The organism is Algoriphagus aestuariicola, assembly GCF_017254835.1.
GTDB lineage: Bacteria > Bacteroidota > Bacteroidia > Cytophagales > Cyclobacteriaceae > Algoriphagus > Algoriphagus aestuariicola.
Genome location: NZ_JAFKCW010000002.1, coordinates 57672 through 173014, shown reverse-complemented (window position 1 = coordinate 173014; position 115343 = coordinate 57672). Strand labels below are relative to the sequence as shown.

At 47.4% G+C, this 115343-nt stretch carries 103 protein-coding genes, 2 tRNA genes and 1 riboswitch (2 of these 106 cut by a window edge); of the genes, 58 read left to right on the top strand and 47 right to left on the bottom strand.

From position 1 onward, the window contains the following. Together J0A67_RS08020 and J0A67_RS08015 are read right to left on the bottom strand one after the other, a co-directional pair. A protein-coding gene (locus tag J0A67_RS08020; RefSeq protein WP_206568791.1) for an SLC13 family permease crosses the window boundary here: on the bottom strand, positions 1-205 show its beginning. It extends 1577 nt beyond the left edge of the window; only the first 205 of its 1782 coding nucleotides appear in the window; its start codon is at positions 203-205; its stop codon lies beyond the left edge, outside the window. 3 nt (positions 206-208) lie between these two features. Next, complete coding sequence (locus tag J0A67_RS08015; RefSeq protein WP_206568790.1) at positions 209-484, bottom strand: YidH family protein; 276 nt, start codon at positions 482-484, stop codon at positions 209-211. A gap of 45 nt (positions 485-529) precedes the next feature. On the opposite strand from J0A67_RS08015, the gene J0A67_RS08010 reads away from it, so the two are divergent. After that, on the top strand, positions 530-1432 hold the full coding sequence (locus tag J0A67_RS08010) for a DUF3078 domain-containing protein (protein ID WP_206568789.1): 903 nt from the start codon (positions 530-532) through the stop codon (positions 1430-1432). Between the two features lie 456 nt (positions 1433-1888). Here the strand turns inward: J0A67_RS08010 and J0A67_RS08005 are convergent, their stop codons facing one another. Together J0A67_RS08005 and J0A67_RS08000 are read right to left on the bottom strand one after the other, a co-directional pair. After that, positions 1889-2299 (bottom strand): response regulator, encoded by a 411-nt coding sequence (locus J0A67_RS08005; protein ID WP_206568788.1) that lies wholly within the window; start codon positions 2297-2299, stop codon positions 1889-1891. After that, positions 2296-4980 carry a ligand-binding sensor domain-containing protein gene (locus tag J0A67_RS08000; protein ID WP_206568787.1) on the bottom strand — a complete coding sequence of 895 codons (2685 nt, stop codon included), beginning with the start codon at positions 4978-4980 and terminating at the stop codon, positions 2296-2298. The genes J0A67_RS08005 and J0A67_RS08000 overlap by 4 nt, the downstream gene beginning before the upstream one ends. 484 nt (positions 4981-5464) lie before the next feature. On the opposite strand from J0A67_RS08000, the gene J0A67_RS07995 reads away from it, so the two are divergent. The 4 genes from J0A67_RS07995 (at position 5465) to J0A67_RS07980 (ending at position 11976) form a co-directional block, all read left to right on the top strand. Next, complete coding sequence (locus tag J0A67_RS07995) at positions 5465-5809, top strand: PadR family transcriptional regulator (RefSeq protein ID WP_206568786.1); 345 nt, start codon at positions 5465-5467, stop codon at positions 5807-5809. Positions 5810-5812: 3 nt separating this feature from the next. Beyond that, complete coding sequence (locus tag J0A67_RS07990; RefSeq protein WP_241265118.1) at positions 5813-8437, top strand: ABC transporter permease; 2625 nt, start codon at positions 5813-5815, stop codon at positions 8435-8437. A gap of 5 nt (positions 8438-8442) precedes the next feature. Then, positions 8443-11064, top strand: a complete 2622-nt coding sequence (locus J0A67_RS07985) for an ABC transporter permease (RefSeq protein WP_206568785.1) — start codon at positions 8443-8445, stop codon at positions 11062-11064. A 108-nt stretch (positions 11065-11172) separates the two neighbouring features. Further along, on the top strand, positions 11173-11976 hold the full coding sequence (locus J0A67_RS07980) for a Type 1 glutamine amidotransferase-like domain-containing protein (RefSeq protein ID WP_206568784.1): 804 nt from the start codon (positions 11173-11175) through the stop codon (positions 11974-11976). 107 nt (positions 11977-12083) lie between these two features. On the opposite strand, the gene mnmE is transcribed toward J0A67_RS07980, so the two are convergent. The 8 genes from mnmE to J0A67_RS07940 all read right to left on the bottom strand — a co-directional run bounded on the left by mnmE (position 12084) and on the right by J0A67_RS07940 (position 19922). After that, positions 12084-13466, bottom strand: coding sequence for a tRNA uridine-5-carboxymethylaminomethyl(34) synthesis GTPase MnmE (gene mnmE / locus J0A67_RS07975; RefSeq protein WP_206568783.1), 1383 nt, complete (start codon positions 13464-13466; stop codon positions 12084-12086). Beyond that, positions 13463-13930, bottom strand: coding sequence for a thioredoxin family protein (locus J0A67_RS07970; RefSeq protein ID WP_438839589.1), 468 nt, complete (start codon positions 13928-13930; stop codon positions 13463-13465). Before J0A67_RS07970 ends, mnmE begins: the two co-directional genes overlap by 4 nt. Further along, positions 13927-14826 (bottom strand): metal ABC transporter permease, encoded by a 900-nt coding sequence (locus J0A67_RS07965; RefSeq protein ID WP_206568782.1) that lies wholly within the window; start codon positions 14824-14826, stop codon positions 13927-13929. Before J0A67_RS07965 ends, J0A67_RS07970 begins: the two co-directional genes overlap by 4 nt. Next, positions 14813-16108 (bottom strand): metal ABC transporter permease, encoded by a 1296-nt coding sequence (locus J0A67_RS07960; RefSeq protein WP_206568781.1) that lies wholly within the window; start codon positions 16106-16108, stop codon positions 14813-14815. Before J0A67_RS07960 ends, J0A67_RS07965 begins: the two co-directional genes overlap by 14 nt. Position 16109: 1 nt before the next feature. Then, positions 16110-16898, bottom strand: coding sequence for a metal ABC transporter ATP-binding protein (locus J0A67_RS07955; protein ID WP_206568780.1), 789 nt, complete (start codon positions 16896-16898; stop codon positions 16110-16112). Then, positions 16895-17809, bottom strand: a complete 915-nt coding sequence (locus tag J0A67_RS07950; RefSeq protein WP_206568779.1) for a metal ABC transporter solute-binding protein, Zn/Mn family — start codon at positions 17807-17809, stop codon at positions 16895-16897. Before J0A67_RS07950 ends, J0A67_RS07955 begins: the two co-directional genes overlap by 4 nt. After that, positions 17806-18468: a metal-dependent transcriptional regulator gene (locus tag J0A67_RS07945; protein ID WP_206568778.1), complete on the bottom strand. Its 663-nt coding sequence runs from the start codon at positions 18466-18468 to the stop codon at positions 17806-17808. Before J0A67_RS07945 ends, J0A67_RS07950 begins: the two co-directional genes overlap by 4 nt. A 326-nt stretch (positions 18469-18794) precedes the next feature. Next, positions 18795-19922, bottom strand: coding sequence for a glycosyltransferase family protein (locus J0A67_RS07940; protein ID WP_206568777.1), 1128 nt, complete (start codon positions 19920-19922; stop codon positions 18795-18797). A 20-nt stretch (positions 19923-19942) separates the two neighbouring features. On the opposite strand from J0A67_RS07940, the gene J0A67_RS07935 reads away from it, so the two are divergent. Next, positions 19943-20758, top strand: a complete 816-nt coding sequence (locus J0A67_RS07935; RefSeq protein WP_206568776.1) for a 2,3,4,5-tetrahydropyridine-2,6-dicarboxylate N-succinyltransferase — start codon at positions 19943-19945, stop codon at positions 20756-20758. Positions 20759-20769: 11 nt separating this feature from the next. Then, a complete protein-coding gene (locus tag J0A67_RS07930; protein WP_206568775.1) occupies positions 20770-21372 on the top strand; it encodes a tetratricopeptide repeat protein in 603 nt (200 codons plus the stop codon). Positions 21373-21466: 94 nt separating this feature from the next. Here J0A67_RS07930 and J0A67_RS07925 read toward each other — a convergent pair whose 3' ends face one another. Then, the gene (locus J0A67_RS07925) at positions 21467-22150 is read right to left on the bottom strand and encodes a molecular chaperone DnaJ (RefSeq protein WP_241265117.1); all 684 of its coding nucleotides are present in this window, start codon (positions 22148-22150) and stop codon (positions 21467-21469) included. Between the two features lie 191 nt (positions 22151-22341). Here J0A67_RS07925 and J0A67_RS07920 point away from each other — a divergent pair, with 191 nt between their 5' ends. The 6 genes from J0A67_RS07920 (at position 22342) to J0A67_RS07895 (ending at position 28636) form a co-directional block, all read left to right on the top strand. Next, positions 22342-22749 carry a DUF4332 domain-containing protein gene (locus J0A67_RS07920; RefSeq protein WP_206568774.1) on the top strand — a complete coding sequence of 136 codons (408 nt, stop codon included), beginning with the start codon at positions 22342-22344 and terminating at the stop codon, positions 22747-22749. A gap of 82 nt (positions 22750-22831) precedes the next feature. Next, a complete protein-coding gene (locus J0A67_RS07915; protein ID WP_206568773.1) occupies positions 22832-24376 on the top strand; it encodes a helicase HerA-like domain-containing protein in 1545 nt (514 codons plus the stop codon). Positions 24377-24407: 31 nt separating this feature from the next. After that, entirely contained in the window at positions 24408-25622 is a 1215-nt protein-coding gene (locus J0A67_RS07910) for a BaiN/RdsA family NAD(P)/FAD-dependent oxidoreductase (protein ID WP_206568772.1), read from the top strand. After that, on the top strand, positions 25619-25966 hold the full coding sequence (locus J0A67_RS07905; protein WP_206568771.1) for a hypothetical protein: 348 nt from the start codon (positions 25619-25621) through the stop codon (positions 25964-25966). Before J0A67_RS07910 ends, J0A67_RS07905 begins: the two co-directional genes overlap by 4 nt. Positions 25967-26107: 141 nt before the next feature. Then, entirely contained in the window at positions 26108-27070 is a 963-nt protein-coding gene (locus tag J0A67_RS07900) for a YheT family hydrolase (RefSeq protein ID WP_206569668.1), read from the top strand. 45 nt (positions 27071-27115) lie between these two features. Continuing rightward, the gene (locus J0A67_RS07895) at positions 27116-28636 is read left to right on the top strand and encodes an FMN-binding glutamate synthase family protein (protein ID WP_241265116.1); all 1521 of its coding nucleotides are present in this window, start codon (positions 27116-27118) and stop codon (positions 28634-28636) included. A gap of 7 nt (positions 28637-28643) precedes the next feature. On the opposite strand, the gene lhgD is transcribed toward J0A67_RS07895, so the two are convergent. Continuing rightward, positions 28644-29843, bottom strand: coding sequence for an L-2-hydroxyglutarate dehydrogenase (gene lhgD, locus J0A67_RS07890; protein WP_206568770.1), 1200 nt, complete (start codon positions 29841-29843; stop codon positions 28644-28646). A 170-nt stretch (positions 29844-30013) separates the two neighbouring features. Between lhgD and J0A67_RS07885 the strand changes: the two genes are divergently transcribed. From J0A67_RS07885 to rplT, 6 genes are all read left to right on the top strand, one after another. Then, positions 30014-32491, top strand: coding sequence for a DUF5686 and carboxypeptidase-like regulatory domain-containing protein (locus J0A67_RS07885; RefSeq protein ID WP_206568769.1), 2478 nt, complete (start codon positions 30014-30016; stop codon positions 32489-32491). A gap of 141 nt (positions 32492-32632) precedes the next feature. Continuing rightward, on the top strand, positions 32633-33196 hold the full coding sequence (locus J0A67_RS07880; RefSeq protein ID WP_206568768.1) for a hypothetical protein: 564 nt from the start codon (positions 32633-32635) through the stop codon (positions 33194-33196). A gap of 189 nt (positions 33197-33385) precedes the next feature. After that, positions 33386-35335, top strand: coding sequence for a threonine--tRNA ligase (gene thrS / locus J0A67_RS07875; RefSeq protein WP_206568767.1), 1950 nt, complete (start codon positions 33386-33388; stop codon positions 35333-35335). Between the two features lie 85 nt (positions 35336-35420). After that, positions 35421-35978: a translation initiation factor IF-3 gene (gene infC / locus J0A67_RS07870; protein ID WP_241265115.1), complete on the top strand. Its 558-nt coding sequence runs from the start codon at positions 35421-35423 to the stop codon at positions 35976-35978. A gap of 24 nt (positions 35979-36002) precedes the next feature. Then, positions 36003-36197, top strand: a complete 195-nt coding sequence (gene rpmI, locus J0A67_RS07865; RefSeq protein WP_206568766.1) for a 50S ribosomal protein L35 — start codon at positions 36003-36005, stop codon at positions 36195-36197. Between the two features lie 107 nt (positions 36198-36304). Beyond that, positions 36305-36649, top strand: coding sequence for a 50S ribosomal protein L20 (gene rplT, locus J0A67_RS07860; protein WP_026951716.1), 345 nt, complete (start codon positions 36305-36307; stop codon positions 36647-36649). A gap of 108 nt (positions 36650-36757) precedes the next feature. Here rplT and J0A67_RS07855 read toward each other — a convergent pair whose 3' ends face one another. From J0A67_RS07855 to J0A67_RS07845, 3 genes are all read right to left on the bottom strand, one after another. Next, complete coding sequence (locus tag J0A67_RS07855) at positions 36758-38086, bottom strand: Nramp family divalent metal transporter (RefSeq protein ID WP_206568765.1); 1329 nt, start codon at positions 38084-38086, stop codon at positions 36758-36760. Positions 38087-38372: 286 nt separating this feature from the next. Further along, on the bottom strand, positions 38373-38627 hold the full coding sequence (locus J0A67_RS07850; protein WP_206568764.1) for a GIY-YIG nuclease family protein: 255 nt from the start codon (positions 38625-38627) through the stop codon (positions 38373-38375). Between the two features lie 41 nt (positions 38628-38668). Further along, a tRNA-Met gene (locus J0A67_RS07845) sits at positions 38669-38742 on the bottom strand. 308 nt (positions 38743-39050) lie between these two features. Here J0A67_RS07845 and J0A67_RS07840 point away from each other — a divergent pair. The 8 genes from J0A67_RS07840 to bshB1 all read left to right on the top strand — a co-directional run bounded on the left by J0A67_RS07840 (position 39051) and on the right by bshB1 (position 47664). Next, on the top strand, positions 39051-39446 hold the full coding sequence (locus J0A67_RS07840) for an START-like domain-containing protein (protein WP_206568763.1): 396 nt from the start codon (positions 39051-39053) through the stop codon (positions 39444-39446). A 71-nt stretch (positions 39447-39517) separates the two neighbouring features. After that, on the top strand, positions 39518-41281 hold the full coding sequence (locus J0A67_RS07835; protein WP_206568762.1) for an LptF/LptG family permease: 1764 nt from the start codon (positions 39518-39520) through the stop codon (positions 41279-41281). Positions 41282-41342: 61 nt separating this feature from the next. After that, positions 41343-41618, top strand: coding sequence for a 30S ribosomal protein S15 (gene rpsO, locus J0A67_RS07830; protein WP_206568761.1), 276 nt, complete (start codon positions 41343-41345; stop codon positions 41616-41618). A 102-nt stretch (positions 41619-41720) separates the two neighbouring features. After that, positions 41721-43868, top strand: coding sequence for a polyribonucleotide nucleotidyltransferase (gene pnp, locus J0A67_RS07825; protein WP_206568760.1), 2148 nt, complete (start codon positions 41721-41723; stop codon positions 43866-43868). Positions 43869-43926: 58 nt separating this feature from the next. Further along, positions 43927-44790, top strand: a complete 864-nt coding sequence (locus J0A67_RS07820) for a sigma-70 family RNA polymerase sigma factor (protein ID WP_026951708.1) — start codon at positions 43927-43929, stop codon at positions 44788-44790. A gap of 155 nt (positions 44791-44945) precedes the next feature. Beyond that, positions 44946-45890: a thioredoxin-disulfide reductase gene (gene trxB / locus J0A67_RS07815; RefSeq protein ID WP_206568759.1), complete on the top strand. Its 945-nt coding sequence runs from the start codon at positions 44946-44948 to the stop codon at positions 45888-45890. 9 nt (positions 45891-45899) lie between these two features. Further along, on the top strand, positions 45900-46940 hold the full coding sequence (locus tag J0A67_RS07810; RefSeq protein WP_206568758.1) for a peptidoglycan DD-metalloendopeptidase family protein: 1041 nt from the start codon (positions 45900-45902) through the stop codon (positions 46938-46940). Between the two features lie 7 nt (positions 46941-46947). Next, positions 46948-47664 (top strand): bacillithiol biosynthesis deacetylase BshB1, encoded by a 717-nt coding sequence (gene bshB1 / locus J0A67_RS07805; RefSeq protein WP_206568757.1) that lies wholly within the window; start codon positions 46948-46950, stop codon positions 47662-47664. On the opposite strand, the gene pdxH is transcribed toward bshB1, so the two are convergent. Next, complete coding sequence (gene pdxH, locus J0A67_RS07800) at positions 47665-48303, bottom strand: pyridoxamine 5'-phosphate oxidase (protein ID WP_206568756.1); 639 nt, start codon at positions 48301-48303, stop codon at positions 47665-47667. It abuts the gene before it with no gap. Positions 48304-48403: 100 nt separating this feature from the next. Here pdxH and J0A67_RS07795 point away from each other — a divergent pair, with 100 nt between their 5' ends. From J0A67_RS07795 to J0A67_RS07780, 4 genes are all read left to right on the top strand, one after another. Beyond that, positions 48404-48973 (top strand): YqgE/AlgH family protein, encoded by a 570-nt coding sequence (locus tag J0A67_RS07795; RefSeq protein ID WP_206568755.1) that lies wholly within the window; start codon positions 48404-48406, stop codon positions 48971-48973. A 48-nt stretch (positions 48974-49021) separates the two neighbouring features. Continuing rightward, the gene (locus J0A67_RS07790) at positions 49022-51085 is read left to right on the top strand and encodes a DUF349 domain-containing protein (protein WP_206568754.1); all 2064 of its coding nucleotides are present in this window, start codon (positions 49022-49024) and stop codon (positions 51083-51085) included. A 108-nt stretch (positions 51086-51193) separates the two neighbouring features. After that, positions 51194-51266 (top strand) — tRNA-Thr (locus J0A67_RS07785). A gap of 363 nt (positions 51267-51629) precedes the next feature. Further along, positions 51630-52004, top strand: a complete 375-nt coding sequence (locus J0A67_RS07780) for a hypothetical protein (RefSeq protein WP_206568753.1) — start codon at positions 51630-51632, stop codon at positions 52002-52004. 115 nt (positions 52005-52119) lie between these two features. On the opposite strand, the gene J0A67_RS07775 is transcribed toward J0A67_RS07780, so the two are convergent. The 3 genes from J0A67_RS07775 to J0A67_RS07765 all read right to left on the bottom strand — a co-directional run bounded on the left by J0A67_RS07775 (position 52120) and on the right by J0A67_RS07765 (position 57674). Next, on the bottom strand, positions 52120-53232 hold the full coding sequence (locus J0A67_RS07775; protein WP_206568752.1) for a Gfo/Idh/MocA family protein: 1113 nt from the start codon (positions 53230-53232) through the stop codon (positions 52120-52122). 77 nt (positions 53233-53309) lie between these two features. Beyond that, on the bottom strand, positions 53310-54170 hold the full coding sequence (locus J0A67_RS07770; RefSeq protein WP_206568751.1) for a sugar phosphate isomerase/epimerase family protein: 861 nt from the start codon (positions 54168-54170) through the stop codon (positions 53310-53312). Between the two features lie 3 nt (positions 54171-54173). Next, positions 54174-57674: a PVC-type heme-binding CxxCH protein gene (locus J0A67_RS07765; protein WP_206568750.1), complete on the bottom strand. Its 3501-nt coding sequence runs from the start codon at positions 57672-57674 to the stop codon at positions 54174-54176. Between the two features lie 132 nt (positions 57675-57806). Here J0A67_RS07765 and J0A67_RS07760 point away from each other — a divergent pair, with 132 nt between their 5' ends. Further along, positions 57807-58685, top strand: a complete 879-nt coding sequence (locus J0A67_RS07760; protein ID WP_206568749.1) for an AraC family transcriptional regulator — start codon at positions 57807-57809, stop codon at positions 58683-58685. Between the two features lie 33 nt (positions 58686-58718). Here J0A67_RS07760 and J0A67_RS07755 read toward each other — a convergent pair whose 3' ends face one another. The 9 genes from J0A67_RS07755 to J0A67_RS07715 all read right to left on the bottom strand — a co-directional run bounded on the left by J0A67_RS07755 (position 58719) and on the right by J0A67_RS07715 (position 68022). After that, the gene (locus J0A67_RS07755) at positions 58719-59396 is read right to left on the bottom strand and encodes a LytR/AlgR family response regulator transcription factor (protein WP_206568748.1); all 678 of its coding nucleotides are present in this window, start codon (positions 59394-59396) and stop codon (positions 58719-58721) included. Then, entirely contained in the window at positions 59396-60847 is a 1452-nt protein-coding gene (locus J0A67_RS07750; protein WP_241265113.1) for a sensor histidine kinase, read from the bottom strand. The genes J0A67_RS07755 and J0A67_RS07750 overlap by 1 nt, the downstream gene beginning before the upstream one ends. Next, complete coding sequence (locus J0A67_RS07745) at positions 60840-61004, bottom strand: hypothetical protein (RefSeq protein WP_206568747.1); 165 nt, start codon at positions 61002-61004, stop codon at positions 60840-60842. The genes J0A67_RS07750 and J0A67_RS07745 overlap by 8 nt, the downstream gene beginning before the upstream one ends. Before the next feature lie 284 nt (positions 61005-61288). After that, a complete protein-coding gene (locus J0A67_RS07740; RefSeq protein WP_206568746.1) occupies positions 61289-62755 on the bottom strand; it encodes an SLC13 family permease in 1467 nt (488 codons plus the stop codon). Between the two features lie 308 nt (positions 62756-63063). Next, entirely contained in the window at positions 63064-64509 is a 1446-nt protein-coding gene (locus tag J0A67_RS07735) for an SDR family oxidoreductase (protein WP_206568745.1), read from the bottom strand. Between the two features lie 11 nt (positions 64510-64520). After that, entirely contained in the window at positions 64521-65216 is a 696-nt protein-coding gene (locus J0A67_RS07730; protein ID WP_206568744.1) for an SDR family NAD(P)-dependent oxidoreductase, read from the bottom strand. Between the two features lie 30 nt (positions 65217-65246). Continuing rightward, positions 65247-65444: a DUF6435 family protein gene (locus J0A67_RS07725; protein ID WP_206568743.1), complete on the bottom strand. Its 198-nt coding sequence runs from the start codon at positions 65442-65444 to the stop codon at positions 65247-65249. Between the two features lie 132 nt (positions 65445-65576). Beyond that, a complete protein-coding gene (locus tag J0A67_RS07720) occupies positions 65577-67601 on the bottom strand; it encodes a M13 family metallopeptidase (RefSeq protein ID WP_206568742.1) in 2025 nt (674 codons plus the stop codon). Between the two features lie 166 nt (positions 67602-67767). Beyond that, a complete protein-coding gene (locus tag J0A67_RS07715; RefSeq protein WP_206568741.1) occupies positions 67768-68022 on the bottom strand; it encodes a hypothetical protein in 255 nt (84 codons plus the stop codon). Between the two features lie 237 nt (positions 68023-68259). On the opposite strand from J0A67_RS07715, the gene katG reads away from it, so the two are divergent. Both katG and J0A67_RS07705 read left to right on the top strand, forming a co-directional pair. Beyond that, positions 68260-70542 (top strand): catalase/peroxidase HPI, encoded by a 2283-nt coding sequence (gene katG, locus J0A67_RS07710; protein ID WP_206568740.1) that lies wholly within the window; start codon positions 68260-68262, stop codon positions 70540-70542. Positions 70543-70741: 199 nt separating this feature from the next. Then, the gene (locus J0A67_RS07705; protein WP_206568739.1) at positions 70742-71659 is read left to right on the top strand and encodes a TolB family protein; all 918 of its coding nucleotides are present in this window, start codon (positions 70742-70744) and stop codon (positions 71657-71659) included. Between the two features lie 13 nt (positions 71660-71672). Here J0A67_RS07705 and J0A67_RS07700 read toward each other — a convergent pair whose 3' ends face one another. The 8 genes from J0A67_RS07700 to J0A67_RS07665 all read right to left on the bottom strand — a co-directional run bounded on the left by J0A67_RS07700 (position 71673) and on the right by J0A67_RS07665 (position 80110). Continuing rightward, the gene (locus J0A67_RS07700; protein ID WP_206568738.1) at positions 71673-73307 is read right to left on the bottom strand and encodes a M1 family metallopeptidase; all 1635 of its coding nucleotides are present in this window, start codon (positions 73305-73307) and stop codon (positions 71673-71675) included. Between the two features lie 166 nt (positions 73308-73473). Next, positions 73474-74478 (bottom strand): Gfo/Idh/MocA family protein, encoded by a 1005-nt coding sequence (locus tag J0A67_RS07695; RefSeq protein WP_206568737.1) that lies wholly within the window; start codon positions 74476-74478, stop codon positions 73474-73476. A 16-nt stretch (positions 74479-74494) separates the two neighbouring features. Further along, complete coding sequence (locus tag J0A67_RS07690; RefSeq protein WP_206568736.1) at positions 74495-74914, bottom strand: hypothetical protein; 420 nt, start codon at positions 74912-74914, stop codon at positions 74495-74497. A gap of 59 nt (positions 74915-74973) precedes the next feature. Then, positions 74974-76311: a Gfo/Idh/MocA family protein gene (locus tag J0A67_RS07685; protein WP_206568735.1), complete on the bottom strand. Its 1338-nt coding sequence runs from the start codon at positions 76309-76311 to the stop codon at positions 74974-74976. After that, positions 76308-77471 carry an N-acetylglucosamine-6-phosphate deacetylase gene (locus J0A67_RS07680; RefSeq protein ID WP_206568734.1) on the bottom strand — a complete coding sequence of 388 codons (1164 nt, stop codon included), beginning with the start codon at positions 77469-77471 and terminating at the stop codon, positions 76308-76310. The genes J0A67_RS07685 and J0A67_RS07680 overlap by 4 nt, the downstream gene beginning before the upstream one ends. Beyond that, complete coding sequence (locus J0A67_RS07675) at positions 77459-78781, bottom strand: sugar MFS transporter (protein WP_206568733.1); 1323 nt, start codon at positions 78779-78781, stop codon at positions 77459-77461. The genes J0A67_RS07680 and J0A67_RS07675 overlap by 13 nt, the downstream gene beginning before the upstream one ends. Positions 78782-78883: 102 nt before the next feature. Next, a complete protein-coding gene (locus tag J0A67_RS07670; protein ID WP_206568732.1) occupies positions 78884-79621 on the bottom strand; it encodes a glucosamine-6-phosphate deaminase in 738 nt (245 codons plus the stop codon). 9 nt (positions 79622-79630) lie between these two features. Continuing rightward, complete coding sequence (locus J0A67_RS07665; protein WP_206568731.1) at positions 79631-80110, bottom strand: hypothetical protein; 480 nt, start codon at positions 80108-80110, stop codon at positions 79631-79633. Positions 80111-80501: 391 nt separating this feature from the next. On the opposite strand from J0A67_RS07665, the gene J0A67_RS07660 reads away from it, so the two are divergent. Genes J0A67_RS07660 through J0A67_RS07650 form a run of 3 tightly spaced genes read left to right on the top strand, consistent with a single transcriptional unit; the run spans position 80502 to position 83491 of the window. Next, entirely contained in the window at positions 80502-81761 is a 1260-nt protein-coding gene (locus J0A67_RS07660) for a sterol desaturase family protein (protein WP_206568730.1), read from the top strand. 15 nt (positions 81762-81776) lie between these two features. Continuing rightward, the gene (locus tag J0A67_RS07655) at positions 81777-82901 is read left to right on the top strand and encodes an XdhC family protein (protein WP_206568729.1); all 1125 of its coding nucleotides are present in this window, start codon (positions 81777-81779) and stop codon (positions 82899-82901) included. Continuing rightward, the gene (locus tag J0A67_RS07650) at positions 82898-83491 is read left to right on the top strand and encodes a nucleotidyltransferase family protein (protein ID WP_206568728.1); all 594 of its coding nucleotides are present in this window, start codon (positions 82898-82900) and stop codon (positions 83489-83491) included. The genes J0A67_RS07655 and J0A67_RS07650 overlap by 4 nt, the downstream gene beginning before the upstream one ends. Before the next feature lie 12 nt (positions 83492-83503). Here the strand turns inward: J0A67_RS07650 and J0A67_RS07645 are convergent, their stop codons facing one another. Then, entirely contained in the window at positions 83504-84652 is a 1149-nt protein-coding gene (locus J0A67_RS07645) for a cysteine desulfurase family protein (RefSeq protein ID WP_206568727.1), read from the bottom strand. 148 nt (positions 84653-84800) lie between these two features. Between J0A67_RS07645 and J0A67_RS07640 the strand changes: the two genes are divergently transcribed. Together J0A67_RS07640 and J0A67_RS07635 are read left to right on the top strand one after the other, a co-directional pair. Continuing rightward, positions 84801-85148, top strand: coding sequence for a hypothetical protein (locus J0A67_RS07640; protein WP_206568726.1), 348 nt, complete (start codon positions 84801-84803; stop codon positions 85146-85148). Between the two features lie 89 nt (positions 85149-85237). After that, positions 85238-87271: a glutamine--tRNA ligase/YqeY domain fusion protein gene (locus J0A67_RS07635; RefSeq protein WP_206568725.1), complete on the top strand. Its 2034-nt coding sequence runs from the start codon at positions 85238-85240 to the stop codon at positions 87269-87271. Between the two features lie 98 nt (positions 87272-87369). Here J0A67_RS07635 and J0A67_RS07630 read toward each other — a convergent pair whose 3' ends face one another. From J0A67_RS07630 to J0A67_RS07620, 3 genes are all read right to left on the bottom strand, one after another. Further along, positions 87370-89532, bottom strand: a complete 2163-nt coding sequence (locus tag J0A67_RS07630) for a xanthine dehydrogenase family protein molybdopterin-binding subunit (protein WP_206568724.1) — start codon at positions 89530-89532, stop codon at positions 87370-87372. 2 nt (positions 89533-89534) lie between these two features. Continuing rightward, the gene (locus J0A67_RS07625; RefSeq protein WP_206568723.1) at positions 89535-89993 is read right to left on the bottom strand and encodes a (2Fe-2S)-binding protein; all 459 of its coding nucleotides are present in this window, start codon (positions 89991-89993) and stop codon (positions 89535-89537) included. Positions 89994-90108: 115 nt separating this feature from the next. Then, positions 90109-90546, bottom strand: a complete 438-nt coding sequence (locus tag J0A67_RS07620; RefSeq protein ID WP_206568722.1) for a DoxX family protein — start codon at positions 90544-90546, stop codon at positions 90109-90111. Positions 90547-90675: 129 nt separating this feature from the next. Here J0A67_RS07620 and J0A67_RS07615 point away from each other — a divergent pair, with 129 nt between their 5' ends. The 3 genes from J0A67_RS07615 to hrpB all read left to right on the top strand — a co-directional run bounded on the left by J0A67_RS07615 (position 90676) and on the right by hrpB (position 95133). Then, complete coding sequence (locus J0A67_RS07615; RefSeq protein ID WP_206568721.1) at positions 90676-91824, top strand: Gfo/Idh/MocA family protein; 1149 nt, start codon at positions 90676-90678, stop codon at positions 91822-91824. Positions 91825-91962: 138 nt separating this feature from the next. After that, positions 91963-92469 carry a DUF2911 domain-containing protein gene (locus J0A67_RS07610; protein WP_206568720.1) on the top strand — a complete coding sequence of 169 codons (507 nt, stop codon included), beginning with the start codon at positions 91963-91965 and terminating at the stop codon, positions 92467-92469. Positions 92470-92646: 177 nt separating this feature from the next. Next, entirely contained in the window at positions 92647-95133 is a 2487-nt protein-coding gene (hrpB, locus tag J0A67_RS07605) for an ATP-dependent helicase HrpB (RefSeq protein WP_206568719.1), read from the top strand. Positions 95134-95151: 18 nt separating this feature from the next. Here hrpB and J0A67_RS07600 read toward each other — a convergent pair whose 3' ends face one another. After that, positions 95152-95775 carry a hypothetical protein gene (locus J0A67_RS07600; protein WP_206568718.1) on the bottom strand — a complete coding sequence of 208 codons (624 nt, stop codon included), beginning with the start codon at positions 95773-95775 and terminating at the stop codon, positions 95152-95154. A 157-nt stretch (positions 95776-95932) separates the two neighbouring features. After that, on the bottom strand, positions 95933-96454 hold the full coding sequence (locus J0A67_RS07595; RefSeq protein WP_206568717.1) for a HEAT repeat domain-containing protein: 522 nt from the start codon (positions 96452-96454) through the stop codon (positions 95933-95935). 49 nt (positions 96455-96503) lie between these two features. Here J0A67_RS07595 and J0A67_RS07590 point away from each other — a divergent pair, with 49 nt between their 5' ends. Beyond that, entirely contained in the window at positions 96504-97211 is a 708-nt protein-coding gene (locus tag J0A67_RS07590) for a VLRF1 family release factor (RefSeq protein ID WP_206568716.1), read from the top strand. Between the two features lie 93 nt (positions 97212-97304). Here J0A67_RS07590 and J0A67_RS07585 read toward each other — a convergent pair whose 3' ends face one another. Continuing rightward, the gene (locus J0A67_RS07585) at positions 97305-97685 is read right to left on the bottom strand and encodes a TM2 domain-containing protein (RefSeq protein ID WP_206568715.1); all 381 of its coding nucleotides are present in this window, start codon (positions 97683-97685) and stop codon (positions 97305-97307) included. Continuing rightward, entirely contained in the window at positions 97678-97812 is a 135-nt protein-coding gene (locus J0A67_RS23055; protein ID WP_241265159.1) for a DUF2752 domain-containing protein, read from the bottom strand. The genes J0A67_RS07585 and J0A67_RS23055 overlap by 8 nt, the downstream gene beginning before the upstream one ends. 444 nt (positions 97813-98256) lie before the next feature. Here J0A67_RS23055 and J0A67_RS07575 point away from each other — a divergent pair, with 444 nt between their 5' ends. Then, entirely contained in the window at positions 98257-99150 is an 894-nt protein-coding gene (locus J0A67_RS07575; protein ID WP_206568713.1) for a TolB-like translocation protein, read from the top strand. Between the two features lie 10 nt (positions 99151-99160). Beyond that, the gene (locus tag J0A67_RS07570; RefSeq protein ID WP_206568712.1) at positions 99161-100084 is read left to right on the top strand and encodes an SMP-30/gluconolactonase/LRE family protein; all 924 of its coding nucleotides are present in this window, start codon (positions 99161-99163) and stop codon (positions 100082-100084) included. A gap of 153 nt (positions 100085-100237) precedes the next feature. Here the strand turns inward: J0A67_RS07570 and J0A67_RS07565 are convergent, their stop codons facing one another. Then, complete coding sequence (locus J0A67_RS07565; protein ID WP_206568711.1) at positions 100238-100948, bottom strand: DsbA family oxidoreductase; 711 nt, start codon at positions 100946-100948, stop codon at positions 100238-100240. A gap of 230 nt (positions 100949-101178) precedes the next feature. On the opposite strand from J0A67_RS07565, the gene J0A67_RS07560 reads away from it, so the two are divergent. From J0A67_RS07560 to J0A67_RS07500, 13 genes are all read left to right on the top strand, one after another. Further along, complete coding sequence (locus J0A67_RS07560) at positions 101179-102423, top strand: aminotransferase class V-fold PLP-dependent enzyme (protein ID WP_206568710.1); 1245 nt, start codon at positions 101179-101181, stop codon at positions 102421-102423. Positions 102424-102810: 387 nt separating this feature from the next. Continuing rightward, positions 102811-103494, top strand: a complete 684-nt coding sequence (locus J0A67_RS07555) for a GNAT family N-acetyltransferase (RefSeq protein ID WP_206568709.1) — start codon at positions 102811-102813, stop codon at positions 103492-103494. A gap of 36 nt (positions 103495-103530) precedes the next feature. Beyond that, on the top strand, positions 103531-104721 hold the full coding sequence (locus J0A67_RS07550) for an argininosuccinate synthase (protein ID WP_206568708.1): 1191 nt from the start codon (positions 103531-103533) through the stop codon (positions 104719-104721). Next, a complete protein-coding gene (gene argC, locus J0A67_RS07545) occupies positions 104714-105682 on the top strand; it encodes an N-acetyl-gamma-glutamyl-phosphate reductase (protein WP_206568707.1) in 969 nt (322 codons plus the stop codon). The genes J0A67_RS07550 and argC overlap by 8 nt, the downstream gene beginning before the upstream one ends. Before the next feature lie 108 nt (positions 105683-105790). Further along, entirely contained in the window at positions 105791-106924 is a 1134-nt protein-coding gene (locus J0A67_RS07540) for an aspartate aminotransferase family protein (RefSeq protein ID WP_206568706.1), read from the top strand. Positions 106925-106927: 3 nt separating this feature from the next. Further along, a complete protein-coding gene (locus J0A67_RS07535; protein WP_206568705.1) occupies positions 106928-107872 on the top strand; it encodes a Rossmann-fold NAD(P)-binding domain-containing protein in 945 nt (314 codons plus the stop codon). Positions 107873-107894: 22 nt separating this feature from the next. Beyond that, on the top strand, positions 107895-108695 hold the full coding sequence (gene argB / locus J0A67_RS07530; protein WP_206568704.1) for an acetylglutamate kinase: 801 nt from the start codon (positions 107895-107897) through the stop codon (positions 108693-108695). Further along, positions 108695-109765, top strand: coding sequence for a M20 family metallo-hydrolase (locus J0A67_RS07525; protein ID WP_206568703.1), 1071 nt, complete (start codon positions 108695-108697; stop codon positions 109763-109765). Before argB ends, J0A67_RS07525 begins: the two co-directional genes overlap by 1 nt. Before the next feature lie 11 nt (positions 109766-109776). After that, complete coding sequence (gene argH / locus J0A67_RS07520; RefSeq protein WP_206568702.1) at positions 109777-111111, top strand: argininosuccinate lyase; 1335 nt, start codon at positions 109777-109779, stop codon at positions 111109-111111. A gap of 105 nt (positions 111112-111216) precedes the next feature. Next, positions 111217-112758: a SulP family inorganic anion transporter gene (locus J0A67_RS07515; RefSeq protein ID WP_206568701.1), complete on the top strand. Its 1542-nt coding sequence runs from the start codon at positions 111217-111219 to the stop codon at positions 112756-112758. Continuing rightward, the gene (can, locus tag J0A67_RS07510; protein WP_206568700.1) at positions 112755-113396 is read left to right on the top strand and encodes a carbonate dehydratase; all 642 of its coding nucleotides are present in this window, start codon (positions 112755-112757) and stop codon (positions 113394-113396) included. The genes J0A67_RS07515 and can overlap by 4 nt, the downstream gene beginning before the upstream one ends. Positions 113397-113484: 88 nt before the next feature. Then, positions 113485-113593, top strand: a riboswitch (SAM riboswitch). Positions 113594-113769: 176 nt separating this feature from the next. After that, a complete protein-coding gene (locus J0A67_RS07505) occupies positions 113770-115074 on the top strand; it encodes an O-acetylhomoserine aminocarboxypropyltransferase/cysteine synthase family protein (protein WP_206568699.1) in 1305 nt (434 codons plus the stop codon). An 11-nt stretch (positions 115075-115085) separates the two neighbouring features. Beyond that, positions 115086-115343, top strand: partial view of a homoserine O-acetyltransferase family protein gene (locus J0A67_RS07500; RefSeq protein WP_206568698.1) — the start only. Its footprint extends 795 nt past the window's final position; the window shows 258 of its 1053 coding nt (coding positions 1-258); it begins with the start codon at positions 115086-115088; the stop codon falls past the right edge of the window.

Below are 115343 nucleotides of genomic sequence, written 5' to 3'. Positions count from 1 at the left end.
CATGGGAAATCACAAACATCGCTGCAACTGTGATAGTTGCGGAATTTGAGAAACCTGCCAGGCCTTCTTTGAGGTCCAGGATTCCCAAAAGCATGAAAAGAACCATGATTCCGATCGCAACGGTGTCTACGGTGAATTTTTCCGTGAAAAATAAAACGACCGCAAGAAAAATAATGCCAAGTACTAACTCGGTTTCATAACCCATAACTTACATCGTGAGGTAGTTTCCTTTCTTCAATCTCATTTTCACCTTGAAATAATTGAAGATTCCTATTCCCAAAAAGGCAAAACTCAAACCAAAAGCCAGATAGCCGAGTTGGCTGACATGGGCAAGTTTGTTAACTTCAAAAAGGGCCGTGCCAGAAACCAAAAAGTAGAGGGAAGTCCGGATATAGGAAAGAAGCGTCCGTTCATTGGCAAGGGAGGTGCGCTGGCGGGCCAAGTAATCTCTGACTATTAGTTCTTGTTCAAAGTCTTTTTCCATAGTTCTATTTCTTATTTTAGGCGCATTATTCTAAATCCAAAGCTAATGAAGAAGTTATTTACAATTTTTCTAATTTTTGTCACATGTGGAGTTACTGCCGCTCAGGATCTGGATTCCGCCATGAAAATTCCTGTCGACACTACCTACTGGCTGAAAGAAATCGGTGGTGGACTTAATATCAACCAAGCCTCTTTTAGCAGCAACTGGACTGGTGGGGGCGTCAATTCGATTGCCTTCAGTGCGACGCTTCTTGGGAGGGCCAACTATGCCAAGGAGAAATGGTCCTGGGACAATACCCTGGATCTAATCTACGGTATCGTGAAAAACGAAGATGAAGACGGCCGAAAGTCGAATGACCGCATCTTTATCGATTCCAAGGTAGGCTATGCCATCGGCAAAAACTGGAATGTCTATTTTGGGGTAAATTTCCTGAGTCAATTCGCGCCGGGTTATGATTTTGACGAGGATCCTCGGCTGTTGATTTCGAAGTTTCTCAATCCTGGATATTTGACGACCTCATTGGGTTTTGAATACAAGCCCAATCCAGAGTTTAGCCTCAGACTGTCACCGTTTGCTCCGAGATTTACCTTTGTCACTGATACTGATCTGTATCTGAACGTAGAAGAAAACTATGGGGTAGACATTGGAGAGACCGTGCGACAAGAGTGGCTTGCGTTCAATATACAGGCGGACTGGAATAAGAAAATTTCGGAGAACCTTGCTTTGACGATGAGGTACATGATGTATGCCAATCTGGAAACTTTGGCATTTGACACGATCGATCACAGACTGGACTTCGGACTCACCGCAAAAATCACCAATGCGGTAAATGTCAGTCTGACCTCGCTTACGATCTATGATATCGACCAAGATGAAAAAATACAATTTAGCCAGGGTCTGTCGATCGGTTTGGCGTTCAAAAGGGGAAATTTTCCTGAGAAGAAATAAAAAAAATACAAATTATTCTTTGGGATTTTGATTTATATAGAATTGTATTATTTTTGAATTCATTGTGGTAGTTAAATAATAGTTGGTTTAGTTTTCAAATAAAGGGCAGGAGATTTTCTCCTGCTTTTTTATTTTCCCACCATGGAATAATTCAATTTTTATTAGAACGCTCAGCCAGGATGCAATGGTATGCGGTCTCAGGTAAATTTCAATTTTTCGATTTTTCAACGTAGGTTTTTATTCTCGTTTAAGCGCATTTGTCATCGAGAAGTTTTGTCGAATCAATAGCTCGATTTGGAGATTTTCCAATTCAAGAATTCCGATTTGGATTCTTGGGTATCAATAATATTGGGGATTTTTCTGTCCTGGTGTCGGGGGTGAGATGGCTAAAAAGCCACCAGAGGCAGATGAAAACCAACGAGTCAATGGCAAGATTAGTCGACGAGGATTGCGGTTTTATGAACTTAGAAGCCAGTCCCCCAACTTGGATTTCAAAACCGCAACTTGCTCCTCATCGATGGGTTTTTCCCAGAAATCGATAACTCTGGCAAATTCCTTGGATTTTTCCCGATCCGCTTTGCTCAAGGAAGAAGTGACCATGATGACCTTGATATCGGCATGGTTGACGTTATTTTCCAAAAGATCCAGAAAATCCCACCCGTCGATATGCGGCATGTTGATATCGAGAAAAACCAATATCCTGCTGGAGTGCTTATCGAGAAGAAGGATGGACTCAAATGCCTTCCCGGCATCGGAGTGGGTAATGGGGTCGTCACTAAGCTTCCCTTCCTTGACCATGATTTTGTGAAGAAACAACACTCCCGGATCATCATCGATAATATAGATTCTCGCTTGGCTTTCCTTCATTTGTTTTTTAGGTTTTCGGACTTGGCGTGGGTTTCTTTTACGATTTGATCCAGTTTTTTCAGAGTTTCCAGCAATTCAATCTCAAGCTCCTCTTTGCTTTTGCCAACTTCAGTGTAGTGGGGATACTTGATCAAGAGCTGGTTGATTCCCATAGCCTTGGTAAGAGGAGCACGAACCAGATGGGATTGGTTCCATGCAATATCCATTAAAACGCTATTTTGGTTTTCGATTTCCCCAAGAGCATCCCTGAGTTGTTCATTGGTACTTCTCAACTCCGAGGTTCTCTGGCTTACCATCGCTTCCAACTTCTTTTTCAACTTGATGTTGAAGTAATATTTCACAAAGAAGATCGTCAAAAGAATCAATACGACGATAAAGGAGACTTTGAAGGCGGTGGTTTCTGTCACGGATGCGGAGACTACTATTGGTAGGGACGCGTGCTGCTCCAGTTTACCGTTGCGGAGTATCTTCACCTCCAGATTATAGCTGCCGGGTTTGAGGCCATTGAAAATAAGCTGCCTTTGGCCTTTGATGGGTTGCCAGAGATCCTTTTTGTTGTCGATCTTATAGAATAGGGAATACTGGGCCTGGTTTTCAAAATCGATAAGGCTGAACGAAACCTGAAACATTCTAACCCCTTCGGGAATTACGACCCGTTCTCCGATAGGTATCTTTTGATCACCCAGTTGGAGCTCATCCCATACAAATCCCGATTGTGCAAGATTGTTCTCCGAAATAGTAAAGGGTTGGATGACGCCGACACCCTCCACAGTTGGAATCCATACTTTTCCGGAGAAATCCCTTATCGCGGCGGGGAAAATCAAACCATTGGCCTCCGAATTTGGCATTCCTTGTCCTTTGTCGTACAGCGTGCCGGCAATGAAAAAATCTTTGACAGCAGATGATTTGAACCTTTCCAATTCGTCTTTCGAAAAATACTGGACTCCAAAATTGTTGCTAGTCCAGACTCCGCCGCTTCTGTCGGGCGTGATGCTGTAGACGCTTCGGGACTTCAAACCGTTTCGCTTTTTCAGTGTTTTGAACTCCCCATCTTTCAACAGCACGATCCCGCCGTGTGTGGCAAACCACAAATCCTCGCCTTCGTCTTCGTAGATGCTATAGATCACGTCTTCACCCGGTGTCAGGGGTAGTACCTGATTCTGGAGAAACTCTCCCTTGGAAGAAATCCTGAACAAACCACCATTCATGGATCCAACGGCAATTTGGCCGTCTTTTAGTTCCAGGATGCTGACAAAGTTGGTATTGGAAAAGGTTTCGGGCAGACTGACCTTTCGCAAGATCCCATTTTCGTCCAGGTAGTGGATCCCTCCATATCTAGTCAATATCCACAGCCAATCGCGGGAGTCTTCGTACACGGCATAGACGTAGTTGCTGGTGAGACCGTCCTCTTGGGTAATTTTTCCGATGACTTTACCCGAATCCATGTCGATCACGGTGATTCCGGCGACACTCCCGGAATAGATTTTCCCCTTCGACGATCCGATCGTGGTGACTGTATTCTGAAGGAGGCCTTCAGCCGTAGTCAATGAGCTGGTTGTTTCGCTCTTGACTCTGTATAGCCCAGTCGACTTGGTGCCAATCCAAACACTGCTATCACTAGCCTGAAAGATGGCTTTGATGTTTTTTTGCTTCAAAACTGCAGAATTCAACTGCTTGACCCTGGCGGGTTTTAGCAAGGCTAAACCTTTTCCCATGGTTCCCAGATACAAATTTTCATCTTCTTTGATGATTTTTCTGACGGAATAAGTCTTGAGCTCGGGGTAGTCAAGATGACGCGGGATTCCATTTTCCACTAATATCAGGCCTTTTTCGAGTGAGCCTGCCCATATTTTGCCTTCCGAGTCCAAAACGAGACTACTGGGATTGATACCCTTGGACTGCTCATAGGTCAGTAGCTGCTCCAAACTGTAGTCTTCCTTGAGTCGAAAAATCCCCGAATCTGGTGAATACACATGGATGGAACCGACGGTCCCAAATATTTTTTGAGCCGAAAAATCTATCGAAGACACTAGGTTTGCCTGTTTGGATTTCAGGTCGAGTTCATATAGCCCCCGGTTTGTACCCACCAACAGCTTCGAATTTTCCAAGGAGAAAAAGCCAAGGATCTCAAGCTTTACACTTGGTTTCCAAAAATCCAGAAGGCTAAACACTCCGTCAGTCCAGGAATGGATTTGTCCCTTTTGGTTTCCGATCAGAAGGCCGCCTTCACCATTTTCGACGATAGATCTGATCCAGGTTTTTTCCGTGATCTCCGAGCAATCGATAACTTTCTTGATATTTTTTTCCAAAAGGGCGATGCTGCGGTCTGAGCTCGCCCAAATTCCGGCTGGCGTTTTAAAAAATGCATAATAAGTCTGTTCCAGCATCTCAGGATAGTTCTCCTGGTCAAAAACCTTTGGGAACCCTCCATCAAATCTGACCAAGCCCTCTTCAGTGGCGATCCACAGATAGCCAGAGTTATCCTTTTCAAGCGCAAAAACGGCATTTTGTGGAAGTCCCATGGTATTGTCCCAAAACTCCATGACATAGTCCTTCGCAATACCGGAAGAATCCGGGACGAAAGTGTCCTTTTGCGCCAATGCCACTTGAACCCCCAAAATCAGGATGAGCAGCTGAAGCAAGGCGAAAAATGAGAATCCGTAAACTAACTTGAAGCTCAAGGTGGGTGTGGGTCGGTTGTTTGAGTGGTTATGGCGCCACCGGGAAAAATTTTGACATGGGCTTTTTTGGGTGTTTGGGATAGCTTGAATTAAAGTTCGTGGTTTTTCTTGGTAAGAAGCGTTAAACTAGCAAGGGATTGGGGATTTAAAAATATTTTTTGCCATGCTTTTCTCCAATCAGTAAAATAGAGGAGCTTTCTGATTGCCGAAGCTGAAGAACGACTAGCCATGTAGGGTATAGCCCAGGTCTTATAGGCGATTTCCAAGACTTTTTGTCTGGGTGCATTTGGACACGCATGTTCAACCTGCTCAGGAATGCGCTTTAGGAGACCTATCCCATCGTCTGTTTTTTCCAACGTCCTTCAGCGGACAAATTTGTTCACATTCGTGCGGCGCTGAAGTTCAAAGCACCCTTCTAAGCTCATGAGTGGCCATTTCCTCTTGGCACTGATATTTCTCCTACATTTAGATATAATTATTTGCCATGAAAGATTATCAACTAGGGGAGTTTGAAGAAATCGTCATGCTGACTGTAGGCATTCTGAACAACAAAGCATACAGTGTGGCCATCAAAGATGAGATTGAAGCCAGGCTTAAACGGACGGTGAGTATGGGTGCATTGCATACTGCTCTCAATAGGATGGAAGATAAAGGATATCTCAAGTCCTTTTCCGGAGAATCCACTGAGGAACGAGCAGGGCGTCCAAGGCGCTATTTTGAAATCACCGCTTTGGGCAAGAAAGCCATTCAACACGCCAAGGATACCCGGGATGAGCTCTGGTCTGCCATCCCCAAAACGATTTGGCAAGCGAACTTGGGAGGCATATGAAAGATGAATAGCAAACAACCCTTTCCTCCCAAGCTCTTTCTCAGGTTTTTCCGCTGGTACTGCCACCCCAGAATGCTGGACTACATCGAAGGCGACCTGATGGAAGTCTACGAGCGGAATTTCAAAACTCTGGGAAAGCGGCAAGCAGACTGGAAATTCATCTTGGATGTGCTGCTACTCTTTCGGCCAGGCATTATTCACCCAAGAAAACCTTACCAACATTTAACCCCCTATGGCATGTACAAGAGTTATTTCAAAATCGGCTGGAGAAATCTTATAAAGAATAAAATTTACTCCGCCATCAACATAAGCGGTCTTGCTGTTGGGCTTACTGCTGCAATTCTTATTGCCTTATGGGTGCGTGATGAATTGACCTTCAACAAGAATTTCGAAAACTATGACAAGATCGCACAGGTCTTACAAAATCAGACTTTCAACGGCGAGGTAGAGACTTGGTGGAGTCAGGCTAGGCAGATTGCTCCAGAACTCCGAAATCGCTATGAAAGTGATTTTAAGTATGTGATCATGAGCTCTTGGAACGGATCGCACAAATTCACATTCGAAGATAAAGATGTGAGGAAAGAGGGAAGTTTTATGGAGCCCGAGGTGACAGAAATGTTGACGCTCAACATGTTGTCGGGAACCCGCGCTGGCCTCAACGATCCCAATTCCATTTTACTTTCAGAATCCGCAGCAAAGGCCATTTTTGGCGACTCACCACCCCTTGGACAAGCCATTCTGATGGACGACAAATTGGAAGTAATGGTGACTGGGGTATATGAAGACTTGCCGAGAAACTCAAGTTTTCATGACCTTACTTTCATAGCCCCTTGGGACCTGTATGTATCAAGTGAAAATCTGGAAGAACGGACACATTGGGGAAATAGTTGGTTTCACTCCATCGCCCAGATTGAAGACAATGCCGACATGAATACCGTGTCTCTCAAAATCAAAGATGTGAAATTGAATGCTGTAGTGGCCGCGGGTGATGACGATGACCGGTTTAAACCCGAAATTTTCCTCCATCCCATGAGCCGCTGGCATTTGTATTCTGATTTTAAGAATGGCGTATCTGTTGGAGGCGGGATCCAATATGTTTGGTTGTTTGGGTTGGTTGGCGTATTTGTGTTGATGCTTGCCTGCATCAACTTTATCAACCTCAACACTGCCCGTTCTGAAAAAAGAGCGAAAGAGGTTGGCATTCGCAAGACACTCGGGTCGATCAGGATTCAATTGATCAATCAGTTTTTTACTGAATCAATGATGGTGGTGGTCCTGTCATTTTTCCTTTCACTTGTTCTTGCTCAACTGACACTGCCTTGGTTCAACGAGGTTTCAGGCAAGCAAATTGACCTGCTATGGTCGAATCCATATTTCTGGATGATTGGTCTTTGCTTTACGATCATTACAGGAATGATCGCCGGAAGTTTTCCGGCATTTTACATCTCATCATTTCATCCTGCCAGAGTTTTGAAAGGTGCATTTAAGGCCGGTCGTTTTTCGGCAATTCCCCGGAAGATTCTGGTGGTGGCTCAGTTTACGGTTTCGATCACTCTCATCATTGGAACCTTGATTGTGTTCAAACAAATTCAATTTACCAAAAACCGCCCCATCGGATACGACAATATTGGCGTGGTTTCAGCCCCTATCAGAGCGGCAGGGATTAGGGAGCATTTTGATGCCTTCAGAAATGATCTGCAAAACTCAGGTGCAGTAAAAGAAGTGGCGCTGACAGATTCCCCCTTGACAGCAACGAATGTTACAAATGGCGGCTTTACTTGGGAGGGCAAAGATCCTGGTATGGCAGAAGAATTTGCTACGCTTCGTGTCACCCATGAATTCGGGGAAATGATTGATTGGCAGATTTTGGAGGGCAGGGATTTTTCAAGGGATTTTGCGTCTGACTCGATGGCTTTTGTCATCAATGAATCAGCAGCGAGATACCTTGGAATGGAGGATCCCGTTGGCAAATCACTCAAGTGGGGAAATAATGGAGAATATAAAATTATCGGGATAGTCACTGACATGGTCACACAGTCTCCTTATTCTCCTGTCAAGCAAATGCTTTTCTTTCTCAACTATAAGCGGGTGAATATGGTGCACATTAAGATTAATCCGGATGTAAGCCCAACCGAAGCTTTAGGTAAGATTGAAACTGTATTCAAAAAATACGATCCTTCCAATGATTTTGAATATTCATTTGTTGATCAGGATTATGGCAAAAATTTCGATAACGAAAGGCGGATTGCCAAACTGACCTCGGCCTTTGCTGGACTTGCCATGCTTATCAGCTGTCTCGGGCTTTTTGGATTGGCTTCATTCATCGCAGAACAACGGACTAAAGAAATTGGAATCAGAAAAGTCATGGGGGCTTCTGTAGTCAATTTATGGAGCATGTTGTCCAAAGATTTTGCATTGCTTGTTATCATCTCAAGTTTGATTTCTATTCCGATCGCTTATCATTATCTGAGTAGCTGGTTGGAAAATTATGAGTATAGAACACCAATTTCATGGTGGATTTTCGCTGCTTCTGGTTTTGGCGCGGTATTGATCACATTAATGACTGTTAGCTATCAATCCTTAAAAGCTGCACTGATGAACCCTGTGAGGAGCCTCAAAACGGAATAATTCCCATGAATTCCAACCCAAATCCTCCTAAATGTTTTCATCGATTCTTCCGCTGGTACTGCCATCCCAGGATGCGGGGCTATATCGAGGGTGACCTGATCGAAGTCTATGAGCGGAATTTCAAAACTCTGGGAAAGCGGCAAGCAGACTGGAAATTCATCTTGGATGTGCTGCTACTCTTTCGGCCAGGCATTATTCGCCCAAGAAAACCTTACCAACATTTAACCCCCTATGGCATGTACAAGAGTTATTTCAAAATCGGTTGGAGATCGCTCCTGAGAAACAAAGAATATACGCTGATCAACATCGCCGGATTGGCGCTCAGCATCACTTGTTGTATTTTGATTTTCGTGCTGGTGAAACATCATCTAGGCTTTGATGATTTCCATCCGGACAAGGATCGAATTTATCGAGTGGTCACCGAGCAGCATCGGGAAACTGTCTCTTACACAAATAGCGTTCCCTCGCCATTGGGAATGGTCTTGCGGGAAAATCACACCTATGGGGAGAAAGTCGCCCGTATGTTTCAGGAAGCCAATGCTGTCATATCCTTTGAACGGGACGGAGAAAAACAGCTGATCAAGGAACCCAATGGCTTTGCATTTACCGAGGCTGAGTTTTTTGATATTTTCAATTTCCCCCTGTCCAAAGGAAATTGGGAATCAGCCCTGACAGAACCTAATACAGCCATCATTACCGAACGATTGGCCCAGAAATATTTTGGGGACCAAAACCCAATCGGCGAGGTCATTACTTACGATAATTTTCTGCCCTTCACCATTACTGGGGTGTTGGAGGATTTTCCTCCAAACACAGATATCAGCCCTGAGATATTTGTATCGTACAGCACGATGAAAGATTTTAATCCCTGGCTGGCAAGTGACAATGCCTGGGGAGGAATTAACTCTGGGATGTACTGCTTTACAAAACTCCGCCCCGGTGTGAGCCCTGTCGAAGTAGAGGAGGCCTTGGCACCTTACGTCAAGCAACATCGGCCGACCAGCAAAAATGTGCATCATTACAAACTCCAGGCACTTTCGGATGTCCATTTCGATGGAAGATACGGAGGAGCTATGGAGAAGTCCGACATCGGAATTCTGATTGCAATCGGGATCTTTTTATTGCTTACTGCCTGTGTGAACTTTATCAACCTCGCGACCGCCCAAGCGCTGAAACGATCCAAGGAAGTGGGAGTGAGGAAAGTGTTGGGGAGCTTCAGGAGTCAGCTTTTCTGGCAGTTTATTTTCGAAACAGCGATTATTGCGACGTTCAGTATTTTGATCGCCTTGATTGCTGCATACGCATTGGTACCTTATGTAAATAACTTCTTCAATACTCAAATCCCCGTCAATTTCCTTGTAGACGGCACTTTGGTGCTCTTTATCTTAGGCTTGGATATCCTGATTACGCTATTGGCGGGTTGCTATCCGGCACTTATCCTGACGGGCTTCAAGCCGGTGGCGGCGCTGAAGGGGAAGCTTTCCTTCCAGCAGCTGGGCGGCTTTAATACCAGACGTGCTCTGATCGTTGTCCAGTTTGCCATCTCCCAAGTATTGATCATAGGCGTGATTGTGATCATGAATCAGATGCGCTTTGCCAAGCAGGCAGATCTTGGTTTTGACAAGTCATCCATTGTGATGGTGAAGTTGGGAAGTGATTCTCTAAACACGATGAATGTCTTGAAAAACGAGTTTTTGCGACTGCCCGGAATCGAGAAAGTTTCGCTCTGCTATCAGGCTCCTGCGTCTGATGATTCTTGGAACAATTCCATCCGGTTTGGAACAGATGCCGAAGAAGTGAGCTTTTTGACCAACATGAAACTTGCAGATGCGGATTACATCTCCACGTTTGATTTGGAGCTGTTGGCCGGCAGGAATCTCATGCCCTCTGATACTGTCCGGGAAGTCCTCGTCAACGAAGCCATGCTCCAAAGTCTCGGAATCACCTCTTATGAAGATGCCTTGGGCGAAATGGTCTATGCCAATGGGGGGACGATGAAAGGTCAAGTGGTCGGCGTGGTCCGCAATTTCCATGATAGATCCCTACACGAGCGGATCTCTGCGGCTTTGATCACCACGGCGAGTGGCATGTATTCCAATTTTGCAATCAAAATCAACGGCAATTCGGTGAAGGATACCCTAGAGGAAATTCAGTCGCTTTGGGAAGAGCAATATCCTGACAAGATGTTTGAATATTCCTTTTTGGATGAAGACATCGCCAAGTTTTACGAAGCTGAGGACACCTTACTCAAAGGCATACAGTTCTTTTCCTTTATTGCCATTTTCATTGGTTGTTTGGGTCTGTATGGACTGATTTCTTTTATGATTTCTCAAAAGGCCAAGGAAGTGGGCATCCGCAAAGTATTGGGAGGAGGAATAAGCCATATTGTCTGGCTGTTTGGACAGGAGTTTGTTCGTCTGATTTTGATTGCGTTTCTGATTGCGGCGCCGATCGGCTGGTGGTTTATGAGCGGCTGGCTACAGGATTTTGAATTCAAGATTACCCTGGATGCCTGGACTTTTGTCGTGGCCATCGGAAGTTCCTTGGTGATTGCCGCTTTGACAGTGGGTTATCAGGTGGTTAAGGTTGCATGGCTAAATCCTGTGATAAGTTTAAAAACAGAATAATAGAAAATCTGTGAAACTAGAATCTTGAAGGTCATTCTTTCAAAAGATATTTGCCACTTCGGGATTTTCATCATCCAATGAGTTTAAGCATAAAAGTCATCCCCTGACATGCCAGCAAAAATGAAACGTAGAAATTTTCTAAAATCCGCCATGGTGGCATCAGCACTTCCTCTTCAGTCGCTTCAATCGCAGCCTGAAATTTCGAAACCAATTGTTAGGAAGCTATTTGCTTATGGGGGAGATTTTGATCGGGGATTTACTAAGTACGTAGCTTCTCTTACGGGGAAGACGAGTCCCAGAATCTGCTTTCTGCCCACGGCGACAGGTGATGCAGCTGGCTATGTGATGCGCTGGTTTGAGACTTGTTCTGGACTGCCATTAAATGCCTTTGTACAGCGATCCTTTATTTCCTCTTACAATCAGAAAGAATCATTTGAAGATATTTTTCTTAGCATGGATGCCATTTTGGTAGGAGGTGGTAACACCCTGAATATGATGGCGATATGGAAAGCGCAAGGGATTGACCATGCGTTACGGAAAGCCTACGAAAGTGGGGTGATTTTAGGTGGTGGCAGTGCCGGATCGCTTTGTTGGTTTGAGCAGGGGACTACTGATTCCCGGCCAGGAAGCTTGACCACCGTGGAGGGTTTAGGTCTCATTAGCGGAAGTCACAGTCCGCACTATGATGGTGAAGGTGAGCGGAAACCACTTTATTGGTCTAAGATCAAGAGTGGTGAATACAAAGCAGGTTTTGCTTGTGATGATAAAGCTGGTATCTATTTCGAGAATGAGCAAGTGAAACAGGTAGTTTCCTTAAATGAAAAAAGCAATGCCTATCATGTGTCCTTGGCAGGAGGGGAAATTGTAGAGAAAGCTTTTCCAAAAGAAGTGTTGCCTCCGGCTTGGCCATAGGCATCCAGTCTTTTTCCGAGGATGCAAATAGTGAAAAGAGGCTCCGGTACCTAACTGTCTAGCTGAAAACTCGTGAGCTTTCGAAAAAACAACTGTTCACGCGGAGTCTACTTCCCGATGCAGAAATTCCTAAAAATGTTCTCCAAAAGGTCATCTGTTGTGATTTCACCCGTGATCTCACCAAGAAAATGAAGAGAGCGGCGGATGTCCATAGCTACAAAGTCATTCGTTACCTGATTATTCAGACCGGTGAGAATGTCGAGTAGGGACTCGCGTGTCTTCACGAGAGAATCGTAGTGGCGGATGTTGGTGACCACCGTGTTTCCAGTTCGGAATTTGTCCAGATTGACGAGTTCCAAAATGCGCGCTTTCAGGCCTTCGAGGTTGTCTTTTTTTCCGGCTGAGATAAAAATGGTGTCAGGATGCTTTTGCTTTAACTCGCTAATCAACTGGCTATTGGCTTTGTCTATCTTATTTGCAACTTTCAGAAAGGGTACACCCTGATTTTCCAACCTATTAACTTCCCGGTTGATCTCTACCAGGTCTGTATCGCCCAGGTCAAAAAGGTAGAGGATCAGCGATGCGGACTTCATTTTTTCCTGGGTTCGACTAACTCCGATAGCTTCAATTGTATCGGTTGTTTCTCGCAAACCGGCCGTGTCGATGAATCGGAAGATCACACCACCGATATTGATTTCGTCCTCAATGAAATCCCGTGTCGTACCAGCAATGTCTGAGACAATGGCTTTTTCTTCGTTGAGCAAGGCATTTAGCAGGGTCGATTTTCCGGCGTTGGGTTTTCCGGCGATGACGGTCGGTACGCCGTTTTTGATCACATTGCCCAGATCGAAACTCAGGATTAATCCTTCTACAACCCGAAGCAGTCGTTCTACCAGCTCCCGCAATTCTTTTCGACTGGCAAATTCCACGTCTTCCTCACCGAAGTCCAGTTCCAATTCAATCATGGAAGCAAAATGGATTAGCTTGTGGCGAAGCTGTTGTATTTCGCCACTGAATCCGCCACGCATCTGATTGAGTGCTGCTTGATGTGAGGTCTCTGAGTCGGCATGAATCAAGTCAGCTACTGCTTCAGCCTGGGCCAAGTCAAACTGTCCATTGAGAAATGCCCGTTGGGTAAACTCTCCGGGCTTTGCAGGGCGGGCTCCCTTACGAACAAAAAGTTTGATGACTTGATTGACGATATAGGAGGAGCCGTGCGTGGAAATCTCCACCACGTTTTCTTTGGTAAATGACCTTGGGGCTACAAATAGAGAAACTAGGACCTCATCGATGATCTTTTCGCCGTCCCTTATTGTGCCAAAATGGATCGTATGTGAAGCTTGATTTTCTAGGTTTTTGCCAAAAAAAACTTCATTACAGAGCCGAATGGCGTCTTTTCCGGAAAGTCGGACGACCGCAATGGCACCTACGCCCTGTGGGGTGGCCAAAGCGATAATCGTATCATCGCGCTCGGCTAGAGAAAAACTCATGGCTTGTTTTTGAAGGCTTTGTCTATCAGATCATCCAATCCAGTCAAGAACTGATCTGCGGTCCGATAGCCCGGAAGTTGGGCAATATTCTGGAGTTTGGGCTCAATCACGACAAAATTCGGATAGGAGCGAACCCTCATGGCAGCCGCCATTTGGGCTTCATTGTACTTTTTCCCCATAAATTCAAAAGTCCGCTTCGTATCCTCGGCATTCAGCTTCACGGCATAGAAGTTCTTGTTGATATGCTCGATTACTTTGGGATCTGTGAAGGTCTCCTTGTCCATTTTTTTGCACCAGCCGCACCAGTCGGTATACACATCCACGATGAGCATTTTCGGAGACTGCTCGTTTGCGGCAATCGCCTCTTCAAATTTCATCCAGGTGATTTCTTCTTGGGCTTGCAGCGAAAAACTCACCAAAGCCAAGAGGCAAAAGGAAAGCAGGTATTTAAATTTCATCGTCATTCTAGCTCCAACGGTTGGGTACTGGCAGAAGTTCCGCTAAGCCAAGAGGGCTTTTTGCTGTGGATGAATGCGCTGACCAAGAAGAAAAAACCCGCCACGGTCACCATCATCCCCGCAATAGAACTGTCAATCCAGTAGGCAAGATAATAACCAAAAAGTGCAATTAAAACTCCCATGATAGCAGTCAGCCTGAGCAAAGGGATCAGGCGCTTTGTCCAAAGAAATGCAGTTGCGGGAGGGACCACCAGGAGCGCCACCACCAGTATCGCTCCAACGGATTCGAAACTGCTAACCGTCGTATAGGACACGATGCTCATGAGCGCCAAATTGATGCCCTTCGAAGGAAGGCCCATGACCGCGCTGAAGTTTTCATCGAAGCTGGTCAGGACCAATTCCTTAAACAACAGATAGATAAAGCCCGACACGAAAACAAAGTTTAGGCCGGCCAACCAAGTGATTCTTGGACCGAGATTCAGGCCGCTTTGCGTAATCCAGCTGTCGATGGGCAGGTAAGCGATCTCCCCGTACAGGACACATTCTTGATCCAAGTCCACCTTGTAAGCCAGGATGTTGACAAGGATAATGCCTATGGCAAAGAGAAGCGTGAAAGTGATACCTATGGATGCGTCTAGCTGTACCCTGGCCTTTTTGCGAAGCCAGTCTATCATCAGTGTAGCCAGAATGCCCAGCAGTCCCGCGCCGATGATGACTTCAAGACTTCTTTGGCTGCCGGAAACAAAATAACCGATGACAATACCGGGAAGGACCGCATGTGAAATCGCGTCTCCTGTCATGGACATTTTGCGGAGCATCATAAAGACACCCAGAAATCCACAGGAAATCGCGATCAGCGCCCCGGTGAAGATGATCAGGAAGGCGTTACTATCGAAGCTCATTGTTTTCTCGGGGAATAGTTTCTTGATGGGGATCCACAGAAGGATAATTGAGACGCTGCTCCAGCAATGCCTCCAGCTCTGGGGTGATCAAGTGCTCCAGCTGTTCAGCCGAATCGTGCACGTGATCTGGAGCAATATTCATGGACTCATTCAGGTACAATTCCCATAGTCTATGAAGACGAACGACTCGCATTGCCTCTGAAATCCCTTTTGAAGTAAGTTTTATAATTGGCTGATCTTTAGTCGTAAAACCAAGCTTTTGTAAACTGGAAATTGACTGCAATGTTTCTCTTTTGTGAAAGGGGTAGAGCCCATAGATTTCCTCTATAGTCAGGCCTGGTTTTTTGCTCTCTTTGGCTTTATAAAGCGCTTTTAACAGGTGCTCACGGTGGGTTTTTTCCAGATATCTCTTTCTGGCAAAAAAACGGAAAACAATGCCGCTTTTTGGGGAAACCAGAAACGAAATCAAGGCAAATGCGGAAAGAAAAACCACCACCCAGGGTCCGGTCGGCATCTGTGGGATGACAAAGGAGACATAGGTTCCCAATATTCCGGAGACTACAGAAAACATGGCCGCCAGGATCAGGAGGGGATTGAGACGGTCGGTCCAGAATCTGGCCGCAGCCCCGGGAGTGATCAGCAGCGCCGCCATCAATACGACGCCAATGGCTTGGATGCCTATCACCACAGCCAAAATCATCAAGACATTAAAAAGAAAAGTGATGGCCTTCATGGGAAAGCCTATGGCTTGGCCAAACTCAGGGTCGAAAACCATCAGACGAAATTCCTTCAGGGCAAGGGTCAGGACTAAGATGATCACCATAGCCAATCCTCCATACAGCAGGAGATCTGATTCGGAGATTCCTATGGCGTTGCCGAAGATGAAGGAGTTAAGGCCAGCAACTTCCGGGTTTCCGGATTTTTGGAGCGCTGTCAGAAGCACGATTCCGAATCCAAAAAATACAGAGAGAATAGTAGCGATAATGGTGTCCTCGCTAAGCTTGGTATTTCTCTTTAACCATGAGCTCATAAAGGTGGCCAGTGCGCCAGAGAGAAAAGCCCCCGTGACAATATAGACGGGGTTTTTCTCCCCAGCCAAAACAAAGCCCATGCAAATCCCAGGGAGAACGGCATGGGAAATGGCATCACCGAGGAGGGCTTTTTTGTCCAAAAAGGAAAATGTCCCCACATAGGCCGAGCCCACCCCGAGCAGGGTGATTCCCAATACTACCCATGCAATGGACGGATCCTGGAAAGTGAAGAAATAGACGAAGTCTTCCATATCAGCCTTTTAAGGGGTTGAAGTCTTTTTGTCGAATCAAGTCGGTAACGCGGGTGAGGAGGTTGAGCTTGCCTCCATACGTCTTACGAAGCATTTCCTCGTTCATCACGGACTCCTTGGGTCCGGATGCTACGAGGTGTAGGTTCAGCATGATCAGCCAGTCAAAGAAGTTCATGGCAGAGTGGATGTCGTGGTGGACGACAATGACCGTCTTGCCTGAAGTAGTCATATCACGCAGCAGCTGAAAAATAGCTGTCTCTGTAGCCATGTCCACTCCTGCAAATGGCTCATCCATGAGATAGAGATCTGCCTCTTGCGCCAATGCCCGAGCGATGAAAACCCGCTGTTGTTGACCGCCCGAAAGCTCAGAAATCTGCCTTTTTGAGAATCCTGCCATGCCCACCTGCTCGAGGCTTTGCATCGCGAGCTCCTTTTCTTTTTTGCCGGGACGGCGGAAAAGGCCAAGTTTTCCATAAGTTCCCATCATGACGACGTCCAAAACCGAGGCAGGGAAGTTCCAATCGACGGACTCACGCTGCGGCACGTAGCTGATTCGGGCGCGCACGTCATTCAGCGGTTTGTCAAAGATCTTGACAAAACCGGAAGTGGGGGGAATAAGTCCCATGATAGCTTTGATCAGTGTGGACTTTCCAGCGCCATTCGGACCGAGGATGCCGACTAGATTGCCTGCCGGAAGACTTAAATCCACATTCCATAGCACGGGATTTTGGTCGTAGCTTACAGTAAGGTCGTGGATTTCAAGAATGGGATTTTCTGCTTGGGTTATCATGGCAATAGGTTTTCGTAGATGATTTCGAGGTTGGTTTTCACCATCCCGATATAGGTGCCCGCGGGAGTTCCCTCTGCGTCGAGACTGTCTGTGAACAGTGGGCCCGCTAGGGTGACTTGCCGATTTTTCTCAGCGGCACCTGCGGCAACAGCGCGGATAGCTTTTGGGGATATGGTCTGCTCCGCAAAAATTGCCTTGACGTTATTTTCATCAATAGTTTGGATCAGGTCAGTTAAATCCCGTAGGCCTGGCTCGCTAAGGGTCGACAAGCCTTGTAGAGATTTGACTGGAAGTCGATATGCCTTTCCAAAATACGCGAAGGCATCATGGGCCGTGACCAAAACCTGATTCGCTGACCGAAGTTCATTGACCTTGGTCCGAACCTCTGAATCCAGTTGGAAAAGCTCTCCTAGGTAAATTTCTGAATTTTGTTCAAGCGTAGGTTTCCAGCTTGGCTTCCAGTGCACGATTTGCTCCGATGCGTATTGCATTGCGATTGACCACAGGTTAACATCAAACCAAATGTGCGGATCAACGCTATGACTCTCGGGTCCAGAGCGGATCAAGCGCTCCTCCGGCAGGCCCTTTGACACATCGATCAAGTTTTGACTGTGGGCCAGCTTCTCGAAGATTTCTGTCATTTTTCCCTCCAAGTACAAGCCGTGAAAGATCACCAAGTCCGCGTCGGTGAGGAGGTCAAGATCCCTGACGGAAGCTTTATAGAGGTGAGGATCGACACCTGCCGGCATCAAAGCCACCACTTCTGCTTGGTCACCGACCAGATTTCGAATACCGTCCGCAAGGATGCTGGTCGTAGCTACGATTCGTGGCTTGGCTCGGTGCTCTTTGGAGTCTGTCTTGCAAGAAAAAAAAAGCAATAAGGGAAGCGCTATGTAGAGGAAATGCTTCATGACTGCAAGACCAAGATGTTGCCTGCCACATCCTTGGACATGAAGAGGGTCTTTTTCTGGTCTACCAGGATTTCCAGAGAACCGTCAAACTCCACTTTGTCCAATACTTTGATCCTTGCTCCGATGTATGCGCCAACTTTGTCGAGGTAGCGAAGGAATGCCGCCGAGCTGTCTTTGACTGCCACGATCTGTCCAGTTTGATCTATCTCCATTTCATTCAGTTGGACTCGAGGTCTCGCCCGCACATCACCAAATTCATCTGGAATTGGATCCCCATGCGGGTCAAATTTAGGATAGTTGAGGTAGGAGTCGAGGCGCTGTATCAATAGAGTGGACTGGATATGCTCCAGCTGCTCGGCAACTTCATGCACTTCATCCCAAGCGAAATTCAACTTCTCCACCAAAAACACCTCCCAGAGTCTATGCTTGCGGATAGTCTGCAGAGCAAAGCGTTTTCCTGTTTCGGTGATCTGTAGCCCATAGTACTTTCGGTATTCGATCACCTCTTTATCGCCCAACTTCCGCAGCATGTCGCTCACCGAAGCAGGCTTTGTATTCATTTCAGCGGCAATGTCGTTTGTGGCGACACTTTTTTTACCTCCATCGGAGAGGTGGTAGATCGCTTTCAAGTAGTTCTCCTCTGCCGTAGTCAATTCCATGGCTATCCCAATTTTGATAATAAGCCAAATATAAAAATTAATTTAGATATAGCTAAAAATAATTTTTATAAAAGCTAAATCTCTTGTGGAAAAGCCTATTTGCGATGTGATTTTAAATTTAGGTGTATCTAAATATATATTTAGAAATAATTAAATAAATGATTATCTATCTGTAAAACAGAGTATTGAAGTCGTTCTATAGTCCCCGAGGTCTAAAAGAATATATTGAAATCCGAGTTTCCATTTCTTGAAATCGAGTGTAATTCGGCAAGGGAGGGTGGATAACCTGCTCCAGTTATCCACGAATCAAAAGGGGGTGGGAGGTCTTAGGCTAGCAGTTTCGTGAAAGCCTTCTGTAAGTGAGCGGATTGGCTTTTCCACAAGAGTGATTCCGGTGGTGGGGATGAAAAATAGGTGCGGGTCAACGCAGACTGAAATTGGCCAAGCGCCAACGTGGGATCTGAAAAATCAATGGAATATCCACCTGCAAAGGAACTCAGGAAGTCATCCCAAAGCGAGTTGGGACTGACCAGTACTGGGATGCCCATTGCCGCACATTCATAGAGCTTGGTAGGCATCTTGCCAGAAATAGCTGGATGCAAATGATACGGCAGGAGAGCAAAATCGGCCTTGGCCAGCGCCTCCATGAGCTCTTCGTGCGCGATTGGATTTGGGCTTAGCCGAAGCTTGACTTGAGGAAGCGCTTTGGCAAGTTGGGCAAGTTTCGCCCCATAGCCTGGGAGCGGGCAATGTCCGATGATTTCCAAGGAGGATAGAGGATATGCTTTCAGGATTTCCCTTAACCAAGCCATAGCTTCCCAAGTCCCAAAAGACGGCGTGATCGTCCCCGTAATGCAAAATTGAAATCCGGTCTTCCGATGATAATTTAGTGGGCCAACCTTGTTGATCTCTCCCCGAAACTTGTTTTCTAATACCAAAAATGGACGCTTTCCCGGCATCTCCTTGATGTAGCATTTTTCCGCCATGAGGAAAAGATCAACATTGGGCACGGCTTCCGCTCTGCGGATAACTTGGGAAGACCTGGACTTTGCCGTGGGGGAAAGGCTTGGATTGAGGTCAAGATTCGTCAGGTAGTTTTCCTGGACATCGTAAACCAAACTGAATCCCAAAATAGGCTTTAAAAGGGAGGCTAAGGGAAGCAGTTCGTAGGTGCAACAAACCAAAATTTTTGGCCGGACTTGTAGCAGGCATTTCAAGAATCTTGCCTGAGAAAGTATGCGATCCACTCGGGAGTAAAAATTGCCCATAGAGGAAAAAAATCGGATTCCGGGCTGTGGTTGGGGCTTTTTAGGAGAAAAGCCTATGATGTTAAGCTCGTATGTATTTGTTTCGCCGAGTGAAAAGGCCAGTTTGCCAAAAGCCCGTATATCTCGGATCGGCTTCAGCGTAGAAGCGATTAGAATTGGGATTTTTCGGGCAGGTGGCTGCGTCATAGCCGAAACTAAAAAAAATAATGGAACTGAAAACTATCATCGAAGCCGCGTGGGAAAACCGCGAAATGCTAAAGGAAGCGGAAACGCAAACCGCCATCAAATCCATCATCTCACAATTGGACGCTGGTCAGCTCCGCTGTGCCGAACCTACCGAAGATGGCAAGTGGAAAGTAAATGATTGGGTGAAAAAGGCAGTAATCCTTTATTTCCCAATCCAGAAAATGGAGACTATTGAGGTCGGGCCGTTTGAGTTTCATGATAAGATGGCGCTCAAGACGAACTACGCCGCTCAGGGTGTTCGTGTGGTGCCTCATGCGGTGGCGCGCTATGGTGCATATTTAGCTTCAGGGGTGGTGATGATGCCAAGTTATGTTAATATCGGTGCATATGTCGATAGTGGCACGATGGTTGACACTTGGGCTACTGTCGGATCTTGTGCACAGATCGGCAAAAATGTTCATTTGAGTGGCGGTGTTGGTATCGGGGGAGTGTTGGAGCCAGTACAGGCTGCGCCTGTGATCGTAGAGGATGGAGCATTTATCGGTTCTCGTGCGATCATCGTAGAAGGCGTCCACATCGGAAAAGAAGCCGTGATCGGCGCGGGAGTTACCTTGACGGCAAGCTCAAAAATCATCGATGTGACCGGCGCTGAGCCAGTAGAGTACAAAGGTTATGTGCCTCCGCGCTCTGTGGTGATTCCGGGCTCTTTGTCCAAACAATTCCCGGCAGGAACGTACCAAGTACCATGCGCCTTGATAATAGGTCAGCGCAAAGCTTCTACCGATCTCAAGACTTCGCTCAATGATGCCCTCCGGGAAAACAATGTAGCAGTCTAACAAAAAGAATCATGAAATCAATTTCCAAGGCCCTTTTGATCCCCGTGCTGGCCGGATCACTTTGGGCTTGTTCCGAAACGAAGAAAAATTCCGCGGATCGATATTTCGAAAAGGGACAATATGAATTGGCCGTCCAGACTTATACTGAAGATTTGAAGTTTAAGCCTACTGATGTCAAAATGCTCTACAATAGGGGCAGGGCACATCAGGAGATGGGGAATGTAGCCGAGGCAAAGTCCGATTTTGAGTCCGCGTTGAATCAAGACCCCAAAAATTTCCAGGTGTTGTTGAGCCTTTCCGCCCTCCAGCTGGAAGAAGGCAACTATGCGAGTGCGCTTCTCTATGCCACCAAGGCGGAGGAGATCTCTGGAGCTCCGGCGATGGCGTCTTTTCTCAAAGGAAGAGCGCTTCATAAGCTTGGAATGGCTGAAGACGCTTTGAAAGCTTATGGAAATGCCATTCAGATCGACAAGGAATTCGGGCAGGCATACTTCAACAGGGGCATGCTGAAAGTCGCCCTGGAAAGAAACAGGCAAGCTTGCGATGATTTCAAACTCGCGGTGATGCTCGATTATCCGGGCGCCAAGGAAATGCTTGATAAATATTGCAACTAACTGAAATCCCGCTTCCTGCGGGATTTTTTTTATCTGCCATTAAGAGTTAATTCTATTCATGGCAGCGCGCCTATTTTTTGAAAGGAAAAAAGAATTAATGTTCGTGGGGCTGGTGGTCGCATATTGCGTCCGAGGTGATTTTTCCGGCGCCCGAACAGGTCTTGCAGTCGCTTACCTGCTTCCCCGAGCCACTGCATTCCGGACAGGTGAGCCGACCTTTACCCGCACAGCGCTCACATTCAAAAAACTCGACGATGTTGAAAACATTTACCTTTTTTATCATTCCAGACGCGGCACATCGGCTGCATCCTACGATCCCTTTGGACTTGCAGTAGTCGCACATCTGCTCTATCTGTTTGGATCCCTCGCAGGTAAAGCAGGTCTCATAACGGTATCCTCTTCGGTCGCAAAGCTTGCAGGACTGAATAGCTGCAATCGGTTCTTTGAGTTTGCTCTGCAACTGTTTCGCCCCCTCGTAGTTTTCACCCTTAAATCCCGTCAGTTCGAGGTATTTATTCAGGAAGTTGGAACTGTTGTCATACTGCCCGAGCTCAAAGAGCGTCTCCGAAAAGTAGTAGGGCATCTCATCTGGCAGGGGAAGGCCCGAATCGATCAAATTTCTAAAAATAGAATTCGCAGTTTGGTAATCGCTTCTTTCCATGGCGGCTAGTGCCCCCTTCATCCAGCGGTCGGTCTGACCAAGATTGACCTGGCCGAAACTAGCCAAAGGAAGCAATGAAAAGAGGAGAAGAACAAGGATACGGTATTTGGGAGACAAGGTCAGTTCAATTTAATTCCTCGAAAACTACTTAACTCCCATTTTAACTCAAAGTTAAAATTTGCAGGCATCGTCTATCGTTTCTGCATTTTCGCTTTGGTACCGGGAAATTGTTGCTATTTTAAAGGCCCGTCGGAAATTTGAGTATCTAATTTTCTTTTTTAAAACATCCAAATAAAACCAAAACAACGATGAGCAAAACAATCACGATGATCGAAGGAATCGGAGAGGTCTACAAGGGAAAGCTGGCGGAGGCCGGGGTTACCACGGTAGAAGGACTTTTGGAAAAAGGTGCAACCAAAGCAGGTAGAAAGGCAATTGCAGGAGATTCGGGCATTGATGAGGGCAAAATCCTCGACTGGGTGAATATGGCAGACCTATTCAGGATCAACGGGATAGGTAGCCAGTTTGCAGAATTGCTAAAGGCAGCCGGAGTAGATACCGTGAAGGAACTGAGAACGCGGAACCCCGAAAATCTGCATGCTGCCCTGACCAAAACCCAGGAGGAAAAAGGATTGACAAAAGTAGTTCCTCCGCTCAGCAAAATCGAGGACTTCGTATCCCAAGCCAAGGCGCTTGCCCCGGTCGTGAGCTACTAGCCGAGTGCAAGCATTCCGCTAAACTGAAAACCTTGAGGAGACTCAGGGTTTTTTTGTAGTTTGGAACCCAAAACTTTTCCCCATGAGCACTATTGAGCAGTTCAAAAAATGCCTGGAAGACGGCCAAGTATTCAAGAAAGACTACATCGTTTTAGGCGCAGGAATTCTGGATGGACAGCCGGTGGACCAGGCCCAGGTAAAAGTACCGCTGAAGACCATGAACCGTCATGGCCTGATCGCTGGAGCCACCGGAACGGGCAAGACCAAAACCCTTCAGGTAATTGCCGAGCAGCTGTCGCTGAAGGGCGTGCCTTCCGTGTTGATGGATCTCAAGGGGGATCTTTCTGGGCTTGCGAAACCTGGAGAATCTTCTGATTTTATACTGAAAAGGTCAGCAACGATAGGGGTTGACTATACACCACAAGGGCTTCCAGTGGAATTGATGTCCATCTCCAATGAGAAAGGAGTTAGGTTGAAAGCCACGGTGTCGGAGTTTGGCCCTGTATTGCTTTCCCAAATCCTGGAACTGAATGATACCCAGCAGGGCGTTGTAGCCTTGGTTTTCCGCTATTGTGACACGCACCATTTGCCATTGCTGGACCTGAAGGACTTCAAGCGCGTTTTGCAGTTTATAACCAACGAGGGGAAAACGGCAATCGAAAAGGAATTCGGGCAGGTGTCGTCTGCTTCAGTCAATACGATCATGCGCAAGATCATCGAGCTGGAGCAGCAGGGTGCGGAACGTTTTTTTGGTGAACTTTCCTTTGATGTGGATGATTTTGTTCGGACCAAAGACGGTAAAGGCGTCATCTCGGTAATTCGACTGACGGACATTCAGAGTCGGCCCAAGTTGTTTTCCACGTTTATGCTGAGTCTTCTCTCCGAGATTTATGAGACTTTTCCTGAGCAGGGAGATGCTGACCAGCCCAAGCTTTGCCTTTTCATCGATGAGGCGCATTTGGTCTTTGGCAATGCTTCCAAGGACCTGTTGGAAAAGATAGAAGCCATTGTAAAGCTCATCCGATCCAAAGGAGTGGGCGTGTTCTTTTGCACACAAACTCCAACTGACGTTCCGGAAAGCGTGCTGGGACAGCTTGGGTTGAAAGTACAGCACGCGTTGAGAGCCTTCACGGCCAAAGATCGTAAAGCGATCACCAAGACTGCCGAGAATTATCCGGATTCGCCGTTTTATAATACAGCAGAGGTGTTGACTGCTATGGGAATTGGAGAAGCAGTGGTGACGGCTCTTAACGAAAAGGGGATACCCACTCCGCTTGCCCACACCTTGGTCAGAGCGCCGATCACCCGAATGGACATTTTGGAAGATAGCGAGATCGACCAATTGGTAAAAAGCTCTGATTTGGTGTATAAATACAACCAGGATTTGGATCACGACAGCGCCTTCGAGATTTTGGAGCGTAAGATGCAGGCGGTCCAAGAAGCTCAGGAGAAAGCCGTGCTTCCCGGCCCCTCGTCTTCCCGAACCACAGGTAGTCGCACGAAAGAAGATGAATCTCTTATCGAAGAGCTAAGTAAAAACACCATGGTCAGACAGCTTGGCCGAACCCTTTTTCGCGAGCTTGCAAGGGGAATTCTAGGCTCATTCTCTGGTAAAAGAAGAAGATAATAATTTCCTGTAAGCTAATAGATTATAGACATTGAAAGTAGCGGTAATCGGTGGGGGAGCAGCGGGCTATTTTGCCGCAATCCACGCGAGTGGTCCCGGTGTGGATGTAACTATTTTTGAGAAAAGCCCCAAGCTGCTCTCCAAAGTGAAAGTCTCGGGAGGTGGGAGGTGCAACGTAACCCACAGGCCAATGGAGGTATCCAAGTTGGTCAAAAACTATCCCCGTGGTGAGAAGTTTCTGAAGCGGACATTCCGGCATTTTTCTATCGCGGATACTTTTGCTTGGTTTCAGTCCCGTGGGGTAGAGCTCAAGGTGGAACCTGACGGGCGTGTATTTCCGCTTAGCGATTCCTCCCAATCCATCATTGAATGCCTGCAACTGGAAGCAGAAAAAGCCAAAGTGTCGATCCAGATTTCCACGGGAATAAAAGAATTGAATCCCTTGGAAAAGGGCTTTGAATTAATCACAGAAAAAGGGGTTTTTCGATGCGACTACGTTGTCGTAGCGACGGGGGGGCAGCCTAAATCAGATGGATATTATTTTCTTAAATCACTTAGGCACAAGATACAAGATCCTATTCCCTCACTTTTTACTTTCAATACTCCGGGAGAATCAATCCGGGAACTGATGGGAATAGCGGTGCCCGAGGGCTGGGTGAAGATCGAGGGGACGAAATTGAATTACCGAGGTCCGGTGCTGGTGACCCACTGGGGAATAAGCGGGCCAGCGGTACTAAAGCTTTCCGCTTTTGGAGCGGAATGGCTTCATGACCACCAGTACCGCGCGCGCGCCATTATAAACTGGAATGCAAACTATGGCGAAAACGACTATTTGGAGCATTTGCTAAGCTATGCCAAAGCTCATCCCAACAGAAAGCTACGCTCTCATCCATTGTTTGAAATACCCGGTAGGCTTTGGGAGCACTTTTGCGAAAAGGCGGAAATCGAAGAAAATACCCTCGTGGGAAATCTGACAAAAAAGTCCATCAACAAGCTAGTTCAAAATCTTTTTTGCTATATCTTGGTGGTCAGCGGAAAGACCACATTCAAGGAAGAATTCGTCACAGCAGGCGGAATCTCTTTGGAAGGGGTGGACCCCGAAACCATGCAAAGTATTTATCACCCAAACCTATACTTTGCCGGCGAAGTCCTGAACATTGATGGAATTACAGGTGGCTTTAATTTTCAAGCCGCTTGGTCGACTGGATATCTTGCCGGGAAGTCCATAAAGGAGCGTACTATATGAACAACATCTACCCGGAATTGAACCAAAGGATTCTGGAAATGGCCGACGGCGATGATGCCTTTAGGATCGAGTTGACTGCAGCTATATATACCGGACTACTGGAACTGAAATCCCAGTATTCGGAAGGCAGGGCTGAAAAGGACCATGTGAAAATTCAGCTGATCAGACACAAGATCAAGCCGACCATAGCCATGTTTGATTTTGAGCTTTTAGCGGATTCGCTGCAGCAAGGAAAGGAAATCCTAGACTCTGAAGGTTTTGGAGCATCTTTTGATACCCACTTTGATGCTTTTTTGCAGCTCGTGGAAATGGCTTTGCTGGAAGTCGAACTCCTGAAAAGCTAAAAAAAAAGGAGCTTGCACCCGCAGCTCCCATTTTTACTTGTATACCCTATGAAGAAAAATTCTTCCCAAAAGTAAATGCCCTTGATTGGGCAGTGATTAAGGCTGTGTTATTTTCGAATGAAGAATCAGATAAGGGATCTCATGCCGATCATCACAAGTGCCTATTCCAAACCTCCCCGATACCTTTTTAACGCCCACCTGGAGACTATAGTCCCGAGTCTCTTGAGGAAAATCGATGGAGTTTCCTATTATAGAGAGAAGATCGACACGCCGGATGGGGATTTTTTGAACGTGGATTGGGCCAGAATTGGGGGAACGAAGCTCCTGATAGTATCCCATGGCTTGGAAGGAGACTCCAAGAGGCACTACGCGATGGGATTAGCCAAAATTTTCAACCAAAACGGGATCGACGTACTCGTCTGGAACAACCGGACTTGCTGCGGTGAGATAAACCTAAGGCCGATTCTTTATCATCATGGTGCAAGTTATGATCTGGAGACAGTGGTGCAACACGCGCTCAATCAAGCTACTTATGAAGAGATCTTCCTTGCAGGAATCAGCATGGGAGGCGCGCAGACGCTGAAATATTTGGGGGAAAAGGGTTCGGATTTGCCAGCGCAGATCTCCAGAGCTGCCGTCTACTCTACACCCTGCAATCTCGCTTCAAGCGCCGCTACGCTGAAACTCCGCTCCAATCTCTTTTACAAAAATCGGTTTCTAGGCAAGCTGAAAAAGAAAATGGAGGCGAAAGCACTTCAGTTTCCTGATTTGGTGGATCTAGATTTGCTTCGACGTGTCCAGGATTTCGACGCTTTCGATACGCATTTTACCGCAAAGCTGCATGGCTTCAAGGATGCGGCGGATTTTTATGAAAGTGTGAGCGCTGACAATTGGCTGGAGCACATCGCAATCCCCACACTCATCATCAACGCGGTCAATGATCCGCTCTTGGGAGCGGCCTGCTTTCCCACGCGCCTTGCCGAATCCAAGTCAAACCTGTTTCTTGAAATGCCAAAAAGGGGAGGTCACACCGGCTTTTTGCTCAAAGATCAGGAGTTTACATTCGGCGAATATCGATTCTTGGAGTTTTTGAATAGGGTTTGATTGATTTAGAATAGCTATTTTCCCAATTATTATCCAGTCAGGTTTATGAGAAAGCTTTCACTCGTGGTCTTGATAGGCCTTTTTTTAGCCACGCTTTTTTTCATGTGGCTTAATGATTTTGATTCGTTCAGAATCGGTTATCTGATTTTGTTTATACTCTTTTTGATCGCTTGTGTAGGCGTTTGGGACGCGAGCCAGAAGAAACACGCAATCCTGAGGAACTTCCCAGTGGTGGGTCATTTTAGGTATTTTCTGGAGTCCATCAGTCCCGAGATTCAGCAATACTTCATCGAATCAAATACCAGTGGGAGGCCCTTCAGCAGAAATCTTCGTGCGCTCGTGTATCGTAGGGCAAAAAACGTAAATGATACGCATCCCTTTGGCACGCAGCGTGATATCAATGAGGAAGATTACGTAGCGCTAAGGCATTCGATTTATGCCAAGAGCCCCCGTGAGGAAGATCTCCGTGTGATAGTAGGCGGAGCAGATTGTAGGCAGCCCTATTCCGCCTCTATTTTTAATATTTCGGCGATGAGTTTTGGATCCCTAAGCGGGAATGCGGTGATGGCCTTAAACAAGGGAGCAAAAAAGGGAAAATTTTTTCACAATACAGGCGAGGGCGGAATATCTCCCCACCACCGTCAGGGGGGTGACTTGTGCTGGCAGATCGGCACAGGGTATTTTGGTTGTCGAGATGGACACGGGTTCTTTGACGGCGAAAAGTTTAGGGAAAAGGCATCTTGGCCCGAGGTCAAAATGATTGAAATCAAGATTTCCCAAGGTGCAAAACCAGGCCATGGGGGAGTGCTACCAGGCGTGAAGAACACTGCCGAAATTGCCGAAATCAGGGGCGTAGTTCCAGGCACAACCATACTGTCGCCACCTGCGCATTCCGCTTTTTCCAATACCCACCAACTGGTGCTGTTTGTGAAAAGGCTCCGAGAGCTGTCAGACGGCAAACCCATCGGTTTTAAACTTTGCATCGGCAAAACGGAGGAATTTGAAGCAATCTGCAAAGCTATGGTCTCGGAGGGTATTTACCCCGATTTCATCACCATCGATGGAGCGGAAGGGGGGACCGGAGCGGCACCGCTGGAATTTTCGGACAGCGTCGGACTTCCATTGGAGCCCGCTTTGATTTTTGCAAGGCTTACCCTAGAGAAGTATGATATCAAAAACCGAATTAAGCTCATAGCGTCCGGGAAGGCGATCAGTGCCTTTGCGATTGTCAAAAATCTGGCCCTCGGAGCCGATATGTGCAATTCGGCAAGGGGCTTTATGTTTAGCCTAGGCTGTATCCAGGCCCTTCGCTGCAATACCAACGCCTGCCCGACGGGAGTTGCTACGCAGGACAAGCATCTGGAAAAAGGACTCGTCGTCACTGACAAGTCGGAGCGGGTCTACAATTTCCACAAAAACACGGTTCACGCAGTCAAGGAATTGTTGGGCGCCACAGGCCATGAGCATACCTCCCAGTTGACTGTCCGTGATCTGGTACGGGGAGATGAAATGGTGGATTTCGCGAATCGCTTTTTCCCCGATTCAGTTGCGCATCATTTGGACTGACCTTCGATCAAAACCTTTTCAGGGCCATCGCCGCTACCGTGCCACCAATCGCAAGTGAACTTGTGGCGGCTGGAGAAGGAGCATTGAGCACGTTGATCGCGAATTGGGATTCCCTGATGGCAAAGTCGTCCAGCAAGCCCCCCGTTCTGTCGCAGGCTTGGGCCCGAACCCCGGCTCCGCCTTCGACCAGATCAGACTCCTGGATTTCCGGGATTAATTCCTGAAGCGCTTTGGTAAAGGCCGCCTTTGAAAAAGATCGGTACAACTCGCCGAAACCGGTTTTCCAGTATTTTGCAGCCACTTTTTGGAAGCCAGGCCAAGCCAGCGACTCTGCGAGCTCACTGAGATTGATTTGGGATTTTTTATATCCTTCTCTGCGAAAAGCCAGCACTGCATTTGGGCCCGCTTCGACCCCGCCTTTTTTCATCCGGGTAAAATGTACCCCCAAGAATGGGAAATTTGGATCAGGCACGGGATAGATCAGATTTTTGACCAGGTATTCTTTTTCCTTTTTCAGCTTGAAGTATTCTCCCCTGAAAGGAATGATCTTCACGTCGTCTACAGCTGGATCATTCATCTTAGCCACCTTGTCCGAATAGAGTCCAGCACAATTGATGACCAATTTGGCTTCAACGGTTTTGTTTGGAGTTTCGATGTGGTTGATACCTTCCTTTTGGCTTATATTCAGAACCTTATGGTTCAATAAGATTTCTCCGCCATTCTGAATGATTTTTCGTCCATAAGCCAAAGCAACTTGATAGTAATCCACAATTCCAGTCTGGGGTACATGGATGGCGGCTACTCCGGCGCAGTGTGGTTCATAGCCCTTGAGTTCTTCCAAAGTAATGTATCGGGTCCCTTCGAGCCCATTCGCCAAGCCGCGATCCAACAGAGTCTGTAGCAATGGTTTTTGCTCTTCTCTCGTGGCCACGACCACTTTGCCGGTGATTTCAAAGGGAATTTTTTCCTCTTCGCAAAATTGCACCAGCTCGTGGTATCCACTAATACAATTTGTGGCTTTGAGTGAACCTGGCTTGTAGTAGAGTCCTGAGTGGATCACACCCGAATTATTCCCGGTTTGGTGTTTGGCCAATTGATCCTCTTTTTCCAAAATCACAATCTTGAGATCAGGTCGTGCTTTTTGGATTTTCAGTCCCGTGGCCAGGCCGACAATTCCGCCTCCAACAATGGCTATATCGTATGTCATTTTCAAAGTCAATTTGATCTCAAATATACAAGTGGAAAGTTCATTCCAAGAGCATACTTCGCTACAGAAATCGCATGTTGTTTGGAAATATTCACATCTTGGTCTAACCAAGTAGGGCTGCTTTGAATTTATCTTGCGGCCGAATTCACCAGCTGTGTTTTTGCAAATCGATGCGTAGTCTCTTTTTTAGCATTCTCTTTTTTTTCGTTTCCTCCTCCCTGTGGGCGCAATACACCATTAGGGGAAAAGTCGCCGACGCGGAAACCGGTGACCCGATCGCTTTTGCGAATGTGATCCTGAAAGGTACGACGACCGGAATCACCACGGATTTCGAAGGCAACTATGTGATTTCGACCCGAGCACTCAGTGACAGTCTGGTGGTGAGCTACTTGGGATACATTACCCAATCCAAAGCCTTGTCCGATCAATTGGAACAGATCATCAATTTTCAACTCAGACCCAGCGATTTCGAGCTTGAAGCATTTGTCTTTGAAGCGGGTGAAAACCCGGCCTTTGAGATCATCAGACGGGCGTCGGAGCGAAGAAAGGACTTTGATAAAAGATCTCTCAGCGCCTATGAAACGAAGAATTATACCAAGATTGAGATTGACATAGACAATCTTTCGGAGGATTTTAGGAAAAGAAAGTCCGTCCAGAAAGTCACTCATGTGCTAGATAGTATCCAGGAGCTGACCAATGACGAGGGCGAAAAAATCCTTCCCGTCTTTTTCTCCGAGACCGTTTCTAAGTTTTACTATCGGAATAACCCGGAACTCCGAAAAGAAGTCATCGAAAAATCCAAAGTGACCGGAGTGGGCATCACGGATGGCTCGACTACCTCCCAAATCACCGGTTCGGTCTTTCAGGAATACAATTTTTATAAAAATTGGCTCTCGATACTCAACAAGGATTTCATTTCCCCAATCTCCGATGGATGGAAGTCATTCTACGACTATGATCTGCTGGACTCGGTTCTAGTCGGACAGGATACCTGCTACAAACTGCAGGTTTATCCACGCAGGGAGCAAGATTTGGCATTTACGGGCACGATCTGGATTAAGAAAGAAGACTATTCCCTCAAGCAGGTGGACTTGACGATTCCCAAGGCCGCTAATCTGAATTTTGTGGACCGGATCAAAATCCAACAGGAATTGGGGCCAAGCTCTGCCGGGCCCTTGATTCCTTCAAAAACGCGGGTTTTGATAAAAATCGCACAAGTGACAGATGACACTGCGGGATTGTTGGCGAAGTTTTACACATCGACAGACAGTGTGATCGTGAACCAGCCGAAGGAAACCAAGTTCTTCAACCAAGCGGTGGAATTGAAGCCGGATTTTGGGATGGCTGAGGAAAGTTTTTGGGAAGCCAATCGGCCTGATCCGCTGAGTTCGGAGGAGTTGGCGGTGTTGCAGATGGTCGATACGCTGAAGAAGATTCCGATTATCCGTTTCTATTCCGAGGGCTTGAAATTTTTTGCAACCGGATATAAGCCTATCGGTAAGATAGATATCGGGCCATGGCCGGGATTCTTCAACTACAACGACATCGAAAACGTCCGTCTCGGTATGGGCCTGAGGACCAATTACAAGTTCAGCAAGAAGTGGGAGCTGAAGGGATATTTGGCTTACGGATTTGGAGACATGAAGTGGAAGTACGCCGCGTCTGCAACGCGGATTTTGGACAGAAGCCGCTGGACTACCGCCCAAGTCTATTCCAATAAAGAAATCGATCAGGTGGGTTTGGAGATCGCAAACCTGCAGAGTAATAGCGTCTTCCTAGCTGCGTCTCGGTTTGGGACTTTGCGGAGTCCCTACTTCAGCACAAATCATGGATTGAATGTGCAACGGGAGTTTTTCAAAGGATTTTTGGTCAAAGCCGGTGTGAACGTCGGTCAATTTGACCCGCTCTATGATTTTTATTATCTGGAAAAGGATACGAGAGAATACCGATCAAACTTCGAAACCACGGAGATCCGAGCTGGAATTCGCTATGGGCGGGACGAGATCATCATCATCAATGACAACGAGCGCTCTTCCCTTGGCTCTCTCAAATGGCCGATTTTCGAAGTCAACTATGCCAGAGGGATGAGATGGCTTGGTGGAGACCTAGAGTACCAGAAACTCAGCCTTTATGTCTATCAGCGCATCAACATGGGCCTTTTGGGTGTAGGAAGGTACGAGTTGGATGCCGGAAAGATTTTCGGAGAAGTGCCTTATCCGATTCTGAAAAACCATTTGGGTAATGAGACGCTTTTTTACACCACGGCAGCTTTCAACACGATGAACTTTACCGAATTCACCTCAGACCAGTACTTCAGCATCCGTTATAGACAGTCTTTTGAAGGCTTTATGCTGAATTCCATTCCGCTGATCAAGCGCTTGAAGTGGCGCTTCGTGGGCAATGCCAATGTCCTCTGGGGCTCTGTGAAAGATTATAATATCGAAAACGTGCCTGATGTTGATCCGGAGGGCAATCCGCTCAAGACCTTTGGACGTCTAGATTTTGGAAATCCCTATCTGGAACTCGGCTATGGCGTTGAGAACATTTTCAAGTTTTTCCGTGTGGATTTCTTCCATCGAATGACTTATTTGGACAATCCGGGAGCCAAGCCATTCCATGTAAAAATCAGCGCCCAGTTTATTCTTTGATTTTTAGCATTTGAAAAGAAAATAGTTGGACGTAGTTTTCTAAATCGCTATTTTCCACAACAATCATCGTACTCCACCTGCGGCTGATCTTGATTTAGTTAAAAGAGACGTATGATGGTTTGATTTTTAATCCAAAATGCCATGTCATTTCATCCGAAATCAATAATTGTCTCGGCTGTGCTAATTTTGTTGGTACTTCCATTTCTTGCTTTTTCTCAAGGCGAGGCCGAAACCTTTACCTCAAAAAATGCGCTTTACCTTGAAGTTGGCGGAAGTTCCGGAAGATACGCGATTAACTACAGCAAGATTTTCCATCAAAGAGGCAAGTTAAAACTTAATGCGAGCGCTGGTTTTTCAATGTGGCGGAATAAAATAAATGATTTCAAAACCATTTGGCTTCCGGTTATTCCTTTAGAGGTCTCCGCACTATATGGCAAGTCAAAGCATCATCTGGAAATGGGTTTTGGAGTCACTTCTTACTTAGGTAGAACTTTAGAAATTGATTCGGAAACATTTGAATTTAGTGACAAAGTAGTTTTTGGTGCTATAGTTCCTGTAAGAATTGGTTACAGATACCAAAAACCCGAGGGTGGATTCTTTTTTCGGGTTGGTTATACTCCATTTTTTGATGTTCCGGTTAGAGAAGGGAAAAGCTGGTCCTTCTATCCTTATCATGCAGGATTAAGTTTTGGAAAGAGTTTTTGAGTTGGATTAATTTTTTTGAATCAATCAGCAAAGAAATCTACATTTTGATTCTCGTTCTCCTTCTCAAGGAAAGGAAATCAAATATCATTTCCACATTCCCTTCCCCTAAATTTTTCCTTTGCTGGTCGGTTTTGCATATTTGCAGCTTAGACCAATTGCCTGTTTGTATGGGCAGAAAAACAACAACACATGTCACAACAAATTAAGATTACCCTTCCGGATGGCTCCGTGAGGGAGTACGAAAAAGGAACAACCGGGCTACAGATTGCTGCAAGTATCAGCGAGGGTTTGGCACGGAATGTCCTTGCTGCCAAAGTAAATGGACAGGTTTGGGATGCTACCCGACCTATTGACTCCGATTCCAGTCTTCAACTGCTGACTTGGAATGATCTGGAGGGAAAAAACACCTTTTGGCACTCATCCGCGCACTTGATGGCGGAGGCATTGGAGGCTTTGTATCCGGGAACCAAATTCGGAATCGGTCCTCCAATTGAGACAGGTTTCTATTACGATGTAGACTTCGGTGACCACAAGCTGGAGGGCGATGAGTTGGAGAAGATCGAGCAGAAGATGATTGAGCTTGCCAAAGCAAAGAATGAGTATATCCGCAAGGATGTGGGAAAGGCGGAAGCAATCGCCTATTTCCAGGAAAAGGGCGATGAATACAAGCTGGATCTCTTGGAAGGCCTCGAAGATGGTTCGATCACTTTTTATCAGCAGGGCAATTTCACAGACCTTTGTCGTGGTCCGCACATTCCGAATACAGGATTTATCAAAGCTGTAAAGCTTACCAATATCGCCGGAGCCTATTGGAGAGGCGACGAAAAGCGCAAGATGTTAACCCGTATCTACGGGGTGACCTTTCCAAAAGCCCAGGAGTTGAAGGATTACTTGACCTTGTTGGAAGAAGCCAAAAAGCGTGACCACCGTAAGATTGGCCGTGAATTGGAGCTTTTCACCTTCTCCGAGAAAGTAGGGATGGGATTGCCGCTGTGGCTTCCAAAGGGCACTTTGCTTCGCGAGCGCCTGATCAGCTTCATGAAGAAGGCTCAGGACAAATCCGGCTACCAGCAGGTGACCACTCCGCATATCGGAAGCAAGGTGTTGTACGAAACCTCAGGACACTACGAAAAATACGGGAAGGATTCATTTCAGCCGATCACCACTCCGCATGAAGGAGAGGCGTTTTTGCTGAAACCGATGAACTGCCCGCATCACTGCGAAATCTACAAACACAAGCCAAGATCCTACAAAGATCTGCCTATCCGTTACGCTGAGTTTGGTACAGTGTACCGCTATGAGCAAAGTGGTGAGTTGCATGGTTTGACTCGAGTGAGAGGATTTACTCAGGACGATGCACACATATTCTGTCGCCCAGACCAGGTGAAAGAAGAGTTTATCAAGGTGATCGATCTGGTACTCTACGTTTTCAAAGCCTTGGGATTCCAGGACTATACTGCCCAGATTTCATTGAGAGATCCTGAAAACAAGCAGAAATACATCGGAACTGATGAGGCTTGGGAAAAAGCGGAATCTGCGATCATCGAGGCTGCGGCAGAAAAGGGTTTGCAGACTGTCACAGAGCTTGGTGAAGCTGCTTTCTACGGACCTAAGCTCGACTTTATGGTCAAAGATGCCTTGGGAAGAAAGTGGCAATTGGGAACCATCCAGGTAGATTACCAGTTACCCGATCGTTTCCAGCTCGAATACATCGGCTCAGACAATCAAAAGCACCGTCCGGTGATGATTCACAGGGCTCCTTTTGGTTCGTTGGAACGCTTCGTGGCCGTTTTGATCGAACACTGCGCGGGCGATTTTCCACTTTGGCTTTCTCCCGAACAGATAAATATTCTGCCTATCTCCGAGAAATACATCGCCTATGCGGAAGAGCTGAAGGCAATCTTGGACGAAGCGGGAATAGCGGGAAACATCGATAATAGGGATGAAAAGATTGGTCGAAAGATCCGGGATTCCGAGGTCAAAAAGGTGCCTTTTATGCTGATTGTGGGCGAAAAGGAACAGGAAGAACAAAAAGTATCTGTGCGGAAGCATGGGCAGGGGGACTTGGGAAGCTTCTCGATAGGAGAGTTTATCCAGTATTTTCAGGGGATTATTTCAGAATCCCTGAGTAAGCAGTAAAAACGTAATATTTTATTCTGCTTTTTAGAATTAGAAATAATTCCGATATTTGCAGGCAATTTCACAAGAAACAACCAAAGCTAACTTGAGCCAAAGACCATACCAGCAACAAAGAGGAAGACAAGAAGAACCTTATCGAATCAATCACAAAATAAGAGTTCGTGAAGTAAGACTAGTAGGCGATTTCGTCGAAGGCGGAAACGCAGTTTTGCCTATCGAAAAGGCCATCAAACTGGCCCAGGACAACGAACTTGACCTTGTCGAAATTTCTCCAAATGCCGACCCTCCAGTATGTAAGATCATCGACTATGCGAAGTTTAAATACGAGCAAAAGAAGAAGCAAAAGGAGATCAAAGCCAACGCAGCCAAGGTTGTTTTAAAGGAAATCAGATTCGGACCTAATACCGATGACCACGACTTCAACTTCAAACTGAAGCATGCGATCAATTTTCTGAAAGAAGGAGCAAAAGTAAAGGCCTACGTACACTTCGTCGGTCGTTCGATTGTCTTCAAGGAAAGGGGAGAGATGCTGTTGTTGAAATTCGCGCAGGAGCTCGAAGACCATGGAGTGGTGGAGCAAATGCCGAAGTTGGAGGGAAAACGGATGAACATCTTTATCGCTCCGAAGGCCCATAAGAAATAATTTCAACCAACTAAATACAGCAAAATGCCAAAAGTAAAAACCAAATCCAGTGCAAAAAAGCGGTTTGCCCTCACGGGAACCGGCAAAATCAAAAGGAAACACGCTTTCAAAAGCCACATCCTGACGAAAAAATCTACCAAGCGTAAGCACAACTTGACCAAAACTGGTCTGGTACACACTTCTGACGAAGGTAGAGTAAGAGACATGTTGAAGATCTGATCTTTAGCCTCATCTCTTTAAAATTTAAGGTTCATTAATTCACCAGATGCTTTGGTAAAAAAGATTCCGAATCGCTCGGAACACCAAGTGTCAAAAATCAAAAAACTATGCCTAGATCAGTAAACGCGGTAGCGTCCAGAGCAAGAAGGAAAAAAGTGCTAAAGGCCACAAGAGGTTATTTCGGAAGAGGTAGCAACGTATGGACTGTAGCAAAAAACAAGTACGAGAAGGGTCTTCAGTACGCTTACAGAGACCGTAAAGCGAAGAAAAGAGAATTCAGAGCTTTGTGGATTCAGCGTATCAACGCCGGTGCTAGAGAGCACGGTGTGTCTTATTCTCAATTGATGGGTTTGCTTAAGAAAGCTGAAATCGAACTTAACAGAAAGGTTTTGGCTGATTTGGCAATGAATCACCCAGAGGCATTCAAAGCTGTAGTTGAAAGAGTGAAATAAGGTCGGCACATCCTTGTTTTGCGGAAAGCCTTCCCCTCGGGAAGGCTTTTTTAATTTTGGGGCGGGCGGCGTTGGCTTTCCGATTTTAGGGAGGCATTGACTTTTGGGTTAAAAAAGCTGGAAAATCCCATAAGCCGAGACCGATAGGATCGAAACCGCACTGATCCAGAACATCAAGTCTGACCAAAAGCCTGGAGTCAGTTTCAGGTCCCGATTTTTAGCCCGGAATTTTATGGCCGCCGCAACAACGATTAACAACAAAACAGATGCGACAAGCCCTCCGGAAAGCACCATGATCCCAGGAAGCTTGATGAAAAGATAGGTAATCGTCCAAATGACAGGAAAGGCCCAAGCTAAAATTCGGACTGATTTTTTCAGTTGGGATTCATCGCCTCTGCGCATCCATCCAAACTCACAAAAAACATCGGGATAGAGCCTCGACCAGTAGGCGAGAGATGCGAAAATGCTGGAATACAGCGCAAAAAAGGCTCCTGCCAAATATATCAGTCGAGCATCGGATCCGAGAGACTGGGTATAGATGGAAGCGAGATAGTTGATCAGGTCGTTTCCATCGGGAAATTCGCCTTGTCCGTAAAGTATAGCAGCCCCCAACAGATAAAAGGCCGCTGTGACCAAAGTATAGATCACCATGGCCAAAAAAGCATCCAAATACATGATCTTGATCCATCCCCGAGCACGTTTTTTCCAAGTTTCAGAGCCATCATTTTGACCTACAAATGCCGCGTAGCCTTTTTCTTGACACCAATAGGTGTACGCGATGATTTCATCACTTGCGACCCCTGTGATCCCAAATGCCGCGATGGCGACGAAAATAGCCTCTTGGGGTAGGTCAAAAGTCAAACCGGACATGACTTCTTTGAATGAAAATCCAAATGGCGTATAAAAAATGGCAACCAAGGAAGCAATGGTAAAGAGTGTAAATCCAAATACCATCAGGGTAGATGCCTTTTCGATCAAGCGATAGTAGTTTTTGTATATCAAAAGTGCGAGGCTAACCGCCAAGAGGATCAACCAAGCGGTCACAGGAAGTGTTGGAACGATCAAATTCAGCACAATCGCTGACCCTCCCAGCATTCCACCTATTTGCAATATTTTGAGGGAGGTCAGAATAAAAGTAGACCATACCGCCCAATTACTCCTTCCTAGTTTAGGCCCAGACAGTTGGTTGAACTCATGCATAAGGGAATTGCCGGAGACAATCGAATTCTTGCCAAACTCCAGTTGAATGGCCACCTTGACCAAGCAGCTGACCAAAATCACCCAAAAGGTGACGAAGCCAGCCTTGGCCCCGAGTAGGGTAGTGGCGATCAGCTCGCCGGAGCCCACAATGGATGCAGATAGGATAAATCCCGGGCCGAGAAATCGGAGTTTTCCAAAAAACGAACTCGGTGGGTCTTGGATTGTTTTTGGGTTCATTGACAAGGAATATAGCCAAATTAATCCATCCTTGAGTTAAGATTGAAACTAACGAGCGATCAAAGTGAGATGCAAATTGTCGATTTGAGAGAAATATAACACATCACTTGTGCGCGTTTGATTTCCGCTTAAAAAACTCGACGTTGACCACTGTCCATGGCCAAAAAAGAAAAAGGCTTCCGTATTCGAAAGCCTTTGTAGTCCCGAAAGGGTTCGGGAGGAGTTGAACCCGTGTCCGCCTGGGCGGATATGACTCCTACACGCGAACCAACTGAGCTTCCTCGCCTCAAAAGCGGAGGACATTAGATTTGACCCATTCCCTCCCTTTTCCTGTTTTGAGATAGCTTTCCCTTTGAAAGGCTTCAGATTTTGACTCAAAAAATTCGACATGGAGAACCATCCAAGGTCTATAGCGGGTGGTAAATCCCTTGGTTGATTTGGAATTGTGGAAGTGGAACCGGGTGATCAGATCAGAGGTCATTCCAGTGTAGGTCTTTCCGGAACCTGGAGAAAAAAGGATGTAGACGACATACGAATCCATAGGCCAAAAAAGAAAAAGGCTTCCGTATTCGAAAGCCTTTGTAGCGAGGACGGGAGTTGAACCCGTGACCTCAGGGTTATGAATCCTGCGCTCTAACCAACTGAGCTACCTCGCCAAATGTTTTTTCAATATTTCAAAATCCGAGTACAATAAACCCATGTCCGCCGCGGTGGATATGAATCCAGTGCTCTAACCTACGGAGTTACCTCACCGTATTTTTATTAATTTATCCAGATATTGATTTTTGAAATTAATGGTTAACTTAAAGCACCATCGAATTTCCAAAAAGCAGGCTTTTTCCGTGTGAAATCAGCCATTTTGAGCCCCCTTCAAAAGGGAATGCAAATATGAGGTCTTGTGCTCTGAAATGCAAGTTCAGTTTTGAGAAAAAGTGTGAAAAAGTCGCCTTTAAATTACTCCATCATGGTCAAAAATAAGTTTGTCGCTGATTATCAAATAAATGCTTCCAAGAAAATTGTTTTCCATTATTTAAGTACTGCCAGCGGATTGGAAGAGTGGTTTGCGGATGAAGTTCGGATTGACGAGGACAAGAATTATATTTTCAATTTTGACAATGAGGATCACCACGCCCGATTGAGTTCACTGAGGTCCAACCTGCACGTGAAATTCGATTTTTTCGATCCCAAAAACCCAAATGAAGCGGACCATTCCTTCATCGAGTTCAAGTTGGAGGAGAACGAACTGACCCAATCCCTCTTTCTAAAAGTGATCGACTACTCCAACGATTACGAAGAGGAGGAGCTTGAGGCGATTTGGGATGGACTGATTTCGAAGCTAAAGGAAATAATAGGTGGGTAAATTGCCTTCAAATTGCCAACTTTGAACCCAGCCTCCGGAAAATCGTTTTCCAAGCGGGGAAGTTTGCACGGATGAAAAAACTCGATAAGCTTATTTTGGGGTCTTTTTTGGGGCCTTTTTTATTAACATTTCTAGTCGTTGACTTCATTCTGCTGATAGTCAACATGCTCAAGTACTTCGACGAGATCTTCGGAAAGGGGCTAGGTTTTTGGATATATGCAGAACTGATCGGCTATTTTGTAATCAGCATTTCCCCCATGGCTTTGCCGCTCGCAGTGCTGCTGTCCAGCCTGATGACTTTTGGTAATCTGGGGGAGCACTTTGAACTTACAGCCATTAAAAGCAGCGGGATCTCCCTGATCAGGGCAATGAGACCCATAGGTATTTTCGCCGTCTTGCTCACAATAGCCGCCTATCTTTCCAACAATTATTTGGTGCCAAAGGTCAACCTGAAGACGTTCAGCCTCCTCTATGACATCCGTATGAAATCGCCTGCATTGGATATCAAGGAGGGCGTTTTTTACGCAGGCATACCCAACTACAGCATCAAGGTCAACAAAAAAATGGATGACGTCCGACTTCGGGATATCATTATCTACAACCATGCTGGGCAGGAGGGAAACTTAAACATGACTTTGGCGGACTCCGGCAGAATGGAGACTTTTTTTAACGATAGCTACCTCAAGCTAACCCTTTACAATGGCCAGAACTATAAGGAGGAGCGCCAAACTCGGGGAATCAGTGAGCCTCCCGTGGAGTTCTCAAGAACACAGTTTGACGAAAACGTCATCATATTTGATCTGGATGCTTTTCAACTTAGCAGGACTCCGGAAGATCTCTGGTCCACCAACCGGGCGATAAAGAATATCTCACAGATCCAGCTTGGGCTAGACTCGATCACTACACTGGTCAATGACTTGAAATTTCAAAACTACACCACCGCACAAAGCATCTATAATTTTTTTGGAAAAGAGCGCAAGCTTACTCCCTCGGAGGAAATAAGGAACCGAAAAACGAGGGATGATGAACTAAGGAAGGCAAAGATCGAGCGAGAGAAAGCGGAAAAGGACTCCCTTAAAGCCCTGGAAAAAGAAGGAGATTCTGTGGCCGTAACTCAAAATGATTCGACAAAGCCTGTCGATCCTAAGGTATATCTAGCGAGTAGTTCAGAATCGCCGAAGTCAGACTCTATTTTCAGCCGAAATCCTAAGGTGAATATTTCATTGCGGGATTCACTTTCGTCCGACTCGACCATGGTCAGTCCTTCTATTCCTACTCAGAACACCGTTGCTGTGAAGGCCAAAAGAACTGCACCCCTCACGGATGAGGAACGGGCGAAGATCGATTCGGTCGTGGTAAAGAGAGGCTACATATCCAATGCCTATACTATGGCGCTAAATAACTCACGAAACCTCAAAAACTCCTTTGATGTCAAGAAAAGCCAGATTGAAAGCCATCAGCGGGAATACAGGAGATATGAGATAGCCTGGTATCAGAAATATACGCAGGCTATTGCCTGCTTTGTGATGTTTCTGATCGGTGCACCCCTTGGTTCTATCATCAAAAAGGGAGGGCTCGGAATGCCGGTTTTGATCTCGATAATTTTCTTTATCCTTTTTTATATGTTGACTATCACCGGCGAAAAGTGGGCAAAGGAAGGAATAACAGATCCGCTATTTGGGACGGTTTTCTCAAACCTATGCCTACTTCCTTTTGGATTGTTCTTCCTGAGGCAGGCAAGAAGGGACGCAAGGCTCTTTGAGGCGGATTTTTATTCGGGTCTTTGGAAAAAAGTGTCCGCTTTTTTGCCCAAACGTCCAGCAAAGTCCAAGTGATTGTTTACTTTCCAAAATATTAATCTTACCTTTGTAGCTGTTTTATAAAATTTAGCTAAACATGTATTTAACATCAGAGAAAAAACAAGAGTTGTTTCAGAATCATGGACGGTTAAAATCTGCTACTGATACAGGATCTCCTGAGTCACAGATTGCCCTCTTCACCCACAGAATCCAGCATTTGACTGAGCACCTAAAGTCAAACAAGAAGGATCACTCCTCTAGATTGGGTCTGCTGAAGTTGGTAGGTAAAAGAAGAAGCCTACTGGACTACCTCCATAAGAAAGACATCGAGCGCTACAGAGCGATTATCGCAGAGCTCGGAATCAGAAAATAATCCTTTCGGTAAGGTTCTCAATTTTAGAGAACCTTACTTTTTTCTTTTTAAGCTAGATGCCTTTATTTTTCAAACCGAAGAAAATTATACTAACAACAATTTATGTTACCAAATTTGATCACGAAGACCATCCAACTACAGGATGGCAGAGAAATCACTATCGAAACTGGAGCACTTGCCAAACAGGCTGACGGTTCTGTAGTTGTGCGGATGGGAAAAGCGATGCTGTTGGCCACTGTGGTCGCCAAGAAAGACGCTTTGGAAGGAGTTGACTTTTTGCCATTATCAGTAGACTATCAGGAGAAATTTGCTTCTTCCGGTAAAATCCCCGGAGGATTTTTGAAAAGAGAGGGCAGATTGTCCGACTACGAAATTTTGATCAGTCGGATCGTGGACCGAGCAATCCGTCCGATATTTCCGGATGACTACCATGCTGACACGCAGGTAGCCATCACGTTGATGTCCGCTGACAGTGAAGTGCTGCCGGACAGCCTAGCGGGGCTTGCGGCCTCTGCGGCTTTGGCCGTGTCGGACATTCCATTCAATGGGCCGATCTCCGAGGTTCGAGTTGCCAAGGTCGACGGTACCTTGGTCATCAACCCAACTCCATCCCAGCTTGAAAAGGCTTCTTTGGAGTTTATTGTGGCAGGCTCTCTTGAGTACATCTTGATGGTGGAAGGCGAAGCGTCTGAGATCCAGGAAGATGAAATGGTAGAGGCATTACAATATGCCCATGAGGAGATTAAGCGTCATTGCCAGGCACAGATAGAATTGACCCAAATGGTTGGCAAGGAAAAGAAGAGGGAGTATTCTCACGAAAAGTCCGATCCCGGGTTGTATGACAAGATGAAAGCTGAGCTTTACGACAAGCTTTTTGCTTCCGTCAGCAAACAAACTCCAAACAAAACGGAGCGTTCCGCAGCGATCAAGGAAATCAAAGATGCATTTGTTGAGAGCCTGGGCGAGGAGCATGAATTTGAAGCAAGCCTGATTGGGCCATACTTTCATAAAATCCACAAGGAGGCCGCCCGTAACTTGACTCTTGAAACCAAGAAAAGACTGGATGGGAGAGCGCTAAACGAAATCAGACCGATCTGGTCTGTGGTGGATTACCTTCCTTCGGCACATGGTTCGGCGGTTTTTACTAGGGGAGAGACCCAGTCTGTGACCACTTGTACCCTTGGTACCAAGATGGACGAGCAGATGGTCGACGGAGCTGTTATTTCCGGATATAATAAATTTTTCCTGCATTACAACTTCCCGGGATTTTCCACTGGCGAGGTAAAGCCAAACAGAGGACCGGGTAGAAGGGAAGTAGGGCACGGCAATTTGGCCATGAGGGCTCTGAAAAAAGTTCTTCCAGCAGAAAACGAAAACCCCTACACTATCCGAATCGTATCGGATATTCTGGAATCCAACGGTTCATCCTCGATGGCAACTGTTTGCGCCGGTTCTTTGGCGTTGATGGATGCTGGTATTCCGATCAAGGCACCTGTTACTGGTATTGCGATGGGAATGATCTCTGATTCCAAGACTGGTAAATATGCGATTCTCTCCGACATCCTTGGAGATGAAGATCACTTGGGTGACATGGACTTCAAGGTTACAGGCACAGAAAAGGGGATCACCGCTTGCCAGATGGACTTGAAGGTCGAAGGACTGGATTATTCAGTTCTGAAGGAAGCGTTGTACCAAGCGAAAGAGGGACGTCTACACATTCTCAATGAGATTTCCAAGACTTTGGCTGCGCCTAAACCGGATCTGAAGCCTCATACTCCACGTTCATTCATGATGTGGATTCCTAAGGAATTGATCGGAGCCGTGATCGGACCAGGTGGAAAAGTAATTCAGGAGATCCAGAAGGACACCGCGACTACCATCGTGATCGAAGAGATCGACAACCAAGGTAAAATCAACGTTTTCTCTGCTAACCAAGCGAACATGGACGCTGCGATCAAGCGCATCAAGGCGATCGTTGCTCAGCCTGAAATCGGCGAGACATACACCGGAAAAGTAAAAAACATCCAGCCTTTTGGCGCCTTTGTGGAATTTATGCCCGGCAAAGATGGTTTACTCCATATCTCCGAAATCAAGTGGGAGCGACTGGAAAGCATGGAAGGAGTGCTTGAGCCTGGCGAAGAAATCGTGGTCAAATTGATCGAAATCGATAAAAAAACTGGCAAATTCAAGCTTTCGAGAAAGGCTCTATTGCCAAAGCCGGAAAAACCTGCTCCTAAAGAACAGGCATAATCAAACAATTGATTATCTTATTTGCATTAAAAAATTAATTTCTCAAATTCTAATTTGAATGAGGCAGCTAAAAATTAGCAAACAGATTACCAACAGGGAATCCCAATCACTGGACAAATACCTTCAGGAAATTGGCAAAGTAGACCTGTTGACAGCTGATGAAGAAGTAGTTTTGGCAAAGAGAATCCGCGAGGGTGACCAACTGGCGCTGGAAAAACTGACCAAGGCAAACCTTCGATTTGTGGTATCTGTCGCCAAACAATACCAGAACCAAGGCCTTTCTTTGGGAGATTTGATCAATGAAGGGAATCTTGGCTTGATCAAGGCTGCCCAGCGATTTGATGAGACCCGTGGTTTTAAATTCATCTCCTATGCCGTGTGGTGGATCAGACAATCCATCCTGCAGGCTTTGGCCGAGCAGTCCAGGATTGTTCGCTTGCCGCTGAATAGGGTAGGATCCCTTAACAAGATCTCAAAGACCTTCAGTGAGCTGGAGCAGAAGTTCGAGCGGGAGCCATCTCCGGAGGAACTGGCAGAGGTACTCGAGGTGACCGCGTCTGAGGTGGTCGACACCATGAAGATTTCCGGCCGCCACGTCTCAATGGATGCTCCGTTTGTGCAGGGAGAAGAAAACAGCCTTTTGGATGTGTTGGAAAACGACGGGGACGAGAAGCCGGATGATGGGCTGATGACCGATTCCTTGAGAAAAGAAGTTCAGCGTGCGCTTTCTACCCTCACCCAAAGAGAAGCTGATGTCATCACGCTGTATTTTGGACTCAACGGCGAGCATGCGATGACCCTCGAAGAAATCGGAGAGAAGTTCAACTTGACCCGCGAGCGGGTCAGACAAATCAAGGAAAAAGCAATCAGGAGGCTACGTCATACTTCCAGAAGTAAGACGCTAAAACCCTACCTGGGATAATTGAAAAAGGGGCTCAGGCCCCTTTTTTATTTTCATGCCATAATTTATTTATCTGGTATTAAGTGACAATTATCTGCTTAGGGAATTTTAACTATGCCGAGTTTTGTTGCCTACCCAAAAATGACAAAATTTAACCGATTTAATACAAGCTATTAATGAACCAAGAAATTGAAAGGGTCAAAGTATTGATCATCGGATCGGGCCCTGCCGGCTATACAGCGGCGATATACGCATCGAGAGCTGGATTGTCACCCGTATTGTACACTGGAGGTCAGCCCGGTGGCCAGCTTACCATCACTAACGATGTCGAAAACTACCCCGGATACCCAGACGGGATCATGGGTCCAGAAATGATGGAAGATTTTAAGAAGCAAGCAGAAAGATTCGGAACGGATGTGCGCTACGGGATGGTGACCAAGGTGGATTTTTCCTCACGTCCCCATGTAGTCACAGTGGACGATCAAGTGACCATCCATTCGGAGACAACGATCATTTCCACCGGAGCCTCAGCGAAGTGGTTGGGAATCGAAAGCGAGACTCGATTGAATGGGAAAGGTGTTTCTGCCTGTGCTGTTTGTGACGGTTTCTTTTTTCGCGGGCAGGAAGTCGCCATCGTTGGTGCTGGCGATACCGCCTGCGAGGAGGCAAGCTACCTTGCAAACATTTGCTCCAAAGTGTACATGATCGTGAGAAGGGAGGAAATGAGAGCATCCCAGATCATGCAAAATCGCGTAATGAACAATCCTAAGATCGAAATTCTGTGGAATTCGGAGACCGATGAGATTTTGGGAGAAGAAGAGGTAAGAGGCGTGCGGATTTTCAACAATAAAACCGGAGAAAAAAAGGAAATAGCAATTTCTGGCTTCTTTGTTGCTATTGGTCACCAACCCAACACGGAGATCTTTAGGGATTTTGTCCACATGGATCCTTCCGGTTATATCAAGACCATTCCGGGAAGTTCAAAAACCAACGTCGATGGCGTATTTGCATGTGGAGATGCTCAGGATAATGTCTATAGACAAGCAGTCACCGCAGCAGGTACAGGCTGTATGGCAGCGTTGGATGCGGAGCGCTTCCTGGCAGCACACGAGAATCATTAAATCCAATTGATGAGGAATTACATTCTGAGAACAATTTTGGGAATCCTGCTGAGCATTGGTTTCATTGAAGCCAATGCTCAGGTTTTTCCTAAGATTGTCAAGAAAAACAGTGCAAATAATCCCGCCAGTGCCCAGGAGAGAAGAAATATCGAACTGAGACAGTTTGACCAAGAATCCTACCTTAGGACACTCACCTTTCAGACCGATTCATTGATTTTTCAATACGATGTTAACCTGGCTAGGATCAGGTCGATCATCAGTGAGGACCAGAACGTAATGGCTTGGGCTCCCACCAACCAGCTGGTCAAAGTGTCGGAGCAAATCCAGATAGATAGCATTTGGGTGACAGCCTTTGAATACTATTCGACATGGGACAGCAAGAAAGTCGACATCTACAATTTTGACATCCGAAATTTTCAGGATAGCCTGCAGCTGCGATTGTATGACCAGCGTTACGGCATGGAGTGGAAATTTCCTTTGGATCAATCCAAAAAGACCTCGGTGTTTGGTCCTAGATGGGGTAGAAACCACTATGGCACTGACTTGGATTTGGATACCGGAGACCCGGTTTATTCCGCCTTTGATGGGATAGTACGGGTACGATCCTACGATAGGTATGGCTGGGGATACTACGTGCTAGTAAGGCACAAAAATGGCTTAGAAACGCTCTATGGACACCTTTCGAAGCAGATCGCAGAGGTAGGCGACGAGATAAAAGCAGGGGATATTATCGGAAAGGGCGGAAGTACAGGCCGAAGTACCGGCTCCCATCTCCACTATGAGATGCGGTATCGGGGGCTTCCTTTTGATCCGGAAAACGTATATGATTTTGACAAAGGAGAGTTGACGATACAAGATCTGCTGATCACTAAGGATCTTTTTTCCCACGTAGCGAAGGCTAGGGAGGCCGCGTACCATCGAGTTAAAAGAGGCGATACTCTAGGCTCAATAGCAAGGAGATACGGAGTGACCATCAGTCAAATCACCAGATTGAACGGGATCAGCACTCGTTCTATCTTGCGTGTCGGGCAGAATCTCAGAATAAAATAGGAAACAAATGAAATTGGATATTTTGGTGTTGGCCGCTCATCCTGACGATGCCGAACTGGGGTGTTCGGGGACTATCGCTGCGCACGTAGCGAAAGGACACAAGGTTGGCATTGTCGATTTGACGCAAGGGGAGATGGGTACACGTGGTACCCCAGAACTTCGGCTGAAGGAGTCGGAAGACGCAGCCAAAATTCTTGGGCTTTCCGCTAGAGAAAATATGGGCTTCAGAGACATCTATTTCAAGGATGATGAAGTCCACCAAAAGGAGCTTATCAGAGTTATACGCAAGTATCAGCCGGATATTGTCCTAGCCAATGCGGTTTCAGATCGGCATCCAGACCATGGAAAAGGGTCCTCTTTGGCTACGAATGCCTGCTTTATGAGTGGACTGCGCAAGATTGAGACTGTTGAGGCGGGTATTGCCCAAGAGCCTTGGCGGCCAAAATTTGTCTACCACTACATTCAAAACAACTATATAAAGCCGGATTTTATCTTCGATATTTCAGCGTTTTGGGACATCAAGGTGGCCAGCATCATGGCTTTTAAGTCCCAGTTTTATGACCCTTTCTCCGAAGAGCCATCCAGCTTTATTTCCTCTCCGGACTTTTTGCCCTTCATCGAATCCAGAGCCAGAGAGTTTGGGCATAGAATTATGGCCAAATATGGAGAAGGATTTACAGTGGAGCGCTTTATCGGCATCGATGACCTCTTTGATTTGAAATAATCAAGGAGCAAGGCGGTTGATTGTCCAGCTTTCGTCTGGATTTTTCTGATAGCTGATTCGGTCGTGGAGTCGGCTGGGCCTTCCCTGCCAAAACTCGAGGCGGAATGGCAATAGTCGGTATCCTCCCCAGTGGCTTGGCCTCGTGAGCTCTTCGACCTTGAATTTTTCTTCAAAAGCCTTTTGACGCGAACTGAGCTCTTCCCGGCTGCCAAGGATTGTGCTCTGGGGTGATGCCCAGGCCCCAATTTGTGATCCTGTCGGTCTGGAAAGGAAGTAGGCGTCTGATTCCGCCGAACTAACTTTTGTCAGATCTCCAGTGATCCTTACTTGTCGCTCCAGCTCTGGCCAGAAGAAGGTCAGTGACCCTCGGGGAATTGCGGCAATTTCTCGCCCTTTCTCGCTTGCGTAGTTGGTGAAAAACACAAAGCCCTCATCTACCTCTTTCAGCAGCACTATCCTGCCATTCGGATAGCCGTCAAGCCCCATCGTGGACAGGCACATGGCGTTCACTTCAGGTACTTCGGAATCGATTGCTTCATCTATCCAGATTCGAAATTGCTGAATTGGATCTGAATTTATATCATTGATATCCAGTGATTTGGAACTGTAGTCTTTACGGATTTCCGAGAGTTTTGTCATTGATTTTCTTGTGTTGGAAATTGCTTGATAAAAGTACCATAGGCATTGGATTTTTAAAATTTAAGCCTATATTTTTCACTGAAAAGGAAAGGATACAAGCATGAAGAATGAGCCTTCGAAAATTCCCCAAGCAGGAAATCTACTAATTTCTGAACCGTTTTTGCAGGATGAGAACTTCGTGCGATCCGTGGTTCTGCTTTGTGAACACAATTCCGAAGGAAGTTTTGGGCTGGTTCTTAATAAGCCGTCCATACTTCATTTGAGTGAATTGGTAGAGGAACTGTCTTTTCTGGAAAATGAAGTTTTCGTTGGGGGCCCGGTCGAGCAAAACACTTTGCATTTTATCTATTTCGGCGAAAAAATCCTCGAAGGCAGCATTGCCATCGGGGAGGATCTTTGGTGGGGAGGGGATTTTGAGAGCTTGGTTGACCAGCTAAAAAGCGGGCTTTTGGCCCCCCATGACGTACGTTTTTTTATTGGATATAGCGGCTGGGGTTCGGGCCAACTGTCAGATGAATTGGGTGAAAATACCTGGATTATCTGTGACCATAAAGTGGATGCGGACGTCCTTGGAAACACCCCCGATGAGCTTTGGAGATTGCTTTTGAAAAACATGGGAGGGGAGTTTAAGGTAATCGCAAATTATCCCCTCGACCCAAGATTAAATTAGGCAAAATCCCTACTTTTGCCCATATTGCCTTGAAATAGTATCGTTTTTATGACTGAGAAAAGTAACGAATTGTCCCAAAAAGACAAGGTGACCCAAGCTTCTGACGAGGAAGTGAAGGGTATCGAGAATGCAGAACAAGCCGAAGAATCTGAAGCCATTCAGGCGTTGGAAGATGGCGACATACAAGAGAGTGAGCCTGTAGCGGTTGCAAGTAAATCCGAATCTTCCGAACCTGAGAGTAAGGAGCCAGCTTCTAGTGATGACGCTCAAGTGGAAGAAGCAACTCAATCCGAATCAACCGTTTCAAATGAACCTTCAGTAAGTAGCGAAAGTAGCGAACAAACCGAAGCTGGGGATTCCCAGGGGGAAGAGACAGAGGAAGATGAACATGAGCATGCAGACGAGCACTTGGAACTATCCGGATTGAACAAGGTTCAGCTATTGAAGCTGCTCAAAGACAAAATCCACCATATTCCTGTACTGAAGCTCGACAAGACTGCACATGAAATCAAGGCTGCATTTGACGAACTAGTATCCAAAGACAAGGAGGAAGCTCTGAGCAAATTCAAAGCTGAGGGCGGAGCGGAAGATGATTTCGAATATCGTCAGCATGAAGAAGAACGCGAATTTTTCAAAGTGTTCAACGACTTCAGGTATCAAATTAACTCACTCAGAAAGGAAGCCGAAAAGCAGAAGGAAAAAAACCTTACAGCCAAAAACGAACTACTCAATAAACTTCGGGACCTGGTAGACGGCGAAGAGACTACCCTGAGCATGGGCGCGGTCAAAGCAATCCAGGAGGAGTGGAAATCCATTGGCCCAGTGCCTACCGCTCAAAATCGTAACCTGTGGGCAAGTTTCAATGCCTTAATGGACCGTTTCTACGACAACCGTAGCATTTACTTTGAGCTAAAAGAGCTCGACAGAAAAAAGAATCTGGAAAGCAAAACTGAGCTTTGTGAGAAAGCCGAGCTGCTCAAAGACGTGAAGGAACTCAAAGAGGCCATCCGTCAGCTGAATGAGCTGCATGAGGAATTCAAGCATATTGGGCCCGTACCGAGAGAAGACCAAGAAAATCTTTGGCAGCGGTTTAAGGCTGCCTCAGATGCTGTCTACGACCGCAGAAAGGAGTTTTTTGAAGGTCAGAAAGAAGTCTTCAAAAAGAATCAAACTGATAAAGAGGCACTGATTGCCCAGTTGGCTCCATTTGCCGATTTCAAGGCTGATCGAATCAAAGACTGGAATATCAAAACGAAAGAGATTTTGGAGGTTCAAAAGGCTTGGGAAAAGATCGGACCGGTGCCCAAGGAGGCTGGAAAAGAAATAAACAAGGCGTTCTGGGCGGCTTTCAAGCATTTCTTCCACAACAAAAACCTATTCTTTAAAGAGCTGGATGAAATCCGCGCGACCAATCAGAAAAAAGCGGAGGAGCTTATCGCTCAAGCAGAATCTTTGATGGAAAACACAGACTGGCAAAATACCGCCAATCAATTGGTAAAACTGCAGCAGGACTGGAAAAAGCTGGGACCCACCCCGGAAAAAAACAGGGATTCGCTCTACAAGAAGTTCAAGGCTGCCTGTGATGCTTTCTTCGAAAACCGAAGAAATTCCAACAGACAAGCTCATTCAGAATTTGATCAGAACCTGAAGAAAAAGCAAGAACTTATTCAGACCATCTTGTCCGCTGCTGCAGGGGAGAATTTGAGCGAGGAGGCACTGACGACTTGGGTTACCGAATTCAACGAGATTGGCTTCGTGCCGCGTAAGAACATCAAGGAAGTCCAGGCCCAATTCAAGGAAGCTGTCGATCAATATCTGGAAAATCTGGACTCCACAGACACGGACAGAGAAGACTTCTTGTTTAGACTGAATCTGAACCGTATCCAATCCGATCCAAATGCAGTCAAGACGCTGAACAAGAAAGAACATGGCATCCGCAAGCAGATCTCTGATTTGGAAAACAACATTACGCTGTGGAAAAACAACCTCGAGTTCTTTACTGCTTCAAAAACCGCGGATAAGCTCAAAGACCAATTTGACATCAAGATCCAAAAGGCAGAAGAAGAAATTGACAAGCTTAAGAAGAAGCTGAACATCCTGAAAGAATTCTAAATTTTTCTCTCTCAAAATCTGCGAGATAGAGAAGCGGAAGCAAAAACATGGATATCGGACTTGGAGAGAAATACCCGAAAGTCTATATTTGCACCACGATAAAGGTAAGCCTCTTTAGCTCAGCTGGTAGAGCAACTGACTTGTAATCAGTAGGTCGCTGGTTCGATCCCGGCAAGGGGCTCAGTAAACCACTCAGAAATGGGTGGTTTTTCTTTTTATGGACTCATAGATTTCGAGTGATTTGGGAATTGTGGTCCCGCCGCTAAAGGTTGCTAGGTCGGTCAGACCTAGGAAGGGGACGTTTATGGGAACATTCCTAGGAGCAGACCACTCTGATCGAGACATACGTACAAAGGGCAAAGTAACAGAAGTAGTAGATGGGCTTGAAGAGGCCGAAAACTACTGTGGAAATCCCAGCAACGGGCCTGTTTAATGCTTCGGACTCTCTTTGACTTGTTGTCCCGAAAAGTTTATTTTTCAGCGGAAGTACATATTGAAGATTTTTTGCTAATTTTTTCAAGTTATAACCCTAAACCCCATTACGATGAAATTACTCTTTACAAGCATTGCTTTGCTAGTGACCTTTTTTGGGTCTTCTGATTTACAAGAAAAGGAATTGAACCAAGTCTCTTACTTTGACGGCAAATGGGAAGTTCTGGTCAAAGACACCCCTCAGGGTGATGCGACCATCCCCATGCGGTTTGAGACGGTTGACGACAAAACCATGGGCTATTTTATCGAGGATGCCTCGGGTACGGAAAGCATGATGAGCTCCGTGACTGTGGCCGGGGATGTGCTGAATGCAGCCTTTACCATCTCTGGATATGATGTTACGCTGGACCTGAAAAAGGTGGATGAGGATTTTTCCTCTGGCAGTCTGATGGGCATGTTTACCGCAGAGGCGAAGCGGATAAAGTAAAACGCGTTAGCTGTACGAGGCCAAAAGAACTCCAACACTTCGGCCTTTAGATACGGTTTAAAATAGGAAAGGCAGCCCATAAGGACCGCCTTTCTTGGTTTAATAGGCTGGTGGCTTATTTGAGAGTGAATTCGGGCAAGTGTTTGATTTTTCCTCCTTCCATCGCCGACTCATGGGCCAAAATCCCCACACAGGTAATGTTGGCTGATTCCCTAGCGTCAGGATATGGTGCTCGTTCGGCCGTCAAGGCATTTAGAAATTCATTGACTAGGTGAGGATGGGAGCCGCCATGTCCTGAGCCTTGGATAAAGGAAAGGTGTTGGTTGTCGTCAGAATCATACACGCCTTGGGTTGTAAAGGAGGCGATCTCAGCTGGTAACAGATGGGCATAGTCAGGAATCTTCACGCGTAAAGGCGTCTCGCCTGTGTGGATTACCGAGTCCTCGTGCTCGATCAGTGTCCATTCAAAGGATTTTTTTGAACCATAGACATCAAAGCTTTCGCGGTATTGCCTTGCGGTATTGAAAAGGGATCGGGTCACTTCCGCAGCCAGATCAGAATCCCTCAACTTGATGTGGCAAGTCTCGATGGCAAAAGGCGACCCGTACTTTGGAATTAGGTTTTCGTCTATTCTTCCGGATCCAAAGCAGGCCACATACTCCGCTTGTGCTTTTGGCAATGCCAAGACAGGCCCAACGCAATGGGTCGCGTAATGCATGGGAGGGAGGCCTTCCCAATATCCTGGCCATCCGGCCATTTCCTGCTGATGCGAAGCTCTGAGGAATTGGATTTTGCCTAGTTCGCCTCTTTCATACATTTCCTTGACGAAGAGGAACTCACGGCTGTAGATCACAGTCTCCATCATCATATAGGTCAGGCCGGTCTTTTCGGTGAGTTCTACGATCTGGCGACATTCTTCGACCGTAGTTGCCATAGGGACGGTGCAGGCAACATGTTTGCCCGCTTTTAGGGCTTTGATTGATTGCTCCGCGTGGTTTTGGATAGGGGTATTGATATGTACCGCGTCTATGTTTGGATCTTTTAGAAGATCATCGTAGTCTGTATAGACCTTTTCGATCCCGAATGCTTTCCCGATCTCTTCGGCCTTTTCTTTATTTCTCTGACAAATCGCGTACATATTGGCCAAGGGATGTTTTTGGTAGATGGGAATAAACTCCGCACCAAATCCCAGCCCTATGATGGCGATGTTGATTGGTTTTTTGGTCATGGGTAAATCGTATTTTGGTTTTTTTCAATATCTAGGTGGTAGGCAATCAGCATGTCCGATGGGTTTGCGTTTTAGTTTTATTCAGCGGCCCATTTTCTCAGGAAATCCAGGCCTTCTTTGGCAAAACCGTCCTGAGACGGTACCAGTGGCTTCCAAATGCATACGGCGCCCGCCAGCTCCTTGACCTCCGGAGTAAAACTCTCGATCGACACGTAGCCTTTGTAGTTGACGGCTTCCAATCCGCGCTTCCAAGCCGCCCAGTTCGTTTGGCCGGTGCCAGGGGTACCCCGGTAGTTTTCCGATACCTGCACATGGATCAATCTATCTCCGACTGTCTTTATCGCCTCTTCGATGCTGGGTTCCTCGATATTCATGTGAAAGCCGTCCAGAATAGCTTTGGCTTCGGGCTCGTTGATGTCGTCTAGCAACTGCTTTAGCTCAGCCGCTGTATTGATCAGGTCGGTTTCAAAGCGGTTCAAGGTTTCGATTGCGATCTCCAAGCCGTATTTCCCGGCGGTGTCGCAGACTTTTCGAAGGTTGGTTACGGCTCTTTCCCATTCGATTTTCTTTTGTTCTGGAGACACCAGTCTGGCTTTTCCAACCGCCGAGTACATAGGACCAGCTACAAAGCCAGCGTCGAGCTCCGAGGCGATTTCGAAGCAGGCGTCCAGATAGTCAAAACAGGTCTGATGGTAGGAAGGATCTTCATTGGTCAAGTCTCTACTGGGGCCAAAGGCTCCGCAGATGACGGGCCGAAGCCCGTTATCCGATAGTGCTTTTTTTACCCAGTCGATGTCAATCAGGCTCGGATCTTCTACCGGAATCTCGACTGCGTCATAGCCGTAGCTTTTGATTTTTGGAAAAAGGGACGTCGTCTCTTTGTTGAATGGCGAGGTCCATAGCCAAGTGCTTACCGCAAATTTTACGTCTAGGGCCATGGATTATTCAACTTTCATGATTCCGTTCATAATTCTCCAGTGACCTGGAACTGTACAGATGAATGGATATTCTCCCGGCTCCGTCGGCGCTACAAATACCAGCGATTCTCTTCCTTCTGGATCAACCAACTTGGTGGCAGCGATCACTTGCGGGATCTTCGGTACATAGTTTTGTTCAGCGCCCTTAGGATCTCGTGCAAGCTCGTCGGCAGCGGCACCGATGACTTCCATGGAGCCTTTTTGACCGATGACCAGATTGTGCTGCATGAAATCAGGGTTTTCGAAGTCAATGGTAACTTGGGAACCCGCTTTTACGGTGAAGGTCGTTTTGTTGAACTTCATCTCATGTGGAGTCACGGCAAGTTTGACTACTGTAGAACCGTTGGCAGTGACAGTATTGGAAGACTCTCCAAGGACATCGATTTCAGCTCCCGGATTTTTCAAGGCTAGGGTAGACTTATTGCTTAGTCTGCCTCCAAACCACCAGGCTCCCTCATATTTACCTACGACATTCCTGCTATCGTTTTGGCCCACCCGAACTCTTGTTGGGGAGAGCGGTTCTGTGAATAGCCCTTTGGTTTTTCCCTTATCCACTTCTTCGCCATTGATTTTGAGACTCAGGCTTCCATCTTCCACTAAACTGGCGTCGATGGTAAACTGCTCTTCCGGAAGCGCTTTTTTGGATTTGAGAAGCGTGAGTTTTTCGTCCTGCGCTACCGCGAAATACAAGTCGTTCTGATAAATGTAGAGGCTGTAACCATTGGTGTTGTTTCCGTGGGCTACCAGCACCCCTTCCAATGGATTGTCTCCCTTGGAAACGATCATACGAATAGAAATCTCCTTTCCGGCGACATCTGGTGGGAAAAGGATGCTGTTACGCTGATCCAAAGGATACTGCTCAGCTACCAAGCTCCTGGAAATTCGGTCGGTCAAGGAGAATTCCGCATCCGCAGCAGCCTGAAGGGCATTGGTGTTGTCGAGCTTGGCAAACTCCGTCGGATGCGCCAAAACAGCTGCGAAAATCGACTGGGGCAAATAAGAATCTTTTCCGTTGTCCTCAGCTTTTGCAGCTTCGACCAGCGCCTTAGCCGCATCTTCGGAAAACGGCATATCAGACAGCGCCAAGAAGGCCTCTTTTCGGGTATGCAAATCAGAGTCATTGATGATGTTGGATGACAAGATCGCCTTCAGTGAGGATTCAGTTCTAGGCAATACTCTCAGAGCGTTTTTTCGCACGGCGGCAGAAGGATGGGAAAGTGCCTTTTCGACTACCTGAATAGCCTCCGCATTTTCGCCATTTAGTTCTCCCAATCCCTGTAGGGTCCAAAGCGCGTTGATGGCAGGTCCGTTGATACCAACAGCGTCCACACTTTGATCTCCGATGATCTGATAGAGTCCGGAGAGTACAGATTTGTCTTGTTTTTCTACGATCAAGCGCTGCGCAGTCAATCTCCAGAACAAATTTTCACTTTTCAGCGCCTTCAGGAGTTCATTGCCGTCCGCGTCTCCTAGGTCAAATACTTCTGAGTCCTTGCCCCCTTTGTAGCTGATGCGGTAGATTCGTCCATGTTTGGCATCACGAAGTGGGTTGATGTAAGCGTTCCCTTCTCCGTTTTCAAAGCCACGTGGAGTAGGGTTGTGTTGGATGATAAAGTTATACCAGTCAGCGACCCAAAGCGCGCCATCAGGTCCTACTTCTGCATGCACAGGAGAGAACCACTCGTCCGAACTCGCCAGGATGTTAAATCCATTTTTCTCCTCGAAGCCAGAGCCTTCGCTATTGATGATGGCTTTGTGAAGTACGCGGCCTGTTGGCTCTGCGACAAAGGCTATGCGGTTCCAGTAGCTTTGTGGGAAGCTTCTTGCTGTATAAAAATTATGTCCAGCCGCAGCGGTGTAGCCGCCAAACCAGTCCACCTGGCGTAGGAATGGCGTGAGGTGAGGCATGTCGTAGTGAGAGTCTATGCCATGAACCGTATTGGCAGAGCCTTGAAAGATAGGGCGTCTCAGGTACTTGTTTGGCATGGAGAAATACACGCTGTGCTGCCCGTTGGCAGTGGAAATAAAGGTTTCAAAATCCTCGGTGAATCCAAGTCCCCAGGTATTGTTTGAGGTATTCCCAAGGTATTCCAGATTTTCGCCGCTTGGCTCAAATCGGTAGACGCCTTGGCCGAATGCATGTCTTTGGCCGCTCACTTCCCCGTTGAATCCAGAGTATCCCAATACGCCCCACACTTTGTTGTCAAAACCATACTTCAGGTTGGAAGGCCCAGCATGGGTGTCGCTTTTGCCCCAGCCAGTCATGATCACTTCGCGTACATCAGCCACGTCGTCTCCGTCGGTATCTTTGAGGAACACAAAGTCCGGCGCCATTGAGATCAGCATCCCGCCGTTAACGGCCATGATGGAGGTAGGGATGTTCAGCTTGTCTGCAAATACGGTAACCTTGTCGGCCTTGCCGTCTCCATCCGTATCTTCCAGGATTTTGATCTTGTCGTCACCGCCTTCTTTTCTGATTTCGTTGGGATAGTCGACCGTCTCAATGACAAACAATCTACCTCTTTCGTCCCAAGCCATTGCGATGGGATTAATGATCATCGGTTCGCTGGCAAAAAGCTCCATTTCGAAGCCCACTGGCACCTGTACCAACTTCATACTTTCCTCTGGAGAGAGGGGGAGCTGAAATCGCGGTGCTGGATCACGCTTTTCGTAGTTGGGGATTTCGGCATCCTGAAACTGCGGTACTGGGATTTTGTACTCCGCAAGCAGCTCGTTCACTTTGTCGCCGACAGCCCATAGGATGCCATTTGCGACTAGTTCCTGAAACTCCTCTTGCTTCCAGGTCTCTTCATTATGGCCATAGGCGGTATAGAAAACACGCCCTTTTCCCTCTTCTCTAGTCCAGGTGTATGGCTCCTTTTTGTCGCCCTCGACACGTTCCATCAGGACATGCATATCGGGGTTGACGTGGGAGTGAACGTAGGTTTCATCCCAAGTTTCAAATTCCTCGATGCCTTTCATCGCAGGATGCTCAGCGTCGACGATATCTGCCGTGAATCGACCGGTACCATGGGTGCTAAATTGGCCACCGACGGCATTCACGAACCAGTCTGAGTTTCTGAAGCACCAAGAAGCGCTGTGGATAGGGATCAGCGCTTTGCCACTTTGTACGTAGTCTTTCAACGCCGCTTCTTGACTTGGGCTGATGGAATCGTGGTTTGCATAGATCATCAGACCGTCGTAGTTGTACAGCACCGACTCGTTGAGGTCGTTGGGGTCGGATGTGTAGGTCAGATTGATTCCCTTTTGGAAAAAAGGCGTCTCCAAATAAAGCATCAACTTTTCGGAGTTGTGATGCTCACTGTCATGTCCCAAGACGAGAATTTCTACCCGCCTCGGTTCTGTCATAGAAAGAAATGAGTCTTTTTTGCCGCAGGAAAACAACAATACGAGAACGTAGAGTAGGGGAAGGCTTTTTATCCCCGATTTTTTCAAATTGGTCATACTTTGGGTTAGCGGATTTTTTAGACGTTAATATTCCCTATTTAGTCCAAGAATTTCTTACTGTATTCCCCTAATTTGTGACTGTTTTTTGCCAATTTGTATTTTCAAAAACTTCAAAAAGAGCAAAAATCAGTGAAGACCCCCTTTCAAAAATCAAGGATCCCAGAAGGCAAAGCATTTGAAATCAGAGAGTTGATAGCGCCATTTTTTGATGTTAACTGGCATTTTCACTCCGAGTATCAGCTTTTTGTAGTTTTGAAAGGACGCGGGACGCGCTTTATTGGCGACCACATGCAGAATTTCAAGGAAGGTGACATGGTGCTGACCGGGCCAAACCTGCCACATTTGTGGAAAAACGACAAAGCCTATCACATCCCCGAAAACCGCATGGAGACCCACGGCATCGTGATCTACTTTCCGGACAACTTCCTAAACAACTCTGTTTTCCAGCTGGATGAATTTGAAACCATCGCCGCAATGCTGAAGAAATCGCTACGGGGGATAGAAATCAAGGGAAAAACCAACATCCTCGTCCGGCAATTGATGGTAGACCTCTTGGAAATCAGAGGTGTGAAAAGCATTGTCCAGCTGTTAAAAATACTTCAGGCCATCGCTGAATCGAGCGATTGCAAGCTGATCGCAGACGCAGCCTACATCAATACCAACAAGGAATCCGAAAAAGACCGCATGGGACAGGTCTACGAATATGTGATGCACAACTACCAAAGCAAGGTTAGTCTGGAGGACGCAGCCCAGCTCTCCAATCTTTCCGTTTCGTCTTTCAGTAGGTTTTTCAAGTCCCGCATGAATAAGTCTTTCACAGACTTTGTCACCGAAGTGAGGATCTCCCATGCATGCAAGCTGCTGCACGAGACTGACCTTAATATCAGTGAAATTTCTTATGAATGCGGTTTTTTTACGCTGTCTAACTTCAACAAGCTTTTTAAGGAAAGGATAAAGAAAACTCCAGTCGAATACAGACGGGAGTTCATGAATACGTTCTCGGCTTGATGTACTTGCTTACTGATAACTGCGACCGGCGAATCAGACTTTCAGCTTTTCCATGACCTCATCTATATAAGAAGAGCTCAGGGGTACCTTATGATTGCCGAGATGAAGTTGGTGGCGCTCAGCCTTATTCACCAAGTTTTTGTTGGCCAGGAAAGAGCGATGCGTACGGATAAAATAGGAAGGCAACAGCCTTTCCGTTTCCGATAGCGTCATTCGGCTGATGATCTTTTCCCTCTCCACCTGGAAATTCACATAGTTTCCCTGAGCCTCGCAGTAGTACAGATCCGAAAAGTCCACGCGAACTTGCCCATCCGAAGTCTTCACAAATAGAAATGCGGATTCATTTTTGGGCTGCAGCTCTATCCATTCTTGGGCTTTTTGGCAGGATTTCAGAAAGCGGCTGAGGTTGAAGGGCTTAAGAAGGTAATCCAGGGCATCGAGCTCAAAGCCCTTGACAGCATAGTCGGAATAAGCGGTGGTGAACACGACCAAAGTCTCTTTTGGCACCAGCGCGGCAAGGTCTATCCCGGAGATATCCGGCATGTTGATGTCCAGAAAAACCAGGCCGACGGCATTGGTTTTTAGGTATTCCAGGCCCAGCACCGCATCGGTGAAAGTCGCCTCCAGTTCCAAAAAAGGAACTCTAGAAGCATGCGACTTGATGACTTCCAGAGCAAAAGATTCATCGTCTATGGCAATTGCCTTGATCATCAGGAGTGGATTTGGACAGAAAGATGGACAAAGAAATCGGAATCGTTAGATATGATGCTAAGATTGTGCTGCTCGGGATAGAGTAGTGCGAGACGGCTTTTCACGTTTTCGAGCCCGATTCCTGATTCTTCACGGGATTTTTCTGCTACCGGTTTTTCTGGATGTACGCTATTCACCAAGTCTAGATGTACTGACCCGGAGATGCATCTTAAGTTCAGTCTAATCCAGGATTTTTCCTTGGCGGAAATGCCGTGTTTGAAGGCGTTTTCCACAAAGGGAATCAATAGCATCGGTGCGATGTCACCATGGCAGGCGCCATCTTGGATTTGGATGTCCATCTCTAGATTTGCCTGGGAGCCAAAGCGCAGCATCTGCAGATCGAGGTAGTTTCTCAGGTAGTCAATTTCACGGGAAAGCGGGATGCGGGTAAGTTGGTTTTCGTGGAGCATGAATCGCATCATATCGCCTAGCTTTTGGATGCCGTCGGCAGTCTTGTCCGCATTTTCCAGGAGCGCACTGGCGTAGAGCGTATTGAGCGCATTGAAAAGGAAATGCGGATTGATCTGGGAGCGGAGGAAATCCATGCTGGCATTGCCGTGGTCGACTTGGTTGGTCAGCGTGGATATCCGGCCGACATAGGAGTCGTATTTTTTGAAGATTAGCGTAGCCAGTGGAAAAAGCACCACCTGCAGGAAAGCTACGATAGGTAGGCCTCCGAGAAAGAATATTTCCTCTCCATGATGGGTATCCACAGCTATCAAAAAGAATACAAACAAGATCATTCCCATGAGTCCCCAGTTAAACCAGCGGGAGCGTTTGATCTTGCCGGCGACTTTGTTTCGGTAGATCAGATAGTAGTGATACAGGCCAAGGAAAACCAATCCCGGCACGACCATTCCAAAGACGATCAAGGGCCCTGGATTGGTGATGCTCATGATTTGGATCAGGAAAAGAATAGCGAACAAGTAGATGAACGCCAATCGGACTATATTATAGATCTGAAAATCCCGCAGCTTAGGTGGCGTCAGCGCCTGTGTCAGGATATAGGCTCCGATCAGGTAGCAGGTATAGATACCCACTACTCCGAGGTAAAAGCTGGGAAATGGTGCCCGCACCAAATCTGTCTGGTAGGCCAGAATTGCACAGATAGTCAGCGAAACGATAGCAATCAAAAAGGTAAAGATGATCGGCAGAGCCGGTTTTTGATCCCTTTCATATTTTGGGATCAGGACCATGTGTATCAAATGAAAGGAGACATAAAGTACCAGGGGAATGGCCAAGCGGGATACGTATTGGAATATCCTGAATCCCGAGGTTTCATGGAAGCCGGGGCTGAAACCGAAGAGGTTGAAGAGTATGATTGCCAAGAAGGCGGTGGTGACGATCCACCATTCAATCTGGCGGAAATCGAGGCTTTTGGATTTCATGGGCGAAAGGTAAAGACTATTCATAGCGTATGGTTGTAGTTCGTTCATTTTCCGATTTGGCTAGCGGTTGGGCCTTCTCCTTGGATGCAAACAACAAGATCAGGTTGTACAGCAGCGCGGCCGCAATGATGAGGTAGAATGCCGTACTTCTGTCGTTTCTCCTGTTTGTGCTTGCATCCATGGATAGGACTGGGTAGAGATAAAGAGTTGGTTTAGTTTTCTCGTTGAAAATTTTACCAACATTACCTCAAGCGAGTAGGCAGATCAAAAAAATGTGACGAAACCGGGGATTTGGGGGGTGGATTTGAAGAAAGTGGGCAGTTCGAAGCAGGAAGTCTCAGTTTGGATGAAAGCAGGAGGTAGGAGGTCGGGAAGTAGGGAGGAAAGTCACCCTGAGCACCTGAGCGACGAGAGTCGTTAATTCGAAGAGAGGCATCCGACACCCGACATCGGTCATCCGACATATTAGAAAGGATACTTCTCCAACTCAATTCCCCAAAGCCAGGGAAGAATAAAGTACACCATCAACGTGATGATCACGATAGAGAGGATATTCAGCCAAAGGCCCGCCTTCACCATGTCTTTCATCTGAAGGTAGCCGGAGCCAAACACAACGGCATTGGGAGGCGTCGCTACCGGAAGCATAAAAGCACAACTCGCCGCCAGAGTCGCGCCTACCATCAGCCCAAAGGGATGCAGATCCAGTTTGATCGCCACGGAAGCCAGGATCGGCAGCAGCATGGACGCCGTGGCCACGTTGGAAGTGACTTCGGTGAGGAAGTTGACGGAGGCAATGATGACCAAAAGAAGGATAAAAAAGCTCACGCCTTCCAGCAGGGTAAACTTCTGTCCAATCCACTCTGCCAGTCCCGTGCTTTGAAAGCCTTCTGCCAGTGCCAAGCCACCCCCAAAGAGTATCAGCACTCCCCAGGGAATCTGCTCCGCTGTCTTCCAGTCAAGGATGCGCTTGCCGGCCGTGGACGAGGGGAGGATCAGCAACAGTACCACTCCCGTAAGGACAATGATAGTATCGTCTAGTCCGGGGATGAACTTTGCCAACAAAAAACTCCGCGTAATCCAGCAAAAGCAGACCAGCCCAAAGATGAGTAGCACGGTTTTTTCCTCAAAACTGATTCTTCCTAGAGATTTCAGCTGGGTGCAAATCACCGATTTGGCATCGTCAAGTTGAAAGGATTTGGGTAAATTATTGCCAAAGCTGACTAGATAATACCAGCAGATAATCAGCAAGATAAGCGCAAATGGAAATCCGAAGAGCATCCATTCGTTAAACGCGATCTCGTAGTTGTAGAGCTGCTTGATCACTGCTGAGAGTATCGCGTTCGTGGGCGTGCCGATCAGCGTGGCCATGCCGCCAATGGAGGCGGAGTAGGCGATTCCCAGCATGATGTTTTTGCCGAGCTTGTCAGCAAGGAGTTCGTTCGAAGGACCTAATTGCGCTTTAAACTGGCTGACAACGGCCAAACCAATAGGAAGCATCATCAGTGACGTGGCCGAATTCGAGATCCACATCGATAGAAATCCGGTGGCCATGATAAATCCCAGCACCGTCGTCCGAAGGTCAGTGCCTAATAAGTTTATTATGCTAAGTGCGATCCTTCTGTGGAGATTCCATTTTTCGATGGCGGTGGCCAAGAGAAAGCCGCCCATATAGAGCATCACCGTAGGATGCATGTAGTTGGCGGAGACGTCACCGATCTGGAGAAGACCCAGGATTGGCATCAGGATCAGCGGCAACAAAGCCGTCCCGGCGATGGGCAGTGCTTCGGTGATCCACCAGATCGCCATCCAAGCCGTAAGTGCAAGCATGGATTTGGCTTCGGGATTGAGTCCTGGGGAGTCCAGCAAAAAGATCAGTGCAAGGAAAGTCAAAGGGCCGAGGTACAATCCCAGTCGGGGAAGCCAATTGTTCATCTAAAAGGGGAAGGCTTGGTGGTAAAAAGGATTCGGAAGGGAAGATAGAAAAAGAATCGGAAAGAGAAGGTTTCAAGTTTTATTTAACATAATGTAAATTATAAAACAAATCAATAATTATGATTCAGTTGCTCCCATCTGTCGCGACCGTAGCACCGTACAGTTTCTCGATTGCTTTTTGTGAAATCCTGTTAAGCATTTTTCTATTGGCGATCTTGGGCTTAGCATGATTTTCTTCCAAACCTTTCATGCCGCAAATGCAAACTTTTTTTTTATCAAAAATCCCGCACCAACGGTGTAATCCATGGTCACTTTCTCACGATATTTTTTAACATCTTCGGAAAGATCAGGGCATGAAACGGCAGCACCGAATACCAATATAATCGACCCCAAAGACCAAGAGGTCGAAACGTAGCGGTTTGTTGTAAAACAGTTTTAGTTCCCTCATTTTTGAATTTAAATTCCAGCCAAGCTTCGCCCGGTAACTTCATCTCGGCATACAGAAGCAAGCGCCCAATGGATCGGTCTGCAACCAACACTCTCCAAAAATCAAGGGCATCTCCAGCCCACAATTCGGTATCGCTCCGCCTTCCCCGCCTGATGCCGACCCCGCCCACGAGGATGTCCATCGATCCCCGGACATTCCACATCCAGTTGCCGAAGTACCAGCCGCGGTTGCCGCCTATTGACCAAATGTTTTCGATAACTTCTTCTTTGTCGCGCTCGAACGCGACAGAACGCTGATCTGTAAATACCCCGTGCTCGGGCACTTGCATGTTTTCGTTGAAATAGTTGGTTATGCCATAGAGCGAGATCGAATCCTTCCAGGTAGATACCACATTTTTTTGGCTGATCTTGTCAAAAGCAAGTTGCAAAGCTTCCATATAATCATTCAGCTTGATGGGCACGATTTCCAAGATTCGGTTGTCCCGGCAGACGACTTCGTTTTTCATACTGCTGACTAAACTTCTGGCAAGAGAAAAAGTGGTCGAAGTGACCAGCAGAAGCCACAAAGAAGAGAGTTTCGGTGTCAAAACCGGAACAGTGATGATCACTCGCTTTAGCCCACGCACTTTGGCGAAACCGAGCAACATTTGTTTGTAGGTAAGAATCTCCGTCCCCCCAATGTCAAAGGTTTGGTTGTAGGCTTGCGGCTTCATCATCACGCCACTCAAATATTCGACGACATTCCGTATACCGATTGGCTGGCATCTGGTATTGAGCCATTTTGGCGCCACCATCACCGGAAGCTTTTCGACAAGGTCGCGGATGATTTCAAACGAAGCGCTGCCGGAGCCGATGATGATGGCAGCTCGCAGCACTGTGAGCGGGGCCCTGGCTTTTGCCAGGATATCTTCCACGTTTTTGCGGGAAAGTAAGTGGTCAGAAAGGTTCGCGTCGTTGACAATTCCGCTAAGGTAAATCAGGTGTTTACAGGATGTTGTGTCAAGAAATTGGACAAAATGTTGCGCCGACTTGGCTTCCAGTGCCTGAAAATCCGGATCTGAAGAACTCATCGAATGAACCAGATAGAAAGCGACGTCGACTTCCGAGATCAGGCCCTTTAGCGAATCAGGCTCATTGAGATCCGCTTCTACCACGGAGACATTTTTCAAAAATTCCTCGGAAAAGTCATCCCAGTCAAACCTTCGCTTGTCCCTCAAAAGACAGAAAACCTGATGGCCTGCCTCTATCAGGACCGGAAGCAACCTTCTTCCAATATAGCCAGTAGCGCCAGTGAGTAGGATTTTCATGAATCGGTCCTTTAGACTTTAAGACTGGATATTCCCCCATCTGCATGCAGCACCTGGCCAGTGATCCAGGCGGATTTGTCGGTCAACAGAAACGCTGCCAGATTGGCGATGTCCTCTGAGGTTCCGATTTTTTTCAGTGGATGGCGCTGGGCGTTGGCCTCTTTTTTTTCTTCGCTATTCAGCAAAGTGCCCGCAAGCGGAGTATCGGTGATGGATGGAGCAATACAATTAACCCTGATTTTCGGAGCGAACTCTGCTGCCAAGGTTCTGGTTAAGCCTTCTATTGCCCCTTTGGACGATGCTACCAGAGAGTGAAAATTAAACCCCAACTGAACAGCCACGGTGGAAAAAAGTACAATCGACGAACTTGGGGAATTCTTCAGATTAGGCAGGCAGGCTTGGAGTACCTTTACCGAACCCAGAAACTGCAGCTGGTAGTCGTCTATGAAATCTGACGGTTTGATCCGCAAAAAAGGCTTGAGTTGAATCGCGCCTGGGCAATAGGCAATCCCATCCAATATTTCCGGAACAAAACCCAAATCCAGCGAGTCGCCGAGGACGTCGAGCTGTTGGATTTTTTCAAATCCCTGATGGGTGATCTCAGTCTTGCGGAAAGTGCCAAAGACGCGGTGTCCGTCAGCAATCAAATTTTTGGAAAGGGATAAGCCGATCCCGGAGGATGCGCCAATAATCAAGATGTTTGCCATAGTCCGAAAACCACCCGGCAGCCAATTTGTTCATCCTCCCTTCGCACCGCGCACAGTCGAGGCCTCACGCAGCACTTCAATTTCTTTTTCTAAATGGTCGATCATTTCCATCTTGGCAGCGTAGAGCCTGAGGTCGCCGGACCGCTGGACTTGCATCGCTTCTTCGAGCAGTTTTTTCCGCTTGGCCTCAAGGGACTTCAGGGGATCTTTTTTGAAAAGGGAAAACATGCGGTTTTCTTAAATGAACACAACAGGATGGAAATTGTTATCGTGGCAAGGAGCATTTCCTAAACGGAAGCATCTTCTTTTTCCTGAAGGCGTTTTTGTACTGATTATGTATTTGGAAAGCCCCAGCCCATCCTACCAAATCTTAATCCTCTCCTCAGGAGCCTTGTAGTTCGCGTCGCCGGGCTGAATTCCATACGCAGCGTAAAACGGCTCAAAATTCATCAGCGGACCATTGACGCGCCACATCGCCGGTGAATGGGAGTTGGTGTTGACATAGGTGCGCATGAATTCGTCACGGGTTTTTACCCGCCAGATCCGGGCTATGGAATAGCAAAAGCGCTGATCAGGCGTCAGCCCGTCAGTTTTCATCGTGTCTTGCCCCTGGTCCGTGAGCTTGAAGGCATCGTAGGCGATGTAGATTCCGCCATTGTCCGCCGTGTTTTCGCCTATGGTCATCGCGCCTTTGACATGCACCGAATCCAGCACGGTAAAGCTGTCGTAGCGGTCGATCAGCAGTTGGGTTTTCGTTTTGAATTTCTCGTAATCGGCTTTGGTCCACCAGTTTTTCAAATTACCTTCTTTGTCAAACTGGGCCCCCTGATCGTCAAAGGCATGGGTAAGTTCATGGCCGATGACCATGCCGATTCCGCCGTAGTTGATCGCATCGTCAGCGTTGGGATCGAAATAAGGGTATTGGAGGATTCCGGCCGGGAACACGATTTCGTTGAGTGAAGGATTGTAATAGGCGGTCACCGTGCTTGGCGTAGTCCCCCACTCCGTTTTGTCCGGAGCTTTGCCAAACTTCTCCAGTTGGTATCGGGCATTGTCCTTCTTCAGGGCCAGGACATTTTCAAAATAACTGTCACGACTGATACTGACAGGATATTCCCGCCACTTGTCGGGATAGCCGATTTTCTTGGTGATGGAATACAGCTTTTCTTTGGCTTGAGTCTTCGTGCTGTCGCTCATCCAGTCAAGCTGATTGATTCGTTGTTCAAAAGCCTTTTGGAGGTTGTTCACCAAATCCAAGACTTTTTGCTTCGCATTTTCATCGAAATACCGCTTCACATATAGCTGGCCTAGGTCAAATCCCAGCTGCTGGTCCACCTGTTGGACCATTTGTTGAGCGCGGGTAAATTGCTTTGACTGCCCAGAGATGGCCTTGGTGTACTCGAAGGCAGCTATCTCAAAGGGTGAACTGAGGTAGTTGGCGTAGTCGCTCAACGTATGCGCTCTGAGATAGATCTTCCAGTCTTCCAGCGCCACGCTTCTCAGGAGTACATCCAGTTTTTCGTAGTAGGCTGGCTGGCGGACATCGAGGGAGTCTGCTTGCAAGCCCAGACCTTCAAAAATGCTTTTCCATGCGATGTTTCCGTGTTTTCGATCCAGATCGGCGACGGCCACTTTGTGGTAGTTTTCCTTGACCACCCGGCGCTCGATACGGGTTTTGTGAGACTCCGCCAACTGCTTTTCCAGGTTGTAAACCTTGTTGGCAGCCGCATCAGCCTCAGCCGGGCTTTGACCAGTTAGTTGAAACAAGGTAGAAAGATAGGTGAGATAAGCTTTTTGGATGCCCAAAGTCGAGGAGTCGCTTTTGAAATAATAATCCCGATCCGGCAAGCCCAGCCCAGTTTGGCTCAGGTGTATGATGTTGATAGTGCTGTTCTCATCGTCTGGGGAAATCCTCAATCCGATCAGGGACTCATTGCTGTGCTGGAGCTCCGACACGACATAATCCTCTAGATCCGCCAGGGAAGCAATGGACTCGATTTGGGAAAGTTTGGGTAGGATAGGTTCAAAGCCTTTGGCGTTGATCGAGGCAGTGTCCATGCCGGAGGCGTAGAAGTCTCCCACTTTTTGTTCTATACTTCCTGTTGGGTGTTCAGAAGCGGAGACTTCCGTCAGAATATCTTCTAGAAGCTTCTTTTGAGGAATGTTCAAAAACGAATAAGACCCCACTCCTACTTGGTCGGCGTCGATCTGTGCAGAATTGTACCACTTGCCATTGACGTGCATGAAAAAATTGTCGCCGGGCCGGATGGTGGAGTCAATGCCAGCCAATTCTACAAACTGCCGCTCGGATGTCTCTTCTTCGGGATTTTGTTGGGTGTTGCAAGCCGCCAATAGCAGCAGCCCTGCCAAAAATCTATTTCTCATAAGGTCGGGATGGTTTCAACAGTAAGCTAAGGAAAAATTTGGATGAGCGATATCGGAATTCCGTTGTCGGTGGATCAGGGATTTTGAGATACATTTTATGAGGCTTTTGGGCGTTTTGGCACTCTGCAACCTTAACACCTTCCAACTTTCATCCCCAGTTTTCCAATCACAATGAAATCCTCACCTCGGAATACAAATCGTAAGCAGCGATAAGGGCTTCAGCGCCCTTTGCGTTGGGATAACGATCGTAGGAAGCGATGGCGTCGCGGCTTTCCACAAACACGGGTTGGTAGGTTTCATCGTAGACGTTCCAGACGATGAGGAGGAAATGGTAACCTATCTTGCTGGATCTGCCATTTTCCATCCAAGACTGAAAAACATCTTCACGCAGGGGCTGTGGATAATCCGGGCTTTCAAACATGGGGGAAAGATAGGCAGGGATGGCATTTTTCCCTAGTCAACCACCGGAAAAGCACAATATGGCTCAATAGCCGACTGAAAGATTACTTAAAAGTCTCGTCATAATTATAGACAAATACTATGACAACATAAAAACAATCAATTTGAATTATTAACCCATTCAGGCTTATCTTGGGTAAAGTTTCAAAAATTTCTACCTTAAATAACACATACTAACCATCACAAAACTATGTCAGACATGAAAGATCAAAGTGCGGGAAAATGCCCTTTCGGACACTCCGCGCCGGCAGACGTCGAGCCTAAACAAGCCGCGGGAAGCGGAACCCGAAACCGGGACTGGTGGCCCAATCAGCTAAAGGTCAGCATCCTCCGACAGAATTCCTCCCTATCCGATCCCATGGACAAGGATTTCAATTATGCTGCGGAATTCAAAAGCTTGGACTTGGATGCGGTAAAGGCTGATCTTGAGAAGGTGATGACCGACTCCCAGGATTGGTGGCCTGCAGATTTTGGACATTATGGGGGACTTTTTATCCGAATGGCATGGCACAGCGCGGGTACCTATCGAATCCATGACGGTCGCGGTGGCGCAGGTGCCGGTATGCAGCGTTTTGCCCCCCTCAATAGCTGGCCAGACAACGTAAGCTTGGACAAGGCCCGAAGGTTACTTTGGCCTGTAAAGCAGAAATATGGAAAGAAGCTCTCTTGGGCCGACTTGATGATTTTGGCTGGAAACGTCGCCCTAGAGTCCATGGGCTTCAAGACTTTCGGCTTTGCCGGCGGTCGACAGGATGTGTGGGAACCAGATGAGTCGGTATATTGGGGTTCAGAGGACAAGTGGCTTGGTGCGGATATCCGCTACGGTCGCGGATCAGACGGTGTGGATGAAAAGCACGGAGTGGTGGTATCCGACGACGACCCATCTGGTGATATGCACGGACGAAATCTCGAAGAGCCGCTCGCTGCCTCCCACATGGGCTTAATCTATGTAAACCCAGAGGGGCCTGACGGCAAACCGGATCCAGTTGCAGCTGCGAAAGATATCCGGGATACCTTCGGTAGGATGGCAATGAACGACGAAGAAACAGTAGCGTTGATTGCCGGAGGACACACTTTTGGGAAAACCCACGGTGCAGCACCCTCGGACTATGTAGCCGCTGAGCCTGAGGGGGCGCCTTTGGAAGCCCAAGGTTTTGGATGGACCAACAGCTACGGGTCTGGAGTTGGCAAAGACGCCATCACTTCTGGCTTGGAAGTGACATGGACTACTACCCCTACCCGCTGGAGCAACAATTTTTTTGAAAACCTCTTCGCTTACGATTGGGAGCTCACCAAGAGCCCTGGGGGAGCCCATCAGTGGGTGGCAAAAAATGCGGAAGCCATAATTCCGGATGCATTTGATGGCAGCAAAAAGCACCTTCCAACTATGCTCACCACGGATTTGTCCTTGAAGCTCGATCCGGGTTTTGAGAAAATCTCCCGACGGTTTTACGAAAATCCAGACGAATTTGCTGATGCTTTTGCCAGGGCATGGTTTAAGCTCACTCACCGGGATATGGGACCAAAATCCAGATATCTCGGCCCTGAGGTTCCTGCTGAGGATCTGATCTGGCAGGATCCTATCCCTACGGTGACCTACCCGTTGATCGAGCAAGAACAAATCGACAGCCTGAAGACGAAAATCCTTGCTTCGGGACTGAGCATTTCCGAACTCGTGAGCACAGCGTGGGCATCGGCGTCTACTTTCAGAGGTTCTGACAAGCGCGGTGGCGCAAATGGCGCACGCATCCGATTAGCTCCCCAAAAAGACTGGGAGGTAAACAACCCCTCCCAATTGGCAAAAGTGCTTGACGTTCTGGAAAGAATACAAAACGACTTCAATTCAAATGAAGCTAGTGCCAAACGGGTCTCCCTTGCTGATTTGATTGTTTTGGCCGGTTGTGCGGCGGTGGAGCAAGCTGCCAAAAATGCGGGTTTTGACGTTGAGGTGCCCTTTACTCCGGGCCGCGCAGACGCTACGATGGAGCAAACCGACGTGGAGTCATTCGCTGTCCTAGAGCCTTTGGCGGATGGGTTTAGAAACTACACTAAATATCACTTCCGAGTTTCTCCCGAGGAAATGCTCATAGACAAAGCCCAGCTGCTGACGCTGACCGCGCCTGAGCTTACTGTTCTAGTTGGAGGGATGCGGGTGCTGGATACCAACTATGACCACTCCAAGCACGGTGTATTCACCGATCGGCCAGGCAAACTCACCAATGACTTCTTTGTCAACCTCCTGGATATGGGAACGGCTTGGGCCAAATCTCCCGAGAATCCCGCAATCTATCTGGGAACCGACAGAAAGACCGGCGATCCTAAGTGGACTGGAACCCGCGTGGACCTTGTCTTTGGCTCTAACTCGGAGCTTCGGGCTGTTGCAGAAGTCTATGGATGCTCCGATTCCAAAGAAAAGTTCGTCAACGATTTCGTTTCGGCTTGGGCCAAGGTGATGAACTTGGACCGTTTTGATCTGCTATGACCAGTCATTGCTTGAACAACAAAGAAAGGCAGTCTTCGGGCTGCCTTTCGTTTTTTTTTAAATACGGACCAATTCTCCGGAAAATTAGCCTTTTACATGACTACTGGCCATAGATATGATTGTTTTCCAGTAGATTATGGAGAATAAAGCTGCCGCAAATGGGTGTGCAGCTCAAAAGACCTAAATCAGCCCAAAATCCATGAAAAAGTCCCTGTTTCTATTGTCCTTTCTATGCCATTCCCTCCTTGCGCAAATTCCAGAAGGAAAGAAGGTAATTAGTTCCCTGTACCTCTATGACTTGGAGAAGAAACAGTCCCGGTTGATCCTGAGAGAAAGCCGGCACTTTGAAGCCCCAAACTGGTCTCCAGATGGCAGCTATCTCCTGATCAACAGCCAAGGAAAACTGGAGAAAATCGGATTGGATGGGTCGAAAATGGGAGTTTTGAATACAGGTGATGTCCAGAAGGCAAACAACGACCATGGTTATTCTTTTGACGGAAAAACCCTGTTTATCTCGAGTGGAAAGAATGATGTCAGTGGCTGGTCCTCCTATATTTTCAAAGTATCCGCCGAGGGAGGAATACCGGAACAGATCACCCCGCTCTCTCCCTCCTATTGGCACGGTGAGTCTTCCGACGGAAAATTCATCGTTTATTGCGCGCCAAGAAACGACAACTATGATATCTACAAGATGAGCGTCGACGGCGGTGAGGAAATCCGACTCACTACGGAAGAAAGTTTGGATGACGGGCCGGAATATTCTCCTGACGGCAAATACATCTATTTCAACTCTTACCGTTCGGGGATGATGCAGATTTGGCGGATGAAGCCGGATGGATCCGAGCCAGAACAGATGACCTTTGATGCCCACTCCAACTGGTTTGCGCATATCGCTCCAAACAACCAAGTCGCTACCATCATCACCTATTTGGAGGACCAAAAGCAGGCGCACCCTTTTGGAAGGCAAGTAAAACTTCGACTGCTAGACCTGCAGACCAAAGAACTGAAGGATCTGACCGAGGAATTCTATGGCGGACAAGGCACGATTAACGTTCCGTCTTGGAATCCAGGAAGCACTAAGTTTGCCTATGTGCGGTATGAATTGGAAGATCTGTGAGGGTTAAGCCAGCTTATCTCATTTTGGAAACGCCCACGTAATAGTCTGGATCGACGGTCAAAGCAGACTTGTTTCCTACCTGCAACTGCTGCCATTTGGTGGTCGGCTTGAGGCGGATTTTCTTTTCACCCATGGAGACATCCACAGGCATATCCAGGGATGCAACTGCATTGATCCAGCGATAGTTTAGTGTTTGATCATCTGAATAATAATATTCCAGAATTGGAATTCGCACGTCTCTTAAATACTGGTCAAACACCGGCTTGAGGTCTTTTCCAAAAGCCTTGGAGATGTAATCTTCCACCTGTTCCGTAGTGACGGTTTGGTGGTAAAACTCTTGGTTTAACCCGCGCAAAATACCCCGCCACTTTTCGTCGTCATCTAGGATCTCTCGAAGCATGTTCAGGAGATTGCCGCCCTTGTAGTACATATCACCGGAACCCCGCTGGTTCACGCCATATTTGCCAATGATGGGGATGTCATTTGCAATATTCATCCTTGTGCCTCGGACATATTCCTGTCCGGCTTCTTTACCAAAGTGAAAGTCCAAGAAGAGGCTCTCGGAGTAGTTGGTGAAGCTCTCATGAATCCACATATCTGCTACGTCCTGATAGGTGATATTATTGGCAAACCATTCGTGTCCGGCCTCATGGATGATGATAAAGTCAAACTTCATCCCCCAGCCAGTACCGCTGAGATCTCGGCCGCGGTAGCCGTTTTGGTAGCCGTTGCCATAGGTAACCGAGCTCTGGTGCTCCATACCTAGGTAAGGCGCTTCGACAAGCTTAAATCCGTCTTCGTAGAAGGGGTAAGGCCCAAACCAGTGTTCAAATGCCTTCATCATGCGGCCTGCGTCTTGAAAATGCAACTTGGCTTTTTCCAAATTGTCGCGTAGCACGTAGTAGCCCATATCCAGTTCGCCTTTTTCTCCTGCAAACTTTTCTCCGAAGTGGACATAGTCACCCACGTTGATATTTACCCCGTAGTCGTTGATGGGGTTCTTCACTTCCCAATGGTAAGTGCTTGTCTCACCGTTCTTCTCGGTCTTCACAAGACGGCCGTTGGAAACGTCCATCAGTTCGCTTGGGACTGTCACACTGATCTTAAGGCTGTCCACTTCGTCCGCAGGATGGTCCTTTGTCGGCCACCAAATGCTGGAACCTATTCCTTGGTTGGAAGAGGCGATGAACTGTTTGCCATTGGCATCTTTCTGCCAGGTGATGCCACCATCCCAGGGTGGGCGAACAGCCACTTTGGGTTGGCCTTCGTAGGAAATCAGAATCTCTTCCACCTGACCCGGAGTCTGCTTTTTTCTGAGGGTGACAAAGTGGGCGGCCCCTTCTTTTTTGACCTCAAGCTTTTCCCCGTTTTGAACCGCTGAGGTAATCTTCAATGGCTCTTGGAGGTCGATCTGCAATGTTTGGTTTTCACTCTTCACGCGATATTTGACCAAGTTGGTTCCTTTGATGGATTTGGTTTCCGGAAAAATCTCCACCGCGAGGTGGTAGTAGCCCAGATCCCACCAGGCCCGTTCTGGCGTGATGCTGCCGCGAAGCGTGTCAGCCCGGGTGATTTTCTCCTGGGAAAAGGTGGCGAAAGAAATAAGAGAAAGGAATAGCACGCTGAAAAGTCGTAACGGAGATATCATGCGGAGATGTATTGTAGAAGGTGAGTGAATGGCTTCAAATATCCTAAAAGAAACCAGCAATCCAGTAGACATTTACACCTTTGGCGGGTATGCTTTTCCTCCTCTCATGTCGCATGGCTATAGCCGTACTGGATTGGAGTTGCCGCGTGGGAGAGAGACAAAGCCTTTAGCCTATTATTTCCGACAAAGCAACCGAGGCTCCTCCCCTTCTTTTGCTTTCATCAGCAGCCTCCATGAAAGCGTATATTTCCAAAGTCTCCTGATCGGATACGGGAGATTTTCCGGTTTTGAAGAACTCGGCGATTTTTGCAGCCAAAGGCTCATAGCCCTCATAATTCCCCAAAACCAAATTACCTTCTGAACCGAATGCGGTGCCACCATATTCGTGCTTGCCTGAGCGCATTCCCCGGAAAGTACCGATTCTTCCATCTTTCCATTTCCCGACGACCAAGTCAGCATCGCCCGTGCTCTGCCGAGTCACAGTCTCGCATCCGGGTCCCATCACCGTATAAAGAATCTCCACTCCATGGATCCCGTACCAAAATAGATCCGGATGGCTGGGCTCCAAGACTGCGGGACTGAAGGCATCGCAGCCGAGGACTTCACCGATTTTGCCCTCGTGCCGCACGGCTTGGGCATTGCTCACGTAGCGTAGAGATGACGCCGAGAAAATGGGAACTCCGGCAGTCTTGGCTTCTTGAAAGATCGTTTGCGTGTCACGAAAACTTGCCGCCACTGGCTTGTCAATAAAAAAGGGTTTTTTGGCTTCGATGACCATTCTAGCTTGTTCCAATCTCGGATTCCCATCGTTGGTTTCGAGCAAGACCACATCTACTTTGTCGAGCATGGATTCGATCGATTCGCAGATCTCAACTCCAAGTCCCTTCACTTGATCGATGTAGCCCGGGATGCGCTCGTAGCTGGATTTGATTGTCTGGCTTCCATGTGGGAAGGCCGCCACTACCCGAAAGCCAGCCAGCTCAGGCTTTGGACTTTCGGTATTGAAAAGCTTGGTAAATGCAGGAGAATGTGAGGTGTCCAGCCCGATGATTCCAATCCGGATCGGTTCGGCTTTCTCGTTTGCAAAAAGGGAAAATGGCAAAGAACTTAGGCTAGCTGTAGCTCCGATTGCAGATATTTTATTCAGGAAGGATCGTCTTTTTATGTCCATGGTAGTATCAAGTGCTTTACAAAAACTCGGTGATTAGAAAGGGTACCATCCCGATAGAAATGACGCCGCCGATAAAAAACAACATAAACTTCCAGCGCAGCGACTTGTATCGTATTTGAATTTGCTCTATGTCGATTGGATGTTTGTTATAGATTTTTTCGAGAGGCGAAACCAGAAAATTATATATGGCTACCACACAGAGTCCTGCAGCGATTATAATCAGCACATTTCCATCTGCTGCATCTGGAATTTTCCACCCCAGTCTAAACGACAAAGCTGCATGCCCCATTACGAGCGCGATAAAATATGGAGCGATCAAGAATTTAACCTGCATTTTATAGAATTCATCCGCAATCTCAGCTCCCTTATTCTTATATATCGAATAATATGCGAAATCCCTCAAGTCCATTATGAAACGAATTATATGGTTTTTCATCAAATAGTCTAAATTGCTTGCCGAGTGAATCACAGATTTCAGCTTAAGGTTAGCAACGTTTAAAGTTTTGGCTCCCAGCCCCGCTCATATTCCCTGCCCCAAAGTTTCATCGCCGCATTATCGTTTAGAATTCTTCCAGAATTAGGATCTATCTCCAGCGCCCGTCCAGTTCGGTAGGAAATATTGCCCAAATGACACAGCAAGACACTTTTCTTAATTTCAGGGTAGGGAGATATCAGGCTTTCTCCATTGTCTATGGCATTGATAAAGTTCTTGAAATGGTCTACATCCATGTCGAATCCAGCTCCCTGCTGGTTGACCACGATATTGCTGGTAGGATCGGCGGATTTTATCAGCTTATTGGTGTTGTCGAAGATTTTGTAGGAATTGTTCAAAAGTTCCAAAGTGCCATTTTCCCCATGAAATGATACGCCCGAGCCCATCCCGTTGATATCTCTGACATTGCAGCTTCTGCCTTCCCAAAGGATGGACTTTCGATCGCCAAAATCATAGCTGGCGACCTGCGTGTCGGGTGTCTGCCAGTCATCCTGAAAGTGATAGCGTCCGCCACTGGAATAGACTTTTTCGGGATAATCCACCTGCAATCCCCATCTGGCTAGATCGAGAAAATGAACCCCGTTGTTGACGATTTCTCCTGTTCCCCAATTCCAGAACCAGTGCCAATTGTAATGAATTAGATTGTCCTTAAACTCGGCTCTCGGCGCTGGACCCTGCCAGAGCTCGAAATCTAGCCACTCAGGCACTGAAGCCGCATTTCCATATCCGATTGATTTTCTGGAATTTGTGTACCAAGCCCTGGCGTAATATACCCGCCCAATCGTACCGGAATGAAGCTCTTTCATGGCTTCTTGCACTCTAGGCCAAGATCTACGCTGGTTGCCCATTTGGACTACTTTACCGTATTTTTTGGTAGCTTCGACTAACAGCTCCGCTTCGGCGGGATTGTGAGAGCCTGGTTTTTCGATGTAGACATGTTTGCCAGCTTGGAGCGCCAAAAGCGCAGCGGGGGTATGCCAATGGTCGGGCATGGCAATCGACACTGCGTCTAGCTTTGTGTCTTCCAGTGCTTTTCGGAAGTCCTTCACCCGCGCCGGAGGACTCGTACTTCCTGACTTCACCGCCAGCTCGACTCCCTTAGCGAGCGCATTGGAATCGACATCACAGATATAGGCGATCTCGACGTTGGGTATTTTGGAAAGTGCCTGAATGTGCTGGCTGCCACGACTGTTTACCCCGATGACCGCCACGCGATACCTATTTTTCAGAGGATATGAGGAAAGAATATTAAACGAAAAAGCGGGTCCGACAGCACCCAGCCCCAGGGTTCCAGTGCCCATCGTCTTTAGGAAATTTCTGCGGTTAAATGAATTGCTCATGATTTCGACGGTCTTTTAGGGAAGACTTCCTTCCAGTTTTTAAAAATTTTAAAAGGGACGAGTTCTGAATTTTCTTCTTGCTTGACCAGGAGAAGATCACACTTTTCCAGGGAATTCCAGGCTTGCGAATTTGGAAAAAGCAACTGACTAGGGCGAACGGAAGCCATTTCCCAAGCTTCTTGAATCGAGGTCAGTTTGTTTCTCAAGAGAAAGTTTACTCCCTGCAGCAAGTTCATCGCAGACCCAGCGAGAAGATTGGGATTTCCTTGGAGGTGTAGTTTTCCTTTTTCGCTTAGCGTGACCTTTCCTCCCACGGGCGCATCATAGTCGCCAGCCGGCATTCCTGCCAGCGCTACCGAATCGCTGACCAGCAGGATTTTTTCTTTTTTGACTTGATGAAAGACCTGAATCACCTCCTTGGGAAGATGAAATCCGTCGGCAATGATGCTCGCATGGAGTGCCTTTTCGGCCAATTGGGACCAGAGATAATTGGGATGTCTGGGCAACACCCCATGGGCGCCATTTCCCAAATGGGTGCAAAGTCGTGCACCTGCCTTTACTGCATCTTTGATTTGAACGTGTGCGGCATTGGTATGTCCGATGGAGACCGTGATGCCAGCATCAACGCACTTCTCTATAAATCTCAAACTACCCTCCCATTCAGGTGAAAGCGTGATAAGCTTGATCATTCCTCCGGCTTTTTCCTGCCAAAACTGAAACCACTCCCAGTTTGGGGCACAAATAAACTCTTTGGAATGCGCTCCTCTAGGACCGTCTTCTGGAGAAATAAATGGCCCTTCCAAATGAAACCCGGGAATGGATTCCCGATAAACCGGAGCCGACTCAAGCAGCAAAGCCAGCTGGCCAAATAGGACGCCGATGGCTTCTTTGCTGTTGGTAATGATGGTAGGCAAATGCCTCGTCACCCCGCATTTCTCCAGTGCGGAGGAGATTTGACCCAGGTTTAGATAATCGCTTTGAAGCAGATTGTAATCTACGCCCCCATAGCCATTTACCTGAATATCAAAGAAACCTGGGCCGAAAATGAAATCAGGTTTGTCTTCCAAACTGGAAACTTGGATTGCACCTATGCGCCCACCTTCTAGGCAGATTTCATAGGTTTTCTGATCCAAAGCGGATTGGGCGACTATTTTTTCCATATTCGGATTTGGTGACCAAAAGCCGCGTAAAACACCAAGTACAAATAGCAGGGAAACAGCACCCAGTAGGCCATTTTCACCGAATACAAATCGGCAAAATACCCATAGATCATCGGCATAATGGCATTGCCGCAAAGCCCCATTATCATGATGGAAGCTCCGAGTTTGGTGAATCTCCCCAAACCATCCAGTGCCAATGGCCAGATACCTGCCCATACCAGCGAATTGGCCAATCCCAGGAGAACCACGAACAAAATGGAAATATCCACCGTCATTCCCCAAAATGGAATTGGGCCGCTGCTAAAGACAATCAGAAGTGTCAGTACCGTCCCCAAAAGTGTACAAATACGCAAGACATTGACTTGGGAGATCACTTTGGGAATCAGCGAAATCCCGATCAGATAGCCTAAGATGGTGAATGCCAAGGTAAACGAGGGAAAGACTTTGGCATCCAACAGGGAGATTCCAAAGGAATTGGCATATGGGATCACCGTGTCAATCGCGATCACTTGCGTTCCCACATGCAGAAAGATCGCTATGGCTCCGAGGATTAAATGGGGAAACTGAATAATGGAGTTTTTTCTGGAGTTTGCCACGGCCACTTCAGCCGACTCATGCTCGGTATCTATCTCCGGCAAAGGTGAAAATCGTACGAATATCCCCAAAAGCAAAAGGACCGTCCCTACGACAGAATATGGCGTAATCACCCGCTGGATCAATTCGGTCAGCGCAGCATCTTTTGCCTCGGGACTCATCTGATCCAGCTGCTGAAATAGTTCATTGTCACCTACTCTAAGAACCACTGCGGCAAAGAGAATCGGCGCCAAAATGCCTGCTCCTTTGTTGAAAATCCCCATGATGCTGATCCGCTGGGCGGCACTTTCCTTGGGGCCAAGGATAGTCACATAAGGATTTGCGGCGGTTTGCAGGACGGCTAAGCCTGAACCCAAAGTGAACAGACCGAGCAGAAACAGTTCATAGGTTTGAGTCATCGCAGCCGGGATAAAAATGTACGCACCGACGGCCATCGCAAAAAAACCATACATCATGCCCTTCTTAAAACCTTCAGCCTTCAGCAAGAAAGAAGCGGGCACGGACATGACCAAGTAGGAAATGTAAAAGGCAAAGGCGACTAAATACGAGTCAAAATTACTGAGCGTAAAGGCGATCTTGAAGTAGGGAATCAGGATGGCATTGACCCAGGAGACAAATCCAAAAATGAAAAACAGCATTCCGATGATCGCAATGGATATCCAAGTGTCCTTTTTGCTGAGGGATTCTGCTTTTACCGCCGTTGGGCTTGTAGACATAAAATAGGATTAGGATGATCGTTTTTGGTTTGGACTTCAAAATCATCAATTGAAATCTTTATAAATACCAAATTTTACCCCAATCTAACAAGCCTTTTCCCATCAAATGGTTGAAAGCAAGGACGAAGATTCTTGATCCAGAAAAATCTCGCAATTCGGGTGTGTTTGAAGGATCGAGGCCGGATGTAGGTTGCTGACTCCGCCCTGCAAGCAAGCTTGGACTGCTTGAGCTTTTCTCTGATCCGGCACGGAACAGATGATGCTTTTCGATTTCAGGATTTGCTTGATCGACATGGAAATAGCCCATTGCGGTACGGAATCCAAGTCGGCAAACCAACCTTCCCCCAATTGCTGCTTGCGGCACGCGTCATCCAAACTCACGACGAGATAGGGCTTTTCCGTATCAAAATCAGCTGGGGGATCATTGAAGGCCAAGTGCCCGTTTTCCCCTATTCCTACAAACGCCACGTCGATGGGATGCTCAAGGATCAGCCGAGAAAGACGCTTGCACTCGCTTTCCGGATCATTTTCTCCGTCGATGAGGTGATAGTTTCTTAGCTTGACTTTGTCAAAAAAACGCTCCTTTAGGTACTTTCGGAAGCTCGCCGGATGGGTCATCGGAAGTCCTATGTATTCGTCCAGATGAAAGACGGTGACTTTTTCCCAAGCAAGGTCTTTCTCTAAGAGAAGCTGATTCAGTGTTTCAAACTGGCTGGTGCCAGTTGCCAAAATGATGTTTGCGAATCCCCGGTCTTGGATAGCTTGTCGGATGAAATAAGCGCCGACGCTGCCGGCTTTTCTTCCTAAATCACCGGGATTGGAGGAGATGTCGATGTGCATGTTTTGGGTTTATTTTTCAAAAAGGCTTTCGATACGATAGCCATAGTCGCTCTGAAGATCTTCGTGCAAGGAAGCGATGAGCTTTTGGGCCTTTCCCACCTGCACGACAAAAAGATTGTCAATCACCGGATGTCTGAAATTCAGGTAGCCGTACTGCTTCATTTGCTCGCAGAAATAGACGATGACTTCGACCTGATCCGCTTTGTTCTTGCTTAGCTTCAGGAGTTTGTTCAGCTTTCGGCGGATAGATTGGGCAGACTTTTTGGCCAGATGGTGGTTTCTGGTATTGGCAACCTGAAAAGCCTCATCCAGCTCTTCCTTCACCGAATCCACAAACAAGTTAGGCTGGTCTGACTCGTGCAGTTTAAAGTATAGAAAGGCTTTGTTGTCCCTGCTGAACTTGGCTAGATCAGTCAGCAGAGAGACTAGCTCCTTTTCACTTCGGTACCCCAACTCTCTTTTCAACTCTGCCAATGAAGGAATTTCCATGGTGATGCTTACCTGATCTGTAATTAAGTGTTAAATCCAGAGTGTCTGCCAATCGCTTCATCGCAAAATCCACGGGGTTTGTCGCAAAGTGGCTTTTCAAATTAGTTCAAAAATCCGTTCTGACGTTGATTTGTTCAAAGATTTAACCAAACCAACTGATATCATGGAAAAAAGAGAATTCCTGAAACGATTAAGTCTGAGCACCTTTGCTTTCCCGATGTTTGTAGCTTGCGCGGAAATGCCGGGTTCTTCAATTGGTTCTGCTTCTGAACTCGATTGAGCCGATTTTTTGCAAAAAGTCATAAAAGCTTAGCATGTAGATTCTCTTGATGGGGAAACTATTGAAAGCGATCCCGATTTTTCCTAGGTTTATTGGAAATAGTAAACCCAAATGGAAGCTTACGGCCAAATACTCCTCATTGCCATGCCGGCTTTTTTCGTACTGGTACTCTTCGAGAAGTTCTGGGGCATGTGGAAAGGCTTCGACACCGTCCCGATGAACGACATGATTTCCAGCTTGAGTTCGGGCGTTACCAATGTGACCAAAGATGTTCTTGGCTTGAGTATCGTGGTCATCTCCTACAGTTGGCTTCATTCCAAGTTGGGCTTTTTTGACATCAAAGCGACCTGGCTGGTCTATGTCATCGCTTTTTTTGTTTTGGACTTTGCTGGCTATTGGACACATCGCATCGCCCACGAATACAATATTTTTTGGAACAACCACATCATCCATCACAGCTCCGAGGAGTTTAACCTAGCCTGCGCCCTTCGCCAGAGTATTTCCCAGATCGTGAAGATATTTGCCGTTTTTCTGATTCCAGCTGCGATTCTGGGTGTTCCACCCGAAGTGATCGCAGTCGTGGCTCCACTGCATCTTTTCGCCCAGTTTTGGTACCATACGCGGCATATCGGGAAGATGGGCTTTTTGGAAAAAATAATCGTCACTCCCTCCCACCATCGGGTCCACCATGCCATCAATCCAGAGTACTTGGACAAAAACTACGGACAGATCTTCATTTTTTGGGATAAATGGTTTGGCACCTATCAGGAAGAGCGGGACGACGTGCCTGCCGTCTACGGCGTGACTCGACCTGTGCAAACCTGGAATCCGATCAAGATCAACTTCATGCACCTTTGGCTTCTGATTAAGGATGCCTGGAGGACCGAAAGCTGGCGGGACAAGTTGAAAATCTGGTTTATGCCGCTTGGTTGGAGGCCTGCGGACGTCGCGACCAAATATCCCGTGCAAAAAATCCAAGATGTCTACCATTTCGAGAAGTACAATCCAGAATTGAGCAAGGGAATGTTGGTATGGAGTTTTTGTCAACTGATTGTGCTACTGCTGTTGCTGAGCTACCTCTTCGGCAACCTTGCCGCAATCGGCACACCCGGCATATTCTTCTATGGAGGTTTTGTGTTTTTGACAGTCTATGCGCTCACGGAGCTTATGGATCGGAATCCCCACGCCTGGATCTGGGAAGTCGTGAAAGTTGGCTATGCCTTATATTTTGTTGTAGCCACAGGAGACTGGTTTGATTTGAGTAAGGTCTTACCAGGAGCGGTATCTATTTTCGTTGTTTATCTTTTAGCTTCGGTTTTTATTTCCCTATGGTTTTCTTTCCGGAAAGAAAAACTGCAATTAGCTTCTTGAAACACGATCCAATAGATGAAGGAACTTCAGCTGATTATCCAAGCATACCAATTTGCAAAAAACGAAAACCTGAAAGTAGCCTTGGCTACTGTCGTAAAGGTAGATGGTTCGGCATATCGCAGGCCAGGCGCCAGGATGCTGGTCACCGAGGATGGACAACTGACCGGAGCGATTAGCGGCGGCTGTCTAGAAGGGGATGCGCTTCGCAAAGCTCAAGCGGTCATTTTTCAACAAAAATCCATGCTGGTGACCTACGACACTACCGATGAGGATGATCAGAAGTTTGGCGTAGGCTTGGGCTGCAATGGCATCATCCATGTCTTGATCGAGCCAATCGATTTTGCAGACAGCCAAAATCCTGTGGAACTGGTGAAAACCGCCCTCTCCGACCGAGAAATTTCGGTCTTGCTGACACTTTTTTCAGTCAAACATTCCAAATCCGAACAGATCGGGACGGTACTCTTGAACAAGGGCGAAAACAAATTGGGAAATTGGGAAAAGAGGATTGACCTGCCTGAACTTCTTGACTTGGTCAAGGCTGAACTGGATCGTTTTGAGGGAAGTGGGAATGAGATCAAATCCTACCCGAGTCAGGACGATATTTCCATATTTTTTGAGTTGATCCGCCCGACGCCAAGAATCTTGCTATTCGGCGCCGGCAACGATACCATTCCCCTAGCCAAGATTGCTGATGTATTGGGCTTTGAGCTCACTCTGATAGACGGAAGGAAAAATCTAGCGACTCCGTTGCGATTCCCCTCCGCGAAACAGATCATCCAAGGTGCTGCGGATGAAGTGGTTGATAAATTTGATGCGGATCCGAACACGGTCGCGCTTCTAATGACCCATAATTTTGAGTACGAAATCATTGTGTTGGAAAAACTGTTGTCCTGCATGATCCCCTATATCGGAATCCTGGGCCCCAAGCGGAAAACGGAAAAGCTGATCCAAAGACTGGAGTTAAAAGGTATTCAGGTTAGCACGGACAATTTTTATGCTCCCATGGGTATTGAGATCGGTGCTGAAACTTCCGAGGAAATTGCACTGTCGATCTTGGCAGAGATTAAGGCTGTTTTGAATAAGAAGCAGCCGATTTTCCTACGCGACAAGGACGGCCCAATTCATGAAAAAGCAGGATGAAGACATCTGTCGTCATCTTGGCAGCAGGTTCTTCTTCCAGATTAGGAAGACCAAAGCAACTGATTGAAATCCAGGGGAAAACGTTGGTTCAAAAAGCGGTAGACGAGGTGTACAGGAGCCGAGCCGATTCCATGGTCGTCGTGCTGGGTTGGAATCCCGTACTGATTCAAACCGGGTTTGATTCGGCCAAAGTGCCTTCTGTAATCAATCCAAATTGGGAAAGTGGCATGGCTTCCAGCATCCAGGCTGGATTACATTTTTTGCTAGAAAACGGGGAAATCGATCAGGTGATGATCATGCTCTGCGATCAGCCTTTTGTGGATTCAGAGTATTTGGATCAGCTTTTTGAAGAAGGCCTCAAGTCGGAAAAGGGAATTGTCGCAAGCTTTTATTCCAACACACGCGGTGTGCCCGCACTCTTCTCAAAGAAATATTTTCCTGAATTGTTGGCTCTTAAAGGTCAGGACGGCGCGAAAAAGGTTCTTTTGGAACATCGAGGGGATGTGTTGAAGATCGATTTTCCCAATGGCGCTATAGATTTGGACACCGAAGCGGATCTCAGAAGATTGATGGATCAATTGGGTGAATGACATTTATAGCTCCTATTTATCCCGAAGTGAATTCACGACTTCTTTTACCCACGAGACGGTATCATAGATATCTTTTTCATTTGTGTCTTTTCCCAAGCTAAACCGAATTGAGGCCCTTCCCAAATCCGAATCCAATCCCATCGCTTGAAGCACGTGGCTAGGCTTGGGAGAAATGGATGTGCAAGCCGAGCCAGAACTTACCGCTACTTTTAAATTGACCTTTTTGAGTAGTTCTTCCCCTTCCACTCCTGCAAATGCTAAGTTTGAAACGTGGGGCAAACGATTATGCTGATTCCCATTCAAAAAGACAGTTGGGATATCCAACAACCCCTTTTCCAACTTATCCCTGAGGTCTTGCAAACGCTTTCCTTCCTGGCCCATTTCTTTCAGTCGCAAAGCCGCAGCCTCACCAAAACCCACAATTGCCGGGACATTTAAGGTGCCGCTGCGCATGCCTTTTTCATGTCCTCCCCCATGGATTTGCGCTAATGGCTTAGGCAAAGGGTGGTTGTGACGGACATACAACGCACCTATTCCTTTTGGACCGTATAGCTTATGTGCAGAGATTGCCATCAAATGGATTCCCTTGGTATTGATTGGAATCTTCCCAGCTGCTTGGACTGCATCTATAAAGAAGATCAGCCCTTCTTTCTCACAAAGCTCGGCCACTTCGGAAATGGGATGAATCACACCAGTCTCGTTATTGGCCCACATGAGGCAAATCATTTTTGTGTGGGGCAAAATGGACTTTTCCAGTTCTTCCAAAGAGATTTCTCCCTGAGAATTGACAGGGAGGTAAGTGACCTCAGCCCCCCCTCTTCTTTCCAGATCGGAGAATGTATCCAGCACGGCTTTGTGTTCCGTTTGAGCGGTGACGTAGTGTTGCTTTTCGCCTGCATAGCTTTCAAAAATCCCTTTGATTCCTAGGTTGATCGCTTCTGTAGCTCCGGAAGTAAAGATGATCTCTTTGGGTTTGGAACCGATCAGGTTGGCCACCTTTTCCCTGGCATCTTCTACGGCATTCTCAGCGACCCATCCAAAAGGATGGCTTTTGCTTGCGGCGTTTCCGAAGTGCGTTCCAAAATAAGGAAGCATAGCTTGGATGACTTCAGGCGCACAAGGTGTGGTTGCGTTGTAGTCGAGATAAATGGGGTAATTCATGCTTTTAAGATAAGTGAAGGGAAAGGATTTCACTTACGAAAAAGTGATGATCGTTGGGATGAACTTTTCCAATCGAGAGTCTGCGATGAAAACAGAATACTTGAAACCCAGTCCACGGTTAGAATTGTTAACTTCAAAACAAAAAAAGATGCAGGAATACTGGACTTTTGAATTTCCCAAGACTGACGACCCGTCCGCACAACTTTCGCGTATTTTGATGAAGGAGGAAAAGGAGCTTGGGATTTTTCTTTCCTACTACTACAAAAAAGAGGGGGCGCTTGCGGAAAAAGTCAACCTGAAGGGTGAGCCGCAATTTGTTGACGCATATAGCGGAAACCTTGTCTTGGACTTTGACTTGGTGCACTTCAATGCATGCCTGGCTATCCACGAGCAAAAGCGAGAGGAAATGTCCTTGACATTTGAAATTGACCTTGAACGGGGAAAACTGAAGCTCCTTGGACCGTACTGGCCGAGCCGGGAAATGGATGAAATTTAGGGCGATTTTTCCTCTCGTGTCGATTCATCGACGTTTTCGAGGTTGCAGTTCCTTTCATTTCGGCTATTTTTGGCTATCCATTTTCGAGTATGAAAGAAGCTATAGAGTCGCTCAACTTCATTGAGCAAATAATAGAAGAAGATCTGGCAGCAGGATTTTCGCAGGAGAAACTGCGTTTTCGCTTTCCTCCGGAGCCAAACGGCTACCTACACATCGGCCATGCCGCCTCGATCTGCCTCAATTTTGGTTTGGGTGAAAAATACAACGCGCCTGTCAACCTAAGATTTGACGACACCAATCCGTCCAAAGAAGAGCAAGAATATGTGGATGCCATCAAGCGGGACGTGGCTTGGATGGGATTCAAATGGGCTAATGTGTGCTATGCCTCGGATTATTTTCAGCAGCTCCATGACTGGGCGGTTGAGCTGATCAAAGCGGGAAAGGCCTATGTCGACGGACAGAGCTCGGAAGAGATGGCCGCCCAAAAAGGCACACCCACGACACCGGGAACGGATAGCCCTCACAGAAATCAGTCGGTGCAAGAAAATCTCGACTTGTTTAACCGTATGAAAGCTGGGGAATTTGCGCCAGGTAGCTACGTGCTGCGCGCAAAGATCGACATGGCCTCGACCAACATGCACATGCGCGATCCCATCCTCTACCGCATTATCAAAAAATCGCATCACAGAACCGGTTCCGATTGGTGCATATATCCCATGTACGACTGGGCACATGGAGAATCCGACTACATCGAGCAGGTCTCGCACTCGCTTTGTACCCTTGAGTTTAAGGCTCACCGAGAGCTCTATGACTGGTATTTGGACCAAATTCACGATCCGTCTTTGCTCAGACCAAAGCAGCGGGAATTTGCGAGGAGAAACCTCAGCTATACCGTGATGAGCAAGCGAAAATTGCTTGAACTCGTCCAAAACAAGCATGTTTCCGGATGGGACGATCCCCGCATGCCGACCATTTCGGGTCTGCGCAGACGTGGCTATACGCCTGAATCCATCCGAAAATTCAGCGACCTTTCGGGCATATCCAAGCGTGACAACGTGACCGACGTCTCACTTTTGGAATACTGCATCCGTGAGGACCTAAACAAAACTGCCACCCGAGTGATGGCCGTGCTCGATCCGGTGAAACTGGTATTGACCAATTATCCCAAGGCCCAGGTGGAAATGCTGGATGCTGAAAACAACCCGGAAGATCCCAACTCGGGCACGCACCAAGTGCCTTTTTCCAGCGAGCTCTATATCGAGCGGGAAGACTTCCAAGAGTCTGCAGGCAAAAACTTCTTCCGCCTGACGCTCGGTGCCGAAGTTCGCCTGAAAAGCGCCTATATCATCAAAGCGGACTCCGTGGTCAAAGATTCCGACAGAAACATCCTCGAAATCCACGCGACCTGTGACATGGACTCCAAATCTGGTTCTGGTACTGAAGCCAGTACCCGCAAAGTGAAGGGTACGCTGCACTGGGTTTCCATTGCCCATGCCCTCACAGCGGAAGTGAGGGAATATGACCGTCTTTTCTCCGACGAAGCTCCGGATGCCCATGAGGACAAAAATTTCTTGGAGTTCCTCAACCCAAACTCGCTTAAAGTCAACAAGGAAGCTTATCTGGAGCCTTTCTTGGCAAATGCTACAACGGCCGATAAATACCAATTTCAGCGCTTGGGCTACTTTGTATTGGACAAAGATGCTACTGCCGAAAAACTGATTTTCAACAAGACCGTCGGTCTAAAGGACTCTTGGGCTAAACAGCAGGCGCTAGCTCCCAAACCTTCCGAGCCAACCCAAAAGCCCCAAGCTAACCAAGGCAAAAAAAGCGCTTTGAGCGAAGTGCAGCAGATCAGTAAAAAGCTGACCAATTTATCCGGAGAAAAGTTTGCGGCAGCCCGTCAGGACATCCTGCGGTATGCGGAAGAAATCAGCTACGAGGAAATTGAGCCACTATTTGACACCGCAGCCAAGAAGATCGGTACGCGAATTGGTGTGATGCTGGTTTTGGGAGTTTTGCTGAAAAACGGACAAGCAAAAAATCCCGCTATCGAGGCTTTCATCGAAGCCGGAAAAGCCGACTCCGATGAGCTACTCAAGGCTGAGGCTAAAGCATTGGGATAGAAGAAATCAAGACTATATATAGTAAAAAGCGGCTGGGAGTCATTCCCGGCCGCTTTATTTATTCAAATTCAGAATATTGCTTGCTTCTATCGAATGGACTAAGCCCTCCTGATCTCAAGCTTGATATCGGAAAATTCCTTTTGCTCGATGAAGGGTTGACTTCGAAGCCTTCTGCCAGTGGCGGCAAAGATTGCATTGGCAATCGCGCCTCCTGTTGGTGGAAGTGCTGGTTCTCCCAGACCGGTCGGGTCAAATCCTGAGTCTAGAAAATGGGTCTCGATTTCCGGGACTTCCTTAAGTCGGATTAGCCGATAGGAATCGTAGTTTCTCTGTTTCGGAACTCCGTTTTCAAAGGTCAGATTGGTGTACATCGCATGTCCCATTCCATCAACGATTCCGCCCCGCACTTGGTGATTGGCACCGATTGGATTGACCACCATGCCGCAGTCAGTCACTGCAGTGATTTTTTTCAAAACCGGCGTGCCCCCCTGCATCTCGATGTCAGCGACTTGAGCCACGTAGGAACGATGGGAAAAATAGACGCTCAGGCCTTGCTTCACGTTGGGATCTTTTCCCCAATTAGACCTTTCCGCTACCTCTTTGGTCACTGCGATCATTCGGTTGACGTTGTAGTCGGTTTTCCCGATCGGGTTTGCCTTTGCTCTTTCATACAATTCCAAGCGCAGCTGTACCGGATCTTTTCCAGCTTCCAAAGCAACTTCATCCAGAAAGCTCTGCTCAGCATAGGCGAGAAAATTGGTGACCGGCGCTCTCCAAGGGTTGATGGTGATCGGGGTTGTATGAACGACATTTTCAATCAAGACATTTTCGACCGCGCCGCAGGGGAAGTTATTCGGACGCGTTGAGTTAGCCTCGTTCATCCCCACGCCCCTCAGTTTGTAGCCAATCATGTTTCCTTCGGGATCCAAAGCTGCTTCAAAGCGATAGCGCACTGCTGGGCGATAGGCCCCGCCGGTGAGTTCGTCCTCTCTGGTCCAAGTCACCTTGACTGGAGCATTGATAGCTTTGGATACATGAACTGCTTCCTCGGCATAGTCGGCCCGCAGCCTTCTGCCAAATCCTCCGCCCAAGCGCGTGATCTCCACCGTAATATTCTCCTTGGGTATTCCGGTGATTTCTGCTGCGGCTTGCCTTGCCCGATCCGGAGTCTGGGTCGGGCCGATGAGTTCGACTTTATCAGCCTGCACATGGGCAAAGAAGTTTTCCGGCTCCATGGGCGAATGGGCCAGAAATGGACACTGATATTCTGCGACCACGACTTTGGCTGCATTTTTAAATGCCTGTGTCACATCTCCATCACTCCGTTTGACTTCAGCTTTACCATTGGCCATCAGGTCAGCGAAAATCCGATCATGATCTGTTGTGCTTTCCACGAGTCCGTCCGTCTCGTATTCTACCCGAAGCAGTTTTTTGGCTTTCATCAGCGGCCAGGTGGAATCGCCCACGACTGCGACACTCGTACCAAAAGTGACCACGTCAGTTACTCCTGCGACAGCTCTTGCGGCAGCATCATCGACTGATTTGATCTTCATCCCAAACGGCGCCCGCTGAATCATGGCGTGCTTCATTCCTTCCCGGTAAAAGTCCAACCCGTAAAGCGGCTTACCGGTGTACATTTCCTTCGTGTCCACGTTTTTGACCGGCGTGCCGATAATCTTGAAGTCCTTTTTGTCCTTTAAAACCACTTCCTCCGGTGCGGTGATGGTGGCTGCCTCAGCAACAAATTCTCCAAAATGACCGCTCTTGCCGGAGCCTTTGTGGGAAATGATTCCCTTTTCCACAGTGATTTCTCCAGCGGGAACATTCCAGGCTTTGGCTGCCGCCGCCACCAGGACGTATTTGGCCGTAGCGCCGGCTTTTCTCAGGATCTCCCAGCTGTGTGGCATTGCCCCTGAGCCACCTGTAAGCTGCCGATCGTATTTTTCTGTATCCAAATTTGCCTGTACGACTCTAACTCTTTCCCAGTCTGCATCTAGTTCTTCCGCTACCACCATGGGGAATGAAGTCTTGATGTTCTGCCCCAGCTCAGGATTTGGCGAATAGATAACGATGTCGCCACTAGGTGCAATGGACAGGTAGCTGTTGAATGATTTTGCCTGCGCGAGGATTTCCTCGGTGCTGATCACCTCTACTTTGGGTGAATCGCAACTGAACCAATTGAATCCGATGACCAATCCTCCGACGGAAGTTCCGGCGATCTTAAGAAAGTCTCTTCTGCTTGCTTTGACGACTGTGCTCATGGTTATTTGGTTTTGGCTGCTAAGGCGACTGCTTCGCGAATCTTATGATAGGTACCGCAGCGACAAATATTCCTATTCATCGCATTGTCAATTTCTTCCATGGTAGGATTTGGATTTTCCTCCAAAAAAGCGGCAGCTGTCATGATCTGACCAACTTGACAATATCCGCATTGGGCCACATCCACCTCTGCCCATGCTTTTTGCACGGGGTGGTCTGCATCCTCTGAAAGTCCCTCAATGGTCACTACCTCTGCATTGCCTACGCTTGACACAGGAAGGACACAGGAATAGGTAGCGGCACCGTTGACGTGAACTGTGCAGGCACCACACTGGGCTATGCCGCAGGAAAATTTGGTACCGACGAGCCCGAGATGATCCCTGAGGACCCAAAGAAGAGGAGTGTCGTCCGCTACTTCGACGGTGTGGGCTTTTCCGTTGATTTTCAGGTTAAAGTTTGCCATGGGTTATTAATTTTCAGATAGATAATTTAGAGAATAAATCCATCTTTCAAGGCGGATATGCTTTCTATCTGTCAAAGATTATTATGAGTTGCGCTATTCGTCCATGGACAACGGCTCATTGGCGGCGAAAGGGTAAATAGCGGCTTGGTCTTTTGAAGAATACCTGATCAAGTGAGGGCTTCCCGCAGCCAGTCAGGCAAAGCATAAAACTCAGGAGAAAATAGTTGAATGGCAGTTCCGCTTCCGAATAGATCTGCCCAGAGTGGGCAAACAATACCGCGACAGCAAGGGTGACTGCCATCATCCACGCCCCAAACCTGATTCCAAGCAGTATTAAGATCGCAGCAAAGAATTCCGTGATTTGGGAGGTATAGGCCAGTACATCCGGATAGGGCCAGTTTAGGCTTTTCAGAAATTCGGCCAGCTCGGGGACTTTGTCTTGGAAAAGATAGGTACCGCTATGCTTTAGCATCACTGTTCCCAGCCAAGCCCGGGCCAGTAAAATCGCAATGTTTAAATGCCTGATATGATATAGATTAGAAATACTTTTCATAAAAAAAGCCAAGCAATGCAGTTCAATTTCTACGATTTTTAACCATGATCTGCCATTTTCCGCCCTTTTTCTTGAAAATTATTTATTTATCTTCGATCCTTCTGTTTTTTTAACAAAACCCTTGAACCTATGTCCCAAATTATCAAAGCTGCCATCGTGGGTACCGGATTTATCGGACCAGCCCATCTCGAGGCACTTAGAAGGTTGCCCAATGTCGAAGTGGTCGCACTTTGCGAAGTTACCCAGGAACTTGCCAATGAAAAAGCCAAGGCGCTGGGAATTCCAAGAGCGTACTTGTTCGAAGAAATGCTCAAGCAGGACGATATCGACGTCGTACATATCTGTACACCAAATTTCCTGCATTACGCTCAAGCCAAGGCGGTTTTGGAGGCAGACAAACATGTAATCTGCGAAAAGCCCCTAGCTGTCAAAATCCACGAAGCCGAAGAGCTGGTAAAGATCGCCTCTGCCACTGGCCTAGTCAATGCGGTTCACTTCAATCTACGCTATTACCCGATGGTTCGCCAGATGAAAACCATGAGGGAGAAAGGCGAATTGGGCGAGGTATATTCCGTGATGGGGTCTTACCTTCAGGATTGGCTTTACCTCAACACCGACTATAACTGGAGACTGGAACCAGACAAATCCGGAGACTCTAGAGCCATCGCGGATATTGGCTCACACCTCTTGGACATTACGGAGTATGTCACAGGACTGAAGATCACCGAAGTCATGGCCGACTTTTCAACGGTTCACAAAACCAGGTTGAAGCCACTGAAGCCAATCGAAACCTACTCTGGCAAAATGCTGACCATGGACGACTATCAGGAGGTGCCCATCAACACCGAAGACCATGCAACGGTGCTCCTACGCTTTGACAACGGATCCAAAGGTTCCGTCACGGTGTCCCAAGTGGCTGCTGGCCGCAAAAACAGGCTAAACATCGAAATCTCAGGCGCCAAGTCCAATTTTGAATTCAATTCAGAGCGTCCGAATGAGCTGTGGATAGGCAAGCGTGAGAAGGCAAACGAGCAGCTGATGAAGGATCCATCTCTTTTCCACCCCGAAGCCTCGGCTCTGATCAGCTTCCCAGGTGGTCATAATGAAGGGTTTCCAGATACTTCCAAACAGATGTTCAAGGAAGTCTATGCGGCGGTGGCATCCGGGAAACAACCCGAAAATCCCTCCTTCCCTACTTTCGCCAGCGGCTTGCGCGAGTTGATCATAGGCGAGCGGATCGTAGAAAGCAATAAAAAACAAGCCTGGGTAGAAATCTAAACCTGAGCGAAAAGCCTTTTCAGATTAATTTTTGGAAAGGCTTTTTTATTGTTTATAACCTTATAATCTTAAAGTCAGTTTTAAGAAAAGGATTAAATCAATTATTACTAATTTACCTTTAACAAACCCATTAAAACAATGAATTTCAGAAAAGCACTCTTTTCAGTGGCGCTTACCGCATTCGCGGTAGTCGCAGGATTTGCGCAGGAAAAGGCAAGTCCAGCCCAAACAGCAGAGGGGACCGTCGCCGGTTCCAAGATCACGATCAACTACTCCTCTCCGGCCGTGAAGGGCCGGGTCATCTGGGGAGATCTGGTTCCACTGGGCCAAGTATGGAGAGCCGGAGCCAACGAAGCGACCACCTTCACCACGACTAAGGATATCACCGTGGAGGGCCAGAAGCTTCCCGCCGGCACCTACAGCTTCTTTATCATCCCCAACGAAGGCCAATCTACTTTCATTTTCAACAAAGTCGCCAAGCAGTGGGGAGCGTTTGACTATGATGCTGCGCAAGACCAATTGCGGGTAAATGTGCCTTCAGGCGAGAGCGGAACTATGGAAGAGCGTCTGGTTTATGAAGTGAAACCTGACGGGTTTGAAGTTCGCTGGGAATACGGCAAGGCCTTCGCCAAGATCGGTTCCTGATCCAAGTCTGCCAAAAACATAGACACCCGCTAAGAGATTGGCGGGTGTTTTTTTGCCCAGCATGTGGAAGTATCGAAGGTATTTAAGCGGGTTTGTCTGCAGCGCCCTTACTAAAAAAATTGAATCCCGTCTATTCCATATTTCCGACTGCCTATGTAAAGCCGTACTTTTGCACTGATGCCCGATTTCAATCCCTTTTCCTTCGATCTTCCTGTAGCGGAGATCATCCCCCAAGTCCAGTCTCAACTCGCCAAAGCCAATAGCGTGATCATCCAAGCGCCGCCGGGTGCGGGAAAGAGTACGCTTTTACCCTTGGCGCTGCTGGACGAGCCGTGGATAGCAGGCAAGAAGATCATCATGCTGGAGCCCCGTCGTTTGGCGACCAAAAGCATCGCTCAGCGCATGGCCAACATGCTGGGGGAAAATACCGGCGAAACCGTCGGCTATCGTATCCGCTTTGAGTCTGCCATCTCGGCCAAGACAAGGCTTGAGGTCATCACAGAGGGGATTTTGACACGAATGATGCACTCGGACAATGAGCTGCAGGACGTGGGGCTAGTCATCTTTGACGAGTTTCACGAGCGAAACCTCCATGCGGAGGTCGCATTGGCGCTGTGCCGGGAAGTCCAGCAAGTCCTGCGTCCGGACCTCCGTATCCTACTGATGTCAGCCACCATCGACACCGCTGAGCTCTCTTCCTTGCTCGGTTCCAAAGTGATCCAAAGCCAAGGCCGCCAGTTTCCTGTGGAAGTGAATTACCTCGGAGAAGCCGACGAATATTCGATTGGTGAGGATACAGCCCGACAGATCATTCCGCTGACCAAGAAGCATAAAGGTGACTTTCTCGTGTTCTTACCAGGACAGGGAGAAATCAAGAAGGCCGAAGAAATTCTGCGCAGAGCACTCCCCGACGACGTAGTAGTGCCTTTGTATGGGCAACTTTCTCCTTCAGAGCAAAACAGGGCTATTCTTCCCCACCCATCCGGGAGACGGAAAGTCGTCCTTTCCACGGATATAGCCGAGACCTCGCTGACCATCGAAGGGGTGAAAGTTGTTGTGGATTCCGGCTTTGCCAAGTCGAATCGATTTGATGCCAGATCTGGTCTTTCACGATTGGTATTACACCGCATCAGTCAAGATTCCGCAGATCAGCGAAGCGGTCGCGCCGGGCGACTGACTGCGGGTCATTCCTATCGGCTTTGGACAAAAGCCACTCAGGCCCAGTTAGCTGAGTTCAGAACGCCCGAATTAATGGAAGCAGATCTGACAGGATTAGTGCTGGATATGAAGGCTTGGGGAAAAGACGACACTCGCTCCATGACTTGGCTGACTCCTCCTCCTGCCGGGACGTTGGCACTGTCAGAAAAGACGCTAGAATCCATCGAAGCCCTTGAAGATGGAAAACTAACAGCTCACGGAAGGGAAATACATGAATTGCCTTGCCATCCCCGGATTGCCCATATGCTGCTCTATGCAAAAAAAGCCAGGCAACTCGGCTTGGCCACCGACATAGCGGCAATTTTGGAGGAAAGGGATCCCCTGCCCGCTGATGCGGGTGTCGACCTCAATTTGAGAGTTGAGGCGCTCAGAAGATTTCGCAGCCGCGGAGCCTCCATCGCCAAAATCAAAAAGATCGAGAAAATAGCCGCACAATACCGACGGATGTTTGGGGTTGACCCGCAAAACGATCCGGTTGACCCATGGCAAACGGGTTTACTGCTGGCCTATGCGTATCCGGAGCGTATCGCTGCTGCGAGACCAGGCAACAATGCGCAGTTTCAGCTATCCAATGGCAAAATCGCACAGATTGGCCACCGGGACGATCTGGCGCACGAATCTTGGCTAGCCGTGGCTCATGTGGATGCAAGGGAAGGAATGGGAAAAATCTGGCTCGCAGCCCCTATCAATCCCAAGGATTTGGCGCCTATGCTCAAGTCTAGGGACGTTTTGGAGTGGGATCGAAAGAAAGGCGGCTTGATCGCACACTCGGAGATCCGAATCGGAGCAATTATTTTGGGAAAAAGACCTTCCACAAATTTTGACAAAAGCCAAGCTACTCAGGCGATATTGGATGCGATCCAAGAGGAAGGCGAATTGCTCTTGGACTTTAATGAAGATGTCCTCCAATTGATCTATCGAGTTCAGTCGCTCCGCACATGGAATCCTGGGCAAGATTGGCCGCAATGGTCGGAGCGCATACTCTGCGAAAGCGCGTCGGACTGGCTCAATCCCTACCTGCAAAACATTAGCAAAAATGAGGATCTCCAAAAACTGGATCTCAGCCAAATCCTGCTCCACAGCCTTCCTTTTGACCAGCAAAACAAACTGGATGAGCTTGCTCCACAAAAGCTTCAGGTTCCCTCGGGAAGCCAGATCAAGATCGAATACCGCGAAGATGGGGAGACTCCTCGCCTGTCGGTACGTCTTCAGGAGCTATTTGGTCTACTCGAAACTCCAACGGTAAACGGTGGCAAGATCGCCGTTTTGATCGAAATGCTTTCACCAGGCTATAAACCAGTGCAGCTTACACAAGACCTCAAGAGCTTCTGGACTAATGGCTATTTCGAAGTGAAGAAAGAACTAAAGCGCCGCTATCCAAAACATGAGTGGCCGGAAGACCCTATTAGTGCCGAGGCGGTCAGGGGCGTAAAGCGTCGGTTATGATTCGGAATCTGGGCGCAATCAAACTTCGAGATGATCCAGGTAATTCAACAGTTGAAGAAAAGAAGCAATCGTAAAAGGCGTCATTTCACGTTGTTTGATCTGCTCCAAATAGAACGCCCTTAAAATGGGATAGTCTGCCGCATTGTACAACTTGGCAAGCGTGGCACCACGAAAGGAATTGTAAACAAAGTTGTGGGTCTTAAATCCCTGATCCTTCTGCAGGGCAAACTCATTCTCAAGGTTTTTCGGATCGATCATCTTATCCATCCAAGGAAATCCCTCCGACACAAAAAACTTCTCGGCGGCACCTATGGCATCTGCCAGTATGCTATCGCTTTTGACATCAAATCTATTTGGAATATTGCCACTGATTCCGTCCGGAGTTTGGATCAGGGTAATCGAACGTTCTGAGTATCCTTTCAGTGTAGGCAGAAATCTATGGATGATTTTTTCGACCGCGTCTATCCGTACTCCGAAACTGTATTCCAAATACGCTTGGTCTGAATTTTCAGTGTAATGGACAAAAATGACCTGCTGGCCTTGGGGGAAAGGTTTGTAAAAGAGCAAATGAGTTGAGTGAAATTGAAACTCAAAATCCTCAAAAAACTCATGGTGCAACTCAATTACCTCCAACTTCTTCATGCCTTTTTAACTGCTTAGAAATGAATTTGTTGTGTTTGCTCTCGGAAAATAATTCCTCAGTTTTTACTACAGCGCGGAAGTGTTCGGAAAGAAATAAAGGAAATGTTGACAAAATCCCCATCTCCTTTCCAAATATCAAGACCTCCTTGGTTTTCTGCTATTCAAAAAGTTCCTTCATCTCCTTCAGCATAGGCTCCACTTCAGACTTTTTTAACTGTAGGCTTCCCTCGTCCTCTGGATTATGAATGTAGTGGTTCCAGTGTTTCTCCGCCTTGCGTATCGTCCGGGGAGTAATATCAAACTCCACCTCATCGAGATAGTCTTTCGCAAGCGTAGAAGCTTTGAAGTTACCAAAAAGGTACACGCGGAAAATATCCACAAAACTATTGCTGAGCTCAAATTCCTCTAAAATCTGGACGAAAGCACCTTGGACGGATTTGTTTTTTTTGTCAAAAATAGCTCCGAAGATCGCCTCCAGCGCCTCTTCCTGATAGGGAGTTTTGGACAGTGCGCGACAGGCCAGGTAAGCTATCTCCCAAGAGTCGCCTTTGACAAGCTGGATGAGCTGGTCTTTCGTCACTTCATCGGCCATCCCGCCCAATTTGTCGGCGAAGTAATACGCCTCTGACTCTTTGGGGTCGCACATTTTGTCAAAAAGCTTCTGAATTTCTTCCTGCATGATTTTTTGATTTCTTTGCGCAAAGATAGCCAATTGTTTTGCCACTGAAATGAATATTCCCCAAGCACGAGAGATCAATCGAGACCGGGCAGAAAGCCTGCTGGCTATGGCGGCGGGGAAGGGTTTTTCTCAATCCTACCTAGCCATGAAACATCAGCTGATCATCGAAGGCGCTGACGGATGGCTAGCCAAGATCTATCTTCCACTGACACAAAACTGGCTGGGTGCAGAGGGGTTCAGCGAAAAGTCCGATTCCCATTTCTCACTGGTTTTGATCCGTGCGGGACAGGCAGCCGTAGGATATTTTCATCAGGGAGCACTGCTCGACCACAAGGTGCTCAGAGCCTATATGGTACGACAAAAACAGGGATTCTCACAAATTAAACACTTGAAAACTAAGGGAAAATCCCGTGCTGGCTCCCGCATCAGATTAGCAGAGACGCAGCGGTTTTTTGAAGAAATCAATGAACGATTGAATTCCTATGCCGAAAGGTTTCCGATGGACTTTTGGGGGATCAGCTGCGCAAAGACCATGTGGCCTTTTTACTTTGATTCGTCAATTCCCCCTCCCTTTTCCCAGAAAGACCAAAACCTGCTGGAGCTGCCAATGCATATTTCCCAAGCCTCTTATGAGGAATTGGTTTCTGCTGGGGCTTTACTCGGAAAGTTTCACCTTCTTCTTTCGGGTCGGGGAAAAGCGGTTTTTGGAGATGATTTGGACAAGGTATCGGACATTGAAGATGAAGACAACTGGTAGGGGATTAAGCACTCATTTACTATTTGTCTGTCCACAGGAAAAAATTAAAGCCCCGAGGAATCGGGGCTTTGGTCACTAGTGGTCGGTAAGAAATCAGATTGTAGTCGTGCTTCCCATGTTGGGAAAATGGTTGGAAATCATAGCCAAGGTCTCATGGGCCATTTTGACGTTGTATTCATAGGCCAGGCTCTTGTAGTTGACAAGATCGACGATTGTACCGATGAAGCACAAACCCACAGTCAGGATATACAGGATTCCCAGTCCAATCTGCCCCAAGATGAAACGATGCAGGCCGGCGAATCCAAAGAACCCGATCAGGGTCAGAATCAGTATCATTTGTGCGTCCTTTCTTCTGGCGCGATACACCTGCGCAAATAGTGACGCTTGGTCTTCATCCATGCTTTTCATCAATCCCTGGATGTAGCCCAGTTCCATTCCTTCCAGTTCTGGAAGGTGTCTCAATACATTAGCCATAATTGTGTGTTGTTTTAAGGTTTTTGACAAGTCTCCAAATCCTGTGGAAAATCACTGCATAGGCCAGAATGGCGAGTGGATGCATGGACCAAGAAGCCTTGAAATCTCCGTGCGCCAGGAGATTCATCGACCTGCCCAATCCACATCCGGGACACCACTCGAAGCCGAGCTGACTGAGCGGGCAAAGGCTCAGATGGCTGCCAGAATGTGGGTCAAGGATCAGGATAGCAATCAAGCTCCCTATCCAAAACAACAGCTCCAACGGTAGCCGACTCAAGTATGCAGCGATTTGCTTCATGGCTCTCAAAGTACGAAAAAGGTGCCAGCTGCCAAACATGGCCCAAATCGCGTGATTTAAGGGTTGGAGGAAAAAGCTTGGGTGAATAACGAACAAAAATGTGTCCGTATCTGAACAAGATTTTCGGGTTTTATGACCTCCGATTTATCGAGGGTCGGTCTTCTGTACTTTTGTCAGGGGCTCAAGTTTCTCCAACAAGCAAATCATAAAATCAGTTTTACCACGCCATTATTGGCTTCATTTTGTATTTTGGACGCCTTAGAAAGTCCCCATATGAATAGATTCCAGTCCGTGTTGCTTCTCTTGTTTTTCTTTGAAGTCCAAATATCTGTCGCTCAGGGCGGTTTTGACCTTTGGGTGGTGGACACAGAGGGAACAGGTGGAAATCTGCACCTATTGCCTCAAACTGCGAAGCCTCTAACCGATCGGCCTGAGTACGACAATCAACCCAGCTTTATCAATGATTCAGAATTGGTTTTCTCCGCCGCTGATGACAAAGGCAACAGTGACATCATTCTTTACAGCTTCCGAACGGGAAACTTCACCAACTTTTCCAAGACTTCGGACAGAAGCGAATTTTCCCCTGCCCTCACTGACTGTAAACAGTATATTTCTGCGGTGGTGATGGAACCGGATAGCACCCAGCGTCTTTGGCTGTATCCAGTTTCCGGCGAACCTGCAGAGTTACTTTACGACGATATTGCTCCGGTCGGCTACTACGATTGGTATGACAATAAGGCTGCAATGTTCGTTTTGGGGGACCCTAATAGGCTTGTATATGCTTGGGGCAAAGGAAACGTCGAGGAAATCGCCCCTTGGGTAGGGCGCGCCATCAAGCGGAGACCAAAGACCTCGGAAATCAGCTTTGTCGATATGGGCAATCAGAAAACAGATCCTGCCGGTGAGATCAACAAGATCTCCTCCTATGATTTCAAAAAAAGAAAGTACCATGACTTGGGAAATACGCTAGCTGGCTCACAGGATTTTATCTGGCTGGACAAAAATCATCTCCTCATGGCACGTGGAAATGAGATATTCGTCAAAAAAGCATCAGAGCCAAACTGGACATCAATTGGAGCTATCGCTTCAGACAGCCACCATACTATCAGCAGAATGGCTTACAGCCAAGATTTGAATAAGCTTGTTTTCGTAATGCAACGCAATTAACCCCTAACCTATGAACAAACCCTCCAAAACTGCCCTCGCCTTATCGGCACTGCTATTCGCGGCTTCTTCTCTCTTCGCCCAGATCGAAGACAAAAAAGGGATCGTCGCCAAGGGCGCAGAGCTTGTCAAAGTCCAGGATGGATTTAGTTTCACCGAAGGACCCGCCATCAATCGAATGGGAGACGTCTTTTTCACTGACCAGCCAAATGACAAGATTTATCGCTGGAATTCCAACAGTAACCAGATTACGCTGTTCAAAGAAGGTGCCGGTCGATCCAACGGTTTGTATTTCCAGCTGGACGGCACCTTGATCGCTGCAGCCGACTTGAACAATGAACTCTGGGAAATCGACCAAAATACCGGAGAAGGGAAGGTGATCGTGTCTTCTTTCAGAGGGAAAAAACTAAATGGGCCGAACGACGTTTGGGTCAGGCCCAAGGGTGGTTTGTACTTCACCGACCCACTGTATCCAAGGGATTATTGGGAGGGAATACGTGGTAAGGAAGCCGAACAAGATGGTAAACATGTGTATTTCCTATCTGCAGATCGTACGGAGCTTTTCCGAGTAGCGGAGGACCTAACCCAGCCCAATGGCATCGTCGGCACTCCCGACGGAAAGACGCTCTATGTGGCGGATATCGGGGCCAAAAAGACCTGGAAGTATGACATCCAAGAAGATGGCTATCTGACCAACAAGACGCTTTTCTGCGAAATGGGATCAGACGGAATGACGATAGACGAGCGCGGAAATCTATATCTGACGGGAAATGGCGTCACAGTCTTTGACAAAAGCGGTGAGCAGATCGCCCATATCCCCGTACCCGAAAACTGGACGGCAAATGTCTGCTTTGGCGCTCTAGATCGAAAAACCTTGTTCATCACAGCCATGGGGTCGGTCTACACACTAAAGATGAAATACAGAGGAGTCTGGTAAATTGACACTACAAACCCAGCGTTCGACTTTGGCAGATATCTATCCAGTCAAAAGTGACTCGGGACTATCACCAATTAAAAAATCCCGCAAGATCGCTGAGACATGTTCTCAAAAGATCCTGCGGGATTTTCGTTTGTTTTTACTCCAGTCGTCCTAGATGCAATTCCCGTCCACATCACAGCTTTCGCCGGACTCCGTTCCTGCCATAGTAAGAATTGGATTTTCTTTGGTATATTCTGCCCAGGCCTTTTCCAGAGTTTGATCAAACACCTCGTCTGCCTGCGCTCCCGAGATGCCAAATTTCCTATCCAAAACAAAGAAAGGAACTCCCCTTACTCCTAGTTGTCTGGATTCATAGATATCTTGATCTACAGTATCTTCATAGGAGTCTGATTCAAGCATAGCTTTGATTTTATCCTTGGCCAAGCCTATCTCACTTCCGAGAGAAATAAGCGTATCGGGATCATCCAGGTTTTTCCCTTCGGAAAAATAGGCCTTGAGTAGACGCTCTTTCATTTCACCTCCCCTGCCCTCATTTTTGGCCAAATGGATCAAGCGATGGGCGTTTTTTGTGTTGGCGACTACGGCCTTGTCAAAGTTGAAGTCCAAGCCCTGTCCTGCTGCCATATTTACGACGTTTGCAGTGATCTCCCGAGTCTGCTCCATAGACCAGCCTTTAGAATGTGATAGATGCTCCAGCGTACTGATATTGGGATTGGTCTTCTGACCCGGGTTGAGCTGAAAGCTCTTCCACTCGATTTCCACCTTTTCCTTGTGGGGAAATTTGTCGAGCGCTTTTTCCAGTTTCCTTTTTCCGATGTAACAGAACGGACAAACGACGTCCGACCAGATTTCGATTTTCATGGATTGGTTGATTTGATTATCTTCCAAATCATTTGTGTGCCCAAAGAGTTCACTCAAGCCATGAAAACGAAAGAATGCCCGTCCTGTGCTATGCAGGTAGATGCGAGAGTCAAAGTTTGTCCTATTTGCCAGTTTGAGTTTCCCCAACGGGCGGCCTGGATCACATGGACCGCGGTTCTACTTGCACTCGTTTGGCTGCTTTCCTACTTGATCTAATACCTGACCTTAACATGAAAAAACGAACTTTCCTTAAATCACTGGCTGTCGCCGGCTTTGGCACCACGCTGATACCCCAAAAGTCCAATGCTTTTTCTTTAAACAATATTGATTTTTCAGCGGATGATTTTTGGGCCCAACTCAGGAAAGGATACCGACTCAATCCGGATTATATCAATTTGGAAAATGGAAACTACTGTTTTCTCCCAGAAGAAACCCTGGAAAAGTATATGAACCACATCCGGGAGATCAACTATCAAGCCGCTTACTACATGCGTACTGTGCAGTTCGAAAACAAAGCCAAATCTGCCGCCGCCGTCGCCGAATTACTCGGAGTATCTGCCGAAGAAGTGATTTTGACCCGGAATACAACGGAGTCATTGGATCTGATTATCTCTGGCTACCCTTGGACCGCAGGCGATCAGGCAATCTACGCCAATCAAGACTATGGAACGATGCAGACAATGTTTGAGCTGGCATCTAGACGATGGGGAATCAAGACCGTGAAGGTAGATATCCCCACTCATCCAGGCAGCGATGAGGAAATCGTGGAAGTGTATCGAAGGGCAATCACTCCCAAGACCAAGCTGATGATGGTGCCGCACATCGTGAATATCACCGGCCAAATCCTGCCAGTACGAAAGATAGCGGATATGGCCCACGAGCATGGCGTGGAGATCATGCTAGACGGAGCCCACGCGGTTGGCCAGTTTACCTTTGATCTCCATGAGCTGGACTGTGACTACTATGGCAGCAGCCTTCACAAATGGTTAAGCGTACCCTTGGGTTGCGGGATGCTTTTCGTGAAAAAGGAGAAAATCACAAAGATTCAGCCTCTCTTGGCGCCTGGAAATTTGGAACTCAAAACCATCGCCTATCTCAATCAGATCGGAACCCATCCGGTGCACACGGATTTGACGGTAATTGATGCGATTGAATTCCACAACCGTATCGGGGGAAAAAGGAAAGAAGACCGTCTACGATATCTGCAAAAATACTGGTCTGACCAGGTAAGAAACCACCCCGGTATTAGTGTGAATACCCCTGTGGAAGCGGAGCGGTGCTGTGGGATAGGCAATGTATGGGTCGAGAAAATGACGCCCGCAGATATGGGAAAGGTGCTTTTTGAGAAGTATAAAATCTACACTGCTCCGATAGACGGCGCCGGAATCAAAGGATGCAGAATCTGTCCAAACGTCTTTACTTCCACCGCCGAGTTGGATCAGTTGGTAAATGCCCTGAAGGAGATGGCTGCGTGATGTTTTGGAGAAATGGCGGCTGTTTTAAAAGGTTGTTTGGAAAAGGTAAAAATCCAGCAATCTTTTGACAATGGATAATTGATCATGGCTCTGTAATTTTTTGGTATTTTTCTTGCAATTAATTTTTCAACAAACAACATTTGCACCCTCAAAAGCATGATTTACTCCAAAGACATAGCATCCTATTCGGCTCCGGCATTCGGCTGGTTGATGGCGTGCATTGCTATGCCTTATTTTTCTCCTTCGAGGAGGAACAGGTTCACTTTTAGGGTTTGACCCTATGACATTTACTGTTTTCCCACTTGGAAAACACCCCTCGCCTAATCCCGTAAGTAAATTTCAACCCAAGTACTGGTCCTTCTGGACGGTTCAATTCATGTCTTATCCATGGAAGAAGTATCTTTCAAAATCATAGTAGCTGATCCCTCCCACAAGATCTACTCGACCCAAATCACCGAGGAAATGGAAAGTTCCGCCAAAGCCCGCGGGACTGGCATTGCCAAGCGGAGTCCTGCCTATATCGAAACCAAGATGGAGGAAGGCAAGGCAGTAATTGCTTTGACGACAGACGGCAGATGGGCAGGCTTTTGCTACATAGAAGCCTGGGGACACGGCAAGTATGTCGCCAACTCCGGCTTGATCGTCTCCCCAGAATTCAGAAAGTACGGTCTTGCCCGAAAAATCAAGCAGGAGATTTTCAAGCTCAGCCGCAAAAAATACCCCGATTCCAAAATCTTCGGTCTGACGACGGGTGCGGCGGTCATGAAGATCAACTCTGAATTGGGCTATATTCCAGTGTCCTATGCTGACCTTACTGATGATGAGGAGTTTTGGAAGGGCTGCCAAAGCTGTGTGAACTACGATATCCTGATGTCTAAAAATCGGCAGAATTGTATCTGTACTGCCATGCTTTATGACCCGCAGGCCAAAAAGAACCACACGGAAGAATTAGCTTTGAGAGATGATTTCAAGAAAGAACTCAAGCTGTTTGACCGCTGGGTCAGATTGAAAAAATATGTCATGCTCAAGCTGACCAAGTCAAAGGATTCGGTCAAAAGCATTTTCCTTTAACCATTTTCCCCAGGGAAACCAACCTGTTTAGACATTATGAAAAAAGTTGTATTGGCTTACAGCGGTGGCTTGGACACCACCTTTTGTGCACTTCATTTGACCAAAGATCTCGGCTACGAGGTTCATGCGGTAATTGTGAACACCGGAGGTTTTTCCAAGGAAGAGCTTACCACGATTGAAGCTCGGGCAAACACGCTGGGCGTAGCCTCTTTCAAGATTCTCGAAGTTCTCGACACCTACTACCAAGAAGTGATCAAGTATCTCGTTTTTGGAAATGTGCTGAAAAACGCCACCTATCCCCTGTCTGTGTCAGCAGAACGGATTCTACAGGCCAAGTCTTTGGCGGAATACGCGAAGTCTATCGGAGCCAAAGCGGTGGCTCACGGATCCACCGGTGCTGGAAACGATCAGGTTCGTTTTGATATGATCTTCCAAACCATTGTGCCGGATATCGAGATCATCACTCCTATCCGTGACCTGAAGCTTTCCCGACAGGAAGAAATCGAATACCTGAAAAAACACGGTGTCGAAATGAACTTCGAGAAGGCGGCGTATTCTATCAACAAGGGAATTTGGGGAACTTCCGTTGGAGGGAAAGAGACCCTGACCTCTTCGGAATTTCTTCCAGAGGAAGCTTGGCCGACCCAAGTAACAGAGACCGAACCTAAAGAGATCAAATTGACTTTTGTTCAGGGAGAACTGAAAGGCGTAGATGGAGAGTCTTTTGACAATCCAGTCGATGCGATACAAAAGGTGCAGGCACTCGCCGCTCCCTACGGGATAGGCCGAGACATTCACGTAGGCGATACCATCATTGGAATCAAAGGCCGTGTAGGCTTTGAGGCCGCAGCGCCGATTGTGATCATCAAAGCCCATCAATTGCTCGAGAAACACACGCTGACCAAGTGGCAGATGTTTTGGAAAAACCAACAGGCTGAGTTCTATGGAAATCACCTTCATGAAGGCCATTACCTCGATCCGGTCATGCGAAATATGGAGGCTTTCCTAGCAAGCACTCAGGAGTTTGTCAGCGGCGATGTTCGCGTATTACTCCAACCTTACCGCTTCACCCTGTTGGGAATTATCTCTGACCACGACCTAATGTCCTCCAAGTTTGGAAGCTACGGAGAAATGAACAAAGGCTACACCGGAGAAGATGTGAAAGGCTTTACCCGAATCCTCGGAAACCAAACGGCTATCTTCCATAAAGTAAACAGCAATGACTAAGATCAAAACTGCAGTCATCGGCGCAGCAGGATATACCGGAGGCGAATTGCTCCGACTCTTGGTCCACCACCCCGCCTGTGAGCTGGTTTGCGTACATTCCAATAGTCAAAAAGGTAAAAAGGTAAGTGAAGTCCACCCAGACTTGATCGGTGATTGTGATTTGGTCTTTACCGATGAAGTGCCGTCACAAGGGGTCGATGCGGTTTTCTTGGGCTTGCCTCACGGAGAAACAAAGGGCTTTTTGGAGGCTCATCCTTTCGCTCCTGAAACAGTCATTATCGATCTTTCGACTGATTTCAGAAATGAATCCAACGGATTTATATACGGCTTACCCGAGGTCAACAAGGGGAAAATCAAGTCGGCCAAGAAAATAGCAAATCCGGGATGCTTTGCCACCGGGATCCAGCTGGCTTTGGCACCTGCGATCTCAAAGGGCTGGGCCAAAGACGCAGTCCATATTTCCGGTATTACCGGTTCAACGGGCGCTGGAAAAAAACTTGCCGAGACTTCCCATTTTAGCTATCGAACGGGGAACATGTCTGTTTACAAGCTGTTTACCCATCAGCACTTAAAGGAAATCAAGCAGACATTCAAGCAATTGAACACAGATTTCAATTCTGAATTGCTTTTCGTCCCCTATCGAGGCAACTTCTCGAGAGGTATTTGGGTGACTGCTTATTTTTCTTTCGAAGGCACCCAATCTGAAGCACGGGATGCTTACAAGGAGTTTTATCAGGATGCTCCCTTTACGCACGTTTCGGACCAGGACATTGACCTTAAGCAGGCGGTGAATACCAATAAATGCATCATTCACGTGCAAAAGGAAGCTGGCCAGTTGGTCGTTTACTCGGCTATTGACAATCTGCTGAAAGGCGCCTCTGGACAGGCGGTACAGAACTACAACATTGCTTTTGGGCTGGAAGAGAGGATGGGGCTGAATCTCAAAAGCATTGCTTTTTGATCTAAGATTCAGCCAAGTGATTCCGCTTTTTTTAAAACTATTTTCATCAAAAAGGGCGACAAGGGATCCGATGGGTCTCTGAACCTCCCTTTCAAACAGCACCTCAACATGAATTTATTCGACGTATATCCCCTGATTCCGGTCACATTGACAAAAGCCCAAGGCTGCAAGCTTTGGGACGAAAACGGGACGGAATACTTGGACCTCTACGGAGGCCATGCAGTGATCTCCATCGGTCATACCCATCCCCACTATGTCAAGCGTATCAAAGATCAGCTTGATCTGATGGGCTTCTACTCCAACTCGATTCATATCCCTATCCAACGGGAGTTTGCCACAAAACTGGGCGAATTGTCGGGACTGCCGGACTATCAGCTTTTCTTGGTCAACTCAGGAGCCGAAGCCAATGAAAACGCCATCAAAATGGCATCTTTTGCCACCGGAAAATCGGGCTTCATTGCTTTCAGTGGCGGATTCCACGGCAGAACTTCCGGAGCGGTAGCGTTGACCGACAATTCCAAGATCGTAGCGCCCTGCAACGCTCGGGAGGATTTCCACATTGTTCCCTTTGGCGATCTGGACGCGGTAGAAGAGGTCTTGAAGTCCAATGCCATCGCAGGCGTCATCATCGAGGGAATTCAGGGAGTTGGCGGAATCCATATGCCCTCCGAGGACTTTCTTCGCGGACTTTCCTCCCTTTGCAAAAAATATGAAGCCAAATTGATCTTGGATGAGGTGCAATCTGGCTACGGCCGCACGGGAAAGTTTTTTGCTTTCCAATGGGCCGGAATCCAGCCGGACCTGATCTCTATGGCCAAAGGGATGGGCAACGGTTTTCCAATTGGAGGGTTGTTGATTTCGTCTGAGTTTCAAGCTTCCTATGGCTTGCTCGGAACTACCTTTGGGGGCAACCACCTGGCCTGCGCAGCTGGATTGGCTGTTTTGGAAGTGATGGAGGGTGAAAATTTGCAAGCGAAAGCCAACGAGCTGGGGGAGAAAATGATGGAGCAACTCAAGAATATTCCAGGAGTCGTGGACGTACGCGGTAAGGGTTTGATGATCGGCATCGACCTCGACCGGGATGCAGGACCCGTCCGCTCCGAGCTCGTGAAAAAATATAAGCAGTTCACTGGCTCGGCGTCCGCCAAGCAGACCATTCGCCTGCTTCCGCCTTTGTCCGTCGAGTGGAATGAGCTAAATTCGTTTTTGAACGCTCTCAGAGAAATTCTAGCCACCGACTGATAGATGAAGCATTTCACACAATTTGAATCCAAAGAGCTGGGTCAGGAACTGATTGACCTAGCTCTTTCCTATAAAGCCAATCCCCGACTCGACCTGGCCAAAGGGCAGGGCAAACGGGTGGGCTGTATTTTTTTGAACCCTTCCCTCAGAACGAGGGTGAGCACGCAAATTGCCGCGCAAAATCTGGGTATGGAAGCCATTGTCCTAAATATGGACAAGGAAGGCTGGGCTCTGGAGATGAAAGAAGGAGCCGTGATGAACAAGGGTACTGTGGAACACATCAAAGACGCTGCTGGAGTTCTAGGCACCTATTTTGACATCTTGGCTATCCGCGCGTTCCCCTCTTTGACTCACAAAGAGGAAGACGTTACCGACTTTATCTTTGGCCAATTCGTCAAATACAGCGGTATTCCGGTAGTCTCCCTAGAGTCAGCGACGCGGCATCCCCTGCAAAGTCTAGCCGATCAGATCACGATCCAAGAACATTTGGAAGCAAAAAAGAAACCCAAAGTAGTCCTCGCTTGGGGGCCACATATCAAGGCAATTCCCCATGCTGTGGCCAATAGTTTTGCCGAATGGACACTCGGAATGGGACATGAGTTGACCATCACGCATCCTGCGGGATACGAGCTGGATGAGCAGTTCACCAAGGGTGCCACCATCGAGTACAATCAAGCTGAAGCGCTGAGAGATGCTGATTTTGTGTATGTTAAAAATTGGTCTGGATTCAATGACTACGGAAAAATCATCAGCACCGACCCGAGCTGGATGCTGACAGAAAAACACTTTAAGCACGCCAAGAGTGCCAAAGTCATGCATTGCCTGCCGGTGAGGAGAAATCTGGAGCTTTCCGACGAAATCTTGGATGGGGCACGTTCTTTGGTACAAAAGCAGGCAGAGAACCGAATCTATGCGGCGCAAGCGGTGATCAGCACCATTTTGGGCTAGTTCTTTTTAAGCGATCAAACCTATGAAGATTTCAATCATCAAAATTGGGGGGAATGTCATTGACTTTCCAGAAAAGCTGGATGAATTCCTTACGCTTTTTTCCAAATTCCCCGGAAACAAAATCCTGGTCCACGGAGGTGGAGTGATGGCTTCAAGATTTGGGGAATCCCTCGGAGTGATGCCTGAGATGGTCGACGGGCGCCGGATTACCGACAAGGACACCCTCGACATCGTCACCATGGTCTATGCCGGACTGATCAACAAAAATATTGTCGCCAAGCTCCAGGCACTAAAAGTCAACGCCATAGGCATGACCGGTGCCGATGGCAATCTTATCCGTTCCATCAAGCGACCTGTCAAAGGAATCGACTATGGCTTTGTCGGAGATATCCAGGAGATCAACACCAAACTGATCGATGCGCTACTGCAAGCTGGCCTGCAACCAGTCGTCAATGCGATCACACACGACAAAAAAGGACAATTACTCAACACCAATGCCGATTCCATCGCCTCTGCCCTAGCCACCACTTTGGCTGCGGAGCACCAGGTCAATTTGTATTTTTGCTTCAATAAGGCTGGCGTGTTGGTAGACGAGAAAAACGACAATTCGATCATACCTTTGATCAACGAGGATATCTATACGGAGCTCCGAAAGGAGAACGTGATCCACTCTGGCATGATCCCCAAACTGGACAATGCCTTCGCCGCTTTGGAAAAAGGGGTAAACCATGTCTGGATAGGGAAGGCCGAAAACCTTCTTTTGGCGGCGAAAGGAAAACTCTCCGGCACCACCATCGAGCGCAACCGATTTGATTTATACTAATGGAAAAAACCAACCCACTTTTTGACGAAGCAGTTCAGCTGCTTAAAGATCTGATTGCTATTCCCTCTTTCTCGAAAGAGGAAAACAAAACGGCGGATTTGATTGAAGCTTTTTTGACCCAAAAGAACATACAAGTAAATCGCTCAGGCAACAATGTCTGGGCTTTTGCCAGCGAGTACAATCCGGTTTTGCCGACGGTTTGGCTCAATTCCCATCATGACACAGTCAAGCCTAACCACGGCTACACAAAGGACCCTTTTACCGCAAGCGTTGAAAACGGGAAGCTTTTCGGCCTGGGCAGCAACGATGCGGGCGGACCCTTGGTCAGCTTAATCGCCACATTCTGCCATTTCATTGGCAAAAATCTCCCATTCAATCTTCTTTTGATCGCTTCGGCGGAAGAGGAAATCTCAGGTGCAAATGGGATATCCTCCCTGATCGCCCAGCTCCCGGAGGCGGAAATCGCCATCGTGGGAGAGCCGACCCAAATGCGAGTCGCCGTTGCCGAAAAAGGCTTGCTGGTGATCGACGCCAAGGTACACGGCAAGGCTGGGCATGCTGCCAGGGAAGAAGGAGTAAATGCCATCTACCTCGCTATGGACGACCTGGACGAGATCAGAAATTTTGAGTTTTTCAAATCCTCCCCCTTTTTGGGAAGGACGAAAGTCACCGCCACCGTGATCAAAGCTGGACACCAACATAATGTGATTCCCGATCTTTGCGAATACACCTTGGATGTCAGGGTGACTGATGCCTACACGCTGGAAGAAGCGTTTGCGGAACTGCAGCGGAATCTGAAAGCCGATTTGACGCCCCGATCCATGCGGCTCCAGTCCTCCCATCTCCCAGACGGCCACCTGATGTACCGGGTGGCGGCAAAGTTGGAGCTCGAAAAATTTGGCAGCCCTACCCTTTCCGACCAGGCGCTCATTCCTTGGCCTTCCGTCAAGATTGGGCCAGGCGACTCCGCTCGCTCCCATACAGCCGACGAATACATTTTGATCGAGGAAATCAAAAGCGGAATCCAAGGCTACATCTCAATCATAAACAAATACGCTGAACTCAGCTAAAGAACAGGAATATGAAACTCTGGCAAAAAGCCACCGGCAGCAAAAAAGAAGTCGAACAGTTTACGATCGGAAGAGATCCCGAATTCGATATTGTACTGGCTCCTTTTGACGTCCTTGGGTCCATGGCCCACGCACAGATGCTGGAGAAAATCGGTCTTTTGACTTCGGAAGACAACGCCATTTTGCAAAAAGGCCTGAAGGAAATCTACTCCGAAATAGCAGAGGGGAAATTCGTTATCGCGCCGGGAGTCGAGGACGTGCATTCACAGGTGGAATTTCTGCTGACAGATCGCTTTGGTGAGGTTGGAAAAAAACTCCACAGTGGCAGGAGCCGAAATGACCAGGTTTTGGTGGATCTTAAGTTGTTTTACAGATCCGCGATTAGGGAACTTGTTGAGGAAACGGAAGAGCTCTTTACCCTGCTGATTGAACTCTCAGAGAAACACAAAGGCGACCTGATGCCAGGCTATACCCACACCCAGTTGGCGATGCCTTCGTCCTTTGGGCTTTGGTTTGGCTCTTTTGCGGAGGGCCTGACAGAGGATTTGGGGCTTTTGAAAGCAGCATTTGACTTGAGCAACAAAAATCCTTTGGGATCTGCGGCCGGTTATGGTTCGAGTTTCCCTTTGGATAGGACGCTGACCACTGAGCTTTTGGGATTTGCTGACCTTCACCACAACGTTATCAACGCCCAAAACAGTCGGGGCAAAGCCGAGCGGACTTTAGCCTTTGCAATGGCTGGATTGGCTGGGACACTGAATAAGCTGGCAACCGATGTATGCCTCTTCATGAACCAGCATTTTGCCTTCATTTCTTTTCCAGACGATCTCACCACGGGCAGCAGCATCATGCCGCACAAGAAAAACCCGGATGTCTTTGAACTGATCCGCGCCAAAACCAATCAGATCCAGGGAGTGCCGACAACGGTGAGCTTTCTGCTTACCAACATGAGCACCGGGTATCATAGGGACATGCAGTTGCTCAAGGAGGAGATCTTTCCGGCATTTGAGAAACTGAAATCCTGCATTGGAATGAGCACCTTCATGCTCAAATCCATCAAAGTCCGCCAAAATATCCTTCAAGATCCCTTTTACAAGCACGTCTTCTCGGTGGAAGTAGTCAATGAACTTGTAATCAAGGGCGTCCCATTCCGTGATGCGTACAAGCAGGTAGGTGTGGAAATCGAGGCTGATCAGTTTGCTCCCGACCAAAACCAACTGAATCATACCCATGAGGGCAGTCTTGGGAATCTCTGTCTGGATGCGATAAACGCCAAAATGGAAGCAGCCATCCAAGCCTTTGATTTCAGCAAAATCGACGCCGCGTACGGAAAATTGATCGGGTAATTTTTTTGCTCCGCCCATCCAAAAGGGGACAGAGATTTCGGGCAAAAATTATATATTAAGAGTCACTGCTTTTTTTCGAGCGGTACAATTCTTATTTTCTGCCCTATGAATGGACTTTTTGGAGAAAATCTAAAATACGACCTTAAAGCAAGCCTGGTGGTTTTTTTGGTGGCCCTTCCGCTTTGTTTGGGAATCGCGGTGGCCAGCGGAGCACCGCCAATGGCTGGGCTGATTGCCGGAATCGTCGGCGGCATCGTGGCGGGTTCCATTTCTGGTTCCCATGTAGCGGTCAGTGGACCGGCGGCGGGCCTTACGGTGATAGTCCTTGATTCCATCTCCAGTTTGGGTGGATTTCAGCTGTTTCTAGGAGCCGTCGTGGCGGCAGGCCTCATTCAACTAATCTTGGGATTGGTTAAGGCTGGGGTATTGGGTTACTATTTCCCCCATTCGGTCATTAAGGGAATGCTTACCGCAATCGGATTGATTCTGATCCTGAAGCAAATCCCCCATGCGCTTGGCTATGATAAGGACCATATCGGCGATATGGCCTTCGAACAAATGGACCAGCACAACACGTTTACCGAGATCTACTACGCCTTTATCTACAACAGTCCAGGAGCTATTCCGATTGTGTTGATAGGTCTTTTGATACTTTTTCTCTTTGAGAAGCCCAAAATCAAAACCCACAAGCTGTTTGGGATCATTCCTGGGCCACTTTGGGCAGTCATCGCGGGAATTTTGATTAACGAGACCTATAGGTTTTGGATACCCGGTTGGCAGCTAGGCGGAGACCACCTGGTTTCAATTCCCGAGCTGACCAGCCTTGGCGACATCACCTCTCTCTTGACTTTCCCTGATTTCAGTCTGATTGCTGACCCCAATTTCTGGTTGGTTGCCTTCACTGTCGCAATCATCGCAAGCATCGAGACCCTGCTCAGCGTAGAAGCTGGAGACAAACTGGATCCCTACAAGCGTATCACTCCAGCGAGCCGGGAGTTGGTGGCACAGGGCACCGGCAATATGCTATCCGGCTTCATCGGAGGATTGCCGCTCACGGTGGTCATCGTCCGAACTACGGCCAATGTTTCCTCAGGGGCAAGAACCAAGATGTCGGCGATTTTTCATGGCTTTTTGTTGCTTATCCTAGTGTTGGCAATCCCGGGATTGTTGAACAAGATCCCACTGAGCTGTCTTGCCGCGGTATTGTTTTTAGTAGGCTATAAGCTTGCCAATCCAGCCATTTTCATCAAGGAGTACAAAAAAGGATTTGACCAATTTCTACCCTTCATCCTGACTGTAATCGCAATACTCCTGACAGATCTGCTCGTCGGAATTGGAATTGGAATGGTCGTTGGACTCTTCTTCGTCATCAAAACCAACTTCCACCGCTCTTTGGTAGTCACCGAACTGAACGGAAACTATCTGGTCAAATTGCAAAAGGACGTATCTTTTTTAAACAAGGCACCTTTGATGAAGCAGTTATCCACCATTCCTCCTGGCAGCAACGTGGTCCTCAATGCCGTAAAAGCTCGGTTTATTGACCATGACATAAAGGAGTTGCTGGACGATTTCATCGAAACCGCACCAAACAAGGATATAGAAATAATACTGGAAGGATTCAGTAACCACGTGAGACAAAAAGCATGAACCCATACGAAAAACTCCTACTCCAAAACAAGGCCTGGTCCGAGGAAAAAGTACAGGTGGACAAACATTTTTTTAGTCGATTGGCTGGCCAGCAAAAGCCAAAATTCCTATGGATAGGATGTTCTGACAGCAGGGTTCCTGCAAATGAAATCACCGGAACCGACCCAGGCGAAATATTCGTTCACAGAAATATCGCCAACATGGTGGTTCATACCGATCTGAATATGCTGTCGGTCCTTCAATACGCCGTGGAAATCCTCAAAGTGGAACATGTCATCGTGTGCGGGCACTACGGCTGTGGCGGTATAGAGGCAGCGTTGACCAACAAAAGCTTCGGATTGATCAACAAGTGGCTTCGCAACATAAAGGAAGTCTACAAGATGTATCAGGGCGAGGTGGAGGCCATTGAGAGCCATATTGAAAAGGTCAATCGACTTGTAGAACTCAACGTGATGGAACAATGTCAAGACTTGATCAAAACATCTATCATCCAAAAAGCCTGGAAAGAACGGGGTGCTCCGGAAATCCACGGTTGGGTCTACGGCTTGAAAGACGGAAGAGTCAAGGAACTGACCACCATCAAAGCTGATCCAGAATCCGTCAACCCCATCTTCAGATACAATTTGGATGAATTGTAATTGAAATTTTACCAGGAAGCAGGAAATCGATTTTGATTTCTCAGTTCCCGGGTTTTTCTTTGCAGATCCTTTCACTTTTTAGTGCGGGGATTTATACAGAAGAGGCGAGAGACAGGCTCTGAGACCCTCTGGCAACCTGGAAAATCCAAGGTGCCAATTCCTGCCGTAAGAGGTGTTCTCTTTCGGAACTATAAATTCCTTGCAAAATGAACAAGCGATTTATTCCCCGTTTTTCCTTAGGCTGCCTGCCTGATTTTATTGCCCACGATAGCAACGTCCTGTGGCGTACGGCTTATTTCAAACCCGACTCTAGACTTATTCCATTTGTTTGTCGGAAACAATATTCTTCTTCTAACCCTTTAACCTAAATTTTATGTCTGCAAATTATCGCTTTGAAACCCTCCAGCTTCATGCTGGCCAAACTCCCGATCCTGCCACCAATTCGAGGGCAGTACCGATTTACCAAACAACCTCCTACGTTTTCAACAGTGCTGAGCACGGAGCAAACCTCTTTGGCTTGAAGGAGTTTGGCAACATCTACACGAGGATCATGAATCCCACGACGGATGTCTTCGAAAAAAGAATCGCCGCGCTGGAAGGCGGAGTGGCTGCGGTGGCTACCGCGTCCGGGCAGGCCGCGCAGTTTTTGGCATTAAACAACATCATGCAGGCTGGGGACAATTTTGTCTCCACGAGCTTTCTCTACGGCGGCACTTACAACCAGTTCAAGGTTTCTTTCAAGCGCTTGGGGATTGATGCGCGCTTTGCGAAAGGTGATTCTCCAGAAGCTTTTGAAAAGCTGATTGATTCGAAAACAAAAGCCATTTACCTGGAAACCATCGGCAATCCGGAGTTCAATATCCCCGATTTTGATGCAATTGCAGCGCTCGCCAAAAAACATGACATCCCCTTGGTGGTGGACAATACTTTTGGCGCAGCTGGCTACCTGTTCCAGCCTATTGCCCATGGAGCAAACATCGTGGTATCCTCTGCGACCAAATGGATAGGAGGACATGGGACTTCGATCGGTGGGGTGATCGTGGATGCGGGAAACTACAATTGGGGAAACGGAAAATTCCCACAGTTTTCCGAACCGTCCGAAGGCTATCATGGCTTGAATTTCTGGCAGGTTTTCGGGGAAAACAATCCTTTGGGCCTTCCGAATATTGCTTTTGCAATCCGCACACGCGTTGAGGGCTTGAGGGATTTCGGTCCGGCAATTAGCCCATTCAATTCCTTCCTTTTGCTCCAAGGCATTGAGACGCTGTCGCTGAGAGTGCAGAGGACCGTAGACAATGCCTTGGAAATTGCCAAATGGCTTGAGGCACATCCGCAAGTATCAAAGGTGAACTACCCAGGCCTTCCCTCTTCCCCTTATCATGCATTTGGCAAGAAATACCTCAAAAACGGCTTTGGAGGGGTTTTGAGCTTTGAGATCAAGGGAAGCAAGGAACAGACGTCAGCATTCATCAATAATCTGGAATTGGTATCCCACCTAGCCAATGTCGGTGATGCAAAGACGCTCATTATCCAGCCTTCTGCGACAACCCACCAACAGCTGTCAGACGAAGAGCAATTAGCTTCAGGCGTCACCCCTACCCTTTTACGAATTTCCCTCGGCATAGAGCATATCGACGATATCAAAGCCGACTTGCAGCAAGCATTCGAAAAAATCTGATTGATTACCTAATGAACTTAACAAGCCAATACGCTGAACCAACTATGACCCAGGAAGTTTTCCATTCATCTGAACCCTTGCACTTGGAATCTGGCGAAGTCCTCAAAGCGTTTGAGCTGGCCTACACCACCTATGGGCAGCTGAATCCGGAAAAATCAAACGTAATCTGGGTCATTCATGCCTTAACGGGCGATTCCAAGGCGGCGGAATGGTGGAATGGTCTGATTGGCGAGGACAAGTTTTTTGATCCAGCCGACCATTTTATCATC

Excerpts from the sequence above, each read along its gene's own strand:
- J0A67_RS07745 (WP_206568747.1), bottom strand. The coding sequence starts at position 61,004 with ATGGATGCAAGCACAAACAGGAGAAACGACAGAAGTACGGCATTCTAC.
- J0A67_RS07640 (WP_206568726.1), top strand. The coding sequence starts at position 84,801 with ATGCAGGAATACTGGACTTTTGAATTTCCCAAGACTGACGACCCGTCC.
- J0A67_RS07600 (WP_206568718.1), bottom strand. The coding sequence starts at position 95,775 with ATGAAGAAGTTGGAGGTAATTGAGTTGCACCATGAGTTTTTTGAGGAT.
- J0A67_RS07555 (WP_206568709.1), top strand. The coding sequence starts at position 102,811 with ATGGAAGAAGTATCTTTCAAAATCATAGTAGCTGATCCCTCCCACAAG.
- J0A67_RS07560 (WP_206568710.1), top strand. The coding sequence starts at position 101,179 with ATGAAAAAACGAACTTTCCTTAAATCACTGGCTGTCGCCGGCTTTGGC.
- J0A67_RS07565 (WP_206568711.1), bottom strand. The coding sequence starts at position 100,948 with ATGAAAATCGAAATCTGGTCGGACGTCGTTTGTCCGTTCTGTTACATC.
- argB (WP_206568704.1), top strand. The coding sequence starts at position 107,895 with ATGAAGATTTCAATCATCAAAATTGGGGGGAATGTCATTGACTTTCCA.
- J0A67_RS07585 (WP_206568715.1), bottom strand. The coding sequence starts at position 97,685 with ATGGCTAATGTATTGAGACACCTTCCAGAACTGGAAGGAATGGAACTG.
- J0A67_RS07940 (WP_206568777.1), bottom strand. The coding sequence starts at position 19,922 with ATGACGCAGCCACCTGCCCGAAAAATCCCAATTCTAATCGCTTCTACG.
- J0A67_RS07920 (WP_206568774.1), top strand. The coding sequence starts at position 22,342 with ATGAGCAAAACAATCACGATGATCGAAGGAATCGGAGAGGTCTACAAG.
- pnp (WP_206568760.1), top strand. The coding sequence starts at position 41,721 with ATGTTACCAAATTTGATCACGAAGACCATCCAACTACAGGATGGCAGA.
- J0A67_RS07635 (WP_206568725.1), top strand. The coding sequence starts at position 85,238 with ATGAAAGAAGCTATAGAGTCGCTCAACTTCATTGAGCAAATAATAGAA.
- J0A67_RS07755 (WP_206568748.1), bottom strand. The coding sequence starts at position 59,396 with ATGATCAAGGCAATTGCCATAGACGATGAATCTTTTGCTCTGGAAGTC.
- can (WP_206568700.1), top strand. The coding sequence starts at position 112,755 with ATGAACCCATACGAAAAACTCCTACTCCAAAACAAGGCCTGGTCCGAG.
- J0A67_RS07670 (WP_206568732.1), bottom strand. The coding sequence starts at position 79,621 with ATGCACATCGACATCTCCTCCAATCCCGGTGATTTAGGAAGAAAAGCC.
- J0A67_RS07720 (WP_206568742.1), bottom strand. The coding sequence starts at position 67,601 with ATGAGAAATAGATTTTTGGCAGGGCTGCTGCTATTGGCGGCTTGCAAC.
- J0A67_RS07770 (WP_206568751.1), bottom strand. The coding sequence starts at position 54,170 with ATGGCCCTAGACGTAAAATTTGCGGTAAGCACTTGGCTATGGACCTCG.
- J0A67_RS07620 (WP_206568722.1), bottom strand. The coding sequence starts at position 90,546 with ATGAAAAGTATTTCTAATCTATATCATATCAGGCATTTAAACATTGCG.
- J0A67_RS07945 (WP_206568778.1), bottom strand. The coding sequence starts at position 18,468 with ATGGAATTGACTACGGCAGAGGAGAACTACTTGAAAGCGATCTACCAC.
- J0A67_RS07935 (WP_206568776.1), top strand. The coding sequence starts at position 19,943 with ATGGAACTGAAAACTATCATCGAAGCCGCGTGGGAAAACCGCGAAATG.
- J0A67_RS07850 (WP_206568764.1), bottom strand. The coding sequence starts at position 38,627 with ATGGATTCGTATGTCGTCTACATCCTTTTTTCTCCAGGTTCCGGAAAG.
- J0A67_RS07795 (WP_206568755.1), top strand. The coding sequence starts at position 48,404 with ATGAAGAATGAGCCTTCGAAAATTCCCCAAGCAGGAAATCTACTAATT.
- J0A67_RS07980 (WP_206568784.1), top strand. The coding sequence starts at position 11,173 with ATGCCAGCAAAAATGAAACGTAGAAATTTTCTAAAATCCGCCATGGTG.
- J0A67_RS07950 (WP_206568779.1), bottom strand. The coding sequence starts at position 17,809 with ATGAAGCATTTCCTCTACATAGCGCTTCCCTTATTGCTTTTTTTTTCT.
- pdxH (WP_206568756.1), bottom strand. The coding sequence starts at position 48,303 with ATGACAAAACTCTCGGAAATCCGTAAAGACTACAGTTCCAAATCACTG.
- J0A67_RS07695 (WP_206568737.1), bottom strand. The coding sequence starts at position 74,478 with ATGGACATAAAAAGACGATCCTTCCTGAATAAAATATCTGCAATCGGA.
- J0A67_RS07840 (WP_206568763.1), top strand. The coding sequence starts at position 39,051 with ATGGTCAAAAATAAGTTTGTCGCTGATTATCAAATAAATGCTTCCAAG.
- J0A67_RS07880 (WP_206568768.1), top strand. The coding sequence starts at position 32,633 with ATGTCATTTCATCCGAAATCAATAATTGTCTCGGCTGTGCTAATTTTG.
- J0A67_RS07885 (WP_206568769.1), top strand. The coding sequence starts at position 30,014 with ATGCGTAGTCTCTTTTTTAGCATTCTCTTTTTTTTCGTTTCCTCCTCC.
- J0A67_RS07960 (WP_206568781.1), bottom strand. The coding sequence starts at position 16,108 with ATGGAAGACTTCGTCTATTTCTTCACTTTCCAGGATCCGTCCATTGCA.
- J0A67_RS07985 (WP_206568785.1), top strand. The coding sequence starts at position 8,443 with ATGAATTCCAACCCAAATCCTCCTAAATGTTTTCATCGATTCTTCCGC.
- mnmE (WP_206568783.1), bottom strand. The coding sequence starts at position 13,466 with ATGAGTTTTTCTCTAGCCGAGCGCGATGATACGATTATCGCTTTGGCC.
- J0A67_RS07550 (WP_206568708.1), top strand. The coding sequence starts at position 103,531 with ATGAAAAAAGTTGTATTGGCTTACAGCGGTGGCTTGGACACCACCTTT.
- J0A67_RS07595 (WP_206568717.1), bottom strand. The coding sequence starts at position 96,454 with ATGCAGGAAGAAATTCAGAAGCTTTTTGACAAAATGTGCGACCCCAAA.
- J0A67_RS07970 (WP_438839589.1), bottom strand. The coding sequence starts at position 13,930 with ATGACGATGAAATTTAAATACCTGCTTTCCTTTTGCCTCTTGGCTTTG.
- J0A67_RS07660 (WP_206568730.1), top strand. The coding sequence starts at position 80,502 with ATGGAAGCTTACGGCCAAATACTCCTCATTGCCATGCCGGCTTTTTTC.
- J0A67_RS07855 (WP_206568765.1), bottom strand. The coding sequence starts at position 38,086 with ATGAACCCAAAAACAATCCAAGACCCACCGAGTTCGTTTTTTGGAAAA.
- J0A67_RS07895 (WP_241265116.1), top strand. The coding sequence starts at position 27,116 with ATGAGAAAGCTTTCACTCGTGGTCTTGATAGGCCTTTTTTTAGCCACG.
- katG (WP_206568740.1), top strand. The coding sequence starts at position 68,260 with ATGAAAGATCAAAGTGCGGGAAAATGCCCTTTCGGACACTCCGCGCCG.
- J0A67_RS07905 (WP_206568771.1), top strand. The coding sequence starts at position 25,619 with ATGAACAACATCTACCCGGAATTGAACCAAAGGATTCTGGAAATGGCC.
- J0A67_RS07615 (WP_206568721.1), top strand. The coding sequence starts at position 90,676 with ATGTCCCAAATTATCAAAGCTGCCATCGTGGGTACCGGATTTATCGGA.
- J0A67_RS07765 (WP_206568750.1), bottom strand. The coding sequence starts at position 57,674 with ATGACCAATTTGAAAAAATCGGGGATAAAAAGCCTTCCCCTACTCTAC.
- rplT (WP_026951716.1), top strand. The coding sequence starts at position 36,305 with ATGCCTAGATCAGTAAACGCGGTAGCGTCCAGAGCAAGAAGGAAAAAA.
- thrS (WP_206568767.1), top strand. The coding sequence starts at position 33,386 with ATGTCACAACAAATTAAGATTACCCTTCCGGATGGCTCCGTGAGGGAG.
- rpsO (WP_206568761.1), top strand. The coding sequence starts at position 41,343 with ATGTATTTAACATCAGAGAAAAAACAAGAGTTGTTTCAGAATCATGGA.
- J0A67_RS07570 (WP_206568712.1), top strand. The coding sequence starts at position 99,161 with ATGAACAAACCCTCCAAAACTGCCCTCGCCTTATCGGCACTGCTATTC.
- J0A67_RS07705 (WP_206568739.1), top strand. The coding sequence starts at position 70,742 with ATGAAAAAGTCCCTGTTTCTATTGTCCTTTCTATGCCATTCCCTCCTT.
- J0A67_RS07735 (WP_206568745.1), bottom strand. The coding sequence starts at position 64,509 with ATGAAAATCCTACTCACTGGCGCTACTGGCTATATTGGAAGAAGGTTG.
- lhgD (WP_206568770.1), bottom strand. The coding sequence starts at position 29,843 with ATGACATACGATATAGCCATTGTTGGAGGCGGAATTGTCGGCCTGGCC.
- J0A67_RS07680 (WP_206568734.1), bottom strand. The coding sequence starts at position 77,471 with ATGGAAAAAATAGTCGCCCAATCCGCTTTGGATCAGAAAACCTATGAA.
- J0A67_RS07730 (WP_206568744.1), bottom strand. The coding sequence starts at position 65,216 with ATGGCAAACATCTTGATTATTGGCGCATCCTCCGGGATCGGCTTATCC.
- J0A67_RS07630 (WP_206568724.1), bottom strand. The coding sequence starts at position 89,532 with ATGAGCACAGTCGTCAAAGCAAGCAGAAGAGACTTTCTTAAGATCGCC.
- J0A67_RS07835 (WP_206568762.1), top strand. The coding sequence starts at position 39,518 with ATGAAAAAACTCGATAAGCTTATTTTGGGGTCTTTTTTGGGGCCTTTT.
- J0A67_RS07645 (WP_206568727.1), bottom strand. The coding sequence starts at position 84,652 with ATGAATTACCCCATTTATCTCGACTACAACGCAACCACACCTTGTGCG.
- J0A67_RS07715 (WP_206568741.1), bottom strand. The coding sequence starts at position 68,022 with ATGTTTGAAAGCCCGGATTATCCACAGCCCCTGCGTGAAGATGTTTTT.
- J0A67_RS07750 (WP_241265113.1), bottom strand. The coding sequence starts at position 60,847 with ATGAATAGTCTTTACCTTTCGCCCATGAAATCCAAAAGCCTCGATTTC.
- J0A67_RS07535 (WP_206568705.1), top strand. The coding sequence starts at position 106,928 with ATGAAGCATTTCACACAATTTGAATCCAAAGAGCTGGGTCAGGAACTG.
- J0A67_RS07780 (WP_206568753.1), top strand. The coding sequence starts at position 51,630 with ATGAAATTACTCTTTACAAGCATTGCTTTGCTAGTGACCTTTTTTGGG.
- J0A67_RS07655 (WP_206568729.1), top strand. The coding sequence starts at position 81,777 with ATGAAGGAACTTCAGCTGATTATCCAAGCATACCAATTTGCAAAAAAC.
- J0A67_RS07610 (WP_206568720.1), top strand. The coding sequence starts at position 91,963 with ATGAATTTCAGAAAAGCACTCTTTTCAGTGGCGCTTACCGCATTCGCG.
- trxB (WP_206568759.1), top strand. The coding sequence starts at position 44,946 with ATGAACCAAGAAATTGAAAGGGTCAAAGTATTGATCATCGGATCGGGC.
- J0A67_RS07575 (WP_206568713.1), top strand. The coding sequence starts at position 98,257 with ATGAATAGATTCCAGTCCGTGTTGCTTCTCTTGTTTTTCTTTGAAGTC.
- hrpB (WP_206568719.1), top strand. The coding sequence starts at position 92,647 with ATGCCCGATTTCAATCCCTTTTCCTTCGATCTTCCTGTAGCGGAGATC.
- J0A67_RS07740 (WP_206568746.1), bottom strand. The coding sequence starts at position 62,755 with ATGAACAATTGGCTTCCCCGACTGGGATTGTACCTCGGCCCTTTGACT.
- J0A67_RS07955 (WP_206568780.1), bottom strand. The coding sequence starts at position 16,898 with ATGATAACCCAAGCAGAAAATCCCATTCTTGAAATCCACGACCTTACT.
- J0A67_RS07675 (WP_206568733.1), bottom strand. The coding sequence starts at position 78,781 with ATGTCTACAAGCCCAACGGCGGTAAAAGCAGAATCCCTCAGCAAAAAG.
- J0A67_RS07625 (WP_206568723.1), bottom strand. The coding sequence starts at position 89,993 with ATGGCAAACTTTAACCTGAAAATCAACGGAAAAGCCCACACCGTCGAA.
- J0A67_RS07930 (WP_206568775.1), top strand. The coding sequence starts at position 20,770 with ATGAAATCAATTTCCAAGGCCCTTTTGATCCCCGTGCTGGCCGGATCA.
- J0A67_RS07525 (WP_206568703.1), top strand. The coding sequence starts at position 108,695 with ATGGAAAAAACCAACCCACTTTTTGACGAAGCAGTTCAGCTGCTTAAA.
- J0A67_RS07900 (WP_206569668.1), top strand. The coding sequence starts at position 26,108 with ATGCCGATCATCACAAGTGCCTATTCCAAACCTCCCCGATACCTTTTT.
- argH (WP_206568702.1), top strand. The coding sequence starts at position 109,777 with ATGAAACTCTGGCAAAAAGCCACCGGCAGCAAAAAAGAAGTCGAACAG.
- J0A67_RS07820 (WP_026951708.1), top strand. The coding sequence starts at position 43,927 with ATGAGGCAGCTAAAAATTAGCAAACAGATTACCAACAGGGAATCCCAA.
- J0A67_RS07665 (WP_206568731.1), bottom strand. The coding sequence starts at position 80,110 with ATGGAAATTCCTTCATTGGCAGAGTTGAAAAGAGAGTTGGGGTACCGA.
- J0A67_RS07650 (WP_206568728.1), top strand. The coding sequence starts at position 82,898 with ATGAAGACATCTGTCGTCATCTTGGCAGCAGGTTCTTCTTCCAGATTA.
- rpmI (WP_206568766.1), top strand. The coding sequence starts at position 36,003 with ATGCCAAAAGTAAAAACCAAATCCAGTGCAAAAAAGCGGTTTGCCCTC.
- J0A67_RS08005 (WP_206568788.1), bottom strand. The coding sequence starts at position 2,299 with ATGAAGGAAAGCCAAGCGAGAATCTATATTATCGATGATGATCCGGGA.
- J0A67_RS07700 (WP_206568738.1), bottom strand. The coding sequence starts at position 73,307 with ATGATATCTCCGTTACGACTTTTCAGCGTGCTATTCCTTTCTCTTATT.
- J0A67_RS07810 (WP_206568758.1), top strand. The coding sequence starts at position 45,900 with ATGAGGAATTACATTCTGAGAACAATTTTGGGAATCCTGCTGAGCATT.
- J0A67_RS07540 (WP_206568706.1), top strand. The coding sequence starts at position 105,791 with ATGAATTTATTCGACGTATATCCCCTGATTCCGGTCACATTGACAAAA.
- J0A67_RS07515 (WP_206568701.1), top strand. The coding sequence starts at position 111,217 with ATGAATGGACTTTTTGGAGAAAATCTAAAATACGACCTTAAAGCAAGC.
- J0A67_RS07915 (WP_206568773.1), top strand. The coding sequence starts at position 22,832 with ATGAGCACTATTGAGCAGTTCAAAAAATGCCTGGAAGACGGCCAAGTA.
- J0A67_RS07690 (WP_206568736.1), bottom strand. The coding sequence starts at position 74,914 with ATGAAAAACCATATAATTCGTTTCATAATGGACTTGAGGGATTTCGCA.
- J0A67_RS07990 (WP_241265118.1), top strand. The coding sequence starts at position 5,813 with ATGAATAGCAAACAACCCTTTCCTCCCAAGCTCTTTCTCAGGTTTTTC.
- J0A67_RS07505 (WP_206568699.1), top strand. The coding sequence starts at position 113,770 with ATGTCTGCAAATTATCGCTTTGAAACCCTCCAGCTTCATGCTGGCCAA.
- J0A67_RS07685 (WP_206568735.1), bottom strand. The coding sequence starts at position 76,311 with ATGAGCAATTCATTTAACCGCAGAAATTTCCTAAAGACGATGGGCACT.
- J0A67_RS07590 (WP_206568716.1), top strand. The coding sequence starts at position 96,504 with ATGAATATTCCCCAAGCACGAGAGATCAATCGAGACCGGGCAGAAAGC.
- J0A67_RS08015 (WP_206568790.1), bottom strand. The coding sequence starts at position 484 with ATGGAAAAAGACTTTGAACAAGAACTAATAGTCAGAGATTACTTGGCC.
- J0A67_RS07965 (WP_206568782.1), bottom strand. The coding sequence starts at position 14,826 with ATGAGCTTCGATAGTAACGCCTTCCTGATCATCTTCACCGGGGCGCTG.
- J0A67_RS08010 (WP_206568789.1), top strand. The coding sequence starts at position 530 with ATGAAGAAGTTATTTACAATTTTTCTAATTTTTGTCACATGTGGAGTT.
- J0A67_RS07995 (WP_206568786.1), top strand. The coding sequence starts at position 5,465 with ATGAAAGATTATCAACTAGGGGAGTTTGAAGAAATCGTCATGCTGACT.
- J0A67_RS23055 (WP_241265159.1), bottom strand. The coding sequence starts at position 97,812 with ATGAATCTCCTGGCGCACGGAGATTTCAAGGCTTCTTGGTCCATGCAT.
- J0A67_RS07775 (WP_206568752.1), bottom strand. The coding sequence starts at position 53,232 with ATGACCAAAAAACCAATCAACATCGCCATCATAGGGCTGGGATTTGGT.
- bshB1 (WP_206568757.1), top strand. The coding sequence starts at position 46,948 with ATGAAATTGGATATTTTGGTGTTGGCCGCTCATCCTGACGATGCCGAA.
- J0A67_RS07790 (WP_206568754.1), top strand. The coding sequence starts at position 49,022 with ATGACTGAGAAAAGTAACGAATTGTCCCAAAAAGACAAGGTGACCCAA.
- J0A67_RS07725 (WP_206568743.1), bottom strand. The coding sequence starts at position 65,444 with ATGTTTTCCCTTTTCAAAAAAGATCCCCTGAAGTCCCTTGAGGCCAAG.
- argC (WP_206568707.1), top strand. The coding sequence starts at position 104,714 with ATGACTAAGATCAAAACTGCAGTCATCGGCGCAGCAGGATATACCGGA.